The sequence below is a fragment of the Cytobacillus depressus genome (assembly GCF_008923245.1).
GTDB lineage: Bacteria > Bacillota > Bacilli > Bacillales > Cytobacillaceae > Cytobacillus > Cytobacillus depressus.
This window is the reverse complement of the sequence record NZ_WBOS01000016.1, coordinates 1-108,844: the sequence shown is the minus strand read 5'-3', so window position 1 is coordinate 108,844 and position 108,844 is coordinate 1. Positions and strand designations below refer to the sequence as shown.

General features: G+C 38.7%; 96 protein-coding genes and 2 pseudogenes. 57 read left to right on the top strand and 41 right to left on the bottom strand.

Annotation, left to right across the window (positions count from 1 at the left end; all coding sequences use genetic code 11):
- Positions 1-240 precede the first annotated feature (240 nt).
- The 4 genes from F7731_RS21330 to F7731_RS21315 all read right to left on the bottom strand — a co-directional run bounded on the left by F7731_RS21330 (position 241) and on the right by F7731_RS21315 (position 3,898).
- On the bottom strand, positions 241-966 hold the full coding sequence (locus F7731_RS21330; protein WP_151536825.1) for an amino acid ABC transporter permease: 726 nt from the start codon (positions 964-966) through the stop codon (positions 241-243).
- Between the two features lie 355 nt (positions 967-1,321).
- Entirely contained in the window at positions 1,322-2,020 is a 699-nt protein-coding gene (locus F7731_RS21325; RefSeq protein WP_212031229.1) for an amino acid ABC transporter permease, read from the bottom strand.
- A 76-nt stretch (positions 2,021-2,096) separates the two neighbouring features.
- Positions 2,097-2,939, bottom strand: coding sequence for a transporter substrate-binding domain-containing protein (locus F7731_RS21320; RefSeq protein ID WP_151536824.1), 843 nt, complete (start codon positions 2,937-2,939; stop codon positions 2,097-2,099).
- A gap of 206 nt (positions 2,940-3,145) precedes the next feature.
- A complete protein-coding gene (locus tag F7731_RS21315; protein WP_151536823.1) occupies positions 3,146-3,898 on the bottom strand; it encodes an amino acid ABC transporter ATP-binding protein in 753 nt (250 codons plus the stop codon).
- A gap of 755 nt (positions 3,899-4,653) precedes the next feature.
- On the opposite strand from F7731_RS21315, the gene F7731_RS21310 reads away from it, so the two are divergent.
- Positions 4,654-5,802: an acyl-CoA dehydrogenase family protein gene (locus F7731_RS21310; protein ID WP_151536822.1), complete on the top strand. Its 1,149-nt coding sequence runs from the start codon at positions 4,654-4,656 to the stop codon at positions 5,800-5,802.
- A gap of 470 nt (positions 5,803-6,272) precedes the next feature.
- Positions 6,273-6,797, top strand: a complete 525-nt coding sequence (locus tag F7731_RS21305) for a YbaK/EbsC family protein (RefSeq protein ID WP_151536821.1) — start codon at positions 6,273-6,275, stop codon at positions 6,795-6,797.
- 71 nt (positions 6,798-6,868) lie between these two features.
- Here the strand turns inward: F7731_RS21305 and F7731_RS27355 are convergent, their stop codons facing one another.
- The gene (locus F7731_RS27355; protein ID WP_170289769.1) at positions 6,869-7,096 is read right to left on the bottom strand and encodes a DUF4183 domain-containing protein; all 228 of its coding nucleotides are present in this window, start codon (positions 7,094-7,096) and stop codon (positions 6,869-6,871) included.
- Between the two features lie 21 nt (positions 7,097-7,117).
- On the opposite strand from F7731_RS27355, the pseudogene F7731_RS26950 reads away from it, so the two are divergent.
- Positions 7,118-7,389: pseudogene (locus F7731_RS26950) on the top strand (thiamine pyrophosphate-dependent enzyme); the annotation flags it as partial.
- 399 nt (positions 7,390-7,788) lie between these two features.
- Here F7731_RS26950 and F7731_RS21295 read toward each other — a convergent pair.
- The 7 genes and pseudogenes from F7731_RS21295 to F7731_RS21270 form a co-directional block, all read right to left on the bottom strand.
- Positions 7,789-8,562: a YheC/YheD family protein gene (locus tag F7731_RS21295; RefSeq protein ID WP_170289768.1), complete on the bottom strand. Its 774-nt coding sequence runs from the start codon at positions 8,560-8,562 to the stop codon at positions 7,789-7,791.
- Positions 8,563-8,744: 182 nt separating this feature from the next.
- Positions 8,745-9,473, bottom strand: coding sequence for a CsxC family protein (locus tag F7731_RS21290; protein ID WP_151536819.1), 729 nt, complete (start codon positions 9,471-9,473; stop codon positions 8,745-8,747).
- A gap of 262 nt (positions 9,474-9,735) precedes the next feature.
- On the bottom strand, positions 9,736-10,461 hold the full coding sequence (locus F7731_RS21285; RefSeq protein ID WP_151536818.1) for a CsxC family protein: 726 nt from the start codon (positions 10,459-10,461) through the stop codon (positions 9,736-9,738).
- A 192-nt stretch (positions 10,462-10,653) separates the two neighbouring features.
- Positions 10,654-11,967: a BC_2427 family protein gene (locus F7731_RS21280; RefSeq protein ID WP_151536817.1), complete on the bottom strand. Its 1,314-nt coding sequence runs from the start codon at positions 11,965-11,967 to the stop codon at positions 10,654-10,656.
- Positions 11,968-12,164: 197 nt separating this feature from the next.
- A pseudogene (locus tag F7731_RS21275) lies at positions 12,165-12,293 on the bottom strand (transposase); the annotation flags it as partial.
- A 139-nt stretch (positions 12,294-12,432) separates the two neighbouring features.
- On the bottom strand, positions 12,433-12,567 hold the full coding sequence (locus tag F7731_RS27125; protein ID WP_281352584.1) for a hypothetical protein: 135 nt from the start codon (positions 12,565-12,567) through the stop codon (positions 12,433-12,435).
- A complete protein-coding gene (locus F7731_RS21270; RefSeq protein WP_151536816.1) occupies positions 12,568-13,068 on the bottom strand; it encodes a low molecular weight protein-tyrosine-phosphatase in 501 nt (166 codons plus the stop codon). It lies immediately after the preceding gene.
- 311 nt (positions 13,069-13,379) lie between these two features.
- Here F7731_RS21270 and F7731_RS21265 point away from each other — a divergent pair, with 311 nt between their 5' ends.
- Together F7731_RS21265 and F7731_RS21260 are read left to right on the top strand one after the other, a co-directional pair.
- Positions 13,380-14,780, top strand: a complete 1,401-nt coding sequence (locus F7731_RS21265; protein WP_170289767.1) for a UDP-N-acetylmuramoyl-tripeptide--D-alanyl-D-alanine ligase — start codon at positions 13,380-13,382, stop codon at positions 14,778-14,780.
- Between the two features lie 243 nt (positions 14,781-15,023).
- Entirely contained in the window at positions 15,024-16,016 is a 993-nt protein-coding gene (locus F7731_RS21260) for a C40 family peptidase (RefSeq protein WP_151536814.1), read from the top strand.
- A 228-nt stretch (positions 16,017-16,244) separates the two neighbouring features.
- On the opposite strand, the gene F7731_RS21255 is transcribed toward F7731_RS21260, so the two are convergent.
- Positions 16,245-17,048: a YheC/YheD family protein gene (locus F7731_RS21255; RefSeq protein ID WP_151536813.1), complete on the bottom strand. Its 804-nt coding sequence runs from the start codon at positions 17,046-17,048 to the stop codon at positions 16,245-16,247.
- 372 nt (positions 17,049-17,420) lie between these two features.
- Here F7731_RS21255 and F7731_RS21250 point away from each other — a divergent pair, with 372 nt between their 5' ends.
- A complete protein-coding gene (locus tag F7731_RS21250) occupies positions 17,421-18,761 on the top strand; it encodes a YheC/YheD family endospore coat-associated protein (RefSeq protein WP_151536812.1) in 1,341 nt (446 codons plus the stop codon).
- A 330-nt stretch (positions 18,762-19,091) separates the two neighbouring features.
- Here the strand turns inward: F7731_RS21250 and F7731_RS21245 are convergent, their stop codons facing one another.
- Entirely contained in the window at positions 19,092-20,510 is a 1,419-nt protein-coding gene (locus tag F7731_RS21245; RefSeq protein WP_151536811.1) for an exosporium glycoprotein BclB-related protein, read from the bottom strand.
- A gap of 731 nt (positions 20,511-21,241) precedes the next feature.
- Entirely contained in the window at positions 21,242-22,522 is a 1,281-nt protein-coding gene (locus tag F7731_RS21240; RefSeq protein WP_170289766.1) for a YheC/YheD family protein, read from the bottom strand.
- A gap of 299 nt (positions 22,523-22,821) precedes the next feature.
- On the opposite strand from F7731_RS21240, the gene F7731_RS21235 reads away from it, so the two are divergent.
- Entirely contained in the window at positions 22,822-24,162 is a 1,341-nt protein-coding gene (locus F7731_RS21235; RefSeq protein WP_151536809.1) for a C40 family peptidase, read from the top strand.
- 129 nt (positions 24,163-24,291) lie between these two features.
- Here F7731_RS21235 and F7731_RS21230 read toward each other — a convergent pair whose 3' ends face one another.
- The 4 genes from F7731_RS21230 to F7731_RS21215 all read right to left on the bottom strand — a co-directional run bounded on the left by F7731_RS21230 (position 24,292) and on the right by F7731_RS21215 (position 27,931).
- Positions 24,292-25,068, bottom strand: a complete 777-nt coding sequence (locus tag F7731_RS21230) for a YheC/YheD family protein (RefSeq protein WP_151536808.1) — start codon at positions 25,066-25,068, stop codon at positions 24,292-24,294.
- 84 nt (positions 25,069-25,152) lie between these two features.
- Positions 25,153-25,929 (bottom strand): YheC/YheD family protein, encoded by a 777-nt coding sequence (locus F7731_RS21225; protein ID WP_170289765.1) that lies wholly within the window; start codon positions 25,927-25,929, stop codon positions 25,153-25,155.
- Positions 25,930-26,029: 100 nt separating this feature from the next.
- Entirely contained in the window at positions 26,030-27,343 is a 1,314-nt protein-coding gene (locus F7731_RS21220) for a YheC/YheD family protein (protein ID WP_170289764.1), read from the bottom strand.
- Between the two features lie 123 nt (positions 27,344-27,466).
- Complete coding sequence (locus tag F7731_RS21215; protein ID WP_151536805.1) at positions 27,467-27,931, bottom strand: hypothetical protein; 465 nt, start codon at positions 27,929-27,931, stop codon at positions 27,467-27,469.
- Between the two features lie 287 nt (positions 27,932-28,218).
- Between F7731_RS21215 and F7731_RS21210 the strand changes: the two genes are divergently transcribed.
- A complete protein-coding gene (locus tag F7731_RS21210) occupies positions 28,219-29,439 on the top strand; it encodes an ATP-grasp domain-containing protein (RefSeq protein WP_212031228.1) in 1,221 nt (406 codons plus the stop codon).
- Between the two features lie 177 nt (positions 29,440-29,616).
- Here F7731_RS21210 and F7731_RS26765 read toward each other — a convergent pair whose 3' ends face one another.
- The 5 genes from F7731_RS26765 to F7731_RS21190 form a co-directional block, all read right to left on the bottom strand.
- A complete protein-coding gene (locus tag F7731_RS26765; protein WP_212031227.1) occupies positions 29,617-30,708 on the bottom strand; it encodes a UDP-N-acetylmuramoyl-tripeptide--D-alanyl-D-alanine ligase in 1,092 nt (363 codons plus the stop codon).
- Complete coding sequence (locus tag F7731_RS26760) at positions 30,656-31,786, bottom strand: YheC/YheD family endospore coat-associated protein (RefSeq protein WP_212031226.1); 1,131 nt, start codon at positions 31,784-31,786, stop codon at positions 30,656-30,658. The genes F7731_RS26765 and F7731_RS26760 overlap by 53 nt, the downstream gene beginning before the upstream one ends.
- Before the next feature lie 412 nt (positions 31,787-32,198).
- Positions 32,199-32,645: a CotY/CotZ family spore coat protein gene (locus tag F7731_RS21200; protein ID WP_246197371.1), complete on the bottom strand. Its 447-nt coding sequence runs from the start codon at positions 32,643-32,645 to the stop codon at positions 32,199-32,201.
- Positions 32,646-32,844: 199 nt separating this feature from the next.
- Complete coding sequence (locus tag F7731_RS21195) at positions 32,845-34,065, bottom strand: ATP-grasp domain-containing protein (RefSeq protein WP_151536802.1); 1,221 nt, start codon at positions 34,063-34,065, stop codon at positions 32,845-32,847.
- Between the two features lie 288 nt (positions 34,066-34,353).
- A complete protein-coding gene (locus F7731_RS21190) occupies positions 34,354-35,220 on the bottom strand; it encodes a CAP domain-containing protein (protein WP_151536801.1) in 867 nt (288 codons plus the stop codon).
- A gap of 368 nt (positions 35,221-35,588) precedes the next feature.
- Between F7731_RS21190 and F7731_RS21185 the strand changes: the two genes are divergently transcribed.
- Positions 35,589-36,620 (top strand): mechanosensitive ion channel family protein, encoded by a 1,032-nt coding sequence (locus F7731_RS21185; protein ID WP_151536800.1) that lies wholly within the window; start codon positions 35,589-35,591, stop codon positions 36,618-36,620.
- A 137-nt stretch (positions 36,621-36,757) separates the two neighbouring features.
- Here F7731_RS21185 and F7731_RS21180 read toward each other — a convergent pair whose 3' ends face one another.
- Complete coding sequence (locus F7731_RS21180; protein ID WP_151536799.1) at positions 36,758-37,324, bottom strand: Uma2 family endonuclease; 567 nt, start codon at positions 37,322-37,324, stop codon at positions 36,758-36,760.
- Between the two features lie 251 nt (positions 37,325-37,575).
- Here F7731_RS21180 and F7731_RS21175 point away from each other — a divergent pair, with 251 nt between their 5' ends.
- The 3 genes from F7731_RS21175 (at position 37,576) to F7731_RS21165 (ending at position 38,921) form a co-directional block, all read left to right on the top strand.
- Complete coding sequence (locus tag F7731_RS21175) at positions 37,576-38,157, top strand: TetR/AcrR family transcriptional regulator (RefSeq protein WP_151536798.1); 582 nt, start codon at positions 37,576-37,578, stop codon at positions 38,155-38,157.
- 97 nt (positions 38,158-38,254) lie between these two features.
- Positions 38,255-38,605: a DMT family transporter gene (locus tag F7731_RS21170; RefSeq protein ID WP_151536797.1), complete on the top strand. Its 351-nt coding sequence runs from the start codon at positions 38,255-38,257 to the stop codon at positions 38,603-38,605.
- 1 nt (position 38,606) lies between these two features.
- Positions 38,607-38,921 carry a DMT family transporter gene (locus F7731_RS21165; protein ID WP_151536796.1) on the top strand — a complete coding sequence of 105 codons (315 nt, stop codon included), beginning with the start codon at positions 38,607-38,609 and terminating at the stop codon, positions 38,919-38,921.
- A gap of 102 nt (positions 38,922-39,023) precedes the next feature.
- On the opposite strand, the gene F7731_RS21160 is transcribed toward F7731_RS21165, so the two are convergent.
- The gene (locus F7731_RS21160; RefSeq protein WP_151536795.1) at positions 39,024-40,181 is read right to left on the bottom strand and encodes a pyridoxal-phosphate-dependent aminotransferase family protein; all 1,158 of its coding nucleotides are present in this window, start codon (positions 40,179-40,181) and stop codon (positions 39,024-39,026) included.
- A gap of 282 nt (positions 40,182-40,463) precedes the next feature.
- Between F7731_RS21160 and fosM the strand changes: the two genes are divergently transcribed.
- The 3 genes from fosM (at position 40,464) to F7731_RS26945 (ending at position 41,733) form a co-directional block, all read left to right on the top strand.
- On the top strand, positions 40,464-40,883 hold the full coding sequence (gene fosM / locus F7731_RS21155) for a FosM family fosfomycin resistance protein (RefSeq protein WP_151536794.1): 420 nt from the start codon (positions 40,464-40,466) through the stop codon (positions 40,881-40,883).
- A gap of 257 nt (positions 40,884-41,140) precedes the next feature.
- Positions 41,141-41,587: an SRPBCC family protein gene (locus F7731_RS21150; protein ID WP_151536793.1), complete on the top strand. Its 447-nt coding sequence runs from the start codon at positions 41,141-41,143 to the stop codon at positions 41,585-41,587.
- Between the two features lie 17 nt (positions 41,588-41,604).
- Complete coding sequence (locus F7731_RS26945; protein ID WP_425482033.1) at positions 41,605-41,733, top strand: hypothetical protein; 129 nt, start codon at positions 41,605-41,607, stop codon at positions 41,731-41,733.
- Between the two features lie 130 nt (positions 41,734-41,863).
- Here the strand turns inward: F7731_RS26945 and F7731_RS21145 are convergent, their stop codons facing one another.
- Both F7731_RS21145 and helD read right to left on the bottom strand, forming a co-directional pair.
- Positions 41,864-42,298 carry a hypothetical protein gene (locus F7731_RS21145; RefSeq protein ID WP_151536792.1) on the bottom strand — a complete coding sequence of 145 codons (435 nt, stop codon included), beginning with the start codon at positions 42,296-42,298 and terminating at the stop codon, positions 41,864-41,866.
- Positions 42,299-42,455: 157 nt separating this feature from the next.
- The gene (helD, locus tag F7731_RS21140; protein WP_151536791.1) at positions 42,456-44,720 is read right to left on the bottom strand and encodes an RNA polymerase recycling motor HelD; all 2,265 of its coding nucleotides are present in this window, start codon (positions 44,718-44,720) and stop codon (positions 42,456-42,458) included.
- 478 nt (positions 44,721-45,198) lie between these two features.
- Between helD and F7731_RS21135 the strand changes: the two genes are divergently transcribed.
- The 4 genes from F7731_RS21135 to F7731_RS21120 are packed head-to-tail and all read left to right on the top strand — an operon-like array spanning position 45,199 to position 47,876.
- Positions 45,199-45,582, top strand: a complete 384-nt coding sequence (locus F7731_RS21135) for a GntR family transcriptional regulator (protein ID WP_246197367.1) — start codon at positions 45,199-45,201, stop codon at positions 45,580-45,582.
- On the top strand, positions 45,579-46,481 hold the full coding sequence (locus F7731_RS21130; protein ID WP_151536789.1) for an ATP-binding cassette domain-containing protein: 903 nt from the start codon (positions 45,579-45,581) through the stop codon (positions 46,479-46,481). The genes F7731_RS21135 and F7731_RS21130 overlap by 4 nt, the downstream gene beginning before the upstream one ends.
- Entirely contained in the window at positions 46,462-47,202 is a 741-nt protein-coding gene (locus F7731_RS21125; protein WP_151536788.1) for a hypothetical protein, read from the top strand. Before F7731_RS21130 ends, F7731_RS21125 begins: the two co-directional genes overlap by 20 nt.
- Positions 47,199-47,876, top strand: coding sequence for a hypothetical protein (locus tag F7731_RS21120; protein ID WP_151536787.1), 678 nt, complete (start codon positions 47,199-47,201; stop codon positions 47,874-47,876). Before F7731_RS21125 ends, F7731_RS21120 begins: the two co-directional genes overlap by 4 nt.
- Before the next feature lie 248 nt (positions 47,877-48,124).
- Here F7731_RS21120 and F7731_RS21115 read toward each other — a convergent pair whose 3' ends face one another.
- Positions 48,125-49,966 (bottom strand): LTA synthase family protein, encoded by a 1,842-nt coding sequence (locus F7731_RS21115; protein ID WP_151536786.1) that lies wholly within the window; start codon positions 49,964-49,966, stop codon positions 48,125-48,127.
- Positions 49,967-50,140: 174 nt separating this feature from the next.
- Between F7731_RS21115 and F7731_RS21110 the strand changes: the two genes are divergently transcribed.
- A complete protein-coding gene (locus tag F7731_RS21110; RefSeq protein ID WP_151536785.1) occupies positions 50,141-51,046 on the top strand; it encodes a DUF4003 family protein in 906 nt (301 codons plus the stop codon).
- Between the two features lie 88 nt (positions 51,047-51,134).
- Here the strand turns inward: F7731_RS21110 and guaC are convergent, their stop codons facing one another.
- Positions 51,135-52,118, bottom strand: a complete 984-nt coding sequence (gene guaC / locus F7731_RS21105) for a GMP reductase (RefSeq protein WP_151536784.1) — start codon at positions 52,116-52,118, stop codon at positions 51,135-51,137.
- A gap of 330 nt (positions 52,119-52,448) precedes the next feature.
- On the opposite strand from guaC, the gene F7731_RS21100 reads away from it, so the two are divergent.
- The 12 genes from F7731_RS21100 to F7731_RS21045 all read left to right on the top strand — a co-directional run bounded on the left by F7731_RS21100 (position 52,449) and on the right by F7731_RS21045 (position 69,091).
- Positions 52,449-53,648, top strand: a complete 1,200-nt coding sequence (locus tag F7731_RS21100; RefSeq protein ID WP_151536783.1) for an MFS transporter — start codon at positions 52,449-52,451, stop codon at positions 53,646-53,648.
- A 68-nt stretch (positions 53,649-53,716) separates the two neighbouring features.
- Positions 53,717-54,112, top strand: coding sequence for a hypothetical protein (locus F7731_RS21095; RefSeq protein WP_246197365.1), 396 nt, complete (start codon positions 53,717-53,719; stop codon positions 54,110-54,112).
- A 546-nt stretch (positions 54,113-54,658) separates the two neighbouring features.
- The gene (locus F7731_RS21090) at positions 54,659-55,843 is read left to right on the top strand and encodes an MFS transporter (RefSeq protein WP_151536782.1); all 1,185 of its coding nucleotides are present in this window, start codon (positions 54,659-54,661) and stop codon (positions 55,841-55,843) included.
- 364 nt (positions 55,844-56,207) lie between these two features.
- Entirely contained in the window at positions 56,208-57,383 is a 1,176-nt protein-coding gene (locus F7731_RS21085) for a carboxylate--amine ligase (protein ID WP_151536781.1), read from the top strand.
- Positions 57,384-57,437: 54 nt separating this feature from the next.
- Positions 57,438-58,988 (top strand): Mur ligase family protein, encoded by a 1,551-nt coding sequence (locus tag F7731_RS21080; RefSeq protein ID WP_151536780.1) that lies wholly within the window; start codon positions 57,438-57,440, stop codon positions 58,986-58,988.
- Positions 58,989-59,369: 381 nt separating this feature from the next.
- Positions 59,370-61,217, top strand: a complete 1,848-nt coding sequence (gene asnB, locus F7731_RS21075; RefSeq protein WP_151536779.1) for an asparagine synthase (glutamine-hydrolyzing) — start codon at positions 59,370-59,372, stop codon at positions 61,215-61,217.
- A 33-nt stretch (positions 61,218-61,250) separates the two neighbouring features.
- A complete protein-coding gene (locus F7731_RS21070) occupies positions 61,251-62,069 on the top strand; it encodes a C39 family peptidase (RefSeq protein ID WP_151536778.1) in 819 nt (272 codons plus the stop codon).
- A 363-nt stretch (positions 62,070-62,432) separates the two neighbouring features.
- Positions 62,433-63,155, top strand: coding sequence for a cysteate racemase (cuyB, locus tag F7731_RS21065; RefSeq protein WP_151536777.1), 723 nt, complete (start codon positions 62,433-62,435; stop codon positions 63,153-63,155).
- A gap of 33 nt (positions 63,156-63,188) precedes the next feature.
- Positions 63,189-63,512: a hypothetical protein gene (locus tag F7731_RS21060; protein WP_151536776.1), complete on the top strand. Its 324-nt coding sequence runs from the start codon at positions 63,189-63,191 to the stop codon at positions 63,510-63,512.
- Between the two features lie 1,023 nt (positions 63,513-64,535).
- Entirely contained in the window at positions 64,536-65,831 is a 1,296-nt protein-coding gene (locus F7731_RS21055; protein ID WP_151536775.1) for a murein hydrolase activator EnvC family protein, read from the top strand.
- A gap of 175 nt (positions 65,832-66,006) precedes the next feature.
- Entirely contained in the window at positions 66,007-67,194 is a 1,188-nt protein-coding gene (locus tag F7731_RS21050) for a M20 family metallopeptidase (protein ID WP_151536774.1), read from the top strand.
- A 184-nt stretch (positions 67,195-67,378) separates the two neighbouring features.
- Positions 67,379-69,091 carry a methyl-accepting chemotaxis protein gene (locus F7731_RS21045; protein ID WP_151536773.1) on the top strand — a complete coding sequence of 571 codons (1,713 nt, stop codon included), beginning with the start codon at positions 67,379-67,381 and terminating at the stop codon, positions 69,089-69,091.
- Between the two features lie 183 nt (positions 69,092-69,274).
- Here the strand turns inward: F7731_RS21045 and F7731_RS21040 are convergent, their stop codons facing one another.
- Positions 69,275-69,613: a YmaF family protein gene (locus tag F7731_RS21040; RefSeq protein ID WP_151536772.1), complete on the bottom strand. Its 339-nt coding sequence runs from the start codon at positions 69,611-69,613 to the stop codon at positions 69,275-69,277.
- 145 nt (positions 69,614-69,758) lie between these two features.
- On the opposite strand from F7731_RS21040, the gene F7731_RS21035 reads away from it, so the two are divergent.
- The 6 genes from F7731_RS21035 to F7731_RS21010 all read left to right on the top strand — a co-directional run bounded on the left by F7731_RS21035 (position 69,759) and on the right by F7731_RS21010 (position 76,780).
- The gene (locus F7731_RS21035) at positions 69,759-70,010 is read left to right on the top strand and encodes a hypothetical protein (RefSeq protein WP_151536771.1); all 252 of its coding nucleotides are present in this window, start codon (positions 69,759-69,761) and stop codon (positions 70,008-70,010) included.
- Between the two features lie 259 nt (positions 70,011-70,269).
- Positions 70,270-70,836, top strand: coding sequence for a histidine phosphatase family protein (locus tag F7731_RS21030; RefSeq protein ID WP_151536770.1), 567 nt, complete (start codon positions 70,270-70,272; stop codon positions 70,834-70,836).
- 379 nt (positions 70,837-71,215) lie between these two features.
- Complete coding sequence (locus tag F7731_RS21025) at positions 71,216-72,694, top strand: response regulator transcription factor (protein WP_151536769.1); 1,479 nt, start codon at positions 71,216-71,218, stop codon at positions 72,692-72,694.
- A 232-nt stretch (positions 72,695-72,926) separates the two neighbouring features.
- Positions 72,927-73,430: an RNA polymerase sigma factor SigV gene (gene sigV / locus F7731_RS21020; protein WP_151536768.1), complete on the top strand. Its 504-nt coding sequence runs from the start codon at positions 72,927-72,929 to the stop codon at positions 73,428-73,430.
- Positions 73,423-74,268, top strand: coding sequence for an anti-sigma-V factor RsiV (gene rsiV, locus F7731_RS21015; protein ID WP_151536767.1), 846 nt, complete (start codon positions 73,423-73,425; stop codon positions 74,266-74,268). The genes sigV and rsiV overlap by 8 nt, the downstream gene beginning before the upstream one ends.
- A gap of 601 nt (positions 74,269-74,869) precedes the next feature.
- Positions 74,870-76,780, top strand: coding sequence for an acyltransferase family protein (locus F7731_RS21010; protein ID WP_151536766.1), 1,911 nt, complete (start codon positions 74,870-74,872; stop codon positions 76,778-76,780).
- 167 nt (positions 76,781-76,947) lie between these two features.
- On the opposite strand, the gene F7731_RS21005 is transcribed toward F7731_RS21010, so the two are convergent.
- Positions 76,948-77,880, bottom strand: coding sequence for a hypothetical protein (locus F7731_RS21005; RefSeq protein ID WP_151536765.1), 933 nt, complete (start codon positions 77,878-77,880; stop codon positions 76,948-76,950).
- Between the two features lie 522 nt (positions 77,881-78,402).
- On the opposite strand from F7731_RS21005, the gene hutU reads away from it, so the two are divergent.
- The 3 genes from hutU (at position 78,403) to F7731_RS20990 (ending at position 82,767) form a co-directional block, all read left to right on the top strand.
- Positions 78,403-80,076, top strand: a complete 1,674-nt coding sequence (hutU, locus tag F7731_RS21000) for a urocanate hydratase (protein ID WP_151536764.1) — start codon at positions 78,403-78,405, stop codon at positions 80,074-80,076.
- A 2-nt stretch (positions 80,077-80,078) separates the two neighbouring features.
- On the top strand, positions 80,079-81,335 hold the full coding sequence (gene hutI / locus F7731_RS20995) for an imidazolonepropionase (protein WP_151536763.1): 1,257 nt from the start codon (positions 80,079-80,081) through the stop codon (positions 81,333-81,335).
- Between the two features lie 157 nt (positions 81,336-81,492).
- Positions 81,493-82,767 carry a YjiH family protein gene (locus tag F7731_RS20990; RefSeq protein WP_246197369.1) on the top strand — a complete coding sequence of 425 codons (1,275 nt, stop codon included), beginning with the start codon at positions 81,493-81,495 and terminating at the stop codon, positions 82,765-82,767.
- 272 nt (positions 82,768-83,039) lie between these two features.
- On the opposite strand, the gene F7731_RS20985 is transcribed toward F7731_RS20990, so the two are convergent.
- Positions 83,040-83,594, bottom strand: a complete 555-nt coding sequence (locus tag F7731_RS20985) for a helix-turn-helix domain-containing protein (RefSeq protein WP_151536761.1) — start codon at positions 83,592-83,594, stop codon at positions 83,040-83,042.
- 128 nt (positions 83,595-83,722) lie between these two features.
- On the opposite strand from F7731_RS20985, the gene F7731_RS20980 reads away from it, so the two are divergent.
- Positions 83,723-84,682 carry a PLP-dependent cysteine synthase family protein gene (locus F7731_RS20980; protein ID WP_151536760.1) on the top strand — a complete coding sequence of 320 codons (960 nt, stop codon included), beginning with the start codon at positions 83,723-83,725 and terminating at the stop codon, positions 84,680-84,682.
- A gap of 97 nt (positions 84,683-84,779) precedes the next feature.
- On the opposite strand, the gene F7731_RS20975 is transcribed toward F7731_RS20980, so the two are convergent.
- A complete protein-coding gene (locus F7731_RS20975) occupies positions 84,780-85,328 on the bottom strand; it encodes a hypothetical protein (RefSeq protein WP_151536759.1) in 549 nt (182 codons plus the stop codon).
- A 375-nt stretch (positions 85,329-85,703) separates the two neighbouring features.
- Here F7731_RS20975 and dsdA point away from each other — a divergent pair, with 375 nt between their 5' ends.
- The 13 genes from dsdA (at position 85,704) to F7731_RS20910 (ending at position 99,680) form a co-directional block, all read left to right on the top strand.
- Positions 85,704-87,053 carry a D-serine ammonia-lyase gene (gene dsdA, locus F7731_RS20970; protein ID WP_151536758.1) on the top strand — a complete coding sequence of 450 codons (1,350 nt, stop codon included), beginning with the start codon at positions 85,704-85,706 and terminating at the stop codon, positions 87,051-87,053.
- 128 nt (positions 87,054-87,181) lie between these two features.
- Positions 87,182-88,393, top strand: coding sequence for an alanyl-tRNA editing protein (locus tag F7731_RS20965; protein ID WP_151536757.1), 1,212 nt, complete (start codon positions 87,182-87,184; stop codon positions 88,391-88,393).
- A gap of 171 nt (positions 88,394-88,564) precedes the next feature.
- The gene (locus F7731_RS20960; RefSeq protein ID WP_151536756.1) at positions 88,565-88,882 is read left to right on the top strand and encodes a DUF3870 domain-containing protein; all 318 of its coding nucleotides are present in this window, start codon (positions 88,565-88,567) and stop codon (positions 88,880-88,882) included.
- A gap of 132 nt (positions 88,883-89,014) precedes the next feature.
- On the top strand, positions 89,015-89,839 hold the full coding sequence (locus F7731_RS20955) for a M55 family metallopeptidase (protein ID WP_151536755.1): 825 nt from the start codon (positions 89,015-89,017) through the stop codon (positions 89,837-89,839).
- A gap of 12 nt (positions 89,840-89,851) precedes the next feature.
- Complete coding sequence (locus tag F7731_RS20950) at positions 89,852-90,784, top strand: ABC transporter permease (protein ID WP_151536754.1); 933 nt, start codon at positions 89,852-89,854, stop codon at positions 90,782-90,784.
- A complete protein-coding gene (locus F7731_RS20945; RefSeq protein WP_151536753.1) occupies positions 90,785-91,738 on the top strand; it encodes an ABC transporter permease in 954 nt (317 codons plus the stop codon).
- 5 nt (positions 91,739-91,743) lie between these two features.
- Entirely contained in the window at positions 91,744-92,742 is a 999-nt protein-coding gene (locus F7731_RS20940) for an ABC transporter ATP-binding protein (RefSeq protein ID WP_151536752.1), read from the top strand.
- Between the two features lie 169 nt (positions 92,743-92,911).
- The gene (locus F7731_RS20935; RefSeq protein WP_151536751.1) at positions 92,912-94,561 is read left to right on the top strand and encodes a peptide ABC transporter substrate-binding protein; all 1,650 of its coding nucleotides are present in this window, start codon (positions 92,912-92,914) and stop codon (positions 94,559-94,561) included.
- 332 nt (positions 94,562-94,893) lie between these two features.
- Positions 94,894-95,814, top strand: coding sequence for a S66 peptidase family protein (locus F7731_RS20930; protein ID WP_151536750.1), 921 nt, complete (start codon positions 94,894-94,896; stop codon positions 95,812-95,814).
- Between the two features lie 28 nt (positions 95,815-95,842).
- Entirely contained in the window at positions 95,843-96,952 is a 1,110-nt protein-coding gene (locus F7731_RS20925; protein WP_151536749.1) for a dipeptide epimerase, read from the top strand.
- Complete coding sequence (locus F7731_RS20920; RefSeq protein ID WP_151536748.1) at positions 96,936-97,865, top strand: C40 family peptidase; 930 nt, start codon at positions 96,936-96,938, stop codon at positions 97,863-97,865. Before F7731_RS20925 ends, F7731_RS20920 begins: the two co-directional genes overlap by 17 nt.
- Positions 97,866-97,867: 2 nt before the next feature.
- On the top strand, positions 97,868-98,890 hold the full coding sequence (locus F7731_RS20915; RefSeq protein ID WP_151536747.1) for an ABC transporter ATP-binding protein: 1,023 nt from the start codon (positions 97,868-97,870) through the stop codon (positions 98,888-98,890).
- Between the two features lies 1 nt (position 98,891).
- On the top strand, positions 98,892-99,680 hold the full coding sequence (locus tag F7731_RS20910) for a serine hydrolase (RefSeq protein ID WP_151536746.1): 789 nt from the start codon (positions 98,892-98,894) through the stop codon (positions 99,678-99,680).
- A 38-nt stretch (positions 99,681-99,718) separates the two neighbouring features.
- Here F7731_RS20910 and F7731_RS20905 read toward each other — a convergent pair whose 3' ends face one another.
- From F7731_RS20905 to F7731_RS20885, 5 genes are all read right to left on the bottom strand, one after another.
- Positions 99,719-100,345, bottom strand: coding sequence for a pyridoxamine 5'-phosphate oxidase family protein (locus F7731_RS20905; RefSeq protein WP_151536745.1), 627 nt, complete (start codon positions 100,343-100,345; stop codon positions 99,719-99,721).
- 24 nt (positions 100,346-100,369) lie between these two features.
- The gene (locus tag F7731_RS20900; protein ID WP_151536744.1) at positions 100,370-101,263 is read right to left on the bottom strand and encodes an EamA family transporter; all 894 of its coding nucleotides are present in this window, start codon (positions 101,261-101,263) and stop codon (positions 100,370-100,372) included.
- Between the two features lie 65 nt (positions 101,264-101,328).
- Positions 101,329-101,985, bottom strand: coding sequence for a VC0807 family protein (locus F7731_RS20895; RefSeq protein WP_246197363.1), 657 nt, complete (start codon positions 101,983-101,985; stop codon positions 101,329-101,331).
- Between the two features lie 115 nt (positions 101,986-102,100).
- Entirely contained in the window at positions 102,101-102,538 is a 438-nt protein-coding gene (locus F7731_RS20890) for a Dps family protein (protein ID WP_151536743.1), read from the bottom strand.
- Between the two features lie 134 nt (positions 102,539-102,672).
- The gene (locus F7731_RS20885) at positions 102,673-103,254 is read right to left on the bottom strand and encodes a YqaA family protein (RefSeq protein ID WP_151536742.1); all 582 of its coding nucleotides are present in this window, start codon (positions 103,252-103,254) and stop codon (positions 102,673-102,675) included.
- A gap of 272 nt (positions 103,255-103,526) precedes the next feature.
- Here F7731_RS20885 and F7731_RS20880 point away from each other — a divergent pair, with 272 nt between their 5' ends.
- The gene (locus tag F7731_RS20880) at positions 103,527-104,414 is read left to right on the top strand and encodes a sulfite exporter TauE/SafE family protein (protein WP_151536741.1); all 888 of its coding nucleotides are present in this window, start codon (positions 103,527-103,529) and stop codon (positions 104,412-104,414) included.
- Positions 104,415-104,508: 94 nt separating this feature from the next.
- Here F7731_RS20880 and F7731_RS20875 read toward each other — a convergent pair whose 3' ends face one another.
- Positions 104,509-105,702 carry an FtsW/RodA/SpoVE family cell cycle protein gene (locus F7731_RS20875; RefSeq protein ID WP_151536740.1) on the bottom strand — a complete coding sequence of 398 codons (1,194 nt, stop codon included), beginning with the start codon at positions 105,700-105,702 and terminating at the stop codon, positions 104,509-104,511.
- A gap of 145 nt (positions 105,703-105,847) precedes the next feature.
- The gene (gene mgtE, locus F7731_RS20870) at positions 105,848-107,206 is read right to left on the bottom strand and encodes a magnesium transporter (protein ID WP_151536739.1); all 1,359 of its coding nucleotides are present in this window, start codon (positions 107,204-107,206) and stop codon (positions 105,848-105,850) included.
- A gap of 478 nt (positions 107,207-107,684) precedes the next feature.
- On the opposite strand from mgtE, the gene F7731_RS20865 reads away from it, so the two are divergent.
- A complete protein-coding gene (locus F7731_RS20865; RefSeq protein WP_151536738.1) occupies positions 107,685-108,461 on the top strand; it encodes a hypothetical protein in 777 nt (258 codons plus the stop codon).
- The last annotated feature ends 383 nt before the right edge of the window (positions 108,462-108,844 follow it).

Below are 108,844 nucleotides of genomic sequence, written 5' to 3'. Positions count from 1 at the left end.
GCAGTTTCTTTACCATTAAAATAATGTTCAACAGCTTCATTTATTTCTTCTAAAGTAAATTTAGACATAAAAATACACCCCAATTATTAGATTTTGTGTCTAATAATTGGGGTGCAGTTCAAATGGAGAAATTGGGCTTTATCGTTACTCAAAAAATTAGCTTACTCAAAAAAATAGCTTACTCAAAAAATTAGCTTACTCAAAAAATTTCTATCACAAAATCTGCAGTTTCTTAGCTCTTTAAGCCGACTGCCCCTCATCCATCCTCGCTTCATACCGCCTCATTTTCCTTTCGAGCTGTGCAAAAAGAACTTCAAACACGAAGCAGAGCATCCAGTAAATGACAGCGGCTACTAAATACATTTCCAAATATTTATATCCGTCATTAGCGATTATTTTAGCCGTGCCCATGATTTCAATCACTTTCACTGCAAAAGCGAGCGAGGTCGCTTTAATAAGGCCAATAAAAGTATTACCTAAATTCGGAAGGGATAGGACTAGTGCTTGCGGAAGAATAATTCTTCGCAAAGCTTGTGCTGTTGTCATGCCGACCGAATAGGCAGCTTCCATTTGCCCAGAATGTGTGGCATTGATGGACGCGCGAAAAATTTCAGATTGGTAAGCGGCCGTATTTAGCGTATAGGCAATCATGGCATAAATGACTGGTGAAATTTGATCGGCATCTAGGCTCCAGCCGAGCTGTTTATTTATTAAATCAAACAAAGCGGGAATCCCGTAAAACAATACGAAAAGAAGCACAATCATCGGGACTCCTCTAATAAAGGAGACATACACGACTACGATTCGATTGACGATGGGCACTTTATAAATTCGGCATAAGGCAATAATAAGGCCGAAGATGATTCCGAGAATCATTGAAATCACTGCTATTAGCAGAGTCACAGGCACACCTTTTAATACTTCAGGAAAATGCCTCCACGCAAATTCAAAGTCGATAATAGACAAGAGAGATCACTACCCTTAAGGAATATATAGTGAAACTTCATTCAGTGGGGGGTTCCAATGCACAGGACGTGCTAGTGCCGACGAAGACATTAGGCCGTGGCGTTATCTTAGTCGACCTTCATCCCCCACTGAATGTTAGTTGAACTTATCACGCTCAAAGCGCCACTTCCTCCCAAAAGCTCTGCTTTTGGTCGTGCGATGTATAGCTGTCGTAGGGTTCCTTGTCCTGTGGCTTTCGCCTGACTAGGACATCGTGTCCGTCGTCGGGCCTTTACGGGCAGTTGATCTCCCACCTAAACTTCTCCGATTCATCTAAAGTTTTGAGGTGGGAGTCTTACTGCCCGTTAATCTGCGATTAATCAGCAATACTGACACGGCCTTTTTTCAAACCTTTTTCCAACAGTCCGATCATATTCTCAATCACAATACAAGTTCCCCAGTAAACGAGTGAAATCGTAAAATAAATTTCAAACATGCCGATTCCGTAGTTATTTCCTAAAATAATCCGCACCTGCCCCATAATATCAATGATGCCAATTGTAAAGGCGAGGGAGGTGTCTTTAAGCAATTCGATGATATTGTTTCCGAGGTCTGGCAATGCCACTAAAAAAGCCTGAGGCAGGATGATTCTCAGCAATGCTTGTGAATAGCTCATGCCCACACTATAGGCCGCCTCTAGTTGATCTTTTCCAACGGCAAGGTATGCAGACCGAATAACCTCGGAAAGATACGCGCCCGTATATAACGAGAAGGCAATGACAACAAACACGAAGCGATCCCAGCCATTAATGTCGATATTTACAAGCAACAACAGCTGCGGCAATCCGAAATAGACTAGAAATAACTGAACTAGTAATGGTGTACAGCGCATAAATGACAAATAAAAGGTTGCAATCGCATATGAAATCGGTCTTTTTTGTACCCTAACAATGGCAACAATGACACCTATAATAAGAGAAAAAAATAGTGAAACACCAAGCATAAGTAAGGTGAGAGGGAGCTTATTTAATACCCTCATTAATAAATCCAGCCAATCAGAGAAACTTGAACTCATCATCTTTATTTTTTCACCGCCTGTAAAAAATGACTCCGACATCCAAAGCTGCTGTCGGAGTCAATCTATGAAACTGTTATTCGAATTTGAATCCTTCTTGATTGATATAGTCAAGATCCTTAAAGAAGTCGACATCGAACCATTTTTCGGAAAGCTTAGAAAGGGTGCCGTCCCCAATTAATTCTGCAGTTGCTTTATCTATTTTCTGAGCTAGCTCAGTTTCATTTTTATTGAACACAACCCAAATTGGTTCCTTTGAGACAATGCCGCTAACCTTTAAATTAAGCTTCATTTGTTTCTGCATTTCATTGAAGGTTGTCACATTTAGGAAAATGGCATCAGCCTTTCCTTCTGCCACCCGTTTCAGATTATCCGCATTAGAAGCGTGCTCAATAGTTTCAAGTGTTAAAGGATGATCAGGGTGCTGCGCATTGTACGAATTAAGAATCGTACGTAATCCTCCGCTTGGTGCCATTGGAGGGAATTTTTTTCCTACCATATCATCCAATGTTTTAACATCGTTCCGATCTTTCTTTGTCACAAGCGATGTTAGGGAATAGCCAAATTCCTGCTCAGGAAAAAGAAACTTTTTTTGTCTTTCAGGGTTTTTAAAAAACCAGTTAATCGCGAAAGTGTATTTACCAGTATCGACACCAACGAGATTCGCTTCTTCCTCCCCAAAGAGATACTCGAACTTATATTCCGGAAGCTTTTTTTCAATTTCCTTCATATAATCCATGTCATATCCGATTGGATTATTGTTCTCATCTGTGTATAAAAATGGGGGATTTACTTCATCGCTTAAGGCAACCTTGACAACTTTTTTTCCGTCTTTTTCAGAGCTTGTGCTTTGCGAGCAGCCAGCAAGGCCTAGTATGAGCATAAATGCTAGAATGGCAGTTTTAAATAATCCTTTCATGCGAATGACCTCCTGTAAAATCAAATTCGCCTTGGCGTATTTGCGCCCAGATTTTTATCGAGCTCGCTCGATAATTTCCTCTAAAAATCTGAGGCATCCGCCGGAGGCTTAACTTTATTCAGCAGGGGCTTAACCCCCTACCGAATTGGATAACTATTTGATTCAACTCACCACCTATAGAGATGGGGATTACTGGCTGAATAAAGTTAGATTAAATATTCTGGTTCACGAACTAATCTTTTGAGAAACTGCTTCAATCGCTCGTGTTTTGGCTGAACAAGTACTTCCTGAGGATGCCCTTGTTCAACGATGACGCCATCATCCATAAAGACAACCCGGTTTGCCGCGTCGCGGGCAAAATCGATTTCATGTGTAACAATGACCATGGTGATTCCTTCACTGGCAATTTGTTTAATAATGGCAAGGACTTCTCCTACCATTTCTGGATCGAGAGCAGAAGTAGGCTCATCAAACAAAATCACGGATGGATTCAAAGCAAGCGCACGAGCAATTCCCACTCGCTGCTGTTGACCGCCGGAAAGCTGTGAAGGATAATCATTCACTTTTTCCGCAAGGCCTACTTTTTCAAGTAAAGCTAGACTAATCTCTTTAGCCTCTGATTTTGTCATCTTCTTAGCAACAACAAGCCCTTCCATCACGTTCTCAAGCACCGTTTTGTTCTTGAATAAATTGTAATGCTGAAAAACCATTGCTGTTTTTCTTCTCAATGTAAGGATATCGTGCTTAGAGGGATGCTTCCCTTGCACAGAAAATCCATCAACACTAATTTGGCCTTCATCAGGACGCTCCAAATAGTTAATACACCTGAGAAGGGTCGTCTTTCCTGATCCGCTTGGACCAATAATGACTAAAACATCCCCTTTGTTGACTTCGAGGTTAATCCCTTTTAATACATGATTCGTTTTAAAATGCTTATGGATGTTTTTCAGCTCGATCATATTCCCCCTCCTTGTATGTAAATGATTGATCATACTGTTTTAACAATAAAAATTGAGTTAACAAAGTTTAGAATGTTCAAATATTATAATCCAAATATTAACATTATTAATCTTATCTGTAAAGTAGGAATTGGGAGTAATTTTTTAACAAACAGGTTGTATCTTGAGAAGATAAACTTCTTGACGAATAGGGGGAATTTGGATAATATCAAAACCAATAAGAATAATCGGAATTATTGAATTAAAGGACATCAACTGGATAAAACCGCGAAAGGTTGTCCTATATATGGAGTTTAAAGGACATTAACTGGATAAAACGACGAAAGGTTGTCCTTTATCTGTGGTTTAAAGGACATCATCTGGATAAAACCACGAAAGGTTGTCCTTTATCTGGGGTTTAAAGGACATCAACTGGATAAAACCGCGGAAGGTTGTCCTATATCTGGAGTTTAAAGGACATTAACTGGATAAAACGACGAAAGGTTGTCCTTTATCTGGGGTTTAAAGGACATCAACTGGATAAAACCACGAAAGGTTGTCCTTTATCTGTGGTTTAAAGGACATTAACTGGATAAATCCACGAAAGGTTGTCCTTTATCTCGGGTTTAAAGGACATTAACTGGATAAATCCATGAAAGGTTGTCCTTTAACCGAGTTTTAAAGGACACTAATTAGGTGAAAACATCATAGGCTGTCCTTTAACGGGGTATAAAAAAATGCAGTTGAAATAAAAACGGTAAGAAAGCAGGGATAAAATGTTAGATTTATTTATAAAAAATGAAACACAAAAAAACTGGCTGCAAAAGCTGCAGGATCAAGAAGCAGAGTTCAAAAGCAAATCTGAATATCATGATGAATTTTCTAAGTTTCCAAAAGAAAATATCAGCAGACTGATCGAAATGGGCTATACAGAACTTACATTGCCATCTGCTTATGGCGGGGGAGGATTAAAAACGTATGATCTCGCTCTTCTTCAAGAAACATTGGCAAGATTTGATGGAGCGACAGCCCTATCTATTGGCTGGCATATGGGAGCCGTTGGCGAGATTTTTGAAAAGAAGCTTTGGGATGATGAGAATCTAGAGCTTTTCGCAAAGGAGGTTCAAAAAGGGGCATTAATTAATCGGGCCGTAAGTGAAGCACAAACAGGCAGTCCAACGAGAGGCGGCCGGCCTGGCACGATTGCAGTAAAAAAAGATGGCCATTGGGTGATTTCAGGCAGAAAAAACTTCACAACAATGTCACCGGTTTTAACGCATTTCCTTGTTTCGGCTTGGGTCGATGAGAAGAAAGCAATCGGTTTCTTTCTTCTGCATAAAGATTTAGAGGGGCTGAGCATTGAAGAAACTTGGGATGTGATATCGATGAGGGGAACAGAAAGCCATGATCTTGTCCTCGAAAATGTTGTCGCCCCGAACTCAAAGCTAGTTGAAATCAATCATGGCCCAAGGGGCGCCCAGTTAAATGGCTGGATGATTCATATTCCTGCCTGCTACATCGGCATCGCTCAAGCAGCGCGGGATTATGCCATTCAATTTGCTAATGAATACTCGCCAAACAGCCTGAATGGACCAATTAGCGAGCTGCCAAATGTTCAAAATTTAATTGGTCAAATCGAGCTTGAACTTATGCAAGCAAGACATTTTTTATATAGTGCAGCGGAAGCGTATGATGACGAACAGCGTAGAAGCTATATCACAAATGAGCTTGGCGCCGTTAAGCATACAGTGACGAATTCCGCCATTTCCATTGTTGATAAAGCGATGAGGATCGTGGGAGCAAAAAGCCTGCAGCGCAAAAATCCGCTGCAAAGATATTATCGGGATGTGAGAGCGGGTCTGCACAATCCGCCAATGGATGATGTCACGATTCAGAAGCTTGCCTTAACAGCATTGAACAAATAGCCTCTATAAAAAAACGATAAAAGCAGTGCGTTTTGCTAATGAAATGCACTGCTTTTTAGTATGTCGATATTATATTGTTGCTTCGATATTTATCGTTTTAAATTCTACTTTTAAACAAAGGGTGTCCTTTTTTGACCTTTTCCATATATAAAAGATGTATCGACTTTTGAGAAAATCTTAAGAAAGGGAGAGGAAATATATGAGGAAATAGATACGAGTCATAGGCTGATTCTTCTTTTTTAATTTTCCAATCTCGGTTCAGACGATACGTCTCACGATACGGGGACAAAAAGAAAAAGAAAAAGAAAAAGAACTACTTTGAAGTAGTGGTGGTCTAGTAATTGATTTTTTAAAATTTCCCACAAAAAGGAGCAAGTAAATTCTGAATAAATGAAATCATTCCTTTTGCTTTACAGTATTAAAGGGTGTTATGATTTTACCTAATTCATGTTAAAGAAAGGAAGAAAAAAATGTCTTTAGAAAGTGTGAAGAATCATTTTGAAAAATGGAATCGTGAAGCCGATATTATGGAGTTTGACGTATCAAGTGCAACGGTTGATATGGCAGCAGAAGCGATTGGCGTCATTCCTGCTCGTATTGCTAAAACCTTATCGTTTCGCGGGGAAGGCGATCAAGCCATTTTAGTAGTCGCAGCAGGGGATGCCAAAATTGATAACAAGAAATTCCGTGAAACGTTTGGCTTTAAAGCCCGAATGCTTTCCGCAGAAGAGGTAGTGGAGCAAACGGGTCATGTGATAGGCGGTGTTTGTCCATTCGGATTGGCGAATGAACTAGACGTCTATTTAGATGTTTCCTTGAAGCGCTTTAAGACGGTTTTTCCTGCCTGCGGTAGTACAAACTCGGCCATTGAGTTAACGTGTGAGGAATTATTAGAATACTCTTCCGCAAAGGAATGGGTGGATGTATGTAAAAGCTGGACGCCTGAGGACGCTCAAGTAAAAGAAACAGTCGGAACAATAAATGATCAAACTTGAAACGAACAACTTTAAATTCCTTACAAAAGATGTTTGAAGTGGGTTCCCGCCTCAAACATCTTGTTTCACACTTAGGATGAGATTAGTATGGTTAGAAACCCTTTTGTCACCGTATAAACGATTGGTGGTTGAAAAACACCGTTATTAAATACATGATAGTAGCTGTTTCCAGAAGATAATTTAGGAAGTGCTGTCGTATGATTTCCATCGTCTAAGATGAAACTAGCTGCGGGAATGTCTAATGATGTTCCACTATCTCCAGATTTTAGCGTGGCAAAGACACATATTGAGGGAGTCAATAAGTGGATTGAAAGAAATCAGACAACGAAAGTCATGATTCAACTGGAGGACAAAGAACGGTTTCTCACAATGTAATCTTTGTCGATATCGTGGCAGCCTGTGGGTACGAAAACTCATACTATATTCATAGCTTGGCAGAGCTTGAGAAAGGCATTCAAGAATGGAAACAAACAAAGGGGCTGACTTTTTTTATTTAAAGATCGCCAAAGGATTTAAACAAAAGCTTGGACATCCAAAAATTACCCCTTGTGAAGTTAAAGTACGTTTACAAAAATTTATACAGCAAAAGTAAACCTGAAAGTAAAACGTATGATTTCAATGGGATGCTCGTTTGCACTATATATGAATGAACAAATTACCTCCCTCAAAATAGCTAAGGGAGGTTTTGTCATTTTACTTTTAAATTCTCAGCTAAATCAATCATTGAACGACTTGACATCGGTCCTTTTATAAGCTAAATTGCCTTTTTATCAAAGGTCGGATCCAAAATATCTTTGATCCCGTTGACATCCTTAAACATTTGGACCTTCACTTTTGTTCCGTTTCGAATTGCTTGTCTAGCTTTTTCTCAGCTTTATCCCCAATCATAATTAAGGTGTGTATATTTTTTTTTGCAACCATACTGCCAATATTACGGTGATGCTTCTTTTCATAATTCCCTGATCGATTAATATTACCTTACCATTAAGGATCAGTCCTCATTTTGTAATTTCCGAATTTCCTTAATTCGTTTCCAAAGGGCCTTATCTTCAATGAGGGCAAATCCGTCGATTCTCGGAGTCATATTCACTTCAAATATGATAGGTTTTCCATGACTATTTAGCCCAATATCAATCCCATATTCTCTACGAGGAAATTGGGATGCGATTATTATAGCAGCCGAAATAGAAACGTCCATTAAAGAATCCATAACATTATCTTTTTTAGTATCATCCATCTGCAAATGAATCGATAACAATTCATCCATCGACATGACTTGAGCACCTTGATGGGTATTGGCAATGCCATGATCCTTGGTTTCTGCTAGACCAATCTTTCCAAACATTCCACCAATAACCCATTTCCCATTTAGATTCTGAACATGAGACCGAATGCAAAACGGTTGTCCATTCAGAGCCATACTCTTGATCCCTTCCTGTATAATATAGTTACTTTTATGACCAAATTTCTCAAAGGGATGTAAAATTTGGTGAAAATCCTCAATCGCTGCAATAGATTGTTTGATTGGTTCGCCTTTAAGGGTAAAACCGCTAAAAAAATTGCTTCCATCTTTTGTTTTGTATATTTTAAAGATTCCCCTCCCTTGTCCAGCAGCTGAGTGTTTAACATAAACAAAGTCATAACGACTCATAAAATCTAATAGATTTCCAAGATTGTATATATTCGTTTCTGGAATGTTTTTAGCTGTTAAAGGACTCTGGCGCAACAATACACTTTGCTTCCACTTCCCTAGTGAATGGCTCAAGAAATACACCTCATTGGTCATATTATTTTTCTTTATGATATGCCTTTAGCTTTATCTTCGTGTGGGTAGAGGGAGAAGAATTCCTTGGATTGAAGAGATCAAAGACCCTAATCTAATATAGAAGAAGGTCAACCATTGAAATCCAGTTGACCTTCATATTTTTAATATTAGTGAAAGACCTTTTAAGACCCAACAGTACCTTGAGGAGGAACAGTAATTTGTTGTGTAGCATTCAATTTTAATTGTTGGGTTTGTAATACTTTTACAGTAAGGTCTAGAACAATTTTTTCAGTTATTGTGCTAAACGATCCCTCAGGACTTGTTATAACTGGTGAAAAATCAACTTCAAAGAAATTGGCTGCGACTAACTCACCGAATGGTTGTTCATTATATTTGACAAGATTTTGAAAGAAAAACTTATCCAAGCGAGGGACTAGGCCGTTTTGCTCATTAAGGAAAGCCGTTTTACTATCTTCAGAAACACCTAGAATTGGCTTAGTTAAAAATGTTTTAATGTCAGCAAATCCAGAAAATGGGACATCCGCAATCCTATCTTGAAGTGCTCCATTACACTCGGCTGAAGCATATTCAATATTTTTACGAATATGTCCTGCTACAAATAACTTAGCTCTTGTTACTTTGAAAAAGTCAGTGCCGTGAATAGGTTTAAATGCGACAGGCACAAGTTTTACTTGATTTAAAAAGACGTTTTTTACTACTCTTTTAATCTCAGTTGCTGCTGGGTTAAGAGTAATAGTTGATTCTAAAACAATTTGCAGCGTTGGTTCCGCTAGTACAACGGGAACCTTAATGGTTGGTGTAGCTTCTAGAGAAATTATTTGAGTCGGTTCAACGGTTAATGGTAATTGTTCCGTCGAAGTTACTGGACAAGGCAGATCTTGATCGGCCATGTAAATCATCTCCTCGTTATTTTTTTAGGTCTTTCACTGACTACATTAATACAATATGCGGCATTAATTTGTGAGCTTGGGTTGGTGTCTCATATACTGGTAAATTTTTAAAACAAAGCAAGAATGATTTTCTGAATGTAAATTAGTTTAGTTTTTTTCCGAAATTTTATTTAATTCCATATAAAAAATGGCCAACCGGAAAAACCCGGCTGACCTTTTAATACCAAATTGTATAAAATTCTAATTTTTTTTGAGAAACCTTTTAAGAACCAACAGTACCTTGAGGAGGACTAGTAATTTGTTGTGTAGCAGAAAATTTTAACTGTTGAGTTTGTAATACTTTTACAGTAAGGTCTAGAACGATTTTTTCGGTTAGTGTGCTAAACGGTTCCTCAGGCTGTACCGTAACTGGTGAAAAATCAACTTCAAAGAAGTTGGCAGCTACTAACTCACCGAATGGTTGTTCATTATATTTGACAAGATTTTGAAAGAAAAATTTATCTAAGCGTGGGACTAGGCCGTTTTGCTCATTAAGGAAAGCAGCTTTGCTATCTTCAGAAACACCTATTATTGGTGGGGTTAGAAATGTTGTAATGTCAGCAAAACCGGAAAACGGAACATCCGCAATTCTATCTCGAAGCTTTCTATTACATCCTTTTGTAGCATATTCAATATTTTTACGAATATGTCCCGCTACAAATAACTTACCTCTTGTGATTTTGAAAAAGTCAGTACCGTCAATTCGCGTAAATGCGACAGGGACAAGTTTAACTTGTTCTAAAAAAACATTTTTTGCCACTCTTTTAATCTCAGTTGCTGCTGGGTTAAGTGTAATAGTTGATTCTACAACGATTTGCAGCGTTGGCTCAGCAAGTACAACCGGAACTTTAATGGTAGGTCTAGCTCCTTGGGAAATAATTGTGGTGGGTTCAACGGTTAATGGTATTTGCTCTGTAGAAGGCACAGGACAAGGTTGTTCGGAACTCATAAAAAATCCTCCCTATTAATTAATTTTTTGAATTACACGATAATACTATATGCATCATTAATTATTCAGCCTGGGTATAACCCTAGGTACATATCTTTTAAATAAAAAAAGTGCATACCGCCATTTAATTTTCTCCAGAAATAAAATAATCCCCATCCTGGAAGGTGGAGATTACTTTACGCTTATATTAGTTCATTTATCTTTTAGGATCTTAGAACCATCACAGCTAATTCGAACTTGTTGGACTTGTAGTAGATGAACGATTAAATTCAATACTATTTTTTGGTGTAAGTGATAAAAATCAGTTCCTGACTCATTTTGGATGGAGTCTTCTGCAGTATACTCAATGTTTTGATGGATATATCCTTCGATAAATAAATTTCCTTTTAATGCTGTACATGTCCCATTATCTAATGATTGATTCATTTGAGTAGGTACGAATTTGTAATCTGTCAGTACGACCTCTTTTGAGATTTCATTAATCCTCATAATCTTTTTTTCAAACATGATGTCTTCTTCCAAGGGAATCTCAATCGTATATTCTCCTACGACAACTGGAACTCTAATATTTATGAAATGATGCGAAGGATTTGATGTATGATCTGCCTTTTCTGTAGACGTAACTGAAGAGTCATGTATCGGATTCGCAACTGCTTTATTTTGTATATTTTTATTATTTGTACCATAAGGATGATCAGTGGCTGCTGATAAAAATATACTTTCATGAATTTTAGAACAAAATAAATGACAATAAGGCTGTTCAGGATAATGGGTTGTCGTATTGAATAGCATTGTATCTGATTGAGGGACTTGTTTATTGTTTAGATCAAGAAATTCAAATGTGTTTTGTACTGAACCCCAAAAAATAGGGGGATGAAGAAAATCATTAATTTCTACAAAAGTAGAGAATGGAGTTTTTATAGTCTTACAAGATATGATTCCACCATTATAAGACTCATCTAAATGATCCGAAGAATCGGTTTCATATTCATTCTCTGTGTCAGGAAAAGTATTCATTTCAACGTCAAATTTGGATTCAGAATGATCCGCAAGTTCAAAAGGTGAATCACTTTGAGGCTCATCATCGTAGGAAACAAGCTCATCATCCGTATCAATAGATAATTCACTGAGATTATAAGTACCATCTGAATGATCACTTTTATCTTTTTCAGAATTGGATTCAACAGGATTAGCAGGTTCAATAGCATACTCGGGATGAGGCACATCATTTGTTTCATCGGCATGGGTAGTTTGAAAATCATCCTCCAAATCAGCAGGATTGATCATTTCAATAAAATGATCGGATACAGAATCCTCACCAACTTGGGAATCAAGCTCAGCATCTGTATATGTTTCAACTGCATCAACACTGCTTCGTTCAGTATCAGAATCGTAAATATCATTAGACTCTTCTGCGCTCTCTTGATAAATACGTTGAATATAGTGAGAACTTTGTTTTGTCCTTAGTTGCTGCATCTTCTCATAGTCTATCCATGGAGTCTTCATACCATTTCACTCCCAAATCAAACCAACGTCACTGTATTTATTTATGCATTATTTCCGCGTTTGTTCCTGTACAATACCAAGAAATTCAAAAACAAGGATTCACAATATGTACAATTGTCATTGTGCTTGATCTCCATCCAAGTTATTAAAATAAATGATATCGCAATGATTCATGAACCTTGATCCCCGATCATTGAAGGTATAGAGGAAGGATGGGATTCTTCCGCAATCTGTTGAAGTTGAGCATTAGACTGTAGTCGAATAATGTAATAAACAAATTCTTTTTCACACAAATCATATAAAGCGGGGACGGCAAAACCACTGTCTCACGAAACATGCTTGTACATTCGAGAATGAAGTAAAGCACGATAATCATTAGTATGTGATTTCACTAGTCTCTTCCCGTCCCCTTTTGCCATGCGTAATAATAAGCGTTATCATCTAGTATTTTTCTAATATAGGAAACTAGCTGATATCCCCAGGTTCGAACCACTCTATTACATCTACCCATTTACGTAATTCATTCGCTAAATAAAATGTATTCCGTTCAACATATTGACTAAAATCACGAGTAATAAATAGAAGTTTTAATTTATTCATTTAGCCTCCTATTTCCTTAGCATTTCCATTATCCCTGTCTAACCCCTCACATTTTATAATGTGAAGCAGCAACTTTTCGCAGCTTTTCAATAGTAAGTTATAAGTCTCCATGTGGTTGCCTGTCAATGAAGGGTCAGGGACATTTTTATCTTTCACTTCAGGAAGATAATCGAGTAAAAATTGGACTTTCCTAACTTGTCCAAAACGATTTGATAACACACTTAAATTTTCTTGATCCATCACAACAATATAATCAAAGGAATCAAGATCATTTTTAGTAACTTGACGCGAACGAATCCACTCATAGGGAATATGCATTTTGTCTAGAAACTTACGTGTAGATCGAAATGGTCGCTGTCCTATATGAGATTTGTTGGTAGCTGCTGAATCTACAGTAAATTTTTCGTCTAGTCCTTTCGTTTTTAGTAACTGACAAAATATGGCCTCGGCCATTGGCGACCGATTGATATTCGCTTTACAAATAAATAGTACTTTATTCATTTCATACTCCTTTCTACTAAAACATTCATGAGTGTCTGCTCACAACCCGGTACGTAAATCCCGGTCAGCCAACTTTCACTGCGCTGGTACTTACTTCGTATATCAAGGAGAGATTTTGCATAGGCTGCCGACAATTTATTATTTACACAGAAATGGAAAGACACATAATATCGTATGTTTGGAGCTATAAAATGTTTATTGAAAAATAGACTAGTATCGCTTTTTTTGAATAAATTGGTTCTTATCCCTAAATCAATATTTTTTTAAAAACATACTATGAAAACAGAAAAGTCAGAAAGGAGTAAGTGTTAGTGCGTAATTTAACCCTTGAAGAAATATCAAAAGCCTTTTGGTATAAAATTGCAAGTTGGCAAACCAATCAAGCCATTAAAAGTTTTACGAATAATCATAAAAACCCTACTCCCTTTAGTCTAGTATTCATATTTCCTCACGATCTAGATGAGGACAAACTGATTCAAAGTTTAGTTAAGGGACATGCCACTGGCATCGTCATTAGCAGAGAGCACAAATTCCAAATCGATAAATTTGCTCAAGCAGGAATTGGCGTTCTTGAAGTAAATAATAGAAAAAAGGCATTTCGAAATCTGGCTAGACTATACCGCAGACAATTTTCTATTCCTATTACACAGGTGATTGGAAGCTCAGGAAAAACAACTACGAAGGGATTAATCGGTAGCGTGCTTAAACAGGAATATTCTACTTTAGTAGGTGTAGGTAATTATAATTCTCCTGATGGGGTCGCATTTAACCTATCGAAATTAGAAAAAAAACATGAAGCGGCTGTTCTAGAAGTTGGAATGCAGGGGTTTGGTATTATGAGATTATCCAGCCAAATGATTCAACCTCAAATTGGAGTGGTTACATGCATTCACCGGGCACATTTAAATAAACTAGGTACAATTGAAAATATAATCAAAGCAAAGGCAGAAATGGTTGAGCAATTATCTCCAAATGGTACCCTTGTAATAAATGGAGATGATACTAACTGTGCGGAATATATAAAAAGAATAAAGTACCCTGGAAAAATTATTACTTTTGGTTTTTCTAAAGGAAATACGATTCGAGCAACAAATGTCTATTACAAAAATTTTCAAAGTTTCTTTACTGTAAAGGGAAAAGACTTTAAGTTTGACTGTATGATGAATACATTTGGCAGTTATAATATCACAAATGCATTAGCGGCGATTGCCGTAGGGTTAGAGCTCCAAGTACCAATTAAGAAGATTCAACAAGGGATTGCTCGATTTTCTCCAATAAAGGGACGGCTGCAAGTTCTTTCTTGCCCAAATGAAGTTACGGTCATTCATGATAATTTCAATGCTAATCCAGATTCCACAAACCTGTTATTAAGCCAAGTCCCATATTTGCCTAAACGACCGATTATTCTTGTTTTAGGAGATATGGAAAACCCTCGTACGAATGAAGAATACGCCAGAAAAGTCCATTATCGAATAGGGGAAAAAATCGGCGATTTAACGATTGGAAAATTGGTAGCGATCGGAAAATGGGCGAAAGAATATTGTCTTGGAGCTAAAGCAAAGGGCATCTCCCCTGATAAATTATCTTACTATACAAATGTTGATGAAGCGAAAAAGGACTTGCCCAAAATTGTACCGCCTAAATCAATCGTTATCTTCAAAGCCTCAGTTACTTATTGTGATTTAGAACCTCTCATTCATTTGTTTAGATAAATATAGGGACTGCAAAAAGGCAGACCGATTGGTTTGTCTTTTTGATTTGAAAAATATGTTTTTTTTCGCAGGATTCCAATGTTACTTTAGTTGTAACCAAATTGTAAAAAACAAAGGATATCCCTTTAAGGACAGGGTCGGATCAGATGTAATATTCCTGTTGGAAGGTTTTGACATAAAGGCCAATTTCATTTCCGTGTTACAATCGGTGCGAGCCATAAAAAAAGCATCAGGAGGTAACATATGAATAAACGTTTGGTTACAACAACACTTGCACTCACACTTGGATTTAGTTCCTTAGGAGTCATTCCTGGGTTGGCGGAAGTCAAGCAAAACCCGTCAGCAGTTGCATCTGATTCTCTGGGAGCAGTTTCTTCCATAATTAATCCGATAAAAGCCTCAGCAGCAACGACTAATGTTTATAATAACCAAAAAGCTGTGGATGCTAAGGCTGATCAAATTATTAATTTTGGTAAGAGTTTAATAGGGAAAGCGACATATGCCTCAAAATATAACTATGAAAAACTCCAGTTTAGATGTGCATCGTTCATGGCGTATATTTTTGAAAGTAATGGTATAGATCTAGGAAGTCGTGATGAGGATTATATGATTAAGCAAGGGACGTATGTTCCAAGAAATCAACTGCAAAAAGGCGATTTAGTTTTCTTTGGAAGTTCACCTAAAGCAACCGTTCCAAGCCATGTAGGGATATATATTGGAGATAATAAAATACTTCATATGGCAAATTTTAAACTGAATATTGCGATTTCTGATCTAAACAGTACATCCTTCTATAGAGATAATTATATGAGTGCCCGAAGAGTTCTGCCATCTTTAATGCCGTCTAATCCAGCAACGAAAGCGGATAAAATTGTTGAGAATGCCTATAATTTAATGAACAAAGTAAAAATGGGCAGTATTAATGATGAAAGAAACATGAAGTTTACTGGCGTGGGTTACGTTAACTATATTTACAAATTAAATGGTGTTAACTTAGGAGGAAAAACTTCAGTAAAAGACCTATCAAAATTAGGTACAACAGTATCGCGTTCTAAATTAAAAAAAGGTGATCTAATTTTCCTTAATAGTACAGCAGGTTCTAGTACACCGACTAGGGTAGCCATTTATGCAGGTGAACAACGCATTATTGTGCCAAGCTCAGATGGAATTAGTTCGAGGGTTCTTTTATCCGATTATTATAACAGCCAATATATGTATGCAAAGCGCGTGTTTTAATAGAAAAAACTGAAATACGTAGGTTTGGATCACTCGTGTCCATTTAGAAAAGATACAAGAAGCATTCGTTTGCTAAATGGCTGCGAATGCTTCTTTTTTAATTCCTTTAGAAAATCCGCCATACAGGATCATTTATGAGCAATGCTAAACTGTTGTAAAATTATTCGCTTTTCGGTTTGGTTAATCCATTATGACATTGACTGAATGCAAAAAAATAAAAAGATCAGCCTAACTGTCGATTTGATTTTTTTTATGCCTTTTCCGAATAGATTTAATTCGTTTCCCCATTTCCCCATTTTCAATCTTGGAAAAAAGGCCGACCGCTGGGCTTGTATTTATTTCAAATATAATTGGATTTCCACTTTGACTGATACCAAAATCAACTCCGAATTCTATATCTGAAAATTCTGATGATACCACTTCAGCTGCTAAAATGGAAATTTTCTCTAGACTATTAATTATTTCATTCTTCACTGTTTCATCTAACTTCAAATGTACCGATAACAATTCATCGATCGTCATAACGTGCGCCCCGCGCATTCTATTAATGACCCCATTTTTCATTGTATTTACCATTGCAATCATTCCGTACATTCCTCCAACGAGCCATTTCCCATTTAGGGTCTGAACATGAACGCGAATGGCTAGCGGATGCCCATCTGGAGTGAAGCTCTGAATACCCTCCTGAACAATATATCCTCCAAATCTATCCATTGGATGTAGTACAGGGTGGAAATCTTCAATATTGCCTACGCACTTTTTGATTTTTTTACCACTTAGGGGGTAGCCGTTAAAGCAATAGAGCCCATCGTTACTTTTAATTACCTTATAAATCCCTTTCCCTCGACCACCTCTATTATTTTTTAAATAGACATATTCATAACGTTCTAGTAAATCAGATAGGTTTTCGGTCGTATAAAGCTTTGTTTCTGGGAGGTGCTTTGAGATTAAGGGGTGTTCACCTAAAAGTACATATTGTTTCCATTTCCTTAGTCGTTCCTGCAATAAATACACCTCATTTGTTTTTGCCATATCCCCTTTTGAATATTGTAAGGGGGATTACTTAAGATATGTTCACTCCTTTCTTTATTAACAATCTATGTTCAATAGACTAACATTGCTTGTACTAATAACTAATGAGCTTGTTTTTAAGGCATTTTTAAAATGATCCACCCCATACAAACGCTGCTTTTTGTTTATTACTAGATTGATTTAGGATAGATAACCATACAAAAATAAAAAAGTCTCATAAATATATATATATATATATCGAGTTGATTTAATTAAATTGTAGTTGGTGTGGATCATTTGAAAACGATCATTTTATTGATGAGGATAATCTTTTCAATGCGAAAGAAGAAATTATTCTTATTACGCTTATTACGCTTAAGAGGGAGGGATTAGATGAAGTTTACCATCAAAACTGATCACAGATCTAGCCATTCAATCTCACTTCATTCGACTGTTTTAGAAAAACTATCAATTTCTAAGCTTCAGGTGATTAATGTAAAAATAGGGATTATAGAAAAAACTGCAGTAAACTTAAGAAAGCATAAGCAAGATAAAGCGGTTATTCATATATCAGCTGACCTTCTAGCAGGTTTTTCGCTACCGAATTCTATTGATTATGAAATAATAGTCGAGGAAAAGACATTATTAATCGGTCCTATTATCGGGCTTTATATCAAATGGAAAGTTAATGAAATGACAAGGAGCAATATAAATTATTTTAAAAAATATTTTATTGATTACCAGCATATAAACGGTCTCATTTTATTGGTAAATTCTGATGGGATTGACGAACAGAACAAGATTGTTAATGGTTTTGCCTATAATCCAATTAAAAATGAATTTACGAGAGGGACTTTTCCATTTCCTTCAGTTTTATTTTGCCGGAAGACATTAAAGGAAGCTGACAGGATGATATTACAGAATTTAGTCGGATCTAAATACTTTAACTCCTATGTTTTCAATAAATGGGAAATGTGGCAATGGCTTTCTAAGAATGATAAATTATGCCGAAGCTTGCCAGAGACTGGTTTAGCGGTGAATCTGCAGGAAGTAAAGAAGCTAATTGACGAAAGCGGATGTATCTACTTAAAACCTATTTCAGGAAGTCAGGGAAAGGGAATTTATCAGTTGGAGAAAAACAGGCAAAAATATAAATTAAATTACCGGTTAAATGAATTAAACATGACCACGATTTTAGATAACTGGGATGCGGTGAAAAAATATTTGGTGGCGGAATTGGATCTAAAAAAATATATTTTTCAGAAAAGGATCCCCTTACTTAAATCTAATGATCGGATAATAGATTTTCGGGTGATTGTTGTTAAAGACCAATACGGATCCTGGGTTGTCCCTGGTATGATAACGAGGTATGGGGTTAAAAAAAGTATAGTCAGCAACATATCAAGCGGAGGTTCAGCGGAGAAAACTTGGGATACTTTAGTTGGAATTTATAACAATGATTTTTATGAGGCTTTAAAAAAGTATAAAGAAATGGAGCAAATATCTATTTTATGTTGTGAATTTTTAGAGGATAAAGGGATTCATTTAGCATATTTAGGTGTTGATATTGGTATGGATGAAGATAAAAACCTCTGGATTATTGAAATAAATAATCGGTATCCAGATATGAGCATTGCCCTTGATGCAAATGATTTTCAGCTTTATTACCATACGCTAGCAGCCCCGTTACACTATTCAAAGTGGGTAGCAGGTTTCAGGGATAGTTTGGAATGAAGCGATATAGGAAAAATCAAAAGAAGCACTCGTTTGCGAAATTGCTACGAATGCTTCTTTCTCTATTTGAAAGATCCTGATTAGATTAATATTAGAAATATATGTCTAAATGCCAAATTGCTCATCTAGGTCCATTCTCCTGATCGCTTTAATCCGCTTTCCCCCATCCCCAATCTTGGAGAAATTGCCGATTCCAGGGCTTGTATTTATTTCAAATATAATAGGATCCTTCTAATTACTTAAAATAGTGCCTGTTACTGCTCGGATTTTGTCGAAACAAACCAATGATTTCGATATTTTCATGGGTGAAATTATTATCGAGACTTCAAATTAATTAATTGAAATACCAGCGCTTGCAGTACCTGTAATTGTCGTTACTACTGTACCAGTAGTGGTTAAAGAAAATACTAAAAGTAAACGGTCTCCGGCATTTATAGCGACTGATAAGCCACTTGAAACACCTTGGAAACTATCACCAACTTTAATATTTCCAGATAAAGTTGGAGTTAGCGATACAAAAGCGTTAGTTGGCTGATAGATATCGCTATTACCAGTAGCACGATATATTCGAGCTGTAATCGTTCCGTTGGCACCCATGACATTAACTTGAAGTGTATTAGTAAAAAATCCGGATATTGCCGTAATGTTTCCGTCACGAGGTACTGAAAACGCAAAGTTAGGGAGCCCTGAAATTTGGATATTATTCCCTTGAAGCGAAATACCTGTAACAGAATTTCCGAAACCTATTAAGCTAGTTGTGCCTATTGCCCCAAGAGCTGTAGTCGTTAGTACTGCCGCTGTAGCTCCAGATGCAAATGGGATGATTGATCCCGAAACCCCAGGATCGCCTTTGTCGCCCTTGTCGCCTTTAGGTCCTTGAGCGCCATTGTTGCCGTTATCGCCTTTAGGTCCTTGAGCGCCAACGTTTCCAGTATCACCTTTATCGCCCTTGTCGCCTTTAAGCCCTTGAGCGCCAACGTTTCCAGTATCGCCTTTATCGCCCTTGTCGCCTTTAGGTCCTTGAGCGCCATCGTTGCCGTTATCGCCTTTGTCGCCTTTGTCGCCCTTGTCGCCCTTGTCGCCTTTAGGTCCTTGAGCGCCATCGTTGCCGTTATCGCCTTTGTCGCCCTTGTCGCCCTTGTCGCCTTTAGGTCCTTGAGCGCCATCGTTGCCATTATCGCCTTTGTCGCCCTTGTCGCCTTTAGGCCCTTGAGCGCCATCGTTGCCCTTATCGCCTTTGTCGCCCTTGTCGCCTTTAGGCCCTTGAGCGCCATCGTTGCCATTATCGCCTTTGTCGCCCTTATCGCCTTTAGTCCCTTGAGCGCCGTCGTTGCCGTTATCGCCTTTGTCGCCCTTATCGCCTTTAGGCCCTTGAGCGCCATCGTTGCCATTATCGCCTTTGTCGCCCTTATCGCCTTTAGGCCCTTGAGTGCCGTCGTTGCCGTTATCGCCTTTGTCGCCCTTATCGCCTTTCGGCCCTTGAGCGCCGTCGTTGCCGTTATCGCCTTTGTCGCCCTTGTCGCCTTTAGGCCCTTGAGCGCCATCGTTGCCGTTATCGCCCTTGTCGCCTTTCGGCCCTTGGGCGCCATCGTTGCCGTGATTGCCCGGATCGCCTTTGTCACCCTTGTCCCCTTTAGGCCCTTGAGCGCCGTTAATGCCGTCTTTGCCCGGATCTCCTTTATCTCCTTTTGGTCCCTGTGGACCTTCTGGGCCAGGAGGTCCAGGAGGTCCAGGAATTACTTTTCCCATAAAATATCATTTCCTTTCTTCCGTTTATAGTGTATGACGCAATACTAGTAAGATCTTATTCGGATGTTGGGTGTTCATTAATGCCTCCCAACAGTGTCACATTATTATTACCAGTTAGGGAAGTTGATTGAGCCCCGGTACAATCAAAACCAATAAGCAAGCTTGATTAAAGAATTTTCATTATTCTCCTCCTTTCGTTTCATACTTATATGTATATTAAAATTTCCACACGTTGGACTAGTTGTAACCCTATTTCTTCTGAAAATAGTTAAGTACATAGTAGAATTATTCATAATTTAAGTATGCTTTTTGGGAAAAGGTACAAGAAAATGATCCCTGAGAAATAGAATAGTAACACCGGCGGAGGAAGATTTTTTACAGCATCTCAATAATATAAAAAGGAGAACATACTTGAGCTTATCTGTTTGGAAATGGACAAAACATAAATTGATGGCACGTGAAGAAGAACTTTCTAGGCATTTGCCTAATACAAAATTATAAACTAAAGATTCTCTATGGAAGATATTGGGGGGAATGCAGCCAAATCTTGATCAAGCCTTGTAGGGGCTATCAAGGAAGAGGGTTATCCAATTATCTTCTTTACCAGATGTGAAATTAGAGATTCATATTGGATATAAAAAAGGAATTTAAATGGAAAGAATGAAACTTACGATTACTTGAAGTAGAACCATTTATCAAAAATGCCCTCCTAATTAGAAGGGAAGAATCTTTTACTTTCTCTTTGCTTTCTTTATATTTTTATAAACTGTTTTATCTTCCAGCATATTAAACATAGAGAGGTCGGGCTTGTAATTTCCTTCAATTATCCAGATGACTTCCTCATGAGTAAACCCAATATCAAACCCAATGATATGAATTTCAGGATTGTGAACTTCAAGCTGCTTAGCAGCAGTGATGCATATCTTGTCGATTTTCGGTTCAAACTCGTTGATCGTTAAATGTGAGATGTTTAGGTCTCTGATTGCTTCTTCTAGTGTTAGCAGTTTTTGGACCGCGTTAGTAATGAAAAATTCCCGAGCGGCGACTTTAACAAGCTTTCCAGTTACAATCCATTCAGAATTGCATTTTTGCGTAATGACTCTAACATCTAATGGGCAGTCGTTTATCATGGCTAATGGCAATTTGTGTTGAACAAGATAATACTTCTGAGAAAGATACTTTTCTTTAATATAACGATAGACTTCATCAAAATTAGATCTCGTCATTTTCTTTCTATCAGAATGGATTTCGTAAGTTAAGGGATCTATTTTAGAAACCTTTACAATACCTAAACCATTTCGGCCAATACAAGGTTTTATTATTACTTCGTTATACTTGTTAAGAAATTTCTTCAAAGTAAATTCAGTCAATAACTCCGTCTCAGGTACATAAGGGGAAAGAGCAAATAATGTGTTAAATACCTGATATTGGCTCCATTTACTATTACGTTTATGCAGCACTATATCTTTAATCCATACCTCTCCATCTTGAAATAAGATGTCGAATACAATTGTATTACAATCTATGTTGGATTCCCCGAGTTTTTGTGCTGCTCGAATGACTACCTTCTTGATCTTTTGAACCAAATACAAATATATTAGTTTGCCAAAAAAAGAATGATATTTCTTCGTTATAGATTTAAAAGACCATTCAGTGGAAGCTGATTTCCGGTGAACGGTGATGTAATATTGGAAAGGGCTTTGAAGTTTTTGGGGTTGGATTATATTAGTTTTCTTTTTTATTTCATTGCACACTAGATGATGATATAGATCCTCTTTAACAATTGCTGTAGTGACATTATGCTTTGATGTAATTTGAAACGTATTATTTTCAAAGGAAACACAAATCTCTTCAATACCAAATACCGGTTTAATAACAACTGTTGCATATTTTTCTAAAAACTTGAACAAGGTCGTTTCCGAAAATAGTTCTGTTTCTAACAAATGCTTTGATAAGCTTTCTTCGGACTTTAAGATGTTATATTGGACAATTCGGCTGTTACTGGCCGTCAACGTTATCAGCTCCCTTAAATTTTTCTTGTTATATTCTATTCGGTTGGTGGAATTTCCCTTGGATATTTTGGTAACTTTAGCGGGCCAATCCTTCTATTGCCTTTGTTACACAAATATTGAAAAGTAGCAATGAATATCTGATGTAACACTTGTAATGAAATTATAAGATTACCCATAACCCAATAATGTCTAGGTCTCGAAGGGTTATGTCGAATAATGTTAAGTTTTACCACGGATGCCAATTTCCCTATATGATAAAATTGGTATTCGAGAATAATAACTACATTAGGAGGATAAAAATGAACAAGCGTCTAGTTACAACTACATTAGCACTCACGATTGGATTAAGTACTTTTGCGACAGCCCCGATCATGATGGATCCAGTCACAGTCTCAGCAGCAACAATCACACAGCAGAGCCAAAACGTGGTTGAGAAAAAGGCAGATGACATAATTAATCTCGCTAAGAGTTTAATAGGAAAAGCAACATATGCCTCAAAATACAACGATGAAACACTCCAGTTTAGATGTGCTTCGTTCATCGCGTATATTTTTGAAAGAAATGGTTTAGATCTAGGTAATCGTGATGAAGCTTATATGGTTCACCAAGGGACATACGTTCCGAGAAATCAATTGCAAAAAGGCGACTTAGTTTTCTTCAGAAATAACCCATCATCAAAAAACCCAAATCATGTAGGGTTGTATATTGGAGAGAATAAAATTATACATATGGCAAACACAGAACTAGATGTTGTTATTTCTGATCTAGATAGCACATCCTATTATCGAGATAATTATATGACGGCGAGAAGAGTAATCCCTGCTTTACTTCCTTCAAACCCAGCAACAAAAGGAGATAACATTGCTGAACTTTCCTACAATTTAATGAATAAAGTGACAATGGGCAATACTAATAACGAAAAAGCAATGCAATTTACAAGTACTGGATTCGTAAAATACGTTTATGGAAAAAATGGTGCTGACTTAAAAGGAAACTATGTCAAAGATTTGATGAACTTAGGTGAAAAGGTAGCACGGAAAGACTTACAAAAAGGCGATTTGATTTTCTTTAGCACTTCTGTAGGGTCGAGTACACCTTCAAGAGTAGCGATTTACACAGGGGAACATCGTATACTTGTTCTAAGTTCAGAAGGAATTAGTTCGAGAGTCCTTTTATCTGATTATTATGATCAGCGTTATATTACGGCAAAGCGCGTTTTTAAAGATGAAAACAAAATCGTTCAGCCACCAGTTATATCTAAAACAGAAGATAAGATTGTAGACTATACATTAAGCATAATGAATAATGTGAAACATCAATTAAATGTGTACGATGAAAAATCTTTAACCTTCACAAATGCAGGCTTCACTTATTACATTTTTAAACAACATGGTGTAGATCTGAAAACAAAAGTAGCCAAACAGCAATCAGAGAAAGGTGTACAGGTTCCAAAAGATAAATTGCAAAAGGGTGACCTTATTTTCCTAAAGCAAAGCGGGGGAAGCACCATTAAGTATGCCGCCATTTATATTGGAAATAATGAATATGTGTATTTATCTGACTCAGGTTCAGTTGTGAAAGAAAGCTTAGAATCTAATTGGTCTAAAAGTAACTTTGTGACAGCTAAGCGTGTACTCTAATCGAATGAAATACTCGGTTGGTTTCTAAATTGTACATACCTTTAAGGAAAAATGAAAAGAAGGCATTCGTTTGCGAAATAGCTACGAATGCCTCTTTGTTCTTTTTGGGATCGGAAACATAAATTCTACCTACATGTTGCTTAAATCTTCTAGGTGCATATCCCGAATAGCTTTTATTCGTTTCCGCATTTTCCCATTTTCAATCTTGGAAAAATTGCCGACTCCTGGACTTGTATTTATTTCAAATATAATCGGATCCCCGCTTTGACTAATACCAAAATCAATTCCATATTCTATACGTGGAACTTCTGATGCAACCACTTCAGTAGCTAATATGGATATTTCCTTAATACGATTAACTAGTTTTTTCTTCTCTGTTTCATCCATCTCCAAATGTACCGATAACAATTCATCGATCGTCATCACTTGAGCTCCAATGTTGCTATTAATGATTCCATTTTCCAATGTCTCTCCCGTTGCAATCTTTCCATACATTCCTCCAATAAGCCATTTTCCCTTAAGTGTCTGAACGTGAACTCGAATGGATAGCGGATATCCATCCAGAGTCAAGCTCTGGATGCCCTCCTGAACAATATATCCCCCATATTTCTTAATCGGATGTAGTACTGGGTGAAAATCTTCAATCGTGGCGACATTTCTTTGTATTTTATTACCATATAGAGTGTAGCCGTTAAAACAGTAGCGCCCTTCGTTACTTTTAAAGACTTGATAAATCCCTTTCCCTCGACCACCTCTATCATTTTTTAAATAGACATATTCATAACGTTCTAGTAAATCTGATAGGTTTTCGATCGTATAGAGCTTTGTTTCGGGAATGCATTTTGAGATTAAGGGATGTTGACTTAACAGCATATTTTGCTTCCATTTTCTTAGTTGATTCTTCATCAATTCACCTCATTTGTATTGTAACGGTTCGACAGCATATACATCGCACGACTTTCTTTATTGGAATCGAACCATAACAGCAGCCTACATGTTGCTTAAATCTTCTAGGTGCATTTTCCGAATAGCTTTAATTCGTTTCCCCATTTCCCCATTTTCAATCTTGGAATAAGGGCCAACTCCTGGGCTTGTATTTATTTCAAATATAATCGGATTTCCGTTTTGATTGATACCGATATCAATTCCATATTCTATACGTGGAACTGCTGGCGCAACCACTTCAGTTGCTAAAATGGAGGTTTTCTTTATACTTTTAATAAGTTTATTCTTTTCTTTTTCATCCATCTTCAAATGTACCGTTAACAGTTCATCTATTGACATAACTTGAGCTCCACGGTTTCTATTAATCACACCATTTTCCATTGTTTCTCCCGTTGCAATCTTTCCGTACATTCCGCCTATGAGCCATTTTCCTTTAAGAGCCTGAATATGAACTCGAATGATTAGCGGATACCCATCTGGAGTCAAGCTCTTGATACCCTCCTGAACAATATATCCACCAAATCTTTTAATTGGATGTAGTACCGGGTGGAAATCCTTAATATTGACGACCTTCTTTTGTATTTTTTCTCCACTGAGGGTATAGCCATTAAAACAGTAGAGCCCATCTTTCCTTTTATTTACTTTAAAAATCCCTTTCCCTTGCCCGCCTCTATCATTTTTTAAATAGACAGATTCATAACGTTCCAGTAACTTAGATAGGTTTTTAATTGTAAATAGCTTTGTTTCGGGAATGTATTTATTGAGTATGGGATGTTTATTTAATAAGGAATATTGCCTCCATTTTCCAAGTCGTTCCTTCAATACATACACCTCATTTATCTGTTATGGTTTACACTTATTGTATGGATATAACAGTAATTCGGATTGGGTAAGTGAAATAGTAAAATTATCTTTTTTATATTTAGTCAGTAGGCTTTGTTCGACTCTTAATGATCTTCCTTATATACATATACGTATCTTTATCCTCTAGATCCAAAAACATGGCTAGGTCTGGTCTATAGTTTCCTTCAATAATCCAAATATCCCCTTGGGGGCTAATCCCAATGTCAAACCCAATTATATGAATATCAGGATGGTTTTCCTCGAACAGCTTGCTTGCAGAAATACAGATACTGTCTATTTCATATTCTAATTGTTCACTATTTGTCATTGATAAGTTTGAACTTTGAAGTGCTTGATTAAGGTTTAATAGCTTCTGGGATGCATTGGTAATAAAGAAGCCGTTACCAGCAACCTTTACAATTTTTCCGGTTACTTTCCAGGATGAATCCACCTTCTGGGTAATGACCCTAACATCTAATGGGCATCCGTTTATTTCCAATAAAGGCAATCCTTCCTGAACAAGATGAGGCTTTGAAAAATATATTGTATGAATAAAATCAAAGGTTTCATCTATGCTAGGTTTTGTCTGCTTTGTTCTTACTGTGTGGATTTCATAGGTAATAGGATCTGTCTTAGTAATTTTTATAATTCCTGATCCATGTTTGCCAACACAAGGCTTAATGACAATATTATTATAATTATTAAGGTATTCATTAAAGGTGGCTTTTGTAAGTAAGTTCGTTTGCGGTACAAATGGAGAGATTGAATAATTTGAAGAGAGTATTTGAAACTGACTCCATTTACTTTTTTGAAAATGCAGCATCGTATCTTGAATCCATATCCGCCCTTTCAGATCATATGTGATATCAATTACAACGGTATGACAATCAGGAAAGGATTCCCCTAGTTTTTTTGCTGCAAGTATGGATATTTTCTTCATTTTTTTGATAAAAAACATATAAAAGTACTTATCGGAGAGAGTGCTATATTTCTCCGTACTAGATATATAGAGCCACTCTGCTGTAGGTGATTTTCGGTGAACGGTAATATAATAGTGAAAGGGGCTTTGGAAAAAACCGGAGTTTTGTCTTGATGGCTGAATAATATGATGTTTATGTTTCAATTCATTCATACTGATATACTCATAAAGTTCTTCTTTATCCATCAATATAGCTCTATTCATCTCTGAGAGGACCTTAAACTTATTGTTTTCAGTGGAAACAAAGATTTCACCCATGCCAAATGCAGGTTTAATGACAATCTTCTTATACTTTTCTAAAAATGTGAATAATGATGCTTCGGTAAAGCGTGCAGTTTCTAAAAGGTACTTAGAGAAGCTGTCATCTGAATTTAATATTCTATATTGACTTATTCGACTTTTGCTTAGCTTCAATGTTCCCATCTCCCTAAATATTTTATTCATTATTATATTCAGCTTAAGAGTATTTTCTTGGATGTTTAGGCAACTAAGGGCTAGAAAAAACTCCCGACATGATTGTCGAGAGTTCCAAGGCTATTACAATTCTTGACAGCCTCGAGCTTCAATGGACCCTTGATCAATAGGAGCGGCGCCAGTTTGATTAAAGAAACCTGTAATTACAAAACTTTGAACATTGTCTCGCCCAACTACATCTCTAAAGGTTGCTTCAAAAGCAAATGTTCCTACTTGACCACTGACTGTCCCAGTACCTGTTACAGTGATGCTGCAGTTTTGGCCTTCCTGCTTACACACAACAGAAGTAATGTTGGTTGCTGTAAACGTGAAGTTGTTCGTTCCAGGAGGTGTGGCGTTTTCTACGAATCTTAAAGAGAGAGTTGAATTTGCTAGTGTAGTGACACAAACATCCGCCTTGTAAAACAAACTTCCTCTTACTGTTCCTGTTTGTCCCTCGAATTTAACATTATTATTATTTGAAACAGCTTCATCTGAAACACTTTCAGGGTTGTGAACTAAAACTCCACAAGGACAAATTACACCCATTTATTATCCCCCCTTTCTATTTGGAATAATGTAGTTTATTAATGATTTAAGAGAAGTGGCACAGTGTTTGTCCAAGTTTAATGGCATTTTTACTTTTACTGTTCCTTCAGAAAATTTGCTGCCAATTCAATAATTCCCTTGTAGGCTATTCAGTTAGATTCTAAGCTAAAGCAGCTTTTATATAATAAATTGGCTTGTATAGTATAGATAACCATACAAATTTGAGTAAGTTTCATAAATATATATATCGAGATGATTTTAAATAAATTGTAGTAGGAGTGGGCCTATTGAAAACGATCATTTTTATTGGCACAAATAAGTCTGGTTCAAGTAGAGAAGCCATAACGGAAGCTAAACGCCTAGGTTTCTTTACGGTTGTTTTCACAAAAAACTTAAAGCAATGGAAACAAAGGGGAGAGTACACAGATGTACATGAAATGATTTTTGTTGATACGGATAATCTTTCCGAAATGAAAGAACAAATTAACAAATTACTGTCAAAAGGGATGGACATAAAGATGATTGTCAGTTTTGTTAATTCATATGTTTATAGTGCTTCCGTTCTTTGTGATGAATTTTGTAAGAACTATTTTTCGTCTAATGCCATTCAATTGATGAGTGATAAGGAGGAAACAAGGTCAATTCTTAAGAATCAACCATACACACCTAAATATATTGTTATCAAACCAGGTGAGACGATCTCTTTTGAAAAGATCATTTCGAAGCTACATTTTCCTTTAATGGTCAAATCGCCAAAATCAACTGGTTCTAAAGACGTACTGTTAGCAAAAAAAGAGGAGCAATTAAAAAAGCATATATTCATGTTTAGGGAAAAATACCCGGATGGGGCAATTATTATTGAAGAGTATATTGATGGGGACCAATATCTAGTCGAGGCACTTGTTCACAATAATAGGATCATGACCGCAGGCGTTATTGAACAGGAAATTACGAAGGGGAAAAGATTTATTATTACAGGCTATGGTGTACTTGCGAATGTTCCTAATGATATAAAGAAAGGAATTGAAGGGGTCCTGCACTCTGTCATTGAACAATTCGGAATAAAAAATGGCGCCCTTCATCTAGAATTAAGACTTTCCAAAAGTGGTTGGAAACTCATTGAAATAAATCCGAGGATATCTGGCAGCGCAATGAATAAAATGATACAAGCTGCTTTTGGATTTAGTTTAGTAGAAGAAACACTAAAATTACAATTAGGTGGAAGCCCTTCCGTCATCCCCAAACATAAGAAATATGTATTCACCCAATTCCTCATCGTTTCGAGAAAAGGAATCTTAGAAAGAGTTACAGGAAAGGGGAGGGCTAGGAGATCTCCAGGAGTAGTTGGAGTATATGTGAAGCCAAAAAAAGGAACGTTGTTAACTCCACCACTATCAATGGGGGATCGATATGCCTATGTAATGGCATCTGGGGCAAGTATGGAAGAAGCGAAGAAGTTTGCAAAAAGTGCTGCAAACGAGATTACATTTCACCAAGCAAAGGAATAATACCATTCATAAAAATGACCCTGGATTAGCTCCAAGGTCATTTTTGTGTACATGCCTAAAAATAGAACAAATGCGCAAACAAATGATTCACAAAGTTATACACATCATAGTATTTTATAATTTCCTTAATAGCAAAAAAAGGATGACTCATTGAGTCATCCTTTAAGACTTGATTAATTATTTAAATTTCTTCTTTAAATATCTAACCGTTTCATACATGTTTGCTCTACTAGCTCCTTTAACCAATATCGTGTCATTCTTTTGAATAATCTCATTTAGAAACGCATGCAATTGGTCTCTATCGTCGAAATGGTGTACTTTGTTAGGGGGAAATCCCTTTGTTTTAGCTTGATTGCCCATTACATCTGTTTTATCCCCATAAGTGATCAAAATGTCAATTCCTTTTTCATAAACATGTTCTCCTATTTTACGATATTCTGTCTCTCTTAAGTTCCCTAATGCTCTTATTTCTCCTAAAACGGCTATTTTTCTATGTTTTCCGATATTTGAGAGTACATCAATGGCCGCTTTAACACCTTCTGGATGGGAATGAACGGTATCATCGATAATGACAATATTGTTTTGCTGACGATAAATCGTCAATCTTCTTGGCGGCTTTCTGAATATGAGTCCTTCTTTAATCTCCATTGGCGTTAAACCTAAGTAATCTGCTACAGCAATGGCGTTAAGAGCATTATACACATGATGCTCTCCGAAAGTAGGGATGAACAGCTTTACTTCAATTCCTTGAAGTTTCATCTTGAAATTCATTCCGTTATCCGTGTATTTAACATCGTACGCTTTGTAGTTAGCATCCGATTTAATGCCAATTGTCATGATTTTTCCTTTGAATTTTTGCGTCTCCAAGTATTTTGAATTAAGGTCATCCTTGTTAAGGATTAGAATGCCCTTTTGATCCATTCCGTGGATTAACTCGGATTTGGCTTTTGCAATTTTTTTAATATCACTATCGAAATACCCTACATGTGCAAGTCCAACGTTTGTCACAATACTAATATTAGGTTTTATAATGCGGCAATGTTCAGTTATGGTACCTGGGGAGGCCATTCCATATTCCAAGACAACAGCTTCATGGGTTTTGTTGATTTCAGCAGCGTGAGTTTTTGTATGTTCTGTAGTATTCCAATAATCCCTTGATTCAAAGGTATTCCACTTTTTTGCTAAGATAGAGGCCAAAAACGCTTTAGTCGTCGTTTTACCTGCGCTGCCCGTTATTGCTATAATGGGGACGTTCTTTCTTTTTGTCATTTTTTCTCTCCCTCAATTCCTTTATTTGAGCTTTTATTGCTTTTGTGTTCTTCGCTAGGTACATTGCATACCTAATCGAATTGATCACCACGTCCATCTCTAAATAAAATGTGGGTGGACATCCTGGAAGCCAGTTTACCTCATAGATCCAAATTTTTTGGTTCGCGTCTAATCCAATGTCGATCCCAATCTCATCAATTACTTCTGCATATAGAATCATCTGCAGCTCATCCAAATGTTCGGCTAGGGACAATGAAAAATGTTCAAGTTTTCGCTTCATATTCATAGCGTCATCTTTAAATTCTTGTTGCAAAAATGGGTCTAAATAATTGGTATAACCACCATTATTGATATTGGAAATTTTTGACCCCTCTGGAGCAATCCGTGGATAAATCGAGGTTATGACCCATTTGCCTTCCCCATTTTTTTGAACATGAAGTCTGAAATCATAAGCTTGCCCAGATTTAGTAACGGATTGTATATATGGCTGCATAATGAAAGTTCCAGTTGAAAGCCTTTCTTTAATAAGTTCGTTCAATTGAATGTTTGAATAATAACCGCTATTTGAATCCTTTGTTACATGAAAACCACCATTTTTCTTAGAAATAAATAAGATTCCTTTTCCCTTTCTGCCATCAAAGGGTTTAAAGACAACATGTTCAAAGGCTGAAACATAATTAAAGAAACTCTCCGTATTTTTTACAATTTTTTCAGAAGGGACTAAGTAATGAGCAAACTCTTTCCCTTTTTTTAAGCGTTCATTCACACTCCACTTGTTACCGATGGAATTAGTCGTAAAGGGGATCGTTTCCTTCAATTTATCAATCACTCTTTGAGATTTGGCCAATTTGATTGGATTACCAGCATTATAAATGACATCAGGAAAGGGCATTGTTTTATCTACCCATGAGCCATTTTCATAAACTTTTCCCTTAATTGACCGATTGTTTAGATTGACGGTACCAGGAGAAAAGTAAAAAAAATTGGCACCTTCAGCTTTAGCAACCGCTGCAAAAGCATATGTTTTTATGACAGTTCTGGGATCCTTACGATGGTGTAACATTCCTATTAATGTCATAGGTTAGACTCCTTTATTTTATTTGTTATTTACTGAGTAAATTTCATATGAAATTCATTTACTAATATTACATTCAATAAGCCAAGTTTTTGAAATGGACAATCGTTTAGTTATATTGATATTTTAAAAGTTGGGTTAAAAAAGGGAGATGTGAAAGGAGGCACTTTACTCGAATTTGGATTTCTGGAGAAAATAAAAAATGCCTTAGCTTTAACTAAGGCATGAATCATGTCTAGCTCCGAGCACCATCGGCTCGCCGACTAAGTACGCCACGTCCTTGTGGCAACGTCGGCACTAGTACGTCCTATACGTCGGAGGTCATAAGCCAATCAGTCAAGAAGGTAAAGTACAACCTTCTCGCCTGCTCGTCTTATGCTTGTCGCCGATAAGCAGGTGCTCTCCGCTTTTCTATTTACCATTTTGGCTCAATGACAATTCTTCTTTTCAATAATTCGGTATCGAGAACTTGAATAGCACAAATAGAAGATAAATGAACTTCTTTACGAGCGGGTGTTTTGATTAATCTCATGACCTTACCTATAGAGTTTGTATGATTCCCTTTAATATCAAAAGGACGCAGGATCGAAACAATCGCAACACAATTTTCCTTATCTATGGATTCGATGCGAAAAAAGTTGGACTCAATGCACTCGCGTTTTCCGTTTTTCTCATTTATATCTAGAAGTAGATGTGATAATAATCCATCCTTTTTTAATAATAGGAAGGGGATCGTATCGACACCGGCAATTTTGGATAGTAGCGGCCCAAAATATTTGGTTGAGGAATTGATTAAGATATCTTGTAAGGTTTTTAATTCAATGAGTGCTTCACATATACAGTGACTATGTTCCAGCTCCATATCGTTCAACTTAGCTTTCCTCCCCCCGTCTGTCCTTTTGCTATTATAATATTGTAAGTAAATGGGGATTGTGCGGATAGAAAACGAATATAGACCTGTCCAATGAACCCAATTATGCAGATGCTGGGCTGTAAGACGGGAGCTTGGAGCGACACGTCCCCATTTGTCGAAAGATCCCCACAGATTTTGGTAGGAGTAATTAAAAAGGCTCTAGGTAAAACTTCAGTTCCTGGGCAGCGGATATCGCCGTAGCTTTGGCATTTTCAGGGGAATTTCCCGCTGCAATCACACAAGCATAGCGCTGACCCATTGAGTAAGGAGCGGTGACGATTTTACCTAATAAAGGTTTAACATACACATATTTGACCCCATCATGTTCCCAGGCGAGATCTTCGCCTGCCACGTAAAGTAATTCTCCACTTGTTTCAAACGTTAAATATTTAGCGTAGACGTGAACCTCACGTGTCTTTGTCAAAGAGACTTCCTCTCCAACATTTTGTTTCAATATTTCCTTTATAAGATTAATCCCTGTACCTTCTTCGATAATCCGATTCATGGCGCCGCCAGACATTCTTGGATTAATCTCTACCAACTTCCATGCTCCATGTACATTTCTCATTTCTAAATGACAGGAACCGTCTTTTAGCCCAAGCTTTTGAATAATGTCATGAACTGATATTATGAGACTCGTATATTCATCATCCTTTAATTGAGCTGGAAATTGATAGCCAACGATGATAAATATATCTTCGTACGTCGTTTCTTGCTCAATGACACCGACGATTTCAATTTTTCTGTTTTGTACTAGCACTTCAACTAAGTATTGGGGCCCTTTTAAATATTCTTCAATTAATATAGGAAGATCGGGAGTTTGATCATGTAAAGATTGAAGAGTTTGCTTTAATTCATCAGTCGTTTCAGCTAGAAAAACATCTTTTGAACCGTTGGAGACTGGGGATTTAATAATTAACGGAACAGATAATTCATGCTTCTTTGTGAAGTCCTTAATAGAAGTATGTGATTCGTATACGGTATAAAAAGGGGAGGTGGGAAGGTGTTTTAACTGATCCCTCACTTTTATTTTATTTTCCATTATGGCTAAAGCGTCAGCGGATAACTGAAGCAATCCAAGCTTCTTTGCTAACCGGGCTGTATAAGAAACAAAGGGATCGATAAAGCTTACACAGGCACATAGTTGTTTCCCGGACGTTTTAAGGGCTTCAAGTTCCTCTAAAACCTGTATTTCATCAAATAAATCATGGAAATAGACGATTTGATCAACATTCGGAAATTTATGATGTTGGAGGTGCTGTCGTTTGTCAGTAAATAGAACGACGCAGTATCCCATTTCCCTCGCCACAGACAAGGCTTCTTTACTCGTTCCAAACTGATTACTTCCAATGAAGATAATTGTTTTCATGATTCAACCTTCCTGCCTTTAAAAGGTCTAATATCTTATGTTGAGAAATAAAAAGAGGTGTCAGACTCATACAAGTAGTTGTGAACACATGTAGAATCTGGCACAGAAGGGTTTAATATTATTTGTAGAGCGGTGTTTAATAACTAAAAATTTAATTTAAATTCATAAGAAGGATTCAGCATTTGATAAGATATTGGAATATGGGAAATAAAGGTAATGGGGTCGTGAATAATTAAAAAATTTCAGGACCCCACTTTTGTAATGTAATGAATTGACTTATTTTATTAGTTACTTGCTGATAAACATTTGAGTCCAGTGTTTACCGTTTTGCTCAAATCCTACTCCGATATGGGTAAAACTATTACTTAGAATGTTCCTTTTGTGACCTTCACTATTCATCCATGCTTGAACGACCTCTTGAGGTGTTGGTTGTCCTTGTGCGATGTTTTCACCTGCACTAGTATATGTTACACCAAAGTCCCTCATCATATCGAACGGTGAACCATAGGTAGGACTTGTATGTGAGAAGTAATTTTTTTGTTGCATGTCATCTGACTTCTTTTGCGCAACACCACATAATTGAGTATCTGCTTTTAAATCAGGCAGTCCGTTTTGTCTGCGCTCTGCATTCGTTAAATCAATAACTTGTTGTGCATCCTGACTAATACTTTTAGGTGCTTGTGTTTGAGCTTGCTTGTTCTGTGCAGGTGCTTGTGTTTGAGCTTGCTTGTTCTGTGCAGGTGCTTGTGTTTGAGCTTGCTTGTTCTGTGCAGGTGCTTGTGTTTGAGCTTGCTCGTTCTGTGCAGGCGCTTGTGTTTGAGCTTGCTCGTTCTGTGCAGGTGTTTGCGTTTGAGTTTGCTCGTTCTGTACAGGAGCTTGTTGCTGTGGTTGTGCTTGTGAATAATCTGGTGGCTGAACAGCTTGTCCTTGTTGCCAGTTTGGTGCTTGCTGAAAAATAGACTGTTGGCTAGTTCGATCTTGCCTCTGTAATGGTGCTTGTCCATCGTTAAGTTGAGGTAGGTCCGCATTAAAATTCCCATTCTCCCCAGGGTTTACATTAAAATTCCCATTCTCCCCAGGGTTTATTGGAACAAATTCAAATTTTGCATCTTGGGTTCCTACCGCTCTTGTATGAGGGTAATTATCACTGGACATTGTTGTAGACATACTAGAAAGATTATGATCGTTTTTATTCACGTTATTCCTATTATTCCCATCATTTACATTGCTAGTACATGCTACAAGTCCTAACGTGAGGAGAGATGTTAGGAAAAAACCTATTTTCTTGTTTATCAATTGAAATGCCTCCTTTATTAAATATCTTGCTTTACTATTTTTAATTTTTCTTTTAAAAATATTGCTGGAAAAAAATAATCGGGTTTTTAAATGGTGTGTTAGGTTAATGAAGAGAGGTGGTGAGGCATTTTTACTTCAAATAATCTCGGGACTCTTCACACTTTTTAACTAGACCTGTGTTTGATATGATAGAAAAATAGATTTTGGCAAGGAGGTATGACTGTTTTATGTTTTGGGAATTTTCCTCATATGAAAACCTGAAGGCCATTGGCATATCAATCGGGATATTTTTGCTTTTTTTACTCTTTAGGAAAATTTTTGTTAAATATATTTTTGCCTTATTGGTGAAGCTAGGCAAAATAGCACCGGGAGAATTTTTATCTCATCTTCTTAAAGCTTATGAAAAACCTGCACAGTGGTTATTTATTATTATTGGACTTTACTTTTCAGTGCAGTATTTTCCTTATTTTAACCATTCAGCTCCATTTTTTTCGAAAGTAATCAGTGCGTCGATTATTATGCTTATTACGTGGGGTTTACTAAATCTTTCTTCGGCTTCCTCTTTGCTTTTTAAAAAGATTAATGCCTCCAAATATAATATTGAATTTGATGAAATTGTTATTCCGTTTTTATCAAAAGTACTGAAATTTGTCATTGTAGCGATTAGTATAAGTGTGATCGCACAAGTATTTGATTATGATGTGAATGGCTTTGTAGCGGGATTAGGATTAGGTGGACTAGCCTTTGCGCTAGCGTCAAAGGATGCGCTTAGCAATTTATTTGGCGGGCTCATTATTATTACAGAGAAGCCCTTTTCTATTGGCGATTGGATCAAGACATCCAGTGTGGAAGGGATTGTAGAGGACATAAGTTTTCGCAGTACAAGGGTGAGGACATTTGAACAGGCACTTGTAACCGTTCCGAACGAAAAATTAGCGAATGAGGCCATCACCAACTGGAGTAAAGCGGGAAAACGGCAAATATCCGTTTATTTAAATCTGCCGCAGGATGCTTCACGTGATAAAGTGAAGTCGACGATTGAGAAAATAAAGGCCTATCTAAAAAATCACCCAGAAATCCATCAAAAAACGATTAAGGTAACCTTTGATCAATATAAAGATAAGGCAATCTTCATCTATTTCTATACAAAAACAACTGATTGGGGAGAATATCTAAAAGTCAAAGAAGAGCTCAACTATAAACTTATGGATATTCTTGAGGAAAAAGAGACAGAGGAACCGGAACCTTGTCCCGAGTGAAAAGTAGAAGGGGACCTGAGGAATGATTGCCTTGGGGCCCCTTCTTATGTCTGTGATGACAAGTCTAGGGGGAAAAAGTGTTCATTTAAAAATGAAGAAGGATGGAAAAATCAGTTTTCGTATTAAGTTAGTAATATCTAAAAAATTTGATTGAGATCTATTTCTAGTCCTTTTAAGGTAGGCACTTGGATCGTTTCCTCTCTCGTAAAGACGCCATAAACGACATACTGTTGGTCATCTAATACATACACTTCTATGGATTCATTCATCGCATCAACAATCCAATATTCTTTTACCCCGGCCCATTCATATAACTGAAATTTTTTCCAACGATCTAATTTCACAGTTATAGGGGAGAGAATCTCAACGATTAAATCTGGTGTTCCTCTACACCCTTTCTCGTCGAGCTTCTTGGAGTCAAGAACAACTGTTAAGTCTGGCTGTACAAAGTTATATACTTCATCATCCGCTTTTTTCTCAGATTGCAATCGAACCTCAAATGGAGCGAAATATGCTTCACCTTCACTTGCACGGAGAAAAAGCGAAAATTCAATTGAAAGCTGCCGTAGGACTTGCTGGTGCTTGCGAAAATGAGCTGGAGGGATCCTGATCATTTCGCCATCAATCATTTCAATACGCTCCCCTTCACCCCATGAAAGGTAATCAGCATATGAAGACTTTCGCTCTTCCGAATTGAAGACCACATAAATCACTCCTTTCGTGAAGATTTTCCGTTACCTAGCCGGTTCTAATATTTATTTATATGTTAAACTTGTCATGAACATACTAGTTGTCTTAACACTATTTGCATTGGTAAAAGCTTTGAAAGGGCTTAAGTATTTGTTTTTGAACTTGATAAGAACTTATTGTAAAAAGGGGAGATTTCTTTTTTTGACAGTGCTTCGAAAAAAATATAAAATGAATGAAAGTCAGTCATTGATGAGAGGGAATTATAATAATGAATAAAAAAGAGAAGATTGTCCAAGCTGCAATTGAGGTTTTTAAGGAAAAGGGGATTGAAAAAACAAAGATATCCGACATTGTAAAGCTGGCTGGGATTGCGCAAGGAACATATTACCTCTATTTTCCTTCAAAGCTTGCTGTCATGCCAGCAATCGCGGAAGTGATGGTGGAAAAGTCTATTGCCGTGGTGAAGAATGAGGTTAAAAGGGATGCTTCCTTTACTGAGCAGCTTGTACAAATTGTTGATGCTATTTTTAAGGTAACTATGGATTACCGGGAAATTCTAGCTCTCATTTATGCTGGTCTCGCATCGACCGAACATATTAAAGAATGGGAAACAGTTTACCAGCCGTTTTATTCCTGGATTAGTGAATTTTTGAAAGAGGCGAAGGAAACAGGCGTTATTAGGGAATCCATTCATGTGGAGCGGACTTCAAAGCTTCTAATTGGGCTAATAGAAATTGCTGCTGAACAAATTTACCTGTATGACTATCGGCAGGACGATCAAGCTGAAATACAGAAAGCGGAAGTATTAGAGTTTTTAAAGCACGCATTAGGCATTCAAGAAAAATAAATTGCTAATGCCCCCTTTTACTTTTGTGAAAATGTAATAGATAAAAGTATTAATAAAGAAAAATGAATGATATTCAGTCATTTAATAGGAGAGTTCGATGAAGAATAAAGGTTGGATTTACGTGTTTTTAACTTGTCTTTTCGAATTAATGTGGTTATACGGATTTAATGAAGCCAGTACTTGGTGGCATTGGGCTATTGTGATCGGCATTATTTTGATAGACTTTCACTTTCTCCCTAAAGCTTGTGAAACTCTTCCAACAGGAACGGTATATGCGGTTTTTGCCGGTGTAGGTACAATAGGTACAGCTTTAATGGATTCCTATCTTTTTGGTGGGAGTTTTAGCCTAGGCAAAATAGTATTCATTGCCATCTTAATTCTGGGTGTAATTGGTTTAAATATCGCTGATAACAAGGAAGAGAAAAGAGCAGCAAAGGAGGCTATATAACATGGGTTGGCTTTTGGTGTCTTTTGCTGCAGCTAGTGAAATAGCAGGTGCAATGGGGCTGAAATTATACAGTCAGAAGAAAACAATGAAGAACGGGATTTTATATGTAGGTGGTTTCGGTGCCTCTTTTGCATTTTTATATTCGTCCTTCGATTATTTACAGGTAAGTATTGCTTATTCGGTTTGGATTGGTATTGGAACGGCAGGTGCGGTATTGTTGAATATGCTTCTTTTTGGTGAGTCTAAAAGTATGGGGCGTTTATTTAGTGTGGTCTTGATAATAATTGGTGTCGTGGGTTTGAAGGCACTTTCTTAATAGATGAAGAGCAAGCTTGTTCGAAGGCTGTGCTCGGACACATTGCCCGTGTCCCAAATAGAAAAAGTCTGTTTCAGCTCGAAACAGACTTTTTTTATGTGCTTATTTACGATGGGCCGCTAAAAACACTTCTTGAGCAGCTTTTACTCCAGCTCCCAATTCAAAGGAATAGGAGAAGTCTTGTAAGCCAGCTTCCATTAAGGAAACGGCTTGAAGGACATCGCTAGGGAAGCAATAGCCCATGTGGCCGAAGCGGAAAATTTCCCCTTGTAAGTGACCAAGACCACCAGCAAAATCTAAATGGTATTGCTGCTTTAGATGCTTGAGGAACTGTGCCAAATCTAATCCTTCTGGAGTGCGAATTGCCGTAATGGTAGGCGAGGCATATTCATCGCTCGCTAATAGTCCAATATTTAGCGCCTTCATGGATTCACGGACCATGTTCTTCATTAGTTCATGCCTAGCAACAGTTTGGGCAAATCCGCCTTCTTCTTCAATCATGTCACAAACAGCTGCTAATCCGTAAATAAGCGTAACCGCAGGAGTGTTTGGCGTCATGCCTTTTGCCGCCCACTCGCGATAGCTTAATAAATTTAAATAATAAGCAGGGGTATTATTTTCTTCAATGACTTTCCAGGCTCTATCACTAACGCTTACGAAAGATAGACCAGGCGGCAGCATCATCGCCTTTTGTGAACCCGTTACTAAAATATCAATACCCCATTTATTCATTTCAGCCGGAGCCCCGCCAATACAGCTCACTCCGTCAACAATGAACAGGGCATCTGAATACGTTCGAACAGCCTGGGCCAGCTTGTCAATTGGGTTGAGAATGCCCGTTGATGTTTCGTTGTATGTAGCAAAAACAGCCTTCACGTCTTTTAATGGCTTTAAGAATTCTCCCAGTTCCTCTTCCGTACAAGCCTGTCCCCATTCTTTTTCAAGCTTATGTACATTAAAGCCATATTTTTCACAAATCGAAACGAAGTAATCTCCAAATGCTCCGACTGTAATAACAACAACATTTTCCCCAGGCGAAACCGTGTTAACCGCAGCAGCCTCTAAAGCCGCAGTACCGCCAGACGGCAACAGAAGAATATCTTGTTCCGTACCGAAAATCGGCTTCACTCGGTTGGTCGTTTTACGGTAGAGATTCACAAATTCTTCACTGCGATGACTAATGATGTCTTCAGACATGGCCAATTGGACTTTCTTCGGAATAGGTGTAGGCCCCGGGTGTCTTAAAATGTTTGTATACATAGATTTCCCTCCAGTAATGTTTATTATTGAGTATTTTAGCCTAAAGGCAGGAGGTTAACCACAATAATGATAAATCCCCTTCTCAACAACCTTTATTATTACTAAATTTAAAATTTTCCAATTATAATAGTATCATATTGGTCAATATTAATTAAGAAATAAGGTGGAGGTTTTCGTGGCGACAATAGATTTGCAGAAAAAGAGTGTAAAGATTGTGTAGCTTTTGGAATAGGTTGTTCACTAGATAAGGAGGCCAAATATCATGGAAAAGGGGGCTGCTTTTTGAAAGTAAAAGGAATTAACCATTTTTTATTCTCCGTTTCAGATTTAGATAAGTCTATTGAATTTTATCGTAATGTTTTTAATGCAAAGTTATTAGTGAAGGGCAGGAGCACTGCATATTTTGATCTTAATGGCATATGGATTGCGTTGAATGTAGAGAAGGATATACCTCGGAATGAAATAAAACAATCTTATACGCATATTGCTTTTACTATCGAAGAAAGCGACTTCGCAGATATGTACAACAAATTAACAGAGCTAAACGTTACTATTCTCCCGAGTCGCCCAAGAGATGAAAAGGACAAAAAATCAATTTACTTTACAGACCCTGATGGGCACAAATTTGAATTCCATACAGGGACGCTGCACGATAGATTGGAATATTACAAGAAAGAAAAAGGGCATATGGAGTTTTACTAATTGTCTAGCTTCAGCGCCTACCCCCGACGTACAGGACGTACTAGTGTCGACAATGCGACAGGGATGTCGCGCTTTTATCGGCCTCGAGGTCATAAGCCGAGCCGACATGAAGGTAAAATACAACTTTCCTGCCGGCTTGTCTTATGCTTGTTGGGGGTGAACACAAAGGAATTCTCCAATGATTAATCAGCGCAGGAACAATTGTCCTTTAATTGTTCCGAAGGCGCTTACGCTTTTCTAAAAAGGAGTGAGTATTGATGAGGATTAATCATCAAACATACATAAAGGCCTCTCCAGAAAAAGTCTATGCAACGTTAACTACGGCAGAAGGATGGAATGCATGGTTTACAGATCATACAGCGTTACACTTAGATGAGAATGGGAAAGGGAAAATAATTTTAAGATGGTCCAACTATGGTGTAGGTAAAGAGAATATTGAAGACGGCGGGGATATTTTGGCCGCCGTTCCGAATAAATGGTTTTCTTTTCAATGGTCTCCCGGAAATAAACCAACAACTGTGAAATTTGAGCTGCGGCCTTCCAAAGATGGTACACTTTTGTTTTTAGAAGAGGAAGGATATACAATCTCTCCAGAGGATCTTACAGCTTGTGTAGGATGTGCTGTTGGATGGGGAGAAGCACTGGTTTTGTTAAAGATGTATCTTGAATTTGGAATCGTGTGCAAAGAGGATTATCGATTTTAGGTTGGGGGGCTCATAAATTGGTATATGAAGTAACGATTCAAATTCGAGTCAGTGATTTTGAAAAAGGTCAAGCATGGTACGAAACATTATTAAATAGGAAGCCTGATTTTAGTCCTCATCAAGGATTTGCCGAATTCATTGGTTAAAAACTAAAGAACCACTAGTTAAACGACAAATAGTATTAAAAATCAAGAATCCGTTTTGATTTTTATAAAAACGGGTTCTTTTTTGTTTGCCAACAGATTGCAAGACGTTTTCCAATGATATTGTTAATTATCATTTTAGTCGTTTTGTTGAACTAAAAAAGCTAAGCACAAATGTTAATCCTGTTACAATGCCGAAAATATTAGAAGTAGGAGGGTGTGGGATCCATTGGAATACCTTGGAATAGGCGATACTCTCAGGTATAAGGGAGCTAAAGGTTATAATAAGCGGGAAGGCAATGGCGAGCAATAGACAGGGAATCGCTACACACCAAAATAATGATGCATGAAATTTAAAAGTCCATTTTCGTACAATGATTATAGAAATATAGATTCCAAAGATAATTGAAATAATAAATTTAAACCAAAAGAGTGGAATCAAATTAAAGGTATCCATTGAAAATTGTTGAACTTGATTTTCATAATTAAAAATTATAGTTGTTAAGATAACTAGTCCAATAACCCAAAGAATCTTCAAAAAGTAAGACGACCAACTGCCTTTTTTCACAATCATCCCTCCATTCTAATTTAATATATGATTGGATTTCACATTATTAAACATTTTACTAAGCAATCAAAAAAGAAAGATGATTATTAAAGTTAAAGACCAAATCGCTTATTGATTTGGTCTTTAATTTCCGGGGTTCTAATTAATGAAAAAACCCCTAAATAATAATAAAATCCCCATCCTTCTCTCCATAAAAATATAGCCGGTGCAACGGTCTTGTCATGGCTACATACAGAAGCTTAATATCCAGCTCAGAGTCGGGAGAAAAAGATTCCTCTAGTGAGATAATGATGACAGCGTCAAATTCTAGCCCTTTTGCTAAGAAAGAAGGAACAATGACAATTTCATCTTTCGGGATTTTTGCTTGCTCAGCAAGGAGTGTGACAGGTTCATCGGAATGCTCCTTGAACAGTGAATAGAGGAGCTGGCAATCTTTCATCGTTTTCCCGATGACAGCGAAAGTTTTAAAGGTTTCTTCTTTTAGACTAGAGACTTGAGCTTCGATTTGCTGAACAAGTTCTTTTCTATCTTTTCTTTTAATAAATGTTGGCTGTTCCCCGTGCCTTACAACGGGCTCTACCCTTGGGAAAGAGTAGGGAAGAAGCCTTAACAGTTCATTCGCTTTTTCCATAATTTCGACGGTTGTGCGGTAGCTCTTTTGCAATTCGGTATATGTAGCGCGTGGGAAAATATCGTCTAATACTCCATCCCAGGACGTTAGCCCTCTATAAGAATGAATGCCTTGGGCCAGGTCGCCGACGAGTGTAAACATGTCTGTATCAAGTGCTTTTTTTAAGGACAGCAGCTCCATAAAGCTGTAATCCTGTGCCTCATCAATGACAATGTTTTTTGCTTTAAGCTCTTTTGGAATCCCAAATAGGTATACCTGTAAATAGAGTAAAAGAGCAAGGTCTTCTCTTTCATATTTCTTTTTTGCGAAAAGCCTCTTGTTATACTGGCATAACAGTCCTGCATCCTTTTCAGTAAGACCACCGTCAGCCCAGTTGTAAAGATTAGCGGGATTACTAAATAGCTCATGATAATACTGCAGAAGAGTTTTCTTAGGGAATTGTCTCATATAAGATGGAACAGCATTTCGAATGGCTTTTTTGATTTCGTCCATTCGCAGAGCTTTTTTATCAAGTGCATCTGAAACATATTGCTTTCTTTTCTCCGCATCCTTTCCATGATAAAGAGCCCTTTCAATTCGTTCATCATAAAAGGTTTCAACGTTGCTCATCATATTTTTCTTCTTTTTGGCCACGTCATTTTGCAGGATGGCTTTTAACTTATCTAGCCTTTTATAGAGAGGAAGATAGTTATAATCGTTTTTGAAAAGATGAATGAATTTCTTATGGCTAAACAGCTTAAATTTATCCACCATGAAATCTTCTTTTGGAAAAAAAGTTTTATAAATGCTTTTTATATAGTTGGATAGAATGACATGAAAAACCGGTGAACCTTTAACCGACGAAATCCACGCTGAAATTTGGCACTCCTTGCTTTCAGGCTCTTCTAGCAACTGGACTAATTTATTATCATTGACGATCCTGAGCTTTTTACCGAGGCATATTTGCACATATTCCTGGTAAGTCGTCTGGCGGACTCTTTCAACTCCCAGCTCAGGCAGCGCTTCAGAAATATAATCGATAAACAAGCGGCTTGGCGCCAAAATCATCAGCTGCTCTGGGGCAAAGTTTTCTTTATACTGATAAATAAAATAACTAATCCGATGGAGGGCAATCGTTGTTTTTCCGCTGCCTGCAGCCCCTTGAACAATAATGGGCTTATTTAAATCAGCCCGGATAATTCGATTTTGCTCTTCCTGAATCGTAGAAATAATTTCTGTGAGACGGTTGCTTGAGCTTTTGGATAGCGACTCTTGCAACAGCTCATCCGTTGTTGTTAAATCAATATCGCGAATTTCTTGGAGCTCGCCATCCTCGATCATAAACTGCCGCTTTAAAGATAAATACCCGTTAAAGCTTTCCTCATACGCATCATAATGAACCTCACCGAGCCTGCCCTCATAATAAAGATTGGCAATCGGCGATCTCCAGTCCACGATAATTTGCTCTTGATTTTCCCGAGAATATAAGGAGGTTTTCCCAATGTAGAGAATTTCCTGGTCTTGAAGATCCTCTCTTAAAAAATCAATCCGGGCAAAATAAGGCTTATTTCTTGCGTTTTTCAAGCTTTTTAATTCATCAAGAGACATTTCAAAAAAACTGGCGTTCGTTAATAAAGAGGAGTAGCCTAAGCTCGACTCCAGCCAATCAACATCTTGGAAGGCTTCCTTCATGTTTTCCTGAAACTGGTCTTTGCTCGTTTCAGCAGTCTTAATGACCGCCTCCATATACTTTTTCGTAAAATCTAATCGTTGAATTTCTTGTTGAAAATCGGGGTGCTGTTGAGATGACATTCAATCTTCCTCCCATTTCATTTTCAGCCGCAATGGGGAAATACTTTGGAGCATGAGTGATAAGAAGTTTATATTATCAGAAAAGTTAGTGGGAAGCAATATTTTTCCATAGTTAGAATGATATTTAGTATCGGGGATGAGTTTGAGTACAAAATATCTTAAAGATTCGAACGAAGTGTCCGTTATCTATCAGATGAAAGGACACTTTAACTAAGGAATTTCCTCATCCTGTTAGTTATCGGCCATATAACGGCTACTTCGCCTTCGGAACTCTCTAAACTGTCCGTTATCGCCTTTTCCGCATTCGTTTTCCTTGCATATAGCATACTAGACGCCTCAAAGATGACCAATTAATGAGACGAGCTCCCTGATATCACAATTAAAAATTAGGCAATAATTTTCCATTATCCCCCTTGATTTATTTTCCAAAACATTATATAGTACATTACAACAGTAATGCACTATGACGGAGGGGGCGGTGACAATTCTTAATACGGATGGAACGAAGCCAATTTATGTTCAGATTGCAGAGTGGATTGAGACGGAAATTATGAATGGGCATTTTAAAAGCGATGATAAAGTATATTCACAATATCAATTAGCGGAAATGTATACGATCAATCCAGCCACTGCCGCAAAGGGGCTTAATCTCCTTGTTGATGAACATATCCTTTACAAAAAAAGGGGGCTGGGCATGTTCGTTACTGCGAAGGCAAAAGAAATGATCATGCATAAACGCAAAAATCAAACGTTAAAGCAATTAGTTCAAGATCTAGTGTTAGAAGCAAATCGTCTGCAAATAACGGAAGCTGAATTAATAGAAATGATTAAAGAAGAAAAGCTTGAGGAGGGTGGGCAATGAAGGTAATTGAGTGCGAAGGATTAACGAAAACGTACTTTAGAAAAAAGGTTTTAAATAATCTTTCATTTACGATTGAGGAAAACAAAATCACGGGATTAATTGGTCGAAATGGTGTCGGAAAAACGACGTTATTAAAAATAATCGCAGGTTTTATTAAGGAAACATCCGGCGAGATGAAAGTCTTTTCGGAACAGCCCTTTAATAGTTTGAATGTTTCAGTAAATTCGATTTTTGTAGATGACCAAATGAGCTTTCCGCCCGCGCTACGGCTTAGTGAGTTATTAGAAGAGGCCGGGAGATTTTATCCGAATTGGGATATGGAGCTAGCTAAGCGCTTATTTGACTATTTTTCCTTCGATCCATTGTCTTATCACAACCGTCTATCGAAAGGAAAAACAAGTACCTTTAATGCCATTGTTGGTTTAGCCGCCCATGCCCCATTAACGATTTTTGATGAACCGACCACAGGGATGGATGCGGCGGTTAGAAAGGACTTTTACCGTGCTTTGCTTAAGGACTATCTCGCTCACCCGCGGACGATTATTATTTCTAGCCATCACTTAGATGAAATAGAAGACTTATTAGAGGATGTTCTTCTTATAAAAAATGGAAATGTACATTTACATTTGCCGATGGAGGAGCTGAAGGAATGGGCCATCGGCTTGAAAGGGGAAACAGCAGCTATTAAGGATTTAACGAGGGAACAAGAGGTCCTATACGAAAAATCCATTGGTACGAACACAACGTACGTGGTTGTGAAAAATGACTTTTCAGAGCATGAACGGCAGAAACACAAACTATCTGGAATAGAAATAACCCCTGTCTCTCCGAACGATCTCTGTGTTTATTTAACAAGCCAAACGAAAGGGGGAATAGATGATGTCTTTAACAGCCGCTAATTTATCTGAAGTGGTAAAAAAGCAATATTTCTTCAAGCTTAAAGCAAATATTGATGCATTTAGTGCCCTTGTTGGGATTCAGCTATTAGCTATTCTGTTTTCGATGGGCGGGGCAAATTCATTTCAATCCTACTCTGGGCAAATAGATATTCGTGTCGGCTATTTCTCGGCCGATGTTGTTATTGCTTTCTCAATGATCTGGGCTTTAGTAACTGGTATTACAATTACCACGAGGCCCTATCGAAATCAAGATTTTACATTTGTAACAAATCGTTTAAGCAGCAATCTCGCAAATATCCTCTTTTTATTTTCAGCAAGCATCATTGGTGGAGTAACAGCGATGTTAGCTAGAAGTTTACCTTTAGCGATAAGATATATGTTTTTCGACGTCCCGAATTACATTTTGCCGATGACTACATTAGAGTTTCTTCTCGGCACCGGGGCAGCGGTCCTTTATTTGTTCTGCATTAGCGCAATTGGCTATTTTATTGGGTCACTTGTGCAGATAAGTAAACTTTTTGTGGTGATCATCCCTGCTTTACTAATCGGTATGCTATTTCTAAACTTTTTAGTGGGCACTGAGCCATACTTAGTTTATGTTTATCAATTTTACATTATGGAATCGTCAATTGGATTGTTTATTTTCAAAATGGCCATAACGACAGCCCTATTTTTCATCGCTTCCATAGGCATCCTAAATCGGATGGAGGTTAGACGATGAATGTAATGATAACCTTGCTGCCGATAGCGGGAACCATTATTCTTGCTATGATTGTCGTAAGTATGATTGCCAAAGGCAAGATGATAACAGTAAAAGTTACCCATTGGCTGCTGATCATTTATGTAGGCTTTTTGCTCCTATCTATGCTCTTTGTTTCGGTTGTAAAGAAAGATGACATTACTAGTCGGGAAAAGGTAGAAGATTTGAATGAAGCGCACGATATAATTTACAATGCTCTGAATGAAGGGAAACTAGACCAGTTAGAGAGCAGGCACTTAATTAGCGAAAAGACATTTGATTATGTAAATAACACCCTTAATATTGGGATCACAGGAAATGATGACCGGATTTTTGTGGAGAGAAAAGCCGATGATGATGGAAAAATTGAAGCCCGAGTTTATACAGACGGATTAATTGTCGGCGGGTACGATTTTACGGATAAAATCATCCCTGTCCAGTTCCGATTAACAGAAGATACATTAGATGTGATGCACCCCGAGCATCAAATCATAGACATCTCTGTTGTAAGAAAAGAATTTACGATCAATCAATTTACTGGCCAAACGGCAATCAATGATGTAAGTGGTGATGCGCGATTAGTAGTATATTTAAAAATTCCTAAATCGCTTCAATTAAATGGTCCAAGTGCTGATTTTCTATATATTAATGATTGAAGGGGACGGAGGGCTGCCTCATCCCAAATTAATTAAGGCGCGTTATCCGGTAAATCAGTTATTACTGACTTACCGGATAATTTCTATGGAAGAAAACGATTCATAGATCGCGTTTTCCAAGGTTGCCGTCTAAAACGGTCGCCATGACCACTTCATGGAACGCGTTTTCCGAGGCCACCATCCCAAACGGTTGCCATGCCCGCATCATAGAGCACTTTCCCCAAGACTACCTCCTAAAAGACCAGTCCCTAAGGTGTTTTCCGTACAAAATCCGAATATTGAAGAATAAGGAGGGTGTTATTAATCTTTTTTTGCAATTCCTTTGTGTCCTTTGATTTTTTCATAGTTTTCCGATTATATAATGCAGCAGGATGCTTTGCGCTTGGCGCGGTGTAAAGCGTTTTATTGCTGATAAAAGAACCGCCAGGCAGATAGTATCGCATGCCGAGCAAGTTTTTCTCGTATTGAAATAGATTATGGCCAATCATTTGGGCATCATGCTCAATGCCTAGAAGGTTCAGCAGTGTTGGCATGAAGTCGATTTGTCCTCCGAGCCTTGAATACGTTTCCCCCATGAAAATATCTGGCGCCACGAAAAGGACCGGAACGGTAAAGCGATCATGTAGATTATAAGGATGACCCAGCACTTCTTTTAATAATTCTTGGTCCTTATCTGTTATTGGTGCTCCGTGCAATCCCGAATGATCCCCGTATATTAACAAGAGAGAATTCTCATAAATGCCCATCTCTTTTAATTTTCCAATAAATAATCCAATTTGTTCATCAGTATAACGGACAGCCTGTAAGTAATTTCCGACATATGTTTCTTCATATTCATCCGGTAAATGAAGATATTGCATCGCAGTCGGCATCTCGAAGGGGGTATGGCTCGTTAGCGTAATGATATTGGAATACATTTTCTCATGTTTTTTCAACTGGCTTGGTAATTGAGATTCCACGAAGCCGAATAACATTTCATCAGCCGGGCCGAAACCAACGACCTTATCACTCGGAATTTCATTATTCGTATATACATGATCGAACCCAAGAGCCGGGTATAATTTATCGCGACTCCAATAAGTAATATCATCTGCATGGTAGGTTGCGGTCCCGTAGCCGTGCTTTTGCAAAGTTCGGACGAGAGAGGGAATCGCACTCCCATCAATAACATTGACGGTTGGATCCATCCCCTCGGGGTAAAGAGAAGTATGCATAATCCATTCCGCATCAGAAGTGTTGCCGGCACCAATTTGCTGGTATACATTATTGAAATAAGCACTATCTTTTAAAAGGGCATTCAGATTTGGGGTAATTTCCTGCCCATTCACTTCGCGATTAATCGTAAACTCCTGTAACGATTCCACTTGGATAACAAATACATGGCGATTTTTCGCAAGCCCGAACGTCCGGTGCTCTGTAAAAGGAACGAACATATTTCCTTTTAATTCAGCTAAATCCTGATCTGATAATTTTTCATTGTGCGCGAAGGCTGTGTCAAATCCGCGTTCATACAGCTGCACAAACTGGGATTGGATATACCCATGTTTTTTGGCGAAATAAGATACGTCTACTAAAGGATAAAAGAACGCAAGAACAGTTGAAACGAAGCCTGCACAGCTAAAGCCGATGGCCCACTTTTTTGCCATTACGAAATTGTCGTGTTCCTCTGATTTCATGTAATACCAGATAAGTGGAAGAATAATAGCAACATCTATGAAAAATAAGAAATCATAAGGAGTCCCGAGCAGGGCAACAGTCCCTTTTACGGAATTAGATTGATAGATTTGTTTCACATCATAATAGGAAGGAACGGTCGAAAAATATCTCGTGTAAAAAACAACAACGATAAAAAGTCCGGACAATCCTAGATGATAAAGCCAGATCGTTAACCACTTGCGTTTTTTCGCCAAAAGCAGAAGGATGGTTAAGCAAAGCGCCCACATAGGAAACTCAATGAACAGAATATGAAAAAATGATTTATTATTAAAAATGACTACCTGAAAAGCTGAAATTTTTAAAAATAAAACAAGCATGATCAATGTAAATGGATGGAGTATGACATGTTTGCTTTTTTCAAAGTACTTTTTCATTGGCAAAGGCACCTCTTGAAGTAAGTTAATCTCCCTAAACTTTACCAAATGCACTTCGAGTCTTGCAAACAATATATATGAGGATGAGTGAAATTATGTGGTGAAAAATTTGGAACTTTTCTGTCAGTTCATTCGTAATAAAAGTATCGGACATAATGAACGGAGGGGTTAGAGATGGAAAAGGCTTTACTTGAAAAGAACGCAGAAGTGTTAAAAAGGGCTGTTGGAAGCTGGTTGGATCGAAGAATTCTTCTTACTATGGCTGCCCAATTTGCGGCAAAGGGAAAGTCAATCGACGGCAGTGCATTTCTTAAAGTTGCGGACACTGTGAAAAAAAGTGCATCCCTATTCTCGCCCTTGAGAAGTATTTATTATCCTATTGCGGGGCTTATCCTTACGAATGATCATCTTCCTGATGAGGAGATTACTCGTTTGCATCGCCATTATGAGGATTTGCGTAAGGCTGGATTTCGAAGTTCAATGTATACTTATTTGGCCGCTTTTCTCATGGATGATCATTTGAATCCCGATCGAATAAAAGCCGTATATGAGGAAATGAAAAAATATCATCGTTTTCTAACCTCCTATGATGATTATCCAGCAGCTGTCATTATTGCGAAAAAAGAGGGACAAGTTGCAGAACTAGTTGAGATTTCCGAGAAATACTACGAAGAACTAAATAGAAATGGATTTCATAAAGGGAATGATTTGCAGTTTTTAGCGAATATGCTAGTGTTGAATGGAGCATATAGCAATGAGCTCGTAGGCGATGTTATTCATGCGAAAGATGAATTTAGACGAAATGGAATAAAAGTGAAAGAGATGCACTATTCATCATTAGCTGTCATTGCACTCTCGGGGAAAATTAATGAGGCAGTCAAATATGCTCTTGATCTAATAGATATGAAACTATTTAAATGGCATAAGGAAATGGCCATCGTGGTGGCAACAGTAATTGTTTCACAGGAGTTTGCTGATGCTCCGACTGGCTTAACGGCTGCTTTACAGGCAATGATCCAGGCACAGCAAGCTTCAATTGCTGCAGTAAGTGTAGCAGCTACTTCAGCACACGGAAGCTAATAAAAAGGGGCGCAATCCTAGCAACAATAGGAAGGCGCCCTTTTTGGGACATGGGGACAAGTTCACTGTCCCGTTGGCAACAGGTTTATTAATACACTTTATCCCCATTGAAAATGGAGTTTTTCACGACAACGTAATCAACATTACGAATAGCGCTTAATTTCGTTCCTCCAGCATAAGAAATGGATGATTGTAAGTCTTGTTCCATTTCCGTTAATGTTTCTTGTATAGGCCCTTTGAACGCTACATACATTTTTTTACCTTCAACGTTTTTCTTTTCGCCTTTTTGGAATTCAGATGCAGAACCGAAGTATTCTTTGTAAAGCTTTCCGTCTTTTTCAACAGTTTCGCCAGGAGAATCTTCATGTCCAGCAAATAGAGAACCGATCATAACCATGGAAGCACCGAATCTTACGGATTTAGCAATATCCCCATGTGTGCGGATGCCGCCGTCTGCGATAATTGGCTTCGTTGCTGCTTTTGCACACCAGCGCAATGCAGCTAATTGCCAACCGCCAGTGCCAAAACCTGTTTTGATCTTTGTAATACAAACTTTACCTGGCCCAATGCCAACTTTTGTTGCGTCCGCACCAGCATTTTCTAATTCTCTTACAGCTTCTGGTGTTCCGACATTGCCGGCAATCACGAAGCTTTCAGGAAGATGTTTTTTAATATGTTGAATCATCGCAATCACTGCATTGGAATGACCATGTGCGATATCGATTGTAATATAGTCTGGAGTAAGCTGTTCCTCAGCTAATTGCTGAACGAAACCGTATTCTTCTTCCTTCACGCCAACGCTAATTGATGAGTATAGTCCTCTTGCGTTCATATCTTTAATGAAAGAAATCCGCTTTTCTGGTTCAAAGCGATGCATTATATAGAAGTAACCATTTTCTGCTAAGTAAATGGCGATCTTTTCGTCAATAATCGTCTGCATATTAGCAGGGACAACAGGCAGTCTAAATGTATGCTTGCCTAGAGTGACAGAAGTATCACATTCTGAGCGGCTATTTACAATACATTTTGCCGGAATTAATTGAATATCTTCATAATCAAATACATTTTCCATATTTCCACCCCTAAATACGAACGATTAAATTCGTTTATTTAAAAAATATTCGTCCATAGGTAATGTACAACAATATTTTCTGTGTGTCAAAGTTTTTTATGCGTATCATTTTCTATGTTGTGATAATGAGTTGATTTCATTGATTTTGGTCATCTTATACATATGGGTTTGGTAAAACATATTGTTGTCGTACTAACTACGCATATGGCTAAAAATTGAACAACATCACTAAATTAGCTTTTTAGAAAATAATTCTTGTCTTTTCTAATAATCCCTTCTATAGTTAAATCGTAATGACAACTGTCAAGACATTAGGGGGAATAAACAAACATGGCTGAGAAAACAATTTCTCAAAGAAAGCTGCTAGGCATTTCAGGACTTGGCTGGATGTTCGATGCGATGGATGTCGGCATGCTTTCATTTATTATTGTAGCTCTTAAAGCGGAATGGGGTTTAACCCCTGAACAAATGGGATGGATTGGAAGTGTCAACTCGATTGGGATGGCTGTTGGTGCACTCCTTTTTGGGATGTGGGCAGATCGTATCGGGAGAAAGAATATTTTTATCATAACTTTGCTCATGTTTTCACTTGCCAGCGGGCTTTCGGCATTTACTACAACTCTTGCCGCTTTTCTAGTTTTACGCTTTTTCGTTGGTATGGGTCTAGGCGGAGAACTGCCTGTTGCCTCGACACTCGTTTCGGAAAGTGTACCTGCTAAGGAACGTGGTCGGGTTGTTGTTTTACTTGAAAGCTTTTGGGCGTTCGGCTGGCTGCTTGCTGCACTTATTTCTTATTTCGTTATTCCGTCATTTGGCTGGAAAATCGCCCTTATTCTCGGTGCACTTCCTGCTTTTTATGCACTTTACTTGCGTTTGAATTTGCCGGACTCTCCAGCATTTTCACCGAAAAAGGTAGAAAAACGTACGATTGGGCAAAACGTGAGAGATGTTTGGTCGAAAAAATATGCTCGTTCCACATTTGTACTGTGGATGGTCTGGTTTACAGTCGTCTTTTCCTACTATGGCATGTTCCTTTGGTTGCCGAGTGTGATGGTTATGAAAGGCTTTAGCATGATTCAAAGCTTTGAATATGTGTTAATCATGACACTTGCCCAGTTACCAGGGTATTTTACCGCCGCTTGGCTCATTGAGCGGATGGGACGGAAATTTGTGCTTGTTACTTATTTACTTGGTACAGCAGGCTCTGCCCTTGTTTTCGGCAATGCGGAAACGACGGCCATGCTGATCACCGCTGGAATCTTATTATCGTTCTTTAACCTCGGAGCTTGGGGTGCGTTGTATGCCTACACGCCAGAACAATATCCAGCCGTCATCCGTGGAACGGGAGCAGGAATGGCTGCGTCTATCGGACGGGTGGGCGGAATACTTGGCCCGCTTCTTGTCGGCTCGCTAGTTGCCGCTGGTTATTCAATCGGATTGATTTTCGGCCTATTCTGTGCAAGCATCGTCATTGGTGTTGTAATTCTTGCCTTCTTTGGACGGGAAACGCGGCAAATTGAATTAACATAATAAGGAAGTTTTTAACTTTATAAGCGCTAGAACTTATTAGGAGGCCCATCAGGCGGATTGACCGTTTCATGGGCTTTTCTTCTATTTTGCTTAAGTATTTAATACCGCTGAAAAGGAACAATAACCTATATAAGAAAGTTCCAATTATGATGAGTGGCGGTGAAACAATGCACAATCGAATTGAAAAAATAAAAGATCAGCTCCCAGAGGGCTATAAAGATATTGCTGTTCTAGCCCGTCATATATTTGATGCATTTGATAAACTAGTTGGAGAGCATAGACGGCTTATCGCGATTAAAGCAACAGCAAGAATCAAACCAAACCCTGATGAAGAAAGAACATTTTTCGAAACCATTAATCAAGTAAAGATGATCATTCTCGATGAATTAGAAAAGACAACCCAAGATATCGAGCATAAAGGCGATAAGAATTGGGATAAAAACTATCGAGATGGGATTGAATAGTCGCTACGGACATCTTATTGTCAGACCGAGCCCGAGATGTCCGAAATTCGCCTTATAACGGACATTTTATCGTCAGACGGCGCCCGAGATGTCCGAAATTCGCCTTATAACGGACATTTTATCGTCAGACGGCGCCCGAGATGTCCGAAATTCGCTCTATAACGGACATTCTATCGTTAGATCGCACCCGAGATGTCCTTTATCCACTTTATAACGGACATTTCAACTTCCGATCGTGCCCAAGGTGTCCGTTATCCGCATTATAACGGACAGTTCATCCTCAGAATGAGCCCCGAGTGTCCGTCATCTCTATAACTAGCCATTCCCAAGGCAAAAAATCAAAATCCTTTCATTCGCACAACCCCTTTGTGAAAATCCGAAACTAGTATACAATATATAAGGATAGAAAATAATACCACAAAATACTAAAATAAAGCCGCTGGCGGATGCCACTGAATATTTATCATGTGAGCCCTATAAAAGATCCAAGCGCATCATACGCCGGGGTAAATTTGATTAAAGTTATTCTGAGAGGACAGATATTAATTGGAGACAAAAAAAGCATTGCCTATACTATTTTTAGTTATGTTTCTAGTAATGGTGGGCTTCGGAATCATCATTCCTGTTATTCCTTTTTATGCTGAAAATATTGGTGCTAGCCCAGCTGAGCTTGGCTGGTTAATGGCTGTTTATTCCCTAATGCAGCTTCTTTTTGCACCAGTATGGGGGAGAGTCTCGGATCGAATTGGACGAAAGCCCGTAATTGCGATCGGGATTGCTGGATTATCGCTATCTTTCTTTCTTACTGCTTTTTCCACTCAGCTATGGATGCTTTTTGCTGCAAGGATTATAGGGGGCATTTTATCCTCAGCAAATATGCCGACAGTTATGGCATATGTTGCTGATATTACATCAGAGGAAAACCGCGGCAAAGGAATGGGAATCGTTGGCGCCGCGACAGGGCTCGGCTTTATTTTTGGTCCGGCAATCGGCGGCATGTTTTCAAAAATCAGTTTAACAACGCCATTCTATATCGCAGGAACGATATCTGCGTTAACCTTTTTCCTAGTGCTTTTCATATTAAAAGAATCTTTAACAGAGGAAAACAGACATCAAACGAAGAAGAGAGCATCCCTATTTAGCGCGTTCACAGGTTCAGTATCTATTTTATTTTTACTGCAGCTGTTTATTTCCTTATCGCTCTCTGGCTTGGAAGCGACGTTTGCTTATTTCGCTGCGAAAAAAGCTGGTCTAGGGACCGTTCAATTGGGTTATATTTTCATGATTATGGGACTTGCAAGTGCGATTGTGCAAGGAGGGCTCATAGGGCGATTAACGAAAAAGTTTGGCGAGGGGGCTGTGATCCAGGGCGGGATTATTGTGTCCGCGATTGGGTTTGGCTGTATTTTACTCGTTAAAGACTTCACGACAGCTGCCATTTATTTAACCATCTTTGGCGTCGGAAATGGAGTCATTCGTCCTACTGTATCTGCTTTAATTACGAAAAGATCAATGGCTGGTCACGGGAGCTCCACCGGGCTCTTATCTTCCTTTGATTCCCTCGGAAGAATCATTGGTCCGCCTTTAGGAGGCTGGCTATTTTCAATCCAAGCCGGGCTTCCTTACATTTCTGGTGCTATATTGTCACTATTTGCCTTCGTTTTATATAGAATCTATGTCTTAAAATCGAGTAAGACGATATTTTATATGCCCGAATTAACTAAAAAATAATGATAAAGTGAGTGTTCAAAAAGGAGGACAAAAAGAGCCGAGAAGTTCAAGGAAGCGTAGCCTTCGAGCACCGGAACGTATGCTTTTAATACGTGAGGAGCGGAGAAGTAAGCTGACGCCGAAATTCGACGGCTATTTTTCCCGGACTTTTTGAACAACTTCTAAAAAGATAAGCCGCTTCGGGAATTCGCCTCTTGAAGCGGCTTTCGATATTTTTTTAATCCTTCCATGTTCTTAGCGTGCCAGAAACTACCTGTGCTATTTGACTGAAATTACGTAATATCTCTTGCACGGCTAAGCAATTCTATGTCAATATCTATATTAGTGAAGAATATCGTAAGAAGGTATTCAAGGAGATGAGAGTTTGAATAATAAAGCTGTAATTTTAGGATGTAATTATTATATAGGTTTAAGTACAATTCGCTGTTTGGGAATTCATGGCATACATACGGTTGCCATTGATTATTCTGCAGAGGACCGATATGGCTCTGAATCTAAATATTGCTCCGAAAGGCTAATTGCTCCTTATTATAAAGAAGATCCAAAAGGATTTATTCAATTTTTAATAGATTATGCGAAAAAGCAGAGCGTTAAGCCGGTTCTAATCCCTTGTCATGATTCATATGTAGAAATCGTTGATGAGTATTTAGATGAGATCAGAGAGCATTATCTCATTCCTCAAACGGAAAAAGGCCTTTACACGAAAGTGATGAATAAGGAAACTTTACATGCATTAGCTGTGGAAAAGGGAATGGATGTCCCTGAAACGGTTAGAATAGATGAAGAAAATTTTATTGAAAAAGTGGAATCGACGCTGAAATATCCGTGTATCGTTAAGCCGACCGATTCACCGGCCTTTGTTGCACATTTTAGAAAAAAGCTTTTCAAAGTCTTTAATCGGGAAGAATTAGTTGCAGCCATCGAAAAGTCAAAGAAAGCTAATTTAGAAGTAATTGTGCAAAGAATTATTCCTGGCTTTGATGATCATATGTATACATTTGATGCGTATATGAACCAAGATGCAAAGGTTACGCATTGGGTGACATGTCAGAAGCATCGCCAATACCCGATTAACTTTGGTGCATCTGTGTACACAGAACAAAAATATGTTCAAGAGCTGTACGATATTGGCGCTCCATTTTTGGAAGCGATCGGATTTAAAGGGTTTGCGGAAATTGAGTTTAAAAAGGACGCCGAGACAGGAAAGTTCTATTTAATTGAAATCAATGCCCGTATTACAAACTTAAACAACTTATTATATGAAGTAGGGGTGAATTTCCCTTACATTACTTATCGGGAGCTAACAGGGTCCCCGCTTGAGCCATATGCGGTAAAAGAAGATAAGCACCGTGTGTTTTGGTATGCATATGAAGATTTACTCGCTATCCGCGGCTATTTAAGAACCGGACAGCTCACAAAAAAACAAGTGATGCAATCTTTGATGAAACGAAAATCGTATGCGATCTGGGATTGGAAGGATCCAAAGCCTGGCCTTGTTAACTTTAGAAAAATCGCCGGAAAGTTATTGAAGAAAAATTAAGTGAATACTTAATCCACAGCGATTGTTTGCTAACGCAGAAAAGAGGTAAAAACGATGAAGCTTGAAACACTTCTTCAATCAATACAAGTAAAAGATGTTATGAATGATCAAGATTTAAATATATACGGCGTTTCATATCATTCCCAAAAGGTTACAAATGGACACCTTTTTGTTTGTGTGCGCGGATATAAAACGGACGGACATAAATATTTAGCACAAGCAGTAGAAAAAGGTGCTGTCGCAGCGGTTGTAGAGGAATTCCAAGAAGGAATCGATATCCCTCAATATTTAGTAGAAGACAGCCGGATTTCTTTAGCCAGATTAGGTGCTCACTTTTATAATCATCCGTCTAAAAAGCTGAATATGATCGGCATTACGGCAACAAATGGAAAAACGACGACTTCCTATATGACGAATGCCATTTTAGAAAATGAAGGCTTCAAAACAGGTCTGATCGGAACAGTTTCTATCAAAATTGATGACACATCGATCCCTTCAGACCTGACAACGCCAGAATCTCTCGACTTACAATACTACTTAAACGAGATGGTGGAGCACGATGTTTCTCATGTCAGTATGGAAGTATCATCGCAAGCTTTAGAAATGCATCGTGTCGAGCAAGTGGATTACGATATTGTCACGCTGAATAATGTGAGCCGTGAACATATTGATTCCCATGGCTCTTTTGAGAAATACTTTGAAGTGAAATCAAGTTTAATTAGAAATGCCAGTGAAAATAGCTTTGCCGTTCTAAATTTAGATTGCCCATATTCCTCTTCTTTAGTCAATGCAACAAAGGCTCAAGTTGTTACATTTGGAGTGAAAAGCAAGGACGGGCATATTCATTGTAAAAACCTAGATTTATCAACAGGTCGAGCTAAATTTACAGTGGAAATATTAAAAACGTTTAAAGTAAGGGATACGGAATATATTCCAGGTGAATTTGATATTGAGTTAGCTGTACCAGGACTGCATTCTGTCTATAATGCAATGGTCGCTATTACAGTGGCGCTGCTGTCTAACGTATCTGTTTCAACGATCCAAAAAACTCTCAAGACTTTTGGCGGAGTAGAGCGCCGCTTTGAGTTCATTTTTGAGGATGATTTTAAAATCATCGATGATCATTTTGCTAATGCAGGGAATATCAATGTGACGCTTGAAACATTGAAGTTCATGGACTATAAGAAGCTTCATTTAGTTTATGCAATAAGAGGAGAAAGAGGTCCTACGGTCAATCGTGAGAATGCGGACACGATTGCCGAGTGGGCTCCAAAGCTCGGCTTTAATGAAATCATTGCTACAAAGAGCATTTCCCATGTAACGGCAAAAGATAAAGTAACAGATGAAGAGCAGCGAGTGTTCGAAGAAGTGATGGATCAAGCAGGTATCAAAGTTCAGTTATATGATGAACTTCCTGATGCGATTGCTAAAGCGCTGGCAAGAGCAGAAGAAGGAGATTTAATTCTGCTGGCGGGTTGCCAAGGAATGGACCCTGGCGCTGAAATTGCTTTACATCAAATTGAAAAGCTAAACGCAGATATTTCAAAAGAAAAATTATTCATGCCTCTTCGAAACCGTGTTTCAGGGCAGACAGAAATAGTGTAAAATTATATCTTGCATGGGGCCCTCCTCAGGGCCCCATTTTAAGGAATGCCTAGCTCCAGCGCCTAACTAAGGCGCTTGCGCTATTCATTGTCTAGCTTCAGCGCCTACCCCCTCGAGGTCATAAGCCGTTCCGCCCAGAAAGGTAAAGAACACCTTCCCGTTCGGACCGTCTTATGCTTGTCGGGGGTGGGCAAGGCGCTTGCGCTTTTCTTGGCTAATAGGAAAATTTAAGTTTATTAAAGTACTAAAGCAATATTGAAACTTAGATGAAATTTCCACTTGAAATATCGCGTAAGTAAAACTAAGGCATTCGCCAGAAAAGGACTTGGCGAACGCCAAGTTTTTCTAATGTGAACATACTAAAATAAAGGTGATTAAAAAATGTGCGGTTTTGTTGGTTTTGCTCATTCTAACCGAGAATTAGATAAAATAAAAACGATTAATGATATGATGGACACGATTATTCATAGAGGTCCAGACAGCGGTGAATCTTATACGGATGAACATGTGGCATTTGGCTTCAGACGTTTAAGCATCATCGATTTAAGAGAAGAAGCTAGTCAGCCGATGTTTAACGAAGACAAAAGCTGTGTATTAATTTTTAACGGCGAAATTTATAACTATCAAGAATTAAAGAAGGACTTAGTAGAAAAAGGTCATATCTTTAAAACCGATTCAGATAGTGAAGTGTTGATCCATGGCTATGAGGAGTATGGCACTGAGCTATTGCAAAAGCTTCGAGGAATGTTCGCATTTGCTATTTGGGATACAAAGAAGGAAACGATGCTTATTGCACGGGATTTCTTTGGGATTAAGCCTCTTTACTATACACAAAACACAACTGATAACTCCTTAATCTTTGGTTCAGAAATTAAATCATTCCTAAAGAACCCAGCCTTCAAAAAAGAATTAAATAAGGATGCTCTTATGCCTTATTTAACTTTTCAATATTCAGTGCTTGATGAGACTTTCTTTAAAGGCGTGTACAAGCTTAAGCCTGGCCATTATATGATCTACAAAGATGGCAAGATGGAGATTAAGCAATATTGGAATGTAAATTTCGATGAAAAAGAGAATACCTTAGATCATTATATTAAAGAAATTAATAGCACGATGAGAGAATCGGTTGATTATCATCAAATTAGTGATGTTAAGGTTGGTTCTTTCTTATCAGGCGGAATCGATTCTAGCTATATTACGGCTTTATTAAAGCCTAATAAAACCTTCTCAATCGGTTTTAAAGATTATGAAGGAATCTTTAACGAAACGAATTTGTCTAAGGAACTATCAGATATTCTAGGCATCGATAACTATAGTAAGCTAATGAATGCAGATGAATGCTTTGAGACATTGCCTACAATCCAATATCATATGGATGAGCCGCAGTCGAATCTATCCTCTGTTCCTTTATACTTTTTATCTAAATTAGCGAGGGAGCATGTAACAGTAGTCCTGTCTGGAGAAGGTGCGGACGAGATTTTTGGCGGGTATGTCTGGTATCAGAAATCAGCGAAGCAAGAAAAATATGAAAAGGTTCCATACGTTATTCGACGTGCGCTTTCCAAAGTAGGCGGCGCCCTTCCGCAAAATAAAATTACGACCTTCCTTGTAAAAGGCGGACAGAAGATCGAAGAAAAGTTTATTGGACAAGCAAAAGTCTTTGAAGAAGAAGATGCTTTCAACGTATTGAAGGACGGGTATAAAAACGGACCGACAGTACAGAGTATTACAAAACAAGTATTTGACGAAGTTCAGGGGAAAGATGATGTTACGAAAATGCAGTATCTTGACTTAAAACTTTGGCTGCCAGGTGACATTCTTTTAAAGGCGGATAAAATGAGTATGGCTCACTCTATTGAGTTAAGAGTTCCATTTTTAGATAAAGAAGTCATGTCAATGGCATCTGAATTGCCAAGCTCTCTGCGTGTGAATCGCAAAGATACGAAATATGCATTGCGGGCTGCTTCCAGTGAGGTTCTCCCTGATGAATGGGCAAACCGTCCAAAGGTTGGTTTCCCTGTACCGATCCGTTTCTGGCTTCAAGAAGAGAAATACTACCGCATCGTGAAAGAAATGTTCGAGTCAGATATCGCGAAGGAATTCTTCAACACGGATGAACTTTTAAGATATTTAGAAGAACATTATACGAAGAAACATAACTACGCAAGATATATTTGGACTGTGTATGTGTTCCTCGTATGGTATAAGAAATTTTTTGAAGAATTATAAGCAGTATCACCTCTAAATAGGGGGTTGATATAAGTGAGAAAAATAGCAGTCAGCACGATTTTTGTTATTCTAATATGTGTTGTTTATTTTTCAATGAATAAAGTAAATAGCCATATAAGGGTAAACAGCAACGCTAATTCGGAAATCGATTTTACTGGTATAGATTCCATTACAAAGCTTAATGTCCCGACATATGTAAAAAAGTATGATTGGACACCTGAGGGACAAATGAAAATAACAGAGGTTTTTATCCCTGTTAAAGCCGTTATGCAATTGCCGGAGCTTCCGCATGGCTGCGAGATCACTTCGTTAACAGCGATTTTGAATACTTATGGGTACGGGGTTTCAAAAACGGAAATGGCCGATAACTATTTACCAAAACAGCCATTTTCCCAAAAAAATCACCGCCGGTATGGTGCGAACCCTTATAAAGCATACGCCGGCAACCCAAGTAGTGAAACTGGTGGATTTTTTAGCTATGCACCTCCAATCGTCGAAGGTGCAGCTAAATATGCAAAGGCTGTAGGCGCTAACTTGCAAACTCTTGATATGAGCGGAAGTACAAGAGAAGAAATCATCAGTCTGCTGAACAAAGGCATTCCTGTCGTTGTTTGGGTCACCCTTGATCTCGGAAAGCCAAGGCTGAATTATTCTTGGCACTTCCATGACACAGGAGAGAAATTTACGGCTCCAACCAACTTACATGCTGTTGTCTTAAATGGCTTTGACGAAAAGAAAGTTCACGTCATGAATCCGTTACACGGACAAATGACCTATGATGCAGACGCATTTTTCAAAAGCTATCAAGAACTTGGCAGCCATGCGATGACAGTTGTTAAAAGTGAAAAATAAAGTTCAACTTCATTCGGTGGGGCGGTTTTATTCCCCACCGAATGTTAGTTGAACTTATCGGGCCTTTACGGGCTGTTTGATCTCCAACTTGAAGTGTGTTTTCCCAACTTCTTGATACGAGAGTCTTACAGCCCGTTAATCTGCGACAACAGTGAAAGCAAAAGAACTCCAAATGCCATAGGTAAAATTGGATTTTCTTTTGCTTTCAGTTTTTTGTTAATATAATAGTAAAGGCTATGTTAAAGCTTAATCTTGAAATTTGCACTTGTTGATTGTAGCGGAAGGCGCGTGCTGCAGCGGAAATCAACAGCTATGTTTAACACAGCCAAGTATAAAAAGTCATTAAATTGAGAAGGATGAAACATGCAAAAGAAAAGTTTAGGAGTTATCGGTGGGATGGGGCCCATGGCTACATCCGTTTTTTTTGAAAAGGTCATTGAAAACACGGTAGCCAATTCCGATCAAGAGCACATTAATATGGTCATTTTAAATCACGCGACCCTGCCTGATCGGACAACTGTGATTTTAAATAATAAAGAAGAGTTATTTTTAAATGCTATTTTTAAAGACTTCAAGCTTCTTGAAGCAGCCGGTGTGGAACATATCGCGATCCCATGTAACACATCTCATTTTTTCTATGATCAAATGCAGGAAATGTCCACTGTGAAAATTATTAATATGGTGGACGAGACGTGTAAAGAAATTCATAAGCAGCATGGAGATGGCAGTAAAGTGGCGATCCTCGCTACAAATGGGACTGTTAGCTCAGGTATTTATAAACATGGCTGCAGGAAGTATAATATGGAATTGTATACACCTGATGAGGTCTCTCAAGAGCAAGTGATGAATACAATTTATAATATAAAAAGTGATTTAAAGGTAGATGTAGAGGCAATCGAGCAAATGATTAACGATCTCATCTGGAAAGAAAAGTGCTGCTGTGTCATACTTGCTTGTACGGAGCTATCTTGTATGAATCTACGTCCGGAAGTCATGAAATATTGCATAGATGCCATGGATGTTCTAGTGGAGAAATCAATTGAATACTCTGGTGGCACGGTGAAGAATCCGATTAGATGGAGCTAAGAAAAAGTATTTTCGATGATAGGGGAGGGGTTTATGTTGAAACTTGATGAAGCGGAAAAGTTTAAGAGGTTTTTGGAAGAATCTTTCGGTGATGGAGTCAATATTAGAGAATTGCGTTTATCCACTGAGGAAACAGAATACATCAAAAGAATTTACCCAAAGGCAAGTTTAAATAAAAGTATTCCAAAGGAAGCCCCCGACGGGAAGATTTGGTATAAAGTATCCCTTCAGCCTCCTAGTAAAAACTTAGAATCGCAAAATACTGAAGATCTAGCAACAGTTCAAGCAGAAAACATAAAGCTAAAGATTGAACTGGAAAGATTAAAAAGGGATATGGCAAATAGCCGAGAAAAATAATGAGCCAAGCTTTGATAAGATATATAGTCAATTACCGCCAAGTTTAGCTTGGCGGTTTTTTTATTGTATGTAAAACTAAATGCTTTTGACTTTTAACACACCGATAAAGGACACAGAATCGTGATTACTCCACTTGAATGTCCTTTAAAACACTGATAAAGGACATAGAATTACGATTCCTCCCCTTTCATGTCCTTTAAAACACTGATAAAGGACACAGAATCGTGATTCCTCCACATTCATGTCCTTTAAAACACTGATAAAGGACATAGAATTTCGATTTCCCCCCATTCATGTCCTTTAAAACACTGATAAAGGACATAGAATTTCGATTTCTCCCCTTTCATGTCCTTTAAAACGCGAATAAAGGACATAGAATTACGATTACTCCCCATTCATGTCCTTTAAAACACTGATAAAGGACATAGAATTACGATTTCTCTATTTTAATGTCCTTTAACACACCGATAAAGGACATAGAATTACGATTCCTCCCCATTCATGTCCTTTAATACACCAATAAAGGGCACAGAATCGTGATTCCTCCCCATTCATGTCCTTTAAAACACTGATAAAGGACACAGAATCGTGATTCCTCCCCATTCATGTCCTTTAACACACTGATAAAGGACATAGAATTACGATTTCTCTATTTTAATGTCCTTAAAAACATGCAAGGTTAAGGACAGATGCTCATAGTAGCATTATTCGACATGAGTCTCCATTCTATTGAAATAAATTTGTAATAATTTTTGGGATTAACTTTTGATAGGACAATGCTATAATATAAAATGTGCAATTATGGGACAAAAATTGACCAATATTGCGAAATTTTACCACGGTTACCTTTTCAAAAAGCAACAAACTTCTTCATTTTCAGTGTGAATATAATACATAATTAGACAAAGAGTATGCCATCTAGTATGATAGTGGCTTTACTAGAGCAATAGTTTACTAGATATACATAATGCCGATGACGACAGAAATAAAGATGCAAGCAATTTAGAAGGGAGAAACGTACAAGTGAAACGGAAATTTCTCATTCTAGGAATTGGAATCATTATAGGCTTTGGAAGTTTATTTTCCCCAATTTCTACTACAGTACAAGCTGCCGGGGTCAATAATCAGCTTGAGGATAAAAAGAAAGATGTTCAGAATAAGCGTTCAAACGTACAATCTGATATAAATCAAACACAGAATAAAGTGAATGATATTAATGCCGAGCAAGCAACGGTTAAAGCAGAAATGAAAAAGATAGACCTTGCCATTGCGGACACAAGCAATCAAATAAGGGAAAAAGAAGCCCAAATTGCTGAGACGAAAGAAGAAATAGAGAGACTCCAAGCTGAAATTGCGGTATTAAAAGACCAAATTCAAAAGCGTGACGAACTACTGAAGGAGCGTGTCCGCTCGATTCAAGAAAATGGCGGTGTCATCAGCTATATAGATGTTCTTCTAGGTGCGCAAAGCTTCGGTGACTTTATTAATCGTGTAAGTGCCGTTACAACCTTTATGCAGGCTGATAAAGATTTACTTACAGCTCATCAAGAGGATAAAGCCGCCCTTGATGAAAAAGAAGCCATCATGCAAAAGCAATTAGATGGGTTAAATCAAAAAAAGGCCCAGCTTGAAGAAATGAAGAAAAAGTATGACAGCCAAATGGCAGAAAAGAATAATCTTCTTGCCAAGTTAAATAAACAAGAAGAAGAAATGCACGAAATGCTTCACGAGCTTGAGGATCAAGATGCTATTCTTGCAGCCCAAGAAAAAGCGATTAAAAAAGAGATTGAGGCATGGAATAAAAGACAACGGGAACTGGAAGAACAGCGGAAAAGGCAAGCAGCTGCAAATGCTGCTACCAAAGCAAATGCAAATGCAACAGGCTCAGTCGGACCAATGCCAACGATTTCAAATGGTGTTTTCATGAACCCGACAACAGGCAGACTGACCTCACACTTTGGACAACGCTGGGGGACATTCCATTCAGGTATAGACATTGGTAAAGGCGGCCGGACGGGATCGGTGCCAATCGTTGCGTCAGCTGCAGGTACAGTCATTCGTGCCAACTACGATCGAAGCTATGGAAATGTCGTCATGATTACTCATGTGATCGATGGACAAGTCATGACAACTGTATATGGCCATATGGAAAGCCTTAGTGTCTCAAACGGACAAAGCGTTGCGAAGGGCCAATTATTAGGCTATATGGGCAGCACAGGTCATTCTACTGGCCCGCATCTTCACTTTGAAATCCATCATGGCCCTTGGAACGGTGGCCGTACAAACTCGGTAAATCCGCTTAAATATGTTTCATATTAATAGTAAAAGTATTATTTAAAGTCATTGATGCATTTAACGCATCAATGACTTTTTTTAATATCCACTTATTCCTAAAGATATTTGAATAAGATTTGTAAATATTATAGATGAAGGCTATATTTTTTAAATATTATTATTATCGAAACTGGTATGTTAAATGAGGGGGGCAATAGTGATGAGAAAAGAGCTAATGGGAATGTTAGAAGCTCGAAAAGATGAAATGATCCAAATTCGCCGTTATTTACACGAAAACCCGGAGTTATCCTTTAAAGAAGAAAAAACCGCTCAATATATTATGGATTTTTACAAAGGAAAAGACGTTGAGGTTCAAACAAATGTAGGAAACGGGTACGGGATTATTGTAACGATTAAAGGTGGAAAGCCAGGAAAAACTATAGGCCTTCGAGCAGACTTTGATGCACTTCCAATTGTTGAAGAGACTGATGTCCCATTTAAATCCAAAAATGAAGGTGTTATGCATGCATGCGGTCATGATGGGCATACTGCCTATTTATTAATTCTTGCAGATTGTCTCATCCAATTAAAAGACCAAATTACAGGCACAATTAAAATTATTCATCAGCATGCGGAAGAAACTCCACCAGGCGGAGCAAAAAGCATTGTTGAATCTGGTGCACTTGATGACTTACATGCTGTTTTTGGAATCCACTTATTTCCGACGAACCCTACAGGTGATATAGGATATCGAAGCGGCTATTCGATGGCTGGAAGAACATATTTCAAGCTAGTGATTCAAGGAGTAGGCGGTCATGGATCTACACCACAATCGGCAAACGATGCGATTGTAGCTGCATCCCATTTTGTCACAGCTGTTCAAACTGTTATTAGCCGCCGCTTAAATCCTTTTGATGTTGGTGTTGTTACCATTGGTTCTTTCGATGGAAAAGGCTCCTTCAATGTCATCAAAGACAGTGTCGAGCTTGAAGGTGATGTACGCTATATGACCGTTGAAACTCAAGAGTTAATTGACAAAGAAATTCACCGTATTGCTAATGGAATTGAGGCTATGTTTGGTGTTGAATGTGATCTTACATATACAGCGGATTATCCGCCTCTATACAATGATCCCAAAATTACAGAAGATGTCGTTGCGAGTCTTAAAAGCATGAATGACCAGGATATTAAGCAAGTCATTGAATTCCCTATGTTTTCTGGTTCTGAAGACTTTTCATACTACGCAGAAAAAATCCCTGGCTGCTTCTTCTACATTGGCTGTAAACCAAAAGGAGTAGAAAAAGCGTTTTTCAATCACCATCCGAAATTTGACATCGATGAAGATGCCCTTCTCGTTGCAGCAAAATCAGTTGGACAAGTTGTTTGTGGTTATTTTGGCATAGATTAGCTAATCGTTAGACCGAACTTTAGGAGTGGAAAGCATCCTGAGTTCGGTCTTTTTGGCATTTGTTTAAAAAAGCGAGAATAAAACATTTGGCCTAAAAGAAGGAATTACCTCAAGTTTTGTCGAACTATTCCTATTATTAGGTCGATTCTACTAACTAAAGAGAATTTAGGGGAGGGGGATAGATGTGAAGTTAATTAAAAACTTTAAAATAAAAAATAAATTATTTGTTTTAGTTAGCACAGCCATTATTTTTCTTATTAGTATAAGTGCAATAGGTTATATATATATGAGCCAAATGTCAGCCAATACAAAAGAAATGTATACGGATCGATTAATTCCAATAAAAAATATTAATCTCATTCGAAATAATAATCGCGCGCTGGATTCATTTGTCCTTGAATTGATGATTACAAACGATCGGGCTAAGCAAGTTGATCTAGAAACAAAAATTAATGAGAGATTTGACCAAAATAATCAGCTAATGAATGAATACGAAGCGACGGGCCTAGATGCAGCTTCAAAACAAAATTTTAATCACTTGCAGGAGCATCTACACGCCTATGAAAAGGAGCTTCAAACGATAGTAGACTTGGCTTTAGCTGGTAAATCTGATGAAGCATATTCTTTATATTCAACAAAGCTGAATAGTGTAAAAGTAGCAGTAAGCGGTTATTCGGATGTGATCAGTGACAGTAACATTAAGGCATCAGAAAATCTGAATAAAGCAAATGCTGATAAAAAGAATCAGGCTACCATGATCATGCTGTTTGTTTCCTTACTAGCTGCCGTCTTTTTTACTGGCATGGGGTTAGTCATTATAAAGCTGATAACGAGTCCTATGAAGGAAATTCAGAGTCTTATGGCAAAGGCGGAGAAAGGCGATTTTACGATTAGAGGAAGTGTTCAATCCAAAGATGAACTCGGATTATTATCCGAATCCTTTAATAGTATGGTGAACGGTATTCAAGGGCTCATTCAACAGGTTACACAAACGTCAGAGCATGTAGCCTCTGCTGCTGAGCAATTAACGGCAAGTACAGAAATGACGAATAAAGCAACGGAGCATATTGCGAGTACCATTCAAGAATTGGCCGCTGGAACAGATCAACAAGTGCAAAGTGTAGGCGGAACGAAGAAAGTTATTAACGAAATGTCCGCAAGTGTTCGTCACATTGCTCAGAATGCCCATAGCGCTTCAGATAAAGCGCTGGTAACTTCGGAAAAAGCATTAGAAGGAAATGAAACGATTTCAAATGTAATTCATCAAATGAACTCTATTAATCAAACAGTCTCTTTATTAGGAGATACGATTAGGGGGTTGGGTGAGCGTTCAAAAGAAATTGGCTCCATCATAAAGGTTATTACCGATATTTCCGCCCAGACTAATCTTCTTGCTTTGAATGCTGCAATTGAAGCGGCACGAGCGGGGGAGCATGGAAGGGGATTTGCTGTTGTTGCTGCTGAGGTTCGAAAACTAGCTGAACAATCTGCAGGATCTGCCCAAAAAATTGCGGCACTCATCACCTCTATTCAGAGTGAAACACAATCAGCTATTTTTTCCATGGAACAGGCCTATGAAGAAGTAAATGAAGGAATCGGAATCGTAAACACAGCGGGCGAATCATTCGAGGAGATTCAAAGCTCTGTAAAAGAGGTGGCTACTGAAATCCTTGATGTTTCTTCGGCCGTCCAGCAGATGGCTGCAAGCTCAGAACAAATTCTAGACGCCATTAATATCGTCAACGAAGTAGCTGCTGCAGCCGTCACAGGTACTGTTGAAGTCTCATCAGCCACGGAAGAACAGTTAGCATCGATGGAAGAAATCGCAGCTTCCTCCATGGCTTTATCGAAAGTAGCAGAAGAATTAAAATCGTTGATCGGGGAATTTAAAGTTTAATTGCGATACCATTTAAATGGACACTTTTGGGCTTTTTTTGCTTGCAATGTCCGTTATCGTCATTATAACGGCGGCTTTTGGACTTTTCCCGCTTAAAATGTCCTTTATTGAAAATATATAAACCGTAAAAATGCCCGCATTAAGGTCATAGAAAGTGACCAAAATTCGGGCATTGTCATTTGATTATTTACTGCCAGGCGCTGGATGGTCAACTCCTTTTACCCGATGTCGATGCCCATCGTTTTCACTCGTATAGAAATCATAATAATGTACATGCATACCATCTCCAACTTGGATGGCAGGGCCTGAATACGCTATGTAATGGTGATTATGCCCATCTTCAAAAAGCACATATCCTTCCGTGTAATGAATATGGTTTCCGTCCTGAGTTTGGATAGGAGGAGAAGTAACATCCAAACACTGATGGACATGTCCGCCACTTACAGAAGTATAATCAACAGACCCATGATTATGATGAGGCACAAAACCCGGTTTAAAATCATCCTTTCCCACTCTATTCAAGTCACTCACCTCAGCATGGATATTTTTAACCTCTACATGTATATGCGTGCTAATTGGATATTAATTCTTGGTTCATTGCATAGTTAATTAGAAACATATAATAGTATGAATTTACTTTATTTGCATGTAGGAGGAGATAATCACTGTGGAAACGTGGGGGCAAATGAGAAAGCAAGGGAAAAGGCGATTTATTCTTGGGTTTGGCATGGTTATTTCGATTCCATTCGTTATTGACTACTATATAATTAAACTTCTTCTTAACTCATTTCGAATCACATTTGATTTTACTGAACTTTTACTCGTTTGGATTGTATGTATCTTATTAGCATTATTATTTGGGATGTACGGGTGGGATAGAATGGAGAAGGACTGGCAGGAAAAAATCAATAGTGAATAACTTTACCAGAATAATAAATGCCAAATCGATTAAAAATCAATCAAACGTTTGATTAACAATTGATTTTTCAAATTTAATCAAACGTTTGATTAATGCTCCGTACCTACGGCCCCAAGCAATTCGAAGTTAATCAAACGATTGTTTAACAGCAAGAAAGAGGACTTTCAATCAAACGTTTGATTAATAAAAATATTTGTTGAAGATTGAGAAGTTAATATAGTTTTGAATAATATTTATTGATAAAACGGAGGGTCCTAAATTGCTGGCTCATTTATTTTTTGTTCGCCATGCCCATTCAGTTTATACACGAGATGAATTGCAAAGGCCGTTATCAGAGCAAGGATTTCTTGATGCTAGGAAAATTACAGAAATACTTAAATATGAAAAAATTGATTATGTTATTTCAAGCCCGTACAGAAGGGCCATTCAAACTGTTGAAGGTGTTGCAGGATTGCTAGGTAAAGAGGTAATAATTGAAGACGACTTCAAAGAACGGAAACTATCTGAAAAACCTGCCGATGATTTTCATGCGGCAATTGCAAAAGTATGGGAGGATGACTCTTTTTCTTGGGTAGGAGGAGAATCGAATAAATCAGCCCAAGTTAGAGGTGTTCAGGCAACATTGCAGGTTTTAGAAAAGCATAAAGGAAAAAATATTGTGATAGGCACTCACGGAAACATAATGGTTTTAATCATGAATTATTTTAACGAAAGATACGGATTTGAATTCTGGCGAGAACTGGACATGCCGGATATTTATAAATTATCCTTTGATCATTTTAGGCTGATAGAAGTGACTCGGCTGTGGAATAGAGAAGGGGAATGATTTATTTTTCGTGGAAAAAGAAGGGAAGATCTCTAATAAACCCGTCCGTTTATAGTTTCCTAAAATAACAAATGCCCAATCTGTAAAAAATCAATCAATCGTTTGATTAGTTGGGTGGTTTTTCCAATTCAATCAAACGTTTGATTAATGCTCCGTACCTACAGCTCCAAGAAATTCAAGATTAACCAAACGATTTTTTAACAGCAGGAATGAGGAGGTTTAATCAAACGTTTGATTAATAAATTGACTGTTGTTCCCCAGCTTTATAACCTCATTTTGAATAATTTTTTTCTGAATTAGATTGATATTAAAAGGAATTGTTTGCTTTTAGGAGAATGTTATATTAATAAAATCTTTTCTGTTTTAAGAGGTGGATTCTGTGGATATACATGTCCTAGCAAAGGATACGCTAGAGGCACAGGGAATTCGGTGGATCATAGAATCACATTTGACAGGCATACGATTAAGTCAGTGTGATTCTATGGAGACGCTTTTTCAGTCGGTACAAAAGCTGAGGCCGAATCTAGTTATTATTGATATGGATAGGTGGGGGAAGGAAAGTGAGCGAATTTGTGAAATGCTGCAGAGGCATAAAATCCGCTGGCTGGGGATTTCTTCTGAACGAATATTTCAAACAGCCTACCGTGCGCTAAGATTTCGAGCAGAGGATGTTTTGTTTAGGCCATTTTCGGCAGACGATTTAGTGAAGCATGTTCAGCAGCTTCGCTTTCTGGCTCGAAATGAAAAACCTTTCTTCTCGAATCAAAGCTTTAATACAGAAAACAATCAGATCGAATATCCAGACCTTTTTATTGGCAATCAAAAAACTGACTATCCGATTACAATGGTGGCATTTTTGACGCCAAACTCAAGTTTGCTTCATCTTGTATACGATGCATTACAGCGATACCCCTTTCCGGATAAAAATACACTGTTTGCCTTATCGGATTTTATCCTATGCGTGCAGGAAACAGAAAAAATTGAAACATTACAGGAGGTCCTTCATTCATTTCTAACGAGATGGAAGGTGCAGATGGATGAGCCTCTAGCCATTGTAATTAGTATTAGTTCATCAGAACACTCGTTAAAGCAAAAATATCAGCAAATCCAACAATTGACGAAGCGGATTTTTTTCGAAGGGTACGATATTATTTTAGCTGAGAATGATCAAATACTTTCGCGAGAGATGGACCCTTTCCTGACACCACTTGAGCAGCGTCAATGGATTGAAATGCTTGAGAAGCAAAATACAAATGCAATTAAAGAGTGGGTGGAGCATGAATTTCTGACGTATGAGCAGCCATACCCAGATCCTGAAATGGTCCGGATTCGACTTACAAGTGTGCTTGCCCAAATTCGCAGACATATGAAATCTTACAATCTTCAGAGTGAATCTTTGGAAGCTGACTATCATGAAGTTTTCCAACAAATTATTCATAAACCGGTTATTTATCAAATTGTGCAGGAGCTTCTTGCATTTACAGGCCGACTGCTTCATCAAGTTAAAGATCAGCTTTTACAGGAAGGTCCTCGTTCACTCGTTGAAAAAGTCAGAGAATTAATTGAATCGAATTATTGGGATGCGGGGTGGAACTTAGCTGCATGCGCTGAGGCACTTAGAATAAATAAAAGTACGCTAAGTCGGCGATTTGCTAAAGAATCAGGAGTATCTTTCCGTGACTTGCTACACCAAGTAAGAGTACAGGAGGCAAAACGCCTCCTCCAAGAGACAGATTTATCATTAGAAGAAGTGGCAAGATTAACAGGATATACACATCAAACGTATTTTAATGCGAAATTCAAACAGCTTGAGTCTTGTACACCTTCCGCTTATCGGAGCGGTTATAGTAATAATTAAGTAAAGGGGGTCCAATAATAGTGGGCTCCCTTTTTTGTATTCAAGTAAAATCAATCAAACGTTTGATTAAATGGGAAAAAGTCCATTTCGATGCACGTTTAGAAGGATGGTTTCGGCTTCATTGTAAAGAATTGTTTTTTCTTTTTATGAAAACTTTTTTATTAGGCTAGAACGTCCATACTATGTAACTAGTTATGAAATGTATTTTTTATAAAGGAGCTCTTGAAAGGAAATGAAGAAACATGATGTGCATGCACGATTTATCACCTGTATTACTGACTACAAAGATGATTTCTATCGTTTAGCCTACAGCTACGTAAAAAATCAAGAGGATGCATTGGATATTATTCAAGAATCAATAAAAAAAGCACTGACCTCTTTAAACAAAATAAACGACCCGAACTCAATGAAAAGCTGGTTTTATAAAATTGTCGTGCGGACTGCGATTGACTTTCTAAGAAAACAAAAGAAATTAACCCTTGCAGATGATGAAACGATTGAATTTTTAAGCAAAGGAAAAGAAGACACTTACAAGGATATGGATCTTCAGAAAGCTTTAGATGAACTGCCGATTCCGTATAAAACCGTCATTATCCTTCGTTTCTTTGAGGATTTGAAGCTGGAGGAAATCGCCAAGATTTTAGAAGTAAATATTAATACAGTAAAAACACGGCTATACAAAGGATTAAAGCTATTACGAGTCTCAATCACCGAGGAGGAGCTAATCAATGGATAAGAAACTGGAACAATTAAAAGAAGAGTATAAGAACGTTCCGATACCAAAGGAGTTAGATGAAATAATCATGAAGGCACTTCCGCAAAAGAAAAAGAAAAAACACCTATATATATGGCCTGCAGGGGCTGCTGCAGCGGCCATGCTGCTAACGGTAATGGTCAACTTCAGCCCTTCTGCAGCGCATGCCATGTCAAAAGTTCCTTTTATGAAAGGGATTGTAGAAGTGATTACCTTTAATGAGTTTAAAGAAGAAAAGAATAACACAAGCATTAGTGTGAAAACACCGGCGATTTCAGGCCTTGAAAATAAGACATTGGAAGGCAGCTTAAATGAAAAATATCTAGAAGAAAGCAAAAAACTTTATGAGGAGTTCACTGCGGCCAACAAGAATGGCCACCTAGCGATTGATAGTGATTTCGAGGTGGTCACCGATACGCCTCATCTATTATCTATCCGCCGCAGTATTGAAACCATACAGGCTTCTGGATATGTACAGAACCGCTATGTCACCATTGATAAAGAGAATCAATCGTTGATCACTTTAAAGAGTTTATTTAAAGATGATCAGTACGTAAAAGTCATTAGTGAAAACATTAAAGAGCAAATGAAACAACAGATGAAAGCAGACCCTAATAAGATATATTTTTTAACAGATGAGGACGTAGAACCTTTTACACAAATTGATCCAAACCAGCAGTTTTACATTAGTGATGATCATATACTCGTGATTTCATTTGACGAATATGAGGTCGCTCCTGGATATATGGGGGCAGTAGAGTTTAAAATTCCAACCGAGGTTATTTCGGATATCCTCGCTGGGGATAGATATATTCATTAAGTTGAAAACGGCAAACGTCCTTCTCTTCGTTTTAATAAGAAGAAAGGGACGCTTGCTGTTTTTTTTAATAGGCTCTTTTCGCATATATTGTTGTTTTTAGCCTTTGTAGTTTGCCCGTTGATTTCCGCTGCGGGCACTTGCTTTCCGCGGGGAGGGACGGGAGCCTCCTCGGCGCTATCGCCTGCGGGGTCTCCCGCTTCCCTCCATTCCCGCAGGACATTGAATAAACATCCGGGAATAGACTCCGCACGACAAAATGCGGATGCATTTTGGAGGAGTCAAGTACTCTCCGCTCCAATCAACTCAGATATTTAATTTATATTCCCACCTATAAAGCAACAAACTTTATGAAAATAGTCTTTTTAAAAAATACAAGTCCTTCATTACCTTTTTTTGGTATGGGAATCATTTCCACAAAATATTTATTATTTTAGGGAAACAAAATGATTAGATGTTAGCGTCTATTAACCGGAACGAAAAAGTAAACAAATTAAAACTATTTTCGTTTGTCTACATAGGATAGAGGATGGGATGGATACCTTAGGAATATTTTTACAAACACCATGAAGAAATAGGACTACTTTGAGGAGGATTTTTAAGCATGACACAGAAACACCACTATATTCCTGGATTAGACGGACTCCGCGCATTCGCTGTACTATCCGTCATGGCCTATCATTTTAGCTTTAGCTGGGCTAGAGGAGGATTTTTGGGAGTCGATATCTTTTTTGTTTTATCGGGTTATTTAATCACATCTATTGCTTTAGCAGCCCAAGGTAACCAAATGAATCTAAACTTGCGTGAATTTTGGGTGAAACGTTTTCGAAGATTACTTCCAGCAGCATATGTAATGGTTATTACCACTGTTGTGTGGGTTATGCTGTTTAATCAAGATCTCTTACACACTGTACGAGGAGATGCTATTTCTTCGCTTTTTTATACTAGTAATTGGTGGTTTATATTTCACAAGCTTTCCTATTTTGATAGTTTTGGTTCACCATCCCCTTTAAAGAATCTGTGGTCACTAGCGATTGAAGAACAGTTTTATATCCTATGGCCAATCGTTTTAATTGCGGGATCTTATCTATTTAAAAAGCGTAGCAGCTTTTCAATCCTGGTGCTAATAGGGATTATATTTTCTGCTATTTTAATGGGCTTATTATATCAGCCTGGTACAGATGCAAGCCGTGTCTATTATGGGACAGATACTCGGTCCTTTGAATTACTTATTGGTTGTTTTCTTGCCTTTATTTGGCCAATGAAGAGACTTTCTTCTAGAAATCTTACTACTAAGTTAGGAAACATATTGAATTTAACGAGTTTCATTACATTTGGGATTCTTATTCTTTCCGTCGTATTTTTGGATGAATTTCAATCTTTTCTCTATAGAGGAGGGATGGTGTTAGTTTGTGTAAATGCGGCCATTTTGATCGCTTGTATTAGTCATCCAGTTAGCCTTTTGGGAAAATTGCTTTCTTTTAAGCCCCTTCGCTGGGTTGGTTCAAGATCTTACGGAATCTACCTTTGGCATTACCCAGTTATGGTGTTGGGTACCCCTGTCTATGAAATAGGGAATCCAGTAATCTGGCGTGTTGGTTTGCAAGTTGTGATTATATTTATCATTGCAGAAATCTCCTATCGCTTTATTGAAATGCCGATCCGAAAACATGGATTCAGACCATTCCTTCAGCAGTATCTTGCCATCAATGTCTTGAAGTGGAGTAAACTCCCTCTAGTTAGAAAAGTTCCAACAATCCTTCTGCCACTAGTTCTACTAGTGTTTACTACTGGTATTACCAGTATGGTAAAAGGGAATGAGCAAAAGGATTCGATCGATCCATATCCAACCCAAGTGAAAATAAATCATGTAGAGCAGCCTTCTAGTAGTATAGGTTCTGTTTCGATCTCATTTGAAAAACAAGAAATCATGGGAATGAAGGGAAATTCCTCCGATGATGATAATGGAAAAGGATTCGTACCAAAAGAGGAACAGAACGAGGAAATATCAAAAGGGGAGAAATCAGAAACAAGTGTCACAACTGTCAATAAAACTTATTCGAAAATATTGGCTATTGGGGACTCTGTGATGTTAGATATTGCAGCAAGCCTTCATAAAAAATATCCTGATATGACGATAGATGGAAAAGTCGGAAGGCAAGTATCTCAAGCCGTTCAACTCGCACACTCTTACGAAAATTTTAATCAACCGGAAAATGCCGTTATCATTGAATTAGGTACAAATGGTTATTTCACCAATAATCAAATAGATTCATTACTTCAATCATTCTCCAAAGCTCATATCTATTTAGTGAACACACGCGTACCCCGCCCATGGGAAAGCCAAGTGAATAATGCGCTAGCAGCAAAGGCCAAGGAGAATAAGAATATCACATTGGTGGATTGGCATTCTGCAGCCATCAACCATCCAGAATACTTCGCTCCTGACGGTGTACACTTAGTGCCTAAAGGGATCGAAGCTTTAACAACATGTATTGACCAAGCGTTGAAGTGAAACTTTCATCAGTGGGGGCATACTGCCCTTTCATGCATAGAAGCTATCTAATATTCTTCAGGAACTTCTAGAATTAAGTCAGGAAACCGTGAAAGCACATTGACATGCACCCCAATTGTTAGACATAACTAACAATTGGAGTGAAATTTTTTTATGGCGAAATTTTCTTATTTCTCTTCAATGACCTTAAAAGCCTCGCTATTTAATATCTTCTCAACTTCTTCATACCCAGTCGGGAATGCAAAGTTATATCTTGCTGGCAAGGCAAAGACGTAATCCGCGTTGCGTCCTAGCTCCTTAGGATTCATTGGTGCGGCACCAATGTGAAATTTCTCTTCCTGCATCGCGTCCCACTGCTCATGGGTGAACACCATGACAGGGATATCCTGGCGCGGGTTCTGCTTCGTCCATTGTGGGTGTCTGATAGGAAGTAGCGGGCCTGTTTCAATGACCTTGCCGCTTTGCGGTGACATGCCTTCCCACTTATCGGTTAAAATTTGATAATCCATCCAGCTTTCGGGCAAGGAAATTTCAAATCCATAATCTGTATTTTTATACTGAATGCCATCGGCCGCGTACTCGCCTAGCGTTACATCGGTTATGAGCCAGTCATTATTTCTCTTTTTGACGGTCAGATCAATTGGCTGTTTGGCTGCAAAGCCGCCCTTTTCCTTCTCTACGCTTGTGATCTCGATGATTTCTCCTTTTACTTTATAAGAGGCATCTGTAGCCTTCTCAACGGAAAGAATCTCGATCCGTTCCGGCCATGGGCTTGACGTCTGGCGTCCTGGAGCGCCTTCTGGGTTATTGATCCATTTTTCCAATAAGGGCTTCGCAACGAGACCCCCATATTGTTCTGTCATATTTTTCTTCAGCTCTTTTTTCGGCGCTAGCAGCGATACCATTTGTAGCTTTTTGCCAAATTCCTCAACAATGTTAGTCACGAGCTTCTTATCGGATTGACCAGCTTCCTGCGGCTCCTTAGGTTTTTCGGATGCCTGCTCAGACGGGTGCTCTGGGGAAGTGTTGGTTGTGTTTGAACAGCCAAACAGGGACATACTTAAAAGGAGTGTACTTGCGATGGTGAATGTTTTTTTCATATGATGTTCCTCCTAGAATTTTTTTTTAGTTTTCACTTATTAGACGGAAAAAATGACATTTTGTTACAAAATGTAATAACGGACAAATCAAAGCGGCCCCTCTGTCCAAATGTCCGATATCGTCGTTATTACGGACATATCAAAGCGGCCCCTCTGTCCAAATGTCCGATATCGTCGTTATTACGGACATATCAAAGCGGCCCCTCTGTCCAAATGTCCGATATCGTCGTTATTACGGACAAATCAAAGCGGCCTCTCTGTCCAAATGTCCGATATCGCCCTCATAACGGACACATCAACTCCGAACGCCCGTCCAAGTGTCCGATCTCGCATCAATCAAACGTTTGATTAAATTTCATTTAGAATCATTTTTTCACAATCCATTCCACGATGAAATAAATTATAAATAATACAATTCCAATGAAGTTAACTGAGATAAATTATAGAAACATCAATATTTCATAAATAATTATCTGAAATTTCCCTATACAATAAAAATATAAACAAAGGGAGGCAGATATTATGAAAACGATTGCAGATGAAAAAGTGGTACGCTACCGCGGAACAGAATTGAATACGAAGGGCTGGCAGCAAGAGGCGGCGCTTCGAATGCTGATGAATAACTTAGATCAAGATGTGGCTGAGCATCCAGAAAAACTTGTTGTATACGGCGGAATTGGAAAAGCAGCGCGAAATTGGGAGAGCTTCGATGCGATTGTAAAATCCCTTAAAGAGCTTGAAGATGACGAGACACTTCTTATTCAATCAGGTAAACCTGTAGCCATTTTTAAATCACACACAGATGCACCTCGTGTTCTTCTAGCAAACTCGAATATTGTACCTGCTTACGCGAATTGGGATACATTCCATGAACTTGATAAAAAAGGCTTAATGATGTACGGACAAATGACGGCGGGAAGCTGGATTTATATTGGTTCTCAAGGAATTGTTCAAGGAACGTATGAAACGTTTGCTGAGCTAGCTAAGCAGCATTTTAACAGCACACTGAAAAACACAATTACGCTAACAGCAGGACTAGGCGGTATGGGTGGTGCGCAGCCACTTGCTGTAACAATGAACGGAGGGGTTTGCATCGGCATTGATACCGACGAAACACGCATTGACCGTCGAATTGAAACGCGTTACACAGATGTGAAAACAAATTCATTGGATGAAGCGATTCAATGGGCACTGGAAGCCAAGTACGAAGGAAGAGCCTTGTCAATTGGCTTAATCGGAAATGCTTCTGATATTCTTCCAGAAATGATCGCAAAAGGCTTTATCCCGGATGTATTAACAGACCAGACATCGGCTCATGATCCATTAAATGGATATACTCCTTCAGGTATGACGCTAGAAGCTGCTGCTGAATTAAGAGCGGCTGATCCAGCAGAATATGTGAAGCGCTCAAAGGCTTCTATGGCAAAGCATGTTCAAGCGATGCTCGATATGATGGAAAAGGGCGCGATTACTTTTGATTACGGCAATAATATCCGCCAAGTTGCGAAGGATGAAGGGGTAGAAAATGCATTTGCTTTCCCTGGCTTCGTTCCAGCTTATATCCGTCCGCAATTTTGTGAAGGAAAAGGGCCTTTCCGCTGGGTAGCACTTTCTGGAGATCCTGAAGATATTTATAAAACAGATGAAGTTATTTTACGTGAATTTAGCGATAATGAGCATCTTTGCAACTGGATCCGCATGGCACAAGAAAAAATTGAATTCCAAGGACTCCCATCCCGTATTTGCTGGCTAGGCTACGGCGAACGAGCTCGATTTGGAAAAATCATCAATGACATGGTGGCAAGAGGAGAACTAAAAGCACCAATCGTTATTGGTCGTGATCACCTAGATTCTGGCTCAGTTGCCTCGCCAAACCGTGAAACAGAAGGAATGAAGGATGGCTCAGATGTTGTAGCTGACTGGCCGATTTTAAATGCGATGATTAATGCTGTTGGCGGCGCAACATGGGTATCGGTTCACCATGGCGGCGGTGTTGGAATGGGTTATTCACTACATGCAGGTATGGTAATCGTTGCAGATGGAACGAAGGAAGCAGAAGCTCGTCTTGAGCGTGTATTAACAACAGACCCTGGTATGGGAGTTGTTCGCCATGTGGATGCTGGCTATGAACTAGCAGAGAAAACAGCACGTGAAAAAGGCGTCAATATTCCGATGTTAAAAAAAGGGAATGAATAAGAATGACAAAACCAATTTGGATTAAACATATCACACAGCTTGCTACGCTTGCTTCCGAAGAGAAGGGACCACGTTCCAAGGAAGCGATGTCTGAGCTGGGGATTATTGAAGATGGAAGCTTATGGTTGGAAAATGGCGTCATTCAAGCTGTAGGGACAACGAAGGAGCTTGAAAAGCAATACGAGGCGAGAGCGGAAGAAGCTGATATTGTAGATGCCACTGGACACTTAGTTACACCAGGTCTCGTTGATCCTCACACACATGTTGTTTATGGCGGAAGCCGTGAACGTGAATTTGAAATGCGCCTTGAGGGTGCAACATATATGGACATTATGAATGCGGGCGGCGGAATTCATGCGACGACCCGCATGACCCGTGAAGCTTCAGAAGAAGAGCTAATTGAACAGACAACACGTAGACTGGATTCTTTCCTTCAGCACGGTGTGACAACTGTTGAAGGAAAAAGCGGCTACGGCATGAATCTTGAAACAGAATTGAAGCAATTAAGAGTGATGAAAAAGCTTCAGGAATCTCATCCAATTGATCTCGTTCCGACCTTTATGGGGGCTCATGCGGTTCCGCCTGATTTTAAGGGAAGAGAAGATGAATTTGTTGACCATTTAATAGAAGACATGCTGCCTATCGTAGCTGAGGAAAAATTGGCTGAATTCAATGATGTGTTCTGTGAAAAAGGCGTTTTTACCCCTGAACAATCAGAGCGTATTTTAGAAGCTGGAAAACAATACGGGCTGATTCCAAAAATTCATGCGGATGAAATTGAACCATACGGGGGAGCGGAATTAGCAGCAAAAGTCGGTGCGATTTCAGCTGAGCATTTATTAAAGGCATCTGACGAAGGAATTCAAGCAATGGCGAAATCCGGAACCATCGCATGTCTACTTCCAGCAACAGCTCTTTATTTACGCGAACAGGCTGCAGCGGGAAGAAAGATGATTGATGAAGGTGTTGCAGTTGCGATTTCTACAGATGCCAATCCTGGGTCTTCTCCAACCACTTCTATGCCGCTTGTTATGAATCTAGCTTGTATTTCTATGAGACTTACACCAGCAGAAAGCTTAACCGCTGCAACCTACAATGCGGCTTGTGCGATCAATCGGCAAGATCTAGTTGGATCATTCGAAGTAGGAAAACAAGCAGACATCGTTCTATGGAATGTGAAAAGCTATCAAGAATTACAATATCTATTTGGCGTTAACCATGTGAAGTCTGTTTGGAAAAAAGGGGTTCAGGTGGTGTAAGAACGATGAAACAAAGGTGGCTGCAATTTATAAGCAGCCGCCTTTGCCGATAGCGTCGTTTACTTCAAAAGGAAGGGGATTGTGAATGAATACAAATCAAGAGGTGAATAGGCAAACTGCAGTTCCCAAAATAGAGGTAACGTACGAATCTCCGCAAATGTGGAAGTTTTTCGTATACAGCCTGATTGGTGCCTTCATGTTTTTCATTCCGGTAACAATAGGAGAGAAAAACTCTATCATGCTCGATCATATTGTCTCGTTTATTCAAAAGCACGCGGCGCCAGCTTTACCATATTATGCGCTGCTTATTATTGCAGCAGGTGCCATTTATCCGTTTCTTTCAGGAAAATGGAAAAAATCGAAGGTAGATATTGTTTTTTCTTTTTTTAAGGCGATCGGATTATTAGTCGGTCTTATGCTTGTATTTAACTTCGGTCCAGCATGGTTATTTGATCCGAGCATGGGTCCATTTTTATTCGATAAACTCGTCGTGCCCGTCGGCCTGCTAGTCCCGATTGGTGCGGGTTTTCTGGCACTTCTAGTTGGTTACGGTCTACTTGAATTTGTCGGCGTTTTGGCAAAGCCGATTATGCGTCCGATTTGGAAATCTCCGGGACGATCTTCCATTGATGCCGTAGCATCGTTTGTCGGTAGCTATTCATTGGGTCTATTAATCACAAATCGAATATACAAAGAGGGAAAATATACAGCGAAAGAAGCAGCAATCATAGCCACTGGTTTTTCAACGGTTTCGGCTACTTTTATGGTCATTGTAGCTAAAACATTAGGTTTGATGGAAATGTGGAATACATATTTTTGGGTAACGCTCGTTGTGACATTTGCGGTAACTGCGATAACGGTGAGAATTTGGCCTTTATCAAAAATTAAAGATGACTATTATGAAGGATCTACACCTCAACCAGAAGTTGAAATTCAAGGGAACCGATTTGTAGCGGCATGGAGTGAAGCAAAGGCAACAGTGGCTAACTCACCTTGTTTGCTTGATAACATCTGGACGAATGTAAAGGATGGCTTGCTAATGGCGATGGCTATTCTTCCGTCAATATTATCGATTGGATTGTTAGGATTAGTCCTAGCGGAATATACACCAATATTTGATTGGATTGGCTATATATTTTATCCGGTTACGGCCGTAATGCAGCTGCCGGAACCAATGCTCGCTGCAAAAGCAAGTGCACTTGGCATTGCGGAGATGTTTTTGCCAGCCCTGCTAGTGACAGAATCTGTACTTGTGGTGAAATTTGTTATTGCTGTTGTCTCTGTCTCAGCGATTATTTTCTTCTCAGCATTCGTCCCTTGTGTCGTAGCGACAGAAATTCCAATTTCAATTCCTCAGCTTATCATCCTTTGGATTGAGCGGGTTATACTGACAATTATTATTGTTACGCCAATTGCCTATCTAATACTGTAAAGTTATTCTGAAAGAAAAAGAGGAAGTAGACTTTGCTAGTCTGCCTCCTCTTTTAAATAAATAAGTTCCCAAACTATCGTGAAGCATACTTGCTTGATGTTTTTACCTCATTTAATTGATGATTTGGTTCTTTTTTCGGTTACTTCAGAAAAGCCCCTTTAATGAAAGAACAAATTTCCCTATTCCTCTTGTTAACTTTAAATTCAATAATTGACACAGGAATAGCTATTAAAACGAATAGTATATTTAAAGCATTACCACATCAACATTGATTAACTAGGATAGTGAATTAAAACTGAACACTTTACTTTCCTATTTCCCTTGTTCCTATAAATATGAGGTCTGCCTGCATCAAAAATAATCGAGTCCTCGCAATCGACTACATATAGCTTTTCATTAACTTCAACTTCTAAAGTCCCCTCATATACAAAAATGTATTCTTCTACTCCCGCATTATGCGGTTCTGATTTATGCTCACATCCTGGTTCTAAGGTTATTAAAAAGACCTCAAACTGTTTTTCCGGATTAAATGGTACAAGTGGATACACACGATACTGTCCATCATTTTCAATAACTGGCTCTACTTCCTCCTTTTTTATTAAAGTAACAGATGGTCTATCTTGACTTATTAGTGAAGAGAATGATAATCGTAGCCCATTTGCTATTTTCCAAAGAGTTGTTACAGTTGGATTCGACTCGCCCCTTTCGATTTGTCCTAACATGGTTTTGCTAACACCTGTTAATTCGGATGTTTTATCTAAACTAAAATTTCTTTCCTGCCGGACACGTTTTATATTTTTGCTGATATTTTTATTAATTTGATCCATAAATTGACCTCCAATAAAACATATATACGTCATATTGTACAAATGTGCGTTATAGTATATTATAAAACCATATAGCGTTCAAATATACACTATATAGTCCAAAGTATATGAAAAAGGGGAAATTGTCTATGGAAAACCGTTCTATTTTTTCAGGTGTTCATCAAGTTATTGGTAACACTCCAATGGTTCATCTATCTAGAATTACAGAAGGTCTTGATGGAAATATTTTTGCTAAACTTGAATATTTAAATCCTGGTTTTAGCAAAAAAGATAGAATTGGTTTACAGATAATTGAAGAGGCTGAAAAGGCAGGAATACTCAAGCCTAATCAAACTGTTGTAGAACTGACAAGCGGCAATACTGGTACAGGACTTGCGATTGTATGCGGAGTGAAAGGTTATAAATTTGTTGCTGTCATGTCTAAGGGAAATTCATTGGAAAGAGCTAGAATGATGGAAGCGCTGGGAGCAGAGGTTGTTTTAGTAGACCAAGTACCTGGTTCACCGGTAGGGCAAGTATCTGGAGAGGATCTTGCAAAAGTTGAAGAGGTAGCACAACAAATAACAAAAGAAAGAAACGCATTTCGTGCAGATCAATTTAATCATATTGGAAATATACATGCTCACGAATATCACACAGGGGAAGAAATGTGGAGACAAACAAACGGAGAAATAGATATTTTTCTAGATTTTGCAGGTTCTGGTGGTACTTTTACCGGATGCGCGAAAACTTTAAAAAAGTATAACCCCGACATTCGTTGCTATTTAGTTGAACCAGATTCTGCCCCCTTTTACTCTGGTAAACCTGTAATGAATCCAAATCATAAGATTCAAGGTGGGGGATATTTAATGGACTTGCCTCTACTGGATAAAAATTTAGTTACAAACTACATTCATATTACAGATGATGAGGCTACACAAGTTGCAAGAGATTTAGCAAAAAAAGAAGGAATATTTGCAGGATTTTCTTCAGGAGCGAATGTTGCTGCTGCACTAAAACTATTGAAACAGGAAGAAAAAGGAGCAAATATCGTATTAACGATAAATGATTCTGGTCTTAAATATCTAAGCACAGATCTGTATAAATAAATGATTGGCTTTCCCCCTTCGTTCTAATTGATTGAATAACACAAGAAAGTATCGATATGATTATCGATACTTTCTTGTGTTACTTAACGGCTGTTGGTTATAAAAAAGAATGAATTAAAAATAGAATTGCAAAAGCAATACCAGACCGCAAATGCCACTTCCGGTCCATCCTCTGATATCGAAATAGTCCCGATATAGGAACTGGAAGCAGGACTAGCAAGGAAACCAATCCGCTAATATTATTAAAATCAAATTTGAAGCCGTGCATAAAGACAGCTACCGTATGCAAGATGATAAAAGCGATGGCGATAATCGCTGCTGGAGTATGCCATCTTCGGGTAAAGCGCAGTAAAGTGGACAACCACTTTTTTACCTTGCTTTGACCTTTCAGCATACGAAGCCTAATAATACGAAGAAGCACATAATAAGCAAGTACAAAAAATAAGGCAATTCTTGCACTGGAACCAAAACCTTTAAATGTATGTTTGAACTGCTTGCTGTGCAAAGTGGTTAATGAAAGCTGTGATAGTCCCTTAAGTTCCCAAAACATTATCGAAACAGCGATAATAATCGCTACGATTATCCATACTCGTTCCTTTTTAGGAATCCATCCTTGTTTTTGGACCTTGATTTCCCGTGTATTCATTGACCTGTCCTCCTATACGTTGTTCAAATAAACTAAATATGACAAATAAATGCCTCCATGTTTTTTATAAAATAAACCACTCAAAGTTAAAATAACCTTCAATTTTATTTAAATACAATGTAGCTCGATAAATGAATGCATTTTCTATATTTATGATTTCTTAATTAAAAATTAATTGATAAAATCGGTTAATATGAATAAGACAAAAAAGCTATTCACTTTTCTTTTCAACTCCCCTAGAAAATGTTATAACGAATTATAAGGTTTGAATTATCAGACAACATCATAGAGGCGCTTCTAAGGAAGAAATTCAGTTGAAGCTCGTTTCCTGCTGATCATATTCAAAATAATTTTCCAACTAGAAAGAGTGATTATATGTCAACGAATGTTATTCATGGAAAAACAATTGCGGAATGGAAAAAAGAATATCCGATTCTATCAGAAATGACGGATTTAAAGGAAGTTTTTTGGACCAATCCGAAGCATAACACAAGTGGAGAGGCACCTTCTTTAACGATGGAGGATGTAATCGACGCAGAAAAAAGGCTTGCTCGTTTTGCTCCATACATAGCAAAGGTATTTCCGGAAACGGCGAAAGATCACGGTATTATTGAATCGCCGCTTTTTCATATTCCGAAAATGCAAGAAAGGCTTGAAGGATTCTATCAAACGGAGTTGCCTGGCAACTTATTTTTAAAAGGGGATAGCCATCTGCCGATTTCAGGCTCTATTAAGGCAAGAGGCGGAATTTATGAGATTTTGAAATATGCTGAGGAACTGGCTATCAATAATAACATGCTAACACTTGAGGACGATTACTCGATTTTAGCGGAGCCAAAGTGTAAAGAGTTCTTTTCTGGCTATTCTATTGCAGTTGGATCGACAGGGAATTTAGGGCTTAGCATCGGAATTATGAGCGCAAAGCTTGGTTTCAACGTATATGTGCATATGTCAGCCGACGCAAAGCAATGGAAAAAAGATTTGCTTCGTGAAAAGGGTGTTGTCGTAGTTGAGCATGCTTCTGATTTTAGTGAAGCTGTCGCGCAAGGAAGAAAGCAGGCTGATGAGGATCCGAATATGTATTTTGTCGATGATGAAAGCTCAGAAAGTCTTTTCCTTGGGTACGCAGTAGCAGCAATTCGTTTAAAGAAGCAGCTAGAGGATAAGAATGTGAAGGTAGATAAAGAGCATCCATTATTCGTTTATTTACCTTGCGGTGTTGGCGGCGGTCCTGGCGGAGTGACATTTGGTCTTAAACAAATTTTTGGTGATCATGTTCACTGCTTCTTCATTGAACCAACCCATTCCCCATGCATGCTTCTTGGATTAGTAACAGAACTGCATGATGAAGTATCCGTTCAGGAATTTGGCATTGATAACAAAACGGAAGCTGACGGACTTGCAGTGGGACGTCCATCTGCATTTATCGGCAAAACGATTGAAAACAAACTTAGCGGCATTTGCACGGTCGAAGATGAAAAATTATTTACTTACTTGGCTTTGCTTGCAACGGAGGAGGAAATCTATCTGGAACCGTCCGCTCTCGCTGGTTTTGCAAGCTATGTCCAATTATTTAAATCACAAGCAGGTAAAGCTTATTTAAATAAGAATGAGTTAGAGCAAAACTTACAGGCTGGAACGCATATTGTCTGGGGAACAGGCGGAAGTATGGTGCCTGAGAATGAAATGAAGCGATATTACGAAAGAGGAAAACAAACAATATAATAAGTAATTATCAAGTCGGTCACGGAAAGGCCTGCAGGACAAGCGTTCAGAAAATGATCCAAGATCAAAACTCTGTCCGCATACCTTGCAGGCCAATTTTATCTGAATGAAAAGGGAGGCCAATTCAATTGGAAAGCAAGCTTTATTACGAAGATCCATATTTAAAGTCATTCACCGCCCATCTCCTAAAACAGGAAAAGGATGAACAAGGCAAATGGTATGCAGTTTTAGACAAGACGGCCTTTTATCCAACTGGCGGAGGGCAGCCGAATGATACTGGTACTTTGAATGATATTAAAGTCATTGATGTAGAGGAAATAGATGGGGAAATCCGCCATTATGTAGAGAAGGAACTGCCAGAAACATTAGGCAATATTGCTGGACAAATAGATTGGGACAGACGCTTTGATCATATGCAGCAGCATGCAGGTCAGCATATTTTAACGGCGGCTTTTGTAGAGCTCTTTAGCTTCCCCACAGTAAGCTTTCACTTAGGAAAAGAAACTTCAACGATTGATTTAGATATTAGTGAGCTTACGGATGAACAAGCGCTAGAAGCTGAAAAGCTAGCTAATCAAATCATTTTAGAAGGCCGGCCAATCGAGACGAAATGGGTAACAGAGTCTGAACTCTCGGGGTACCAATTGCGGAAAGCGCTGTCTGTGACAGAGAATATCCGCCTCGTGATCATTCCCGATTTTGATTATAATGGCTGCGGCGGGACACATCCAAAGTCAACGGCTGAAGTCGGACCAATCAAAATATTAGATTGGGAGCGGCAAAAAAGTAAAATAAGGGTTCAATTTGTTTGTGGAGGGAGAGTATTAACGCAACTTCACCAAAAGCAAAAGGTAATAAAGGATTTAACAGAGCTTTTAAATGCTCCGGAACAAGGACTTCCCCCAGCTGCTAAAAAGCTGATTGACCTTGGCAAGGAACGGGATAAGACACTAGAATTCCTGCGAGAATCGCTTTTATCGTATGAGGCGAAAGAGCTCCTGCAACGCGCAGAAAAGCTGGAAAATGGAAAGATGATTTGTGAGGTTTTTCAAGATCGATCCATCCAGGAGCTCCAAAAGCTTGCCCGTTCGATAACAGCTTTTTCTGATGAAGTGCTTGTTTTTCTAGTAAATGAAACGAAAGACAAGCTGCAATTTGTCTGTGCGAGAGGTTCAAAGTCCTCCATCAGTATGAAACAGGTTTCGAGTGCTTTACTGTCAGCTATCAATGGAAAAGGCGGAGGTAATGACCACTTCGCACAGGGTGGGGGAGAAAAGCTAATCACTGGTGAACAACTGTTACAGCACGCGAGAGAAAAAGCGTTACAGGAAATCAAATAGTAGAAATGACACAAAAGAGTTAATAAAATATTTAGAAAAATCTTATAAAATAGTTGTCAGCCTGCCTCTGTTGTATTACAATCCATTATAAGGGCTATGCATTACAATGAATGTTTATGTTGACCACATAAACGCCTCATGTAATATCCGTGCTCTGCAGGAGGCATATTGATGTTTCAGCAAAATACAGTTTATATTATCGGCGACAGTAAAACCTCGTCGAACAATCCAATTATGCAAAAGTATAATAGTTTCTTCATCGGATTAGTAGTTAATCGGGAAACGAATGAAATTGTTGATGCAGAATGTTCTTCGACGATTGCATTAACTTCCATATTTATTAAATCTTTGTTCGTCGGCAAATCTATTTTAGAAGTGGAAAACGTGCTGGAGGAAATTGAACAGCGTTATTTTGGCTCGTCGCAAAAGGCCTTAATGGTAGCCTTTAAAAATGCAAATATTAAATATACACAAATAATGAATAAATAAGCTGCTTTTTCTGTTAATCGCAGATGAAATCCAGCTGTTGGAGATGTAATGGTTTTCTCTGGCAGCTGGATTTTTCTATATACACTTACTAGTAAACATCTATTCTATTAAGAAAAAAATGGGGGCTAAGAAATGAAGCTATATATATCTGTAGACATGGAAGGAATTACAGGGTTGGCAGATTACACACATGTGGATTCTTTCAAGCATAATTACGAACGAAGCCGAAAGATTATGACGGAAGAAGCAAACCATGTTATTTCAGCGGCCTTTGATTTAGGATGCGCAGAGGTAGTTGTGAATGACAGCCATTCGAAAATGAATAATCTTCTCATTGAAAATCTTCATCCTGAAGCTCAAGTCATAGTTGGAGATGTTAAGCCTTTTTCAATGGTGCAAGCTTTAGATTCTAGTTTCGTCGGAGCAATATTTGTCGGCTATCACGCTAGAGCCTCAATGAAAGGCGCGATGTCACACTCGATGATCTTTGGTGTGCGCAACATGTATATCAATGATGTAGCTATTGGGGAGATGGGCCTCAATGCTTACGTTGCTGGCTATCATGGCGTACCCGTTCTTATGGTGGCAGGAGATGACCGCGCAGCACTGGAAGCAGAGCAGCTCATTCCGAATGTGACAACAGCGATTGTGAAGGAAACCATTACCCGTTCAGCTGTTAAATCATTAACACCGGCCAAAGCAGGCGAACTTTTAAGAGAAAAAACAGCCGAAGCGTTAAAAAATCGGGATTTAGTGAAACCGCTCACACCGCCTGATAACCCGCTATTAAGAATTGAGTTTGCTAACTACGGGCAGGCAGAATGGGCAGCCTTAATGCCGGGAACAGAAATTGAAGAAAATACGACAATAGTCCGTTACCAGGCGAAGGATATTCTTGAAGCATATAAAGCGATGCTGGTCATGGTTGAATTAGCAATGAGAACCTCATTCTGTTAGGAAGTGTTATTAATGACAACATACATTGTAAAGCGCCTCATTGCCATGATTGTAACACTATGGCTCATCGTTACATTAACCTTTTTTCTCATGCATTCAATTCCAGGTTCTCCTTTTAATGAGGAAAGGGCGACGAATGAAACGGTTCAACGGAATTTAGAGAAGTTTTATCACTTAGACAAACCACTTTATGTTCAGTATGGGATGTATCTGAAATCTGTTGCCACGTTTGACTTTGGACCATCTATTAAAAAATCGTCTCAGACTGTCAACGACATGCTCGGACGCGGTTTTCCCGTTTCCTTTGAATTAGGAATGGTCACTTTAATTGTTGCCATTCTTTCTGGGATAACACTCGGAACCATTGCAGCCCTTCGCCATAATGGCATTATTGATTATTTAGCGATGACAATAGCCGTACTCGGAATTTCAATTCCAAACTTTGTCATGGCTACTTTTCTTATTCAGCAACTCGCGGTAAATTTAGGAATCCTACCTGTAGCTACATGGGTAAGTCCGAAGCATATGATTCTGCCTACGTTAGCGTTAGCAACTGGACCAATGGCGATTATTGCGAGATTAACCCGTGCCAGCATGCTAGAGGTATTAACGCAGGATTACATAAGAACTGCGAAAGCAAAGGGTTTATCACCAGTAAAAATTGTCTTCAAACATGCATTAAGGAACGCACTATTGCCAGTCGTTACTGTACTTGGCTCGCTTGCAGCTAGTATATTAACCGGGACATTTGTCATTGAGAAAATTTTTGCGATTCCGGGGATGGGAAAGTACTTTGTAGAAAGTATCAACCAGCGTGATTATCCAGTCATCATGGGGACGACCGTTTTTTATAGTTCAATCCTGATTATCATGCTTTTCTTAGTGGATATTGCTTACGGCATCCTCGATCCTCGAATTAAGCTCCATAAAAAGGAGGCCAGCTAAATGGAATTACGAAAACAGCATGATCGAAATATAGCAGCAGACATTCCAGATGAATGGTTTGTCCCGAAAGCTAGTAATCATTTAGATGCAGAGGCAGTTGTCCGGCCAAGTTTAAGCTATTGGCAAGATGCATGGCGACGCCTGTTGAAGAATAAATTAGCAATGGCGGGACTGACTTTTCTTATATTTCTTACCATAATGGCGATCTTTGGACCGATCATTTCACCACATGATGTAGCAGAGCAAAAACTCGTTAATCAAAATCTGCCTCCTTCAAGTAAACATTGGTTCGGGACGGATGAACTAGGAAGAGATGTTTTTTCAAGGACATGGTATGGAGCGAGAATTTCTTTATTTGTAGGAATTGTTGCTGCGTTAATTGATTTTGTCATCGGGGTTGTCTATGGAGGAGTGGCCGGATATAAAGGTGGAAAAGTCGACAATGTCATGATGAGAATCGTAGAAATTTTATACGGACTTCCTTATTTGCTCATTGTCATTTTAATAAGTGTTGTCATGGGACCAGGCTTGTTTACGATCATATTTGCCCTTACCGTTACAGGATGGATAGGGATGGCTCGGATTGTAAGAGGTCAGGTTTTGCAAATAAAAAACTATGAATTTGTGCTAGCATCGAAAACTTTTGGCACGAAAACATCGAGAATTATTAAGAAAAACCTCCTTCCGAACACGATGGGGCCAATCATTGTGCAAATGACTTTAACCGTTCCATCTGCCATCTTTGCAGAGGCATTCTTGAGCTTTCTTGGCTTAGGCATTCAGGCGCCATTAGCGAGCTGGGGTTCGATGGCAAGCGATGGTTTATCTACTATTCTATCGGGTCATTGGTGGCGGTTATTCTTCCCTGCATTCTTTATTTCATTGACCATGTTTTCATTTAATGTGCTCGGGGATGGACTTCAGGATGCACTCGATCCGAAGTTAAGGAGGTAATCATCATAGAAAAAGTTCTTGAAGTAAAGGATCTCCATGTTTCATTTAAAACATATGGCGGAGAAGTGAAGGCTGTCCGGGGAGTTACCTTCGACTTATATAAAGGTGAAACATTAGCGATCGTCGGTGAATCTGGCTGCGGTAAAAGCGTCACTTCTCAAAGTATTATGCGACTCATTCCAAACCCTCCAGGCAAAATCGTCCATGGTTCGATTCTGTTTAGAGGGAATGATCTTACTAAATTGAAAGAACCGCAAATGAGAAATATTCGCGGGGCAGATATTTCGATGATCTTTCAGGATCCGATGACAGCTCTCAATCCAACGATTACTGTTGGTGAGCAAATCATTGAAGGAATTTTGCAACATGAATCAATCACAAGACAAGAGGCGAAGAAAAAAGCATTAGAAATGCTGGATCTTGTAGGTATCCCTAATCCTAAGGAGCGATTGAAACATCACCCCCATCAGTTTAGCGGAGGGATGAGACAGCGGATTGTTATTGCCATGGCTCTCGTTTGCCAACCGGAAGTGTTAATAGCGGATGAGCCCACGACTGCATTGGATGTAACGATTCAAGCACAAATACTAGATTTGTTTAAAGATATCCAGAAGAAAACCGGTGTATCAATTATTCTTATCACCCACGATCTTGGAGTTGTTGCCCAAGTAGCTGACCGCATTGCGGTTATGTATGCAGGCAAAATTGTAGAGGCAGGATCAAGAAGGGAGATTTTCTATAATCCTCAGCATCCGTATACGAAAGGGCTGCTGAACTCAGTCCCTCGTCTTGATTTAGAAGGAGCTGAACTTATTCCGATAGGAGGCACTCCTCCAGATTTATTTTCACCGCCAAAAGGTTGCCCGTTTACAGCGAGATGCAGCTATGCAATGGAAGTTTGTGATCGGGTATACCCATTCAAAACGTATCTGAGTAATGAGCATCATGTGGATTGTTGGTTACAGGATGAACGGGCGACGAAAATACTTGCCAGTATGAAGTAGGTTACACCTTTTCAAAGGATTTTTTTGGCTTCGGATTGATGGGGCAATTCCTTCAACTTATTCAATAAATCATTGATGTATCAAGCACGAGGCGATGAATCCATTGAAAGTTTTTCACAGCAAAATTGCTGAAAACATTAAAAAAGTGATTAAAAAGGGGGAAGTTGACATGAAAAGATTTTTATCTCTTTTGCTGACAGGCTTATTGATCTTTGTTCTTGCTGCTTGTACAGCAAAACAGGGAGCAGGAACTGAGCCTGCGCCTACACCAGAAAAAGGCAATGATGACGGAAAAAAGGAAGAAGTAGCAACTGAAAAGGTACTTTACTTAAACAATGGGGCGGAGCCAACCTCATTTGATCCTCCAATCGGATTTGATTCTTATTCATGGAGTGCATTAAACAACTTAATGGAAGGTTTAACCCGCCTAGGCACGAACCATGATCCAGAAGCAGCAACAGCTGAGAAGTGGGATGTTTCAGAAGATGGGAAAGTTTATACATTCCACATTCGTGATAATGCGAAATGGTCAAATGGAGATGATGTGACAGCGGGAGATTTCGTCTTTGCTTGGAAACGCCTATTAGACCCTGAAACAGGATCACCAGCTGCGTTCCTTGGATACTTCATTGAGGGAGCTGAAGCATTTAATAATAGCGAAGGATCAGCTGATGATGTAAAGGTAAAAGCAGTAGATGATAAAACATTTGAAGTCACATTAGTTAGCCCGCAAGCATACTTCCTAAGTGTTATTACGAACCCTGCTTTCTTCCCGATTAATGAGGAGGTAGCAACCGAAAATCCGAAATGGTTTGCCGAAGCAGCCACTTTTATTGGAAATGGACCATTCAACTTAACAGAATGGGAGCATGACAGCCATTTCGTTATGGAAAAGAATGATCAATATTGGGATGCGGGAACAGTTAAGCTTGATAAAGTTCATTGGGCTATCATCGATGACACAAATACAGAATATCAAATGTTCCAAACTGGAAATCTAGATGTATCGGATGTTCCAGCTGACCTAGCTGAGCAAATTCTTTCAGAAGGAAAAGCAAAGGTTGAAGACCAGGCAGGAGATTATTTCTATCGTTTTAACGTAACGATGGAGCCATTCCAAAATGTAAATATTCGTAAAGCTTTTGCTATGGCTATTGACCAGCAGCAAATTGTTGATTTTGTTACAAAAAACCAACAAAAACCAGCATACGGCTTCGTTTCATACGGATTTAATGATGCAAACGGCAAAGATTTCCGGGAAACAGCTGGGGATCTTATCAAAACAAATCCTGAAGAAGCAAAAGCACTTCTTGCAAAAGGCATGGAAGAGGAAGGCTACACAACTCTTCCAGAAGTAACATTGACGTACAGCACAAGTGATTCCCATAAGAAAATTGCTGAGGCACTTCAGCAAATGTTTAAAGATAATCTAGGTGTCGAAGTAAAGCTAGCAAATATGGAGTGGAATGTGTTTGCGGGAGAACAAACTGCGTTAAAGTTCCAATTCTCACGCAGCTCTTTCTTAGCTGATTATGCAGATCCAATTAACTTCCTAGAAAACTTCCAAACTGGTTTATCTATGAACCGTACGGGTTGGAGCAATGCGAAATACGACCAATTAATTAAAGATGCCAAAAATGAAGCTGATGAGGCAAAGCGTTATGAAATGATGTACGAAGCTGAAAGAATCTTATTTGATGAGATGCCAATCGTACCTCTTTACTTCTATAACCAAGTTAATTTAGAAAATGAAGCTGTTTCTGGCATCGTTCGCCACCCAGTTGGCTATTTAGAGCTAAAATGGGCGGATAAAAATTAAAATCATAAGTCTTTTTTTATAAAGTTTGTTGTTGTACAAGGGTGATTTTAATTTAACTATCTGAGTTGATTGGAGCGGAGGGCACTTGACTCCTGCGGGAATGGAGGGAAGCGGGAGACCCCACAGGCGGTAACGCCGAGGAGGCTCCCGTCCCTCCCCGCGGAAAGCAAGTGCCCGCAGCGGAAATCAACGGGCAAACTTTGAAGGCTAAAAACAACAAAGCTAATCATAGAGAGGGGGTGTTCGCATGAACATCCCTTTTTTCAAAAGAATACTAGTTAACTTTTTGAATATGGTTTTAAGAAGATCAAATTTCAAAAGGATGTGTCAGCATGTTGATAAAACCTTATGCGTTAAAGGCCGGAGACACGATTGGCATTATTGCACCGGCTAGCCCGCCTAATCAGGAGAATTTGCAGCGTTCTTTCTCATTTTTAGAAGAGCTTGGGTTAAATGTGAAGCTTGGCAAACATGTATATGATCAATATGGATATTTGGCAGGAAAAGATAACGATCGATTAGATGATTTACATATGATGTTTTTGGATCGGGAAGTGAAGGCAATTATTTGCGCAGGCGGAGGATACGGGACTGGACGGATTGCTTCAAATATAGACTATGATCTTATCAGAGATAACCCGAAAATCTTCTGGGGGTACAGCGATATTACCTTTTTGCATACCGCCATTCGCCAGCAGGCAGGATTAGTTACTTTTCATGGACCTATGCTTGCCTCTGATATCGGTAAGGAGGATGCACATCCTCTATCAAAGCAATCGTATTATCAATTATTTAGACCGACTAAAATTCAATATACTGAAGAGCTTTCTCCTTTAGAAACTATCATTGAAGGTCAAGCCAGCGGAGAAATAACAGGCGGAAACTTGTCTCTTATCGCAAGTACGATTGGCACCCCATTTGAAATTGATACAAAAGGGAAGCTGTTATTAATTGAGGATATTAATGAAGAACCGCGCTCCATTGACCGGATGTTAAATCAATTGTACACGGCTGGCAAGCTTTATGATGCAGCTGGTCTCATTATTGGCGATTTCAATAATTGTGTTCCAGAAAGAGAGCTTTCTTTAAGCCTAGATGAAGTGATTGACCATTACGTTCATTTGGCAAATAAACCGGCAATGAAGGGATTCAAAATCGGCCATTGCTCACCGCATATTGCCATTCCTCTTGGTGTTCATGCCGAAATGAACACAGCGAAGAAACAATTAACAATTGAAAGTGGAGTTAAGTAAAGGTTTAGTTTACTAAAGGGTGGTATAGATGAAAATAGACAAAATAGAAACATTCAAGGTAGCGATACCACTTAGAAAGCCATTCAAAACGGCGTTGCGGACAGTTAACACTGCTGAATCTATTCTAGTAAAAGTAACATGTGATAACGGCATCATCGGTTGGGGGGAGGCCCCACCAACTGTTGTTATTACAGGGGAAACTCTATCAAGCATCGAATCCGCTATTCATCAAGTATTAAAGCCTTATTTAGAACAACAAAGCCTTCTTAATTTTGAAGCAATTTTTCAAGGAATCCAATCCATATTAATTGGAAATTCTAGTGCAAAGGCCGCTGTTGATATGGCTTTGTACGATTGTTTATCACAGCAATGCAAGCTCCCGCTTTACCAATTTCTCGGCGGTCATAAAAATGAAATTGAAACAGATTTTACAGTAAGTGTAAATGGTCCAGAGGAAATGGGAGAAGACGCCGTTTCCTATGTCCAACAAGGATTCGATGTGCTGAAGGTGAAAGTAGGCAAGGATAATACTGCAACAGATATTGAACGGATCCGTGAAATAAGAGGGCGTATCGGGAACAACATTAAAATCCGCCTTGATGCCAATCAGGGCTGGACACCGAAAGAGGCCATTCAGGCGATCCGCAAAATGGAGGAACTAGGGTTAAATATTGAGCTTGTTGAACAGCCTGTTAAAGCATGGGATATAGCTGGACTGAAACAGGTGACGGATCATGTAGACACGCTGATCATGGCAGACGAAAGTGTTTTTTCGCCAAGGCAAGCTTTTGAAGTCATCAAATCAAGAAGTGCTGATTTAATTAATATTAAATTAATGAAGTCTGGCGGGATTTATCAAGCGCAAATTATTAATCAGCTAGCTGAGGTATGCGGAATGGAATGTATGGTCGGAAGCATGATTGAAACACGGATCGGCATTTCCGCAGCGGCTCATTTTGCTGCCAGTAAGAAAAATATTACGCGTTTCGATTTCGATGCACCACTCATGCTCGCAAAAGAACTCGTCGAAGGTGGCATTAAGTATAACGGCAGAAAAGTTACTTTACCAACAGAACCTGGTTTAGGTATTCGTCATGTAAATGTAGAGGAGGGAGCTTCAGTTGGCAATTCAAAATAAATGGCTCGTGAATGTTCCAGTTGCAACTGTTTGGACGTCGTTTGATTCGGCTCGAGAAGTAGATAAACAAGCGGTGGAGAACCCTGCAGATATTGAGTCGTGGTTAAACAGTTTAACTCATGAAAAGCTGTTAGGGCTCTGCGATCAAAACCTTGTTCAAACTCAAGTTTTACTTGGCCAGGAAGTATACGTATTGGAAGAAAAAGTGGGATGGGCACATATTATTGTGCCTAATCAAGCTTCCTCCAAAAATAAGGAAGGCTATCCTGGATGGATCCCTGCAGCTCAAATTGTCCAGAGTCAAGATTCGGCGTTAAAAAAGGGACAAGTTGCTGTCGTCACGCAAAAGGTGGCAACCCTTTACGGAATTGATTATAAGCCTATCATGTCATTGAGCTATCAAACGGTGTTACCGATAATTAGTAGCGGGAATAATTGGGTTCGAGTACAGATGCCATCGGGAGCGGGATTTTTTAAAGCTGAAGATGTCACTCAGTATGATTCCATTCAGGACCTTCCAAAAGGGAATGGAAAAAACATTGTTGCTGCAGGTGTACAATTCCTTGGATTGCCTTATTTATGGGGGGGAATGAGTAGCTTTGGCTATGATTGCTCAGGATTCAGCTACTCCATGTGCAGGGCGAACGGATACACAATCCCACGTGACGCACATGATCAGGCGGCGTCAGGTAAAAATGTTGACTTGGATAAAATAGAGCCTGGCGATCTTTTGTATTTTGCTTACGAGGAAGGGAAAGGAAAAATCCACCACGTTGGCATTTATTATGGAGAAGGCAAACTGCTGCATTCGCCATGTACAGGAAAAGGCATTGAGATCATCGATTTAAAAGACACGGTTTATGAAAAGGAATTATGTGCAGCGAGGCGCTACTGGCAAGAGACGGGGGAATAGCTATGACAAATGGAGCATTGTTAGAGGTGAAGCATCTCAAGAAGCATTTCTCGTTAGGGAAGGGGCAAATTTTAAAAGCAGTTGATGATGTTTCATTTTACATTAAAAAGGGAGAAACGTTCGGCATTGTCGGGGAATCCGGCTGCGGTAAATCTACAGCTGGACGTACCATTATTGGCCTGTATGATCGGACAGACGGCGAAGTTATTTACGATGGGAAAAACGTCCATAAAATGACTGAAAAAGAAAGGTTTGCTTTTCATAGGAAAATGCAAATGATTTTCCAAGATCCATATGCTTCGTTAAATCCGCGTTCCACTGTAAGGGAAATCATTTCTGAGCCGATGGAGGTTCATGGAATTTATCCGAATAAAAAGGAACGTTTGGAAAGGGTTTATCAGCTTTTAGAGGATGTCGGTCTGAATAGGGATCATGCCAATCGTTATCCACATGAATTCAGCGGAGGGCAAAGACAAAGAATTGGCATTGCCCGTGCTCTTTCACTCGATCCAGACTTTATTATTGCGGATGAACCGATCTCTGCTCTTGATGTTTCTGTCCAAGCACAGGTCGTTAATTTGTTGAAAAATCTGCAAAAAAAGAAAGGCTTAACCTTTTTGTTTATTGCCCATGACTTATCAATGGTCAAGCATATTAGCGACCGGATCGGTGTGATGTATTTAGGTAATCTTGTCGAGTTAACGGCAAGTGCCAATCTTTATCAAAACCCTCTTCATCCATATACACAGGCTCTTTTATCAGCCATTCCGATTCCAGATCCAGATGTGGAGGACAAGCGTGAACGGATCATTTTACAAGGCGAGCTTCCAAGTCCGATTAATCCGCCGAGCGGCTGTGTATTCCGAACCCGCTGCCCATATGCAATGGAAGCTTGCTCAAGCATGAAGCCAGAATGGCAGGAAATAGAAGAGAACCATTTTGTCGCATGCCATTTATACAATAAAAAAGTGGCAGGCGATACAACCCAATCTCAAGTAGCCGTTACGATACGGGCGAGAAATTAAGATGAAATTTCTTTCTTTAAAAGCGAAAGTTGAAGAAGTAGCTGCGAAATGTCAAGGAAGAGTTGGGTTGGTAGTGGAAACAAGCGAAGGCCGGTTGGAAATAAGACATCATGAGAAATTCTCCTCAGCGAGTTTAATTAAGATTCCTATTTTAATAGAGGGATTGCGCCAATATGATCACGGGCTACTTCATCTTCAAGAATATGTACCGGCTTCCCCTTCTTCTAGAGTAGGAGGAGCTGGTGTCATTCAAACACTATCAGATGATTTGCAGCTAAAAGTTGTTGATTTAATGGCGTTAATGATCATTGTTTCCGATAATACTGCGACAAACCTGTTAATCGATCGCCTCGGCAAGGATAAAATTAATCAGTGTATTCAAGCATTGTACTTACAAAGCACCGAGCTTAATCGCAAAATGATGGATTTTGTAGCCATCCGAAATGGCAGAAACAACTATACAAGTCCGGAAGATATGATTACTTGCTTAAAGGTCATTGATAATCAGCCCCAATTTTTATCTGGAGCAAGTTCGGTAAAAGCGTTAACTATCTTGGAAAATCAGCAATTCAAAAATAAACTTTCGTATTTGATGGACTTAGATCATATTCGAGTTGCAAATAAAACGGGAGAATTGCCTGGAGTGGAACATGATTGCGCTATTATCAAGTATGGCGGCAAAACCATCTATGCTGCTGTCCTAATCGATCAGCTTTCCAAGCAAGAGGATGGCCATAAGACTCTAGCGCAAATCGGAAAATTAGTATCACAATATATAATGACAAATTAAGAAAGGAATGGTTATCATCGAACCATTCCTTTCCCTCATTAATATAAACGTTTAGAATAGCTTTCCACAAGTGATGCCTGAATGGTCTCACTGTTTACATCTGGCAAGTTAATGTGATCAGCTAATATTTGCGAAGGGGAAGGCAGCTGAGCTTTTGACAGCCAAGTTTCATGATGCCACAGTTTTGAGCGCTTGAAGGCCTTAGCGCAATGAATATAGCACTCTTCCACTTGAACAGCGATGCCAAGCATCGGCGTTTTTCCGTGAGCCTCCATTTTTTTAAGAATATTGGAATCCTTTATAATGGCCGCTTTTCCATTCACTCTTAATGTCTCCTCCAAGCCAGGTATGACAAAGATAAGACCAATATAAGGATTCGCAATAATATTTCTCAATGAATCCATCCGTTTGTTTCCTGGTCGTTCGGGTATAACAAGATACTGATCATCAAGCAAATGAACAAAACCAGGTGCATCTCCACGGGGTGAAGAATCACAATGCCCATTCGCATCAGCGGTTGAAATAAACACGATCGGAGATTTAGCAATAAATTCTCTGCAATGATGATCTAAATGATTGATGACCTTGTTAGCGACATTTCTGCTCGGTGTTCCTAATAATTCGCGCAGCTCTTCTTCAGACGAAATCGTTTCCTTAAAAACCATTCTATTTTTCCTCCTAGATAGCTATTAAGTTCCTAATCTATTGCGAGAAATACGAATAAATCTTAGCTGAGGGATGGCAATGCCAATTAAAATAAGAACAATACCAATGGATTGTGCACTAGAAATTTTCTCTCCTAGAATAATCATCGCTGTAATAATGGCTGCTGGCAGTTCTGCCGACCCAACAATGGTAGCAAGCCCAGCGTCGATCTTTGGCGTTCCAATCGCAAAGAGAACAATCGGAAAAATGGCTCCAAAAAACGCCATAGCTAAACTATATTTCCATAAACCTTGAACATGAACGCCATTTGCCAATAAAATCGGACCAGCAATGAACGAAAGAATGATCAGTCCCCCAAGCGTAATAAAAATACTGCGTTGAATGCTTGGCACTCCCGTAGCAACTTTTCCGCTTGCAAAAATAAACGTTGCGTATGTAACCGCAGATAATAATCCGTAAATCAAACCATCTATTTGTAAAGGCTGTCCGTTGCTTGTCATCAGATTGCTGGCAAAAATAGTACCAAGAATAAGAAAGGTGACAGAAAAAATCTTATTTTTGCTTGGCATTTTTCTCTCATATATAGCTTCCATTGCGATGCCAATCCAAGTGAATTGAAACAAGAGGACGATGGCAAGGGAAGCTGAAACCCGTTCAAGACTTAATCCGTAGAAAATTCCTGTCAGAGCGAGAGAGGTACCTGTTAACATAAGTGCACCCGCTTGTTTAAAGCTAATTTTTACACGTTTGATAAAAGGGAGGGTCAATAACAGCAGCAAAAAGCCAAAAAGATATTGGCTACCTGTTAACTCCCAAACAGAATGCCCGGCCGTTAGCGCTGTCTTCACAATTGATGCTAAGATCCCGTAGCTGCAGGCACCGATAAAAATAAAAATAGAATATTTAAAGTTATTCATAGATGTAGCTCCTTAATAAATGTCCAATAGATTAATTTTACCATTTTTTCAAGGAGCCTTGGAGGTTATTTTAGAAGGGGGTTTTCCCCACGATCATGGTCATCATTTTCAAATGGAGAAGCTTTTCCAAGCTCCTTGTTAATAAAATAAAAACCGCTTAATGAAACGATTGTAAAGCCCCAATTTAATGCTTGTCTGAGGAGAATCCCTTTATCAAAGGCCTCCACACCATATTGTTGAATAAGCCATGTTTTAATCCCAGCGAGAATGATAAACTTCAGAGCAAAGCCAGCAGTCACCCAGTTGAAGATCGTTAATATCTTTTTTCCGAAGAAAAGAGACTTCATTTCCGACCGATCTTGGCCTTGCATTTCTGTTAAATCAAGCGCCATAAATAAGAAGATAGGCTTTTTGACTAAGATGGTTCCTAGGAAAACGGCACCTAAAAAATATGAATAAATTACATTATTCCAAAGAAGTTGAATGGCCGATCCGGCGAGAATATCAATCAGAAAAGTAATGATAAGATTCGTCAGCAAGAAGAGTCCAAAGAAATTGACCTTCTTAAGCTCAAAGAAGCGGTATAGGCTGTATAAAATGCCGGGAACGGTTGAAAGAATCATTGCTAAATAATCCCCGAACCAATCCCGTCCAATATTCCAAACCGCTAATGGGAACGCAACATAAAAAATAATATCAAGCAGCACAATATTCTTCTTCAAATGATCACATCCTACAAAATAGTTATTGTATTAGTTCACTATCTAGAAGTCATTTCCTCTTTTTTGCAGAAAAAAGAGCCAGTGCTAATCTCACTGACTCTTCCTGTTATTAATATTATTCTCCTAAATAAGCGCTAAGCATCCAAATATGTGTATCAACTTTTACTAAAAGCTCAACAGCTAGGTCGTTGATCGTATCGTTATCATGTTGGTCAGCTAAATCAGCTAACTCTTTTAACTCAGTTTTGAGCAATTTATAGTCGTTAATAAGGCTTGCAACCATGTCATTTGCATTTGTTTCTCCGTTCGTTTCTTCGATAGTTGCAATGCTTAAATATTCTTTCATCGTTGCGACAGGCTTACCGCCAATTGCAAGGAGACGCTCTGCTGCTTCGTCGACAACACCGGCAGCCTCATTATATAATTCCTCGAACTTCTCGTGAAGAGTGAAGAACAATGGCCCTTTTACGAACCAATGGTAACGGTGAAGTTTTGTGTAAAGAACGCTCCAGTTTGAGATTTGTACATTTAATGCTGAGAATAAGTTTTCCATTATATCGTCCTCCTCTGTTATGTCTAAATTTATTATAACATGTACAATATTAAAATCAATACTTAATTATAATAATTATAAACTAATTTTAATTATAAAGAAGTCCCAGTTTATTTGAACTGAGACGAAGGGGTTTATTTAGTTTTCTTCTTTTTTCGGATGACTACATAAATCACATAAGCAATAACAATAATTAAGGAGCCAATAATGGTAATAAGTGTGAAGTTTTGTTCAATAAATGGCCTTGCTTTATCACCAAGGTATACAATTAGGGCTGCCTCTATAAAGAACCGTGCTCCACGGCCGATAATCGACCAAATGACTAAAACACGCAGCGGGATTTTGGAAATTCCAGCGAAAATCGTAAAGACTTTGTACGGAATAGGTGTAAAGGCAGAAATAAGAACCGCCATTGGACCATATAAAGTAAAATAATGTTCGACCTTTTGAATTTTTTCCTCAGAGATAATGAGTCTGAGGACGCGACGCCCAAGTATCTTCCCAATAAACCAGCCAAAGATGGCACCAAGCACGGATGCAACAGTTGTAAGAAACGCATACCATATGACACGATCAGGATCGGCAATCCCCATAGGAATTAATAGAACGTCTGGAGGAATCGGGAAAAAGGAAGAGTCTGCAAAAGATACAAAGAATAATCCCCATACCCCATACTCCATCAGCCATGCTTCAATTGCATGTATCATTTCCAACATAAATCATATTCTCCTTTAATAAACTAAATGAAGTATACCATCTTGGAGCATGTACGTCATGGCGAAGAAATGCGGAAGTGCCTTGAACAGCCCCGACAAGCATAAGACAAACCGTCAGGAAGGTTGTTCTTTAACCTTCTTGGCGGATTGGCTTATGACCTCGAGGGGCTAGGCGCTGGAGCTAGACAAGGATAAATATGATAATTATTTAGCATTAAGTGGATTAATCATCTACAATAGAAGAAAAGGTCGGATTCATTAAGGAGTTTTATATGCTAATATTATTGTTTTTTTTATTGGGCGCGTGTATTAGTGTACTGTCTGGATTTTTCGGAGTAGGCGGGGGCTTTATATTAACACCTTTACTGATGTTATTTGGCTATTCTCCGATTGAAGCGATAACGACAAGCTTGTTATTTACACTTGGTACATCCCTTTCAGGAATCACTACCCATATCCGGTATAAAAATATTCTTTGGAAAAATGGGATTATACTCGGAATAAGCGGGGTTGCATCAACTCAGCTGGCGAAGCCATTTGTTATTTACCTTGAAAATAAAGGGATAGATGAATGGGTTATTCCTATTTTTTATATTATTCTCCTTTCCTATTTTGCAATGAAAATGTTTAAGCAGGGAAGAAAGTCATCCGGGGCGGCGGACGAGAAAACAGCTCATCCTTCTGTCATTAAAATGTTTTTCATCGGTGTGTTTGCAGGTTTTGTCTCTGCCACATTAGGGGTAGGTGGAGGATTTATTATTGTTCCGCTATCTGTTGCCTTTTTAGGATTTGAACCGAAGAAAGCAATCGGTACGAGTCTTTTTACAATCTTCCTAATTGTTCCAGCCGCCTTCTTATCCTATGCATTCACTGTTCCAATCGACTTTAAAGTTAGTTTATTGCTTGTGGCGGGCGGACTCATCGGTTCTTCCTTTGGAGCGAAGCTGACAAGATATTATGAAAATAAAGAAATAAGCCTCCTTCTTAGCAGCATTTATATTGCGACATTAATAAGCGTCGCTTTAAAGCTGATGGGATTAAATGTAGTTGGGTTGATTTTACTAGGCTGCTTCATTCTATATTTCTTTATTAAATCGATCATTAAAGTCCAGCGTTACAAAGTAGAAAGGGACATGGGGACAGGTACATCGTCCCAATAAAGTGAAATTTCATTCAGTGGTGGGCTTACTGCCCTCTGCGATAAATAAAGGGTTGGTGTGACAAGCAGTTCTTGTTACACCAACCCTTTTCATTTTAATTAGCCTTCTTCGGCACATATTTAGCATCTGACCCAAACATATAGAATTTATGATGATACCTAATTCCGAATATTAGCCCCATCGCCATCATGTTCCCCATTAAGGAACTGCCCCCGTAGCTAATAAAAGGAAGGGGGATACCGGTAATTGGCAATACTTGAATAGTCATGCCGATGTTTTGAAAAACGTGAAAGGTAATCATGCTGATTACGCCGACACAAATATATGTGTTAAATTGGTCTTTCGTTTCGAGAGCGATTTTCGTCAAATGATAAATGAGCAGGAAAAATAAACTGATGACAACACTCCCGCCAATGAATCCGTATTCTTCGCCAATGACACTGAAGATAAAATCTGTATGACTGTCAGGAATATATACTTGCCTTTCACTAAATCCTTTTCCCGCTAAAAGTCCGGATCCAATCGCTTGCATCGATTTATACAGCTGCATGCCAGCTCCCTGTTTGTGGCCAATTGGATCAAGCCAAGAATAGATTCGGTAAAATTGGTATGCCTCCACTTTTAAATATTTTTCCAAAATTTCTGGAGCGGCGATAACAAAATATAAAATAACTCCAGCGGTCGTACTGCCTAAACCAACAATGGGGACAATAATTTTCCATGAAATTCCGGATGCCAAAATCATTCCCGCTAAGATGGCGATTACGACAAGTGCCGTCCCTAAATCTCTGACAATAATGAGTATTAATGGGATAGAGGTGACAGCAACTAATTTAATTAATAGGAATAAGTCCGTTTTCAGCGTTTTTCTTAAATGCTTTTCATGATGATTGTCGATCAATTTGCTCAAAATGATAATGATAAATACCTTTACAAACTCAGAAGGCTGGATTTGGCCTAAATAGGGAATAACATACCAAAGCTGGGCTCCTTTTTTAACTGGTACAATGCTTTCTGGAGCAATAAATAGCCCCACAAGCAGTAGAATTCCAATTCCATATAATATCCAGGAAAGCCTTTTAATTTGCTCACTATCAAAATACATGACAACAGCGACGATAAAAATCCCTATAATATAATTGATTATTTGATTTAACACAAAGTTGCCATGATATTGTCCCGATGCCTGCCCGCTATATATAGTAATACAACTAATAAGGAAAAATAAAAATAAGAGTAAACATAATGTCCAATCGAATCGTTCCGCCACTTTTATTGGCTTATTCATTAAGCATGCACCTATTTCATTTCATTCTTTACATTTCATCGTAACAAAGAAAAAATCCCCTTTCAATGAAATTCTATCCTACTTAATATAAGACGAAAAAAAGGAAGCTATAGTTCCAAAAAAAGGCACGGAAAAAATCCATGCCTTACATAAGATGTTTAATGAACATCGTAGCAATCCCAAAATAGGTCACAAGTGAGAATATATCATTCAGCGTTGTGATTAATGGTCCAGAAGCGACTGCAGGATCGACTTTGAACCGATATAAAACGAGCGGGATAATCGTTCCGGCGAGTGTCCCAATGATTAATGTGAGGAATAATGAAACGCCAACGACGGCTCCTAAAATGGCATTATCTTGCCAGAAATAGGCGATAAGGAATATTAAAATTCCACAAATTAAACCGATAATCAAGCTTACACCAAATTCCCTCATAATAAGCCGGAAGACGGCTTTTTTATCTAAATCGTTAGAAACAAGGCCCCTAACAACGACAGCAAGTGATTGGGTCCCCGTATTACCTGTCATCCCAGCAATCATTGGCATGAAAAAGGCAAGAGCAACGACCTTCTGTAAAGTTTCTTCAAACCCGCTAATAATACTTCCTGAAAGAATACCAATAAATAAGAGCAAAATCAGCCATGGCAGTCTGCGATAGGCAGCAACAAACGCCTTCGTTTCAAAATCAATGGACTTTCCTGTAGCAGAAATTTTCTCAAAATCTTCATTAGCTTCTTGGATAACAACGTCAATGATGTCGTCGACTGTCGCAATTCCCATTAAAACATTTTCTTCACTGACGACTGGAATCGCTAGAAAGTCATATCTTTCAATAAGCCTGGCCACTTCTTCTTGGTCAGTCGTCACAGTAACTGAGATAACCCGTTCATACATAATATTTTTTATAAGTTCATTAGGCTCAGCGATTAAAAGGTCACGATAAGAGACAACGCCAACGAGCTTTCGGTCTTGATCAATGACATATAAATAATTTATCGTTTCCGCAAATTCGACAAAGGATTTAAGTTTTCCAACTGCATCCATAACCGTATAGTAGTCGCGGATCCATACGAACCGGTTTGTCATCAAACGCCCAGCCGTTTCTGGCGGATAGTTCATGATATCCTGAACAGCTTGCGATTCGCTTTTTTTCATTCCAGAAAGTAGCGAAGCGATTTTTTCCGGGGATAAATCATCTAATAAAAGGGCCAAGTCATCATTATCCATCAAGTCTAATACTTTACCCGTTTTTTCAATTCCGAGCTTATTTAAAACCTCAAGCTGATCCTCTTTGCTCAGCTCTTGAATTAAGTCAGCTAGCCGGTCAACGTTCATAAAAATTAAAAAGCGTGTTTTATGCTTTTCCGGAAGATCTTCATAAATTTGCGCAATGTCGTATGGCTGTAATTCATCGAGTATCGTTTCAAATTCTTTTTTCTTATTTTCTTTAAGTGTCTTTATAATGTGAAGAGTGATCTGATTTTCTGTCATATTCTGAATCATCCGTCTCACACTCCTTTCGCTATAATGAGATTTTTTTAAAATAGCTTTATTAGGATTCGTAACATTCCATGCTTATTATAAAAAATTTTGCTATTGAATGAAATGGAGTTATGATAAATATAGTAGAAACTTTATTTACCATATAAAATTGTTGTCGGTTTCGCAGAGCTTATCCTTGATGTACGAAGGAATCGCAGCGCAGTGAAATGAACCCGACGATATTTAGTTGAGATTATTATTGGAAATTAATAAAAATTGATGTATAAATTGATTATTATTGGTAAGATGATTTTTATAAAAAGGTTGTATCATTTGCCGCAGATAAACGGGCAGTAAGATTCCCACCTCAAAACTTTAGAGGAATCGTGGGAGTTTAAGTGGGAGATCAACTGCCCGTAAAGGCCCGATAAGTTCAACTAACATTCAGTGGGAAAGACACCCACTGAATGAAGTTTCACTATATACGGAGGTTTCACCATTGAAAAAAAGGAACCATAATATTCGTGATATCATCTATATTCATTTAAATGAACGAGAGCAATATGTATTGACCTATGGAATAGAATTTGCTGAGTTCTCACAGGCCCTGTTCAATTCGATTAACAGTCTATTACTGCTGAAGCATCGCTATGATGATGCGGACTTTAATATGCACACCTTACATGAATATGTTTCAAAAGACAAGCTCAAAAAGCTAATGGAAAAAGAAGTATATGGCTATGGGGATTTTTGCTGGATTGATTTTGAAGAGGAAGAAGATTTAAATGAGCTTTCCGGTCAATCAATAGCGGAGCTTCTATACCTTGGGCATTTAAAGGAGCACCTGAAACCGCCATTTTATAATCACTTAAGTAATCGTTATGTGTATTTAGCCCATGATGACGGCTGGTTTAATAAAACCTATTATCGGGAGTTTAATGATTTTTACCACATGCTTGGCGATGTCATTCCTGAGAAAATGGGCCATACAAGAGTGGAGAAGTCATTGCTTGGCTTGAGGAAAAAGAAAGCTTACCCTTCGATTTCAATCGATATTCTTCGTACGTTGAAACCACTTATGAGAGAGGGAGCCGTCCTTTCGATCAAGGACATTGAACAAAATCGAACGGGACTCGAAATCCCCATCTGGCCAATTGGTGATTTTATCGATATGGATGAAATGTATGAGGAATATGAGCGTATTGTAAAAACCCCATGTGCGGCCAAGCTGGTGTTTGATAAAAAATCGAGAGAATGGAGAGCGTATAGCCAATAATAGTCGTTCTATTGTTGGCTATTTAGCTTGAGATGGGACGCGTTATTGCGAGTCATCAGTCAAAACGGTAACTATGAAGTGTTTATGGGATGCGTTATTGCGAGTGACCAGTCAAAACGGTGACTATGAAGTGTTCATGGAACGCGTTTTTGCGAGTCATCAGTCAAAATGGTAATTATGAAGTGTTCATGGAACGCGTTTTCGCGAGTCCTCAGTCAAAACGGTAACTATGAAGTGCTCATAGTACGCGTTTTCGCGAGTCGCCAGTCAAAACGGTAACTATGAAGTGTTCATGGAACGCGTTTTCGCGAGTCGCCAGTCAAAACGGTAACTATGAAGTGTTCATGGTACGCGTTTTCGCGAGTCCTCAGTCAAAACGGTGA

Bases quoted from the DNA above. Each gene is read 5' to 3' on its own strand.
- F7731_RS21325 (WP_212031229.1), bottom strand. From the start codon at position 2,020: ATGAGTTCAAGTTTCTCTGATTGGCTGGATTTATTAATGAGGGTATTA.
- F7731_RS21320 (WP_151536824.1), bottom strand. From the start codon at position 2,939: ATGAAAGGATTATTTAAAACTGCCATTCTAGCATTTATGCTCATACTA.
- F7731_RS21315 (WP_151536823.1), bottom strand. From the start codon at position 3,898: ATGATCGAGCTGAAAAACATCCATAAGCATTTTAAAACGAATCATGTA.
- F7731_RS21310 (WP_151536822.1), top strand. From the start codon at position 4,654: ATGTTAGATTTATTTATAAAAAATGAAACACAAAAAAACTGGCTGCAA.
- F7731_RS21305 (WP_151536821.1), top strand. From the start codon at position 6,273: ATGTCTTTAGAAAGTGTGAAGAATCATTTTGAAAAATGGAATCGTGAA.
- F7731_RS21290 (WP_151536819.1), bottom strand. From the start codon at position 9,473: ATGGCCGATCAAGATCTGCCTTGTCCAGTAACTTCGACGGAACAATTA.
- F7731_RS21285 (WP_151536818.1), bottom strand. From the start codon at position 10,461: ATGAGTTCCGAACAACCTTGTCCTGTGCCTTCTACAGAGCAAATACCA.
- F7731_RS21280 (WP_151536817.1), bottom strand. From the start codon at position 11,967: ATGAAGACTCCATGGATAGACTATGAGAAGATGCAGCAACTAAGGACA.
- F7731_RS27125 (WP_281352584.1), bottom strand. From the start codon at position 12,567: ATGAATAAATTAAAACTTCTATTTATTACTCGTGATTTTAGTCAATAT.
- F7731_RS21270 (WP_151536816.1), bottom strand. From the start codon at position 13,068: ATGAATAAAGTACTATTTATTTGTAAAGCGAATATCAATCGGTCGCCA.
- F7731_RS21260 (WP_151536814.1), top strand. From the start codon at position 15,024: ATGAATAAACGTTTGGTTACAACAACACTTGCACTCACACTTGGATTT.
- F7731_RS21255 (WP_151536813.1), bottom strand. From the start codon at position 17,048: ATGGCAAAAACAAATGAGGTGTATTTATTGCAGGAACGACTAAGGAAA.
- F7731_RS21250 (WP_151536812.1), top strand. From the start codon at position 17,421: ATGAAGTTTACCATCAAAACTGATCACAGATCTAGCCATTCAATCTCA.
- F7731_RS21245 (WP_151536811.1), bottom strand. From the start codon at position 20,510: ATGGGAAAAGTAATTCCTGGACCTCCTGGACCTCCTGGCCCAGAAGGT.
- F7731_RS21235 (WP_151536809.1), top strand. From the start codon at position 22,822: ATGAACAAGCGTCTAGTTACAACTACATTAGCACTCACGATTGGATTA.
- F7731_RS21230 (WP_151536808.1), bottom strand. From the start codon at position 25,068: ATGAAGAATCAACTAAGAAAATGGAAGCAAAATATGCTGTTAAGTCAA.
- F7731_RS21215 (WP_151536805.1), bottom strand. From the start codon at position 27,931: ATGGGTGTAATTTGTCCTTGTGGAGTTTTAGTTCACAACCCTGAAAGT.
- F7731_RS26765 (WP_212031227.1), bottom strand. From the start codon at position 30,708: ATGACAAAAAGAAAGAACGTCCCCATTATAGCAATAACGGGCAGCGCA.
- F7731_RS26760 (WP_212031226.1), bottom strand. From the start codon at position 31,786: ATGACATTAATAGGAATGTTACACCATCGTAAGGATCCCAGAACTGTC.
- F7731_RS21200 (WP_246197371.1), bottom strand. From the start codon at position 32,645: ATGGAGCTGGAACATAGTCACTGTATATGTGAAGCACTCATTGAATTA.
- F7731_RS21195 (WP_151536802.1), bottom strand. From the start codon at position 34,065: ATGAAAACAATTATCTTCATTGGAAGTAATCAGTTTGGAACGAGTAAA.
- F7731_RS21190 (WP_151536801.1), bottom strand. From the start codon at position 35,220: ATGTCCAGTGATAATTACCCTCATACAAGAGCGGTAGGAACCCAAGAT.
- F7731_RS21185 (WP_151536800.1), top strand. From the start codon at position 35,589: ATGTTTTGGGAATTTTCCTCATATGAAAACCTGAAGGCCATTGGCATA.
- F7731_RS21170 (WP_151536797.1), top strand. From the start codon at position 38,255: ATGAAGAATAAAGGTTGGATTTACGTGTTTTTAACTTGTCTTTTCGAA.
- F7731_RS21165 (WP_151536796.1), top strand. From the start codon at position 38,607: ATGGGTTGGCTTTTGGTGTCTTTTGCTGCAGCTAGTGAAATAGCAGGT.
- F7731_RS21160 (WP_151536795.1), bottom strand. From the start codon at position 40,181: ATGTATACAAACATTTTAAGACACCCGGGGCCTACACCTATTCCGAAG.
- F7731_RS21150 (WP_151536793.1), top strand. From the start codon at position 41,141: ATGAGGATTAATCATCAAACATACATAAAGGCCTCTCCAGAAAAAGTC.
- helD (WP_151536791.1), bottom strand. From the start codon at position 44,720: ATGTCATCTCAACAGCACCCCGATTTTCAACAAGAAATTCAACGATTA.
- F7731_RS21130 (WP_151536789.1), top strand. From the start codon at position 45,579: ATGAAGGTAATTGAGTGCGAAGGATTAACGAAAACGTACTTTAGAAAA.
- F7731_RS21125 (WP_151536788.1), top strand. From the start codon at position 46,462: ATGTCTTTAACAGCCGCTAATTTATCTGAAGTGGTAAAAAAGCAATAT.
- F7731_RS21120 (WP_151536787.1), top strand. From the start codon at position 47,199: ATGAATGTAATGATAACCTTGCTGCCGATAGCGGGAACCATTATTCTT.
- F7731_RS21115 (WP_151536786.1), bottom strand. From the start codon at position 49,966: ATGAAAAAGTACTTTGAAAAAAGCAAACATGTCATACTCCATCCATTT.
- F7731_RS21110 (WP_151536785.1), top strand. From the start codon at position 50,141: ATGGAAAAGGCTTTACTTGAAAAGAACGCAGAAGTGTTAAAAAGGGCT.
- guaC (WP_151536784.1), bottom strand. From the start codon at position 52,118: ATGGAAAATGTATTTGATTATGAAGATATTCAATTAATTCCGGCAAAA.
- F7731_RS21100 (WP_151536783.1), top strand. From the start codon at position 52,449: ATGGCTGAGAAAACAATTTCTCAAAGAAAGCTGCTAGGCATTTCAGGA.
- F7731_RS21095 (WP_246197365.1), top strand. From the start codon at position 53,717: ATGGGCTTTTCTTCTATTTTGCTTAAGTATTTAATACCGCTGAAAAGG.
- F7731_RS21080 (WP_151536780.1), top strand. From the start codon at position 57,438: ATGAAGCTTGAAACACTTCTTCAATCAATACAAGTAAAAGATGTTATG.
- asnB (WP_151536779.1), top strand. From the start codon at position 59,370: ATGTGCGGTTTTGTTGGTTTTGCTCATTCTAACCGAGAATTAGATAAA.
- cuyB (WP_151536777.1), top strand. From the start codon at position 62,433: ATGCAAAAGAAAAGTTTAGGAGTTATCGGTGGGATGGGGCCCATGGCT.
- F7731_RS21060 (WP_151536776.1), top strand. From the start codon at position 63,189: ATGTTGAAACTTGATGAAGCGGAAAAGTTTAAGAGGTTTTTGGAAGAA.
- F7731_RS21050 (WP_151536774.1), top strand. From the start codon at position 66,007: ATGAGAAAAGAGCTAATGGGAATGTTAGAAGCTCGAAAAGATGAAATG.
- sigV (WP_151536768.1), top strand. From the start codon at position 72,927: ATGAAGAAACATGATGTGCATGCACGATTTATCACCTGTATTACTGAC.
- rsiV (WP_151536767.1), top strand. From the start codon at position 73,423: ATGGATAAGAAACTGGAACAATTAAAAGAAGAGTATAAGAACGTTCCG.
- F7731_RS21010 (WP_151536766.1), top strand. From the start codon at position 74,870: ATGACACAGAAACACCACTATATTCCTGGATTAGACGGACTCCGCGCA.
- F7731_RS21005 (WP_151536765.1), bottom strand. From the start codon at position 77,880: ATGAAAAAAACATTCACCATCGCAAGTACACTCCTTTTAAGTATGTCC.
- hutU (WP_151536764.1), top strand. From the start codon at position 78,403: ATGAAAACGATTGCAGATGAAAAAGTGGTACGCTACCGCGGAACAGAA.
- hutI (WP_151536763.1), top strand. From the start codon at position 80,079: ATGACAAAACCAATTTGGATTAAACATATCACACAGCTTGCTACGCTT.
- F7731_RS20990 (WP_246197369.1), top strand. From the start codon at position 81,493: ATGTGGAAGTTTTTCGTATACAGCCTGATTGGTGCCTTCATGTTTTTC.
- F7731_RS20985 (WP_151536761.1), bottom strand. From the start codon at position 83,594: ATGGATCAAATTAATAAAAATATCAGCAAAAATATAAAACGTGTCCGG.
- F7731_RS20980 (WP_151536760.1), top strand. From the start codon at position 83,723: ATGGAAAACCGTTCTATTTTTTCAGGTGTTCATCAAGTTATTGGTAAC.
- F7731_RS20975 (WP_151536759.1), bottom strand. From the start codon at position 85,328: ATGAATACACGGGAAATCAAGGTCCAAAAACAAGGATGGATTCCTAAA.
- dsdA (WP_151536758.1), top strand. From the start codon at position 85,704: ATGTCAACGAATGTTATTCATGGAAAAACAATTGCGGAATGGAAAAAA.
- F7731_RS20960 (WP_151536756.1), top strand. From the start codon at position 88,565: ATGTTTCAGCAAAATACAGTTTATATTATCGGCGACAGTAAAACCTCG.
- F7731_RS20955 (WP_151536755.1), top strand. From the start codon at position 89,015: ATGAAGCTATATATATCTGTAGACATGGAAGGAATTACAGGGTTGGCA.
- F7731_RS20950 (WP_151536754.1), top strand. From the start codon at position 89,852: ATGACAACATACATTGTAAAGCGCCTCATTGCCATGATTGTAACACTA.
- F7731_RS20945 (WP_151536753.1), top strand. From the start codon at position 90,785: ATGGAATTACGAAAACAGCATGATCGAAATATAGCAGCAGACATTCCA.
- F7731_RS20935 (WP_151536751.1), top strand. From the start codon at position 92,912: ATGAAAAGATTTTTATCTCTTTTGCTGACAGGCTTATTGATCTTTGTT.
- F7731_RS20930 (WP_151536750.1), top strand. From the start codon at position 94,894: ATGTTGATAAAACCTTATGCGTTAAAGGCCGGAGACACGATTGGCATT.
- F7731_RS20925 (WP_151536749.1), top strand. From the start codon at position 95,843: ATGAAAATAGACAAAATAGAAACATTCAAGGTAGCGATACCACTTAGA.
- F7731_RS20915 (WP_151536747.1), top strand. From the start codon at position 97,868: ATGACAAATGGAGCATTGTTAGAGGTGAAGCATCTCAAGAAGCATTTC.
- F7731_RS20910 (WP_151536746.1), top strand. From the start codon at position 98,892: ATGAAATTTCTTTCTTTAAAAGCGAAAGTTGAAGAAGTAGCTGCGAAA.
- F7731_RS20905 (WP_151536745.1), bottom strand. From the start codon at position 100,345: ATGGTTTTTAAGGAAACGATTTCGTCTGAAGAAGAGCTGCGCGAATTA.
- F7731_RS20900 (WP_151536744.1), bottom strand. From the start codon at position 101,263: ATGAATAACTTTAAATATTCTATTTTTATTTTTATCGGTGCCTGCAGC.
- F7731_RS20890 (WP_151536743.1), bottom strand. From the start codon at position 102,538: ATGGAAAACTTATTCTCAGCATTAAATGTACAAATCTCAAACTGGAGC.
- F7731_RS20885 (WP_151536742.1), bottom strand. From the start codon at position 103,254: ATGTTGGAAATGATACATGCAATTGAAGCATGGCTGATGGAGTATGGG.
- F7731_RS20880 (WP_151536741.1), top strand. From the start codon at position 103,527: ATGCTAATATTATTGTTTTTTTTATTGGGCGCGTGTATTAGTGTACTG.
- F7731_RS20875 (WP_151536740.1), bottom strand. From the start codon at position 105,702: ATGAATAAGCCAATAAAAGTGGCGGAACGATTCGATTGGACATTATGT.
- mgtE (WP_151536739.1), bottom strand. From the start codon at position 107,206: ATGATTCAGAATATGACAGAAAATCAGATCACTCTTCACATTATAAAG.